The sequence below is a fragment of the Streptomyces sp. NPDC006610 genome (assembly GCF_040611575.1).
GTDB lineage: Bacteria > Actinomycetota > Actinomycetes > Streptomycetales > Streptomycetaceae > Streptomyces.
Genome location: NZ_JBEXOP010000017.1, coordinates 57,513 through 146,697, shown reverse-complemented (window position 1 = coordinate 146,697; position 89,185 = coordinate 57,513). Strand labels below are relative to the sequence as shown.

At 74.2% G+C, this 89,185-nt stretch carries 52 protein-coding genes and 5 pseudogenes (1 of these 57 running past the window's edge); 17 read left to right on the top strand and 40 right to left on the bottom strand.

Annotation, left to right across the window (positions count from 1 at the left end; genetic code table 11):
* A pseudogene (locus tag ABZY13_RS16635) lies at positions 1–147 on the top strand (shikimate kinase); the annotation flags it as partial.
* A gap of 49 nt (positions 148–196) precedes the next feature.
* Here ABZY13_RS16635 and ABZY13_RS16630 read toward each other — a convergent pair.
* The 7 genes from ABZY13_RS16630 to ABZY13_RS16600 all read right to left on the bottom strand — a co-directional run bounded on the left by ABZY13_RS16630 (position 197) and on the right by ABZY13_RS16600 (position 8,566).
* Entirely contained in the window at positions 197–439 is a 243-nt protein-coding gene (locus ABZY13_RS16630; protein WP_356631217.1) for a DUF5302 domain-containing protein, read from the bottom strand.
* A gap of 125 nt (positions 440–564) precedes the next feature.
* Positions 565–2,019, bottom strand: a complete 1,455-nt coding sequence (locus ABZY13_RS16625; protein ID WP_356631216.1) for a DEAD/DEAH box helicase — start codon at positions 2,017–2,019, stop codon at positions 565–567.
* A 464-nt stretch (positions 2,020–2,483) separates the two neighbouring features.
* A complete protein-coding gene (locus tag ABZY13_RS16620; RefSeq protein ID WP_356631214.1) occupies positions 2,484–3,215 on the bottom strand; it encodes an isocitrate lyase/phosphoenolpyruvate mutase family protein in 732 nt (243 codons plus the stop codon).
* A 3-nt stretch (positions 3,216–3,218) separates the two neighbouring features.
* Complete coding sequence (locus ABZY13_RS16615) at positions 3,219–4,394, bottom strand: 3-deoxy-7-phosphoheptulonate synthase class II (RefSeq protein ID WP_356631230.1); 1,176 nt, start codon at positions 4,392–4,394, stop codon at positions 3,219–3,221.
* Between the two features lie 149 nt (positions 4,395–4,543).
* On the bottom strand, positions 4,544–5,953 hold the full coding sequence (gene pcaB, locus ABZY13_RS16610; protein WP_356631212.1) for a 3-carboxy-cis,cis-muconate cycloisomerase: 1,410 nt from the start codon (positions 5,951–5,953) through the stop codon (positions 4,544–4,546).
* The gene (locus ABZY13_RS16605; protein ID WP_356631228.1) at positions 5,950–7,941 is read right to left on the bottom strand and encodes an FAD/NAD(P)-binding protein; all 1,992 of its coding nucleotides are present in this window, start codon (positions 7,939–7,941) and stop codon (positions 5,950–5,952) included. Before ABZY13_RS16605 ends, pcaB begins: the two co-directional genes overlap by 4 nt.
* A gap of 277 nt (positions 7,942–8,218) precedes the next feature.
* Positions 8,219–8,566: a hypothetical protein gene (locus tag ABZY13_RS16600; protein WP_356631210.1), complete on the bottom strand. Its 348-nt coding sequence runs from the start codon at positions 8,564–8,566 to the stop codon at positions 8,219–8,221.
* 554 nt (positions 8,567–9,120) lie between these two features.
* On the opposite strand from ABZY13_RS16600, the gene ABZY13_RS16595 reads away from it, so the two are divergent.
* On the top strand, positions 9,121–9,957 hold the full coding sequence (locus ABZY13_RS16595) for a LuxR family transcriptional regulator (RefSeq protein WP_356631208.1): 837 nt from the start codon (positions 9,121–9,123) through the stop codon (positions 9,955–9,957).
* A gap of 252 nt (positions 9,958–10,209) precedes the next feature.
* A complete protein-coding gene (locus ABZY13_RS16590; RefSeq protein ID WP_356631206.1) occupies positions 10,210–11,253 on the top strand; it encodes a histidinol-phosphate transaminase in 1,044 nt (347 codons plus the stop codon).
* A 75-nt stretch (positions 11,254–11,328) separates the two neighbouring features.
* Here the strand turns inward: ABZY13_RS16590 and epsC are convergent, their stop codons facing one another.
* The 9 genes from epsC to ABZY13_RS16545 form a co-directional block, all read right to left on the bottom strand.
* On the bottom strand, positions 11,329–11,946 hold the full coding sequence (gene epsC / locus ABZY13_RS16585; protein ID WP_356631204.1) for a serine O-acetyltransferase EpsC: 618 nt from the start codon (positions 11,944–11,946) through the stop codon (positions 11,329–11,331).
* 9 nt (positions 11,947–11,955) lie between these two features.
* A complete protein-coding gene (locus tag ABZY13_RS16580; protein ID WP_356631202.1) occupies positions 11,956–13,212 on the bottom strand; it encodes an ATP-grasp domain-containing protein in 1,257 nt (418 codons plus the stop codon).
* Positions 13,209–14,471 carry an MFS transporter gene (locus tag ABZY13_RS16575; RefSeq protein WP_356631200.1) on the bottom strand — a complete coding sequence of 421 codons (1,263 nt, stop codon included), beginning with the start codon at positions 14,469–14,471 and terminating at the stop codon, positions 13,209–13,211. Before ABZY13_RS16575 ends, ABZY13_RS16580 begins: the two co-directional genes overlap by 4 nt.
* A complete protein-coding gene (locus tag ABZY13_RS16570) occupies positions 14,468–17,071 on the bottom strand; it encodes an ATP-grasp domain-containing protein (RefSeq protein ID WP_356631198.1) in 2,604 nt (867 codons plus the stop codon). Before ABZY13_RS16570 ends, ABZY13_RS16575 begins: the two co-directional genes overlap by 4 nt.
* A gap of 167 nt (positions 17,072–17,238) precedes the next feature.
* On the bottom strand, positions 17,239–17,862 hold the full coding sequence (locus tag ABZY13_RS16565; protein ID WP_356631196.1) for a DsbA family protein: 624 nt from the start codon (positions 17,860–17,862) through the stop codon (positions 17,239–17,241).
* Entirely contained in the window at positions 17,859–19,529 is a 1,671-nt protein-coding gene (locus ABZY13_RS16560; RefSeq protein ID WP_356631194.1) for a class I adenylate-forming enzyme family protein, read from the bottom strand. The genes ABZY13_RS16565 and ABZY13_RS16560 overlap by 4 nt, the downstream gene beginning before the upstream one ends.
* A gap of 43 nt (positions 19,530–19,572) precedes the next feature.
* Complete coding sequence (locus ABZY13_RS16555; protein ID WP_356631192.1) at positions 19,573–20,448, bottom strand: prephenate dehydrogenase/arogenate dehydrogenase family protein; 876 nt, start codon at positions 20,446–20,448, stop codon at positions 19,573–19,575.
* Entirely contained in the window at positions 20,445–22,586 is a 2,142-nt protein-coding gene (gene pabB, locus ABZY13_RS16550) for an aminodeoxychorismate synthase component I (RefSeq protein ID WP_356631190.1), read from the bottom strand. The genes ABZY13_RS16555 and pabB overlap by 4 nt, the downstream gene beginning before the upstream one ends.
* A complete protein-coding gene (locus ABZY13_RS16545) occupies positions 22,583–22,885 on the bottom strand; it encodes a chorismate mutase family protein (protein WP_356631188.1) in 303 nt (100 codons plus the stop codon). Before ABZY13_RS16545 ends, pabB begins: the two co-directional genes overlap by 4 nt.
* 365 nt (positions 22,886–23,250) lie before the next feature.
* On the opposite strand from ABZY13_RS16545, the gene ABZY13_RS16540 reads away from it, so the two are divergent.
* From ABZY13_RS16540 to ABZY13_RS16530, 3 genes and pseudogenes are all read left to right on the top strand, one after another.
* Positions 23,251–27,117, top strand: a complete 3,867-nt coding sequence (locus tag ABZY13_RS16540) for an amino acid adenylation domain-containing protein (protein WP_356631186.1) — start codon at positions 23,251–23,253, stop codon at positions 27,115–27,117.
* Between the two features lie 90 nt (positions 27,118–27,207).
* Positions 27,208–28,135, top strand: a pseudogene (locus tag ABZY13_RS16535) (Scr1 family TA system antitoxin-like transcriptional regulator).
* Positions 28,132–28,332 carry a DUF397 domain-containing protein gene (locus ABZY13_RS16530; RefSeq protein WP_356631184.1) on the top strand — a complete coding sequence of 67 codons (201 nt, stop codon included), beginning with the start codon at positions 28,132–28,134 and terminating at the stop codon, positions 28,330–28,332. Before ABZY13_RS16535 ends, ABZY13_RS16530 begins: the two are co-directional and overlap by 4 nt.
* 13 nt (positions 28,333–28,345) lie before the next feature.
* On the opposite strand, the gene ABZY13_RS16525 is transcribed toward ABZY13_RS16530, so the two are convergent.
* The 15 genes from ABZY13_RS16525 to eccD all read right to left on the bottom strand — a co-directional run bounded on the left by ABZY13_RS16525 (position 28,346) and on the right by eccD (position 61,717).
* On the bottom strand, positions 28,346–29,419 hold the full coding sequence (locus ABZY13_RS16525) for a glycoside hydrolase family 43 protein (RefSeq protein WP_356631182.1): 1,074 nt from the start codon (positions 29,417–29,419) through the stop codon (positions 28,346–28,348).
* Positions 29,420–29,456: 37 nt separating this feature from the next.
* A complete protein-coding gene (locus ABZY13_RS16520; RefSeq protein WP_356631180.1) occupies positions 29,457–31,817 on the bottom strand; it encodes an AbfB domain-containing protein in 2,361 nt (786 codons plus the stop codon).
* A 237-nt stretch (positions 31,818–32,054) separates the two neighbouring features.
* Complete coding sequence (locus ABZY13_RS16515) at positions 32,055–33,173, bottom strand: mannose-binding protein (protein WP_356631178.1); 1,119 nt, start codon at positions 33,171–33,173, stop codon at positions 32,055–32,057.
* A gap of 37 nt (positions 33,174–33,210) precedes the next feature.
* Positions 33,211–34,473 (bottom strand): RICIN domain-containing protein, encoded by a 1,263-nt coding sequence (locus tag ABZY13_RS16510; protein ID WP_356631176.1) that lies wholly within the window; start codon positions 34,471–34,473, stop codon positions 33,211–33,213.
* A gap of 64 nt (positions 34,474–34,537) precedes the next feature.
* A complete protein-coding gene (locus tag ABZY13_RS16505) occupies positions 34,538–35,803 on the bottom strand; it encodes an RICIN domain-containing protein (protein WP_356631174.1) in 1,266 nt (421 codons plus the stop codon).
* Between the two features lie 33 nt (positions 35,804–35,836).
* Positions 35,837–39,169 (bottom strand): hypothetical protein, encoded by a 3,333-nt coding sequence (locus ABZY13_RS16500; protein ID WP_356631172.1) that lies wholly within the window; start codon positions 39,167–39,169, stop codon positions 35,837–35,839.
* Positions 39,170–39,320: 151 nt separating this feature from the next.
* Positions 39,321–52,865, bottom strand: a complete 13,545-nt coding sequence (locus ABZY13_RS16495) for a hypothetical protein (protein ID WP_356631170.1) — start codon at positions 52,863–52,865, stop codon at positions 39,321–39,323.
* Positions 52,866–52,949: 84 nt separating this feature from the next.
* A complete protein-coding gene (locus ABZY13_RS16490) occupies positions 52,950–53,312 on the bottom strand; it encodes a hypothetical protein (protein WP_356631168.1) in 363 nt (120 codons plus the stop codon).
* Positions 53,309–53,785 carry a YbaB/EbfC family nucleoid-associated protein gene (locus tag ABZY13_RS16485; protein WP_356631166.1) on the bottom strand — a complete coding sequence of 159 codons (477 nt, stop codon included), beginning with the start codon at positions 53,783–53,785 and terminating at the stop codon, positions 53,309–53,311. The genes ABZY13_RS16490 and ABZY13_RS16485 overlap by 4 nt, the downstream gene beginning before the upstream one ends.
* Before the next feature lie 28 nt (positions 53,786–53,813).
* Positions 53,814–57,290 (bottom strand): AAWKG family protein, encoded by a 3,477-nt coding sequence (locus ABZY13_RS16480; protein ID WP_356631164.1) that lies wholly within the window; start codon positions 57,288–57,290, stop codon positions 53,814–53,816.
* Positions 57,291–57,377: 87 nt separating this feature from the next.
* On the bottom strand, positions 57,378–57,848 hold the full coding sequence (locus ABZY13_RS16475; protein ID WP_356631162.1) for a type VII secretion system-associated protein: 471 nt from the start codon (positions 57,846–57,848) through the stop codon (positions 57,378–57,380).
* 113 nt (positions 57,849–57,961) lie between these two features.
* Positions 57,962–58,282 (bottom strand): WXG100 family type VII secretion target, encoded by a 321-nt coding sequence (locus ABZY13_RS16470; RefSeq protein ID WP_356631160.1) that lies wholly within the window; start codon positions 58,280–58,282, stop codon positions 57,962–57,964.
* A 43-nt stretch (positions 58,283–58,325) separates the two neighbouring features.
* Entirely contained in the window at positions 58,326–58,661 is a 336-nt protein-coding gene (locus ABZY13_RS16465; protein ID WP_356631158.1) for a hypothetical protein, read from the bottom strand.
* Positions 58,662–58,820: 159 nt separating this feature from the next.
* On the bottom strand, positions 58,821–60,305 hold the full coding sequence (gene eccB, locus ABZY13_RS16460; RefSeq protein WP_356631156.1) for a type VII secretion protein EccB: 1,485 nt from the start codon (positions 60,303–60,305) through the stop codon (positions 58,821–58,823).
* Between the two features lie 11 nt (positions 60,306–60,316).
* Positions 60,317–61,717 carry a type VII secretion integral membrane protein EccD gene (gene eccD / locus ABZY13_RS16455; RefSeq protein WP_356631154.1) on the bottom strand — a complete coding sequence of 467 codons (1,401 nt, stop codon included), beginning with the start codon at positions 61,715–61,717 and terminating at the stop codon, positions 60,317–60,319.
* A 198-nt stretch (positions 61,718–61,915) separates the two neighbouring features.
* On the opposite strand from eccD, the gene eccCa reads away from it, so the two are divergent.
* Positions 61,916–65,878 (top strand): type VII secretion protein EccCa, encoded by a 3,963-nt coding sequence (gene eccCa, locus ABZY13_RS16450; protein ID WP_356631152.1) that lies wholly within the window; start codon positions 61,916–61,918, stop codon positions 65,876–65,878.
* 105 nt (positions 65,879–65,983) lie between these two features.
* Here the strand turns inward: eccCa and ABZY13_RS16445 are convergent, their stop codons facing one another.
* Positions 65,984–67,174 carry a S8 family serine peptidase gene (locus ABZY13_RS16445; RefSeq protein WP_356631150.1) on the bottom strand — a complete coding sequence of 397 codons (1,191 nt, stop codon included), beginning with the start codon at positions 67,172–67,174 and terminating at the stop codon, positions 65,984–65,986.
* A gap of 175 nt (positions 67,175–67,349) precedes the next feature.
* Here ABZY13_RS16445 and ABZY13_RS16440 point away from each other — a divergent pair, with 175 nt between their 5' ends.
* From ABZY13_RS16440 to ABZY13_RS16430, 3 genes and pseudogenes are all read left to right on the top strand, one after another.
* Positions 67,350–70,673 carry a right-handed parallel beta-helix repeat-containing protein gene (locus tag ABZY13_RS16440; RefSeq protein ID WP_356631148.1) on the top strand — a complete coding sequence of 1,108 codons (3,324 nt, stop codon included), beginning with the start codon at positions 67,350–67,352 and terminating at the stop codon, positions 70,671–70,673.
* Between the two features lie 58 nt (positions 70,674–70,731).
* Positions 70,732–70,869, top strand: a pseudogene (locus ABZY13_RS16435) (cyclase family protein); the annotation flags it as partial.
* An 82-nt stretch (positions 70,870–70,951) separates the two neighbouring features.
* A pseudogene (locus ABZY13_RS16430) lies at positions 70,952–71,128 on the top strand (succinyl-CoA--3-ketoacid-CoA transferase); the annotation flags it as partial.
* A gap of 9 nt (positions 71,129–71,137) precedes the next feature.
* On the opposite strand, the gene ABZY13_RS16425 reads toward ABZY13_RS16430, so the two are convergent.
* Positions 71,138–73,018: an ABC transporter ATP-binding protein gene (locus ABZY13_RS16425; protein WP_356631226.1), complete on the bottom strand. Its 1,881-nt coding sequence runs from the start codon at positions 73,016–73,018 to the stop codon at positions 71,138–71,140.
* Between the two features lie 151 nt (positions 73,019–73,169).
* On the opposite strand from ABZY13_RS16425, the gene ABZY13_RS16420 reads away from it, so the two are divergent.
* The gene (locus tag ABZY13_RS16420; RefSeq protein WP_356631146.1) at positions 73,170–74,135 is read left to right on the top strand and encodes a flippase-like domain-containing protein; all 966 of its coding nucleotides are present in this window, start codon (positions 73,170–73,172) and stop codon (positions 74,133–74,135) included.
* A 109-nt stretch (positions 74,136–74,244) separates the two neighbouring features.
* Here ABZY13_RS16420 and ABZY13_RS16415 read toward each other — a convergent pair.
* From ABZY13_RS16415 to ABZY13_RS16405, 3 genes and pseudogenes are all read right to left on the bottom strand, one after another.
* Positions 74,245–75,060: pseudogene (locus tag ABZY13_RS16415) on the bottom strand (FAD-dependent oxidoreductase); the annotation flags it as partial.
* Positions 75,057–76,436: an FAD-dependent oxidoreductase gene (locus ABZY13_RS16410; protein WP_356631224.1), complete on the bottom strand. Its 1,380-nt coding sequence runs from the start codon at positions 76,434–76,436 to the stop codon at positions 75,057–75,059. The pseudogene ABZY13_RS16415 and the gene ABZY13_RS16410, both read right to left, overlap by 4 nt.
* An 86-nt stretch (positions 76,437–76,522) precedes the next feature.
* Complete coding sequence (locus ABZY13_RS16405; protein ID WP_356631144.1) at positions 76,523–77,962, bottom strand: FGGY family carbohydrate kinase; 1,440 nt, start codon at positions 77,960–77,962, stop codon at positions 76,523–76,525.
* A 279-nt stretch (positions 77,963–78,241) separates the two neighbouring features.
* Here ABZY13_RS16405 and ABZY13_RS16400 point away from each other — a divergent pair, with 279 nt between their 5' ends.
* The 4 genes from ABZY13_RS16400 (at position 78,242) to ABZY13_RS16385 (ending at position 84,394) form a co-directional block, all read left to right on the top strand.
* Positions 78,242–79,246: a hypothetical protein gene (locus ABZY13_RS16400; RefSeq protein WP_356631142.1), complete on the top strand. Its 1,005-nt coding sequence runs from the start codon at positions 78,242–78,244 to the stop codon at positions 79,244–79,246.
* 59 nt (positions 79,247–79,305) lie between these two features.
* Entirely contained in the window at positions 79,306–80,823 is a 1,518-nt protein-coding gene (locus ABZY13_RS16395) for an amino acid permease (protein WP_356631140.1), read from the top strand.
* Positions 80,824–81,021: 198 nt separating this feature from the next.
* On the top strand, positions 81,022–82,137 hold the full coding sequence (locus ABZY13_RS16390; protein ID WP_356631138.1) for a mechanosensitive ion channel family protein: 1,116 nt from the start codon (positions 81,022–81,024) through the stop codon (positions 82,135–82,137).
* Positions 82,138–82,174: 37 nt separating this feature from the next.
* Complete coding sequence (locus ABZY13_RS16385) at positions 82,175–84,394, top strand: NADP-dependent isocitrate dehydrogenase (protein WP_356631136.1); 2,220 nt, start codon at positions 82,175–82,177, stop codon at positions 84,392–84,394.
* A 93-nt stretch (positions 84,395–84,487) separates the two neighbouring features.
* Here the strand turns inward: ABZY13_RS16385 and ABZY13_RS16380 are convergent, their stop codons facing one another.
* The gene (locus ABZY13_RS16380) at positions 84,488–84,829 is read right to left on the bottom strand and encodes a DUF5713 family protein (RefSeq protein ID WP_356631222.1); all 342 of its coding nucleotides are present in this window, start codon (positions 84,827–84,829) and stop codon (positions 84,488–84,490) included.
* 77 nt (positions 84,830–84,906) lie between these two features.
* On the opposite strand from ABZY13_RS16380, the gene ABZY13_RS16375 reads away from it, so the two are divergent.
* The gene (locus ABZY13_RS16375) at positions 84,907–85,704 is read left to right on the top strand and encodes an N-formylglutamate amidohydrolase (RefSeq protein WP_356631134.1); all 798 of its coding nucleotides are present in this window, start codon (positions 84,907–84,909) and stop codon (positions 85,702–85,704) included.
* Between the two features lie 156 nt (positions 85,705–85,860).
* Positions 85,861–87,087: a cytochrome P450 gene (locus tag ABZY13_RS16370; RefSeq protein ID WP_356631132.1), complete on the top strand. Its 1,227-nt coding sequence runs from the start codon at positions 85,861–85,863 to the stop codon at positions 87,085–87,087.
* A gap of 102 nt (positions 87,088–87,189) precedes the next feature.
* Here the strand turns inward: ABZY13_RS16370 and ABZY13_RS16365 are convergent, their stop codons facing one another.
* The 3 genes in view from ABZY13_RS16365 to ABZY13_RS16355 are tightly spaced (at most 59 nt apart) and all read right to left on the bottom strand, a layout consistent with a single transcriptional unit that may run on beyond the window.
* A complete protein-coding gene (locus tag ABZY13_RS16365; protein ID WP_356631220.1) occupies positions 87,190–87,681 on the bottom strand; it encodes a hypothetical protein in 492 nt (163 codons plus the stop codon).
* Positions 87,682–87,704: 23 nt separating this feature from the next.
* Positions 87,705–88,280 (bottom strand): sigma-70 family RNA polymerase sigma factor, encoded by a 576-nt coding sequence (locus ABZY13_RS16360; RefSeq protein WP_356631130.1) that lies wholly within the window; start codon positions 88,278–88,280, stop codon positions 87,705–87,707.
* 59 nt (positions 88,281–88,339) lie between these two features.
* Positions 88,340–89,185, bottom strand: partial view of a S8/S53 family peptidase gene (locus ABZY13_RS16355; protein WP_356631128.1) — the 3' portion only. Its footprint extends 588 nt past the window's final position; 846 of the gene's 1,434 nt are visible here — the last part of the coding sequence; its start codon lies beyond the right edge, outside the window — the gene reads right to left on this strand; its stop codon occupies positions 88,340–88,342.

The following is an 89,185-nucleotide window of genomic DNA, read 5'->3' as shown; positions in this document are numbered from 1 at the left end:
AAGCAGTGGCGGGAGTTGATGGAGGCCCGGCGCCACCTGTACGAGGAAGTGGCCAGCGCGGTCGTATCCACCGACGGCCGCACCCCCGAAGAGGTCGTCCGACTCGTCCGGGCCGTCCTGCGCGTGCCGGCGACGGAGCGGGGATGAGGAGGCGCCGCGCCTCCGGGGCGGCGGCGGCGCCGGTCCCCCGGGGCTGTCAGCCGCCGCTCTTGCGCCGGAACGACCGCTGGCTCGCCGCCGGGCCGTGCGCCGCACGCACCTTCGACGCGTCGGGGTTGGCGGAGACGTCGGCGGCGTCCGCCTGCGCACCGCGCTTGCGCGCCAGGGCCTCGCGGAACTTGCGCTTGAGGTCGTAGTTGCCGTCGCCGTCCGGCTCCAGAGGGGACGCCTCGGGGGCAGCCGGCTCCGAACCGTCCGTGGACTGGGGCTCTGCGGTCATGGTGACTCCTGGGTTCGGGGGTGGGCAGGCACAGCTTGTCATGCCGGGCGGGGGCGGGGCGCCTGCGGCGTCGTCCGGCTCCGCCTCGGCGGGCGTCCCGGCCGCCGCGCGGGAGGCTCGCCCGGTCAGCCGCCGCGGCGCACGAGGGCGGCCCTGCGGGCCTCGGCGAGTCTGCGGGCCTCGCCGGCCTTCCGGGACTTGCCGCCGGCGCCGCGGGAGGCGTCCTTGCTGGTGCCGAGGCCGCGGAAGGGAAGGTTGGTGTTCTTGGGCCGGGAGGCGGCGGGCCCGCCGTCGAGCGGGGTCCCGGAGGGAGTCCTGGCGCCGGTGATCCGGCTCAGCTCCGCCTCGCCCGAGCGCACTTTGGTGACGGTCGCCTCGATGCCGGCCGCGGCCATCATGCGGCTCGTCTCCCGGCGCTCGCCCGCCTCCACGAGCGTGACCACGCTGCCGGACGCGCCGGCGCGGGCGGTGCGGCCCGCCCGGTGCACGTAGTCCTTGGCGTCGGTGGGCGGGTCGACGTTGACCACGAGGTCGAGGTCGTCGACGTGGATGCCTCGGGCGGCGACATCGGTGGCCACCAGGACGGTGATCCGGCCGTCCTTGAACTCGGCCAGGGTCCGTGTGCGCTGCGGCTGGGACCTGCCGCTGTGCAGGGCCCCGGCGTGCACCCCGACGGCCCGCAGGTGCCGGGTGAGCCGGTCGACGGCGTGCTTGGTGTCGAGGAACATCAGCACCCGGCCGTCGCGGGCGGCGATCTCCGTGGTGACGGCGTACCGGTCGGGACCGTGGACGACCAGGACGTGGTGCCGCATAGCCGCCACCGCGCCCGCGGACGCGTCGACCGAGTGGACCACGGGGTCGTGGAGGAAGCGGCCGACCAACTGCTCGACGTCGCGGTCCAAAGTGGCCGAGAACAGCATCCGCTGACCGTCGGGCCGCACCTGGTCGAGCACCTCGACGATCTGCGGCAGGAATCCCAGGTCGCACATCTGGTCCGCCTCGTCCAGCACGGTGATCCGCACCCGTCCCAGGCGGCAGGCGTTGCGCTCGACCAGGTCGTGCAGGCGTCCGGGGGTGGCGACGACCACCTCGGCTCCCTCGCGCAGCGCGGCGGCCTGCCGGCCGATCGACACACCGCCGACGACGGTGGCCGTCCGCAGCCGCAGCGCCTCGGCGTACGGCGCCAGCGCCTGGGCGATCTGCTGGGCCAGCTCACGGGTGGGCGCGAGGATCAGGGCGAGCGGCTGCTTGGGTTCGGCGCGCCGCCCGGCCGTACGCGTCAGCAGCGGCAGGCCGAAGGCGAGGGTCTTGCCCGATCCGGTGCGTCCGCGTCCCATGACGTCGCGTCCCCGGAGGGCGTCGGGCAGGGTGGCGGCCTGGATCGGGAAGGGTGCGCGCACCCCGAGGCCGCTCAGGGTCCGCAGCACCTCGACCGGCAGGTCCAGTCCCTCGAAGGAGTCCGCCGAGGACGGGACGTCATTCCCGGTCCGGCAAGCCGCGGTCCCGGGTGCGGTGGAGCGGGTGGGAGCGATGCCGGAGTCAGCCCGGTCACCGGAGTCATGGGGGTGTTCGTGCTTCATGAACAGCCTTCCGCAGGGGAACGTACCGAGGAAGGCCCGGCAGGTGGAGAGGAGCCGCGACGACCACGCAAACGCGTCACACTAGCACAGGGCAGGGGTGGACCGGGCAGGGCCGGCACGCGGTGATCCGGATCGGCGGGCCGGTCGGGGGAAGTCATGGCGAGAAGGGCCGATCGCCGGAGTTTCCGGAGGGCTGCGCCCGATCGCCCGGTGTGATGCGGCCTTTCCCCTGCGATGCATGCGCGATGCGGGTGTGATGCATGGTGGCTGAATCCATACAGTTCGGGAAATGCGTCGAGCGGGTGTTTCCGGCGCGTGCGGGACTTCCCCCCGAATTCCGTGTGGCCGGAAGACGACGGCCGTAGCCGGGTCGGCGCCGCCGGAATGCGGCCGGTGAAGCGGAACCTCCGGAGGCGGCGACGGGGGTCGGGCGGCTCCGGAGGCGGGGATCGCTTTCCGCGGTGTCAGGTGAGGTCGCTGACGATGTCCAGCAGGGCGCTGGTGGCGCGGCCGTGCAGGGAATGTCCGAAGGTCACGCGGGTCACGCCGAGCGCGCCGAGTTCGGCGGGGGTCGGCCCGTCCGGGAGGCACAGCGCGTTCACCGGGCGGTCCACGCACGCCACGATGTCCGGGAGCTGCTCGGTCGGAGCGAGGATCGGGAACACCACGTCGGCGCCCGCCTCGGCGTAGAGACGGGCGCGTTTGACGGCGGATTCCACCGACCCGTCGCCGAAGACGAACGTGTCGATGCGGGCGTTGACCACGAGCCGGTCGCCCGCCTCCACACTGACCTCGGCGAGCCAGTCGGCGTGCCGGTCGGCGTCCTTGACCTCGCCGGTGGCGGGGTCGGAGTCCTCCAGGTTGCAGCCGACGGCTCCGGCCTCCAGAAGCCGTTCGACGATCTCGCGCGGCGGCAGCCCGTAGCCGTGCTCGATGTCCGCGGTCACGGGCACGTCCACGGCGCGGGTGATGCGCCTGATCGCGGCGAACATCTCGTCGGGCGGGGTGTGCCCGCCGTCCTCGTAGCCGAGGACGGCCGCGATGGCCGCGCTGGACGTGGCGAGCGCGCCGTGGCCGGCCCCGGCGAAGACGCGGGCGCTGACCGCGTCCCACACGTTGGGCAGGACCAGCGGCGACTGCGCGGCCTCCCGCTCGTGCATACGTCGGAACGATTCTGCGGGGATGAGAGTCCGCATCGGTTACCTCCTGCTGAGCTGGTACTCGGCGTACAGGTCGGCCAGCTCCCAGGCCAGGTCCAGCGACTGGCTGCGGTTCAGCCTGGGGTCGCAGGCGGTTTCGTAGCGGGTCGGCAGGTCGGCGGGAGTGACCTCATAGGTGCCCCCCAGGCATTCGGTGACATGATCACCTGTCAGTTCCGTGTGGACGCCGCCGGGGTGGGTGCCCAGCGCGCGGTGCACCTCGAAGAAGCCGCGGAGTTCGTCCACGACGGCGTCGAGGCGGCGGGTCTTGAGGCCGCCGTCGGCGACGAAGGTGTTGCCGTGCATGGGGTCGCACACCCAGATCGCGGGCGAGCCGGCTGCGGTCACCTTGGCCACCAGCTCGGGCAGGACGTCGCGCACGGCGTCGGCGCCCATGCGGGCGGTGAAGGTGAGGCGGCCGGGCACCCGGTCGGGGTCGAGCCGCTCCACGAGGGCGAGGGCGTCGTCGGGGGTCGTGGTGGGGCCCACCTTCACGGCGACCGGGTTGCGCAGGCGGGCGGCGTAGTCGATGTGGGCGCCGTCGAGTTGGCGGGTGCGTTCGCCCACCCACACGGTGTGGGCGGAGAGGTTGTAGGGGCCGGCCGGGGTGGCGCGCGTGAGGGCGTGCTCGTACTCCAGGACGAGGGCCTCGTGACCGGTCCAGAACTCGGTGCGGCTGCGGGCCGCGAGGGCCCGCAGCAGGTTGAGGGTGGTCGCCGACACGCGGTGGGCCCGGCCGAGGCGGCCGGGCTGCGGGGTGCGGGACTCGGGGGTGAAGTCGCGGCCGTTGACGAGGTCGCCGCGGTAGACGGGCAGGGTGACGCCGTCCCGGGTCTCGTGCGGGCTGGAGCGGGGCTTGGCGTACTGGCCGGCCATGCGGCCGATGGTGACGACGGGGGCGACGGCGGCCTCGGAGATGACGGCGGCCATCTGGTTCAGGGTGCGGAACTTGGCGCGGATCTGGTCCTCGCCGACGCCGTCGAAGGTCTCGGCGCAGTCGCCGCCCTGGAGGATGACGGCCTCGCCGCGGGCCACGGCGGCGAGACGGTCGCGCAGCGCGTCGCACTCCTCGGGCAGCACCAGGGAGGGCGCCCGGCGCAGGGCGTCCGCGGCTTCGGCGAGGGCCTGCGGGTCGGGCCACTGCGGCTGCTGGGCCGCGGGCAGGTCCGACGGCAGGAACGGGTGCGCCGCGGGTGTGTGGTGCGGGCTCTCGGGCCCGCGGCCGTCCGGTGCGGCCGCCGCACCGGGGGCGCGGTGGGCGGCCTCCTCCGGGCGGCCGCCCGGATGGCTGGTGTCGATGGGGTGCTCGGTGAGGCGGCTGACGGTCACAGCGGTGGTGTCCCTCTCTTCAGGGCGCGGTCGACCAGGGGGCCTGCCGCTCCCGTGTACTGGGTGGGGTCGAGCAGTGCGGCGAGTTCGTCCGGCCCGAACACGCCCTGCAGTTCGGGCAGTTCGGCGAGGACGGAGCCGAGGGTGCGGCCCTCCTCACCGGCCTGCGCCGAGGCGCGCGTCAGCAGCCGGCGGGCGTCCGCCTTGCCGATGCGCGGGGCGAGGACGGCGGCGATCCGTTCGGAGACGAGCGCGCCGCCGGTGAGCGCGAGGTTGTCGCGCATGCGGCGAGGGTGGACGGTGAGTCCCTCGGCCAGTTCCACGGCGGTGTGCGCGGCGCCGCCGGCCAGGCGCAGGCACTCGCGCAGCAGCAGCCACTCCGCGTGCCAGGCGCCGGCGGACCGCTCGTCCTCGGTGGTCAGGCACTGGGTGAGGCCGGTGGCGAGCAGCGGCACCTGGTGGGCGGCGGAGCGGATGAGGGTGGCGAGGACCGGGTTGCGCTTGTGCGGCATCGCGGAGGACGCGCCGCGGCCGGCGGGGCCCGGTTCGTGGGCCTCGCCGATCTCGGTGCGGGACATCACCTGCACATCGGCGGCGATCTTGCCGAGGGACGCCGCCGTGTGCGCGAGGGCGGCCCCGAGGTCGGCGAGGGGGGTGCGCAGGGCGTGCCAGGGCAGCTCGGGTCGGGCCAGCCCGGTCTCGGCGGCGTACGCCTCGATCAGCCGCTCGGTGTAGCCCGCGGGGTCGAACGGACCGTCGGAACTGTCCAGTTCGGCGTACTGGAGGTAGCCCGCGAGGGTGCCGGCGGCGCCTCCGAGGGAGACGGGCAGGCCGTCGCGGCGCACGCGGGCCAGCCGGTCGGCGGAGTCGAGGACGAGGCGGCGCCAGCCGGCCGCCTTCAGGCCGAAGGTGGTGGGCACGGCGTGCAGGGCGAGCGTACGGCCGGCCTGCGGGGTGTCCCGGTGGGCGGCGGCGAGCGCGGCGAGGGCGTCGGCGGTGCGGCGCAGGTCGCCGAGGACGATGTCGAGGGCGCGGGCGGCGACCAGCATCGCGCCGGTGTCGAGGATGTCCTGGCTGGTGGAGCCGCGGTGGACGTACTCGGCGGCGGCCGGGTCGTCGGCGGCCACGACGGCGGTGAAGGCGGCGACGAGCCCGACGACGGGGTTGGCGGTCTCGCGTGCGGCCCGGGCGAGGGCGCGCACGTCGAGCCGGTCGGCGCGGGCCGCCGCGGTGATGGCCGCGGCGGCGTCGGCGGGCAGGGTGCCGAGCGAGGCCTGGGCGCGGGCGAGGGCGGCTTCGGCGTCCAGCATGGCCTGGAGCCAGGCCTCGTCGGTGGTGGCCGCCTCGACGGGGGTGCCGGCGCGGACCGGCGACAGCAGGCCCGCGTCGGCGCCGACGGCGCTCATGCGGCCGCTCCGGCGCAGATCGCGTCGGGGCACACGGGCGACACCTCGCGGACCGCGTGCGCGATGGCGTCGGAGTCCTCCAGGGTGACGGAGCCGACGCCGGGCCGGATGCCCGCGGCCGTGACCCAGTGCACGGACTCGGTGGGCACGCCGTAGGCGAAGCGGCGCGGGTGGGCGCGGCCGGCCGCGTCGACGAGGCGGTAGGGGCGCTCGGTGACGCCGAGGCCGCCCGTCTCGTAGACGTGGCCGCAGGCGCCGGGGATGCGGTACGTCGTGCACTGGCCGGTGACGAGCAGGTGCCGCAGCAGCGGGTCGGCGGTGCGGCGCAGGTCGGGCTCGGGCAGCCGGGCCTCGATCAGCACGCGGGCCCGGTACCGCACGGCGGGCAGGGCGGTGGAGGTGGCGGCGAAGGCGGCGCCCTCCTCGCCACCGGAGTCCGCGAGGTTCGGGACGTCCGGGATGCGCTCGACCCTCATCCCGGGGGCGAGGACCTCCACGACGCCCGCCTCGATCAGGGCGATGAGCTCCTCGATGCGGGAGGCGGGCGGGCCGATGGAGAGGAAGGCGTTGAGCGGGGTGTACCAGCCCTCCAGGTCGTCGCGGTGCGAGTTGCCCTCCAGTCCGCCGTGGTCGACGGCCAGGCGGATCTCGTTGCGCAGGTCCCGCAGGACGTCGAGGGCGGCCTTGAGGGGGCCGCTGACGTTTCCGGCGCGGGCGTGGACGACGTCGGCGCGCAGGTGGTCCAGCAGCCAGGCGCGGTGGTCGTCGGGGCCGGTGAAGACGCGGTCGCCGTAGGGGCGGGCGATGCGTTCCCAGTCCCAGCGGTCCTCCGCGGCGATGCCGGCGGCGTCGAGGAGGGCCTCGCGCTCGGCGGCGGAGCCGGCGGCGGCGTAGCGCTCGGCGAGGTCGTCGCCGTCGCCGCCGCGGGTGGCCAGCAGGGCGCCGTAATAGACGCTCTCCACCTCGGCGCGGATCAGCGGCCACAGGTCGGTGCCGAAGTGCACGCGGTCGCCGTCGGCGGCGCGCGCGCGGAACTCCGCGGCCCTTTCGGCGGTCAGGATCCGGGGGACGTGGCGGCCGTGGGCGCCCTTCTCGTTCTCGCCGCGCGCGTGGTACGGCACTCCGCGCCGGGAGCCGGCGACCAGGCGCGGTTCGCGGCCGGAGGGCCGGTAGACGAGCCGGCCGTCGCGGTCGCGGACGAAGGAACCGCCGCGGCCGGCGGTCAACAGGGCCATGTAGTCGAAGAAGTTGAGGCCCATGCCGCGCAGCAGGACGGTCTCGCCGGGGGCGATGGCGTCCAGGTCGGTGTCCGCCGGGTTGGCGGGCGGCAGATAGCGCAGCCCGTGGGTGTCGGCGAACGCGGCGAGTTCGCTCTCGGCCCGCGTCGGGCGGGCGGGGACGTGGCCGAGGGTGAGGACCACGGCGTCGAGGCCGTCGAGGACGGTGCCGTCGGCGAGCCGGAGCCGCTGTGCGGGGCCGTCGGCGCGGGGAGTCCGGGCCCGCTCGTCGGGTCGTTCGTCGTCCAGGGAGACGGCCTCGCTGCGGTGCACGCGGATGTCGAGGTGCGCGGGCGCGGTGTCGATCAGGCGCCGGAACACCCAGGTGAGGTAGGCGCCGTAGAAGGCCCGGGTCGGGTAGGAGTCGGGGCCGAGGTCGCGGGCCTCGGCGAGCACGGCGTCGGCCAGGACGTCGCCGTGCGGGTCGGGTTCGCCGTGGAGCCGGTCCTGCGCCCACTCGTACAGACTGGGCCCCTCCTCGACGGGTCCTTCGATCGCGACGCTGGCGTCGGTGAAGACGCTGACCTGGGAGGCCACCGTGTTCATCAGCAGGTGCCGGGACTGGGCGGTGCGCCAGACGCGGCCCGGTCCCGGCGGGGCGGGGTCGACGACGTGGACCGTGAGAACGTCGCACGAGGGGGACTTGCGCTCCTGGGCGCACAGACGTTCCAGGACGGACAGCCCCCTGGGGCCCGCTCCGACGATGGCCATCTCTGTGTGTCGGGTGTTCACGTCTCGCTCTCCGCTGTGGGGGTTGGACGGTGGACTGCGGTGGCGTTGCTGATGCGCGGCTCACACGCGGTTCGTGCGGCGGCTCGTACGTGGTTCTCGGTGCGACGGCTCGTACGTGGTTCGTGCGGCGGCTCGTGCCTGGTTCGTGCGGTGGCTCGTACGGGCGCGGTGGGCCGGGCCGGCGTCGCCGCCGGGGGCCGGCCCACCGCGCCGCAGCGGGCGGGGGGAAGCGGTCAGGGGCGAGGCCCCGGAGGGCTCAGTTCCACCCCACGTCCCGGGTGGCCGCGCCCTGGCCGGAACTGTTCCGTCCGACGGCCGCGACGGGCACGACGGCGACCGCGCGGTTCCATCCCACGTCCGCCTGAACGGCTTTGGCCGCACGGTTCCAGCCAACGTCCCCGGCCCGTGCGGAAGCCGGCGCTCCGCCATCGGACCGGCGGTCACGGTCACCGGTCCCACCCCGGTGACCTGCGACGTCGGCCGTGCCGTCACCGGTCGCGCCGCCCCGGGCGCCACCGGGAGCGGCGGACGCCGAGACCCCGGACGCGATGTGCCGGTTCCAGCCGACATCGCCCGTCCGCGCGGCGCCGTCGACGACGGCCACCCCCAGCGCTCCCATCAGGGCCAGCGCACCGGCGGCCCCCCGGCCGCCGGTCCGCCAGGACCTCGACGTCATGACCATCCCCCCGAACATGGTGTCCCCTTCTTCGATTTTGCTTCGGTGATCCCTGAGTTGACATGTGGCACATGCAGGTGATCGGGCCCGTGAACTCCGCTCCGCCGAAGACCGCGACAATGCGGCCCACACGATCATTCGGTTGAATGCCGAACCATGCGGAACGATGCAGTGCGGTGCGGACCGGAATCTGGCCGAATGTTTTCAGCCGATCGACAAGGCGTCGGCGATATCTCGGCCCATTAGCAAGAATGCGTCTTTGACGGCGGGCCCCCCTCCCGCTCGAAAAGGTGCCAGCCCTGGGGCCGGCGCAAAAGATCATGGATACTTCGGGTCAGCGCAGTGCCGCGAAACGAGGGATGCAAATGTATGCACAGTTGCCAGAAAGAGATCTGGCAGACATATCAGACACAGTCCGGGGGGAGCCGGCGAACAGGGACCCGGCCCTGACGCTGCGTCACGCGGCGGCGGCCCTGCGCGAGTTGTCCCGGTCGCTCGAGACGCAGGCCCAACTGCTCCCCCCGCCGGCGGTCGACCGCCGACCCGCAGACGGTACCGGAACGTCCACCGCCGGATTCCGGTACGTCCACGGCCTCCAGCAGATCGCCGAGGCCATCCAGCGCGAACTCGACACCGCCACCTCGGAGATCCTGACCGCGCAGCCGGACGGGCCGCGCCCGGGCGCGGTGCTGGCCCACGCGCTCGAAGCGGTCCGCGACCGCATCGCCTCCGGGGTGTCCATGCGGACCCTCTACCAGCACAGCACACGCTTCGACGAGCCGACGAAGGAATACGTCCGCACGGTCACCGGCTACGGCGCCCAGATCCGCACGCTCGCCGAGTTCTTCGACCGGCTCATCATCATCGACCGCAGCACGGCGTTCGTTCCCGCCAACGCAGAGCGCACCACCGCCGTCGTCGTCACCGAGCCGGCGATCGTGAAGTTCCTGACCGACATCTTCGAACGGGCCTGGGACCGGGCGGAACCGTATCCCTTCATTCCGGTACGCGCCGCCGACGCCGCGGCCGAGATCATTCCGCCGATTCGCGACGCCATCTGCAAACTCCTGGTCGAGGGAAGGTCCGACCGGGAGATCGCCCGCCGCCTGGGATTCAGCCTGCGGTCCCTCCAGTCGCACGTCGCCCGTCTCAAGGACGACTACGGCGCCCAGCACCGGCTCCAGCTCGGCTACCTCATGGGCGTGAAGGACGCCCTGGAGGGCAGCATCACCCAGATCCGCCCCGAGTACCTGGTCACCGCTCCGGACGACCCCAGGGGCGCGGAGCAGGGCCTTGCGGGGCCCGGGCACAGCTCGTAGGCTCGCGGCGCGACCGAACGGGGCGACTCGCCCCGGAACCCGGGGGCTCGACGCCCGCCGGGTCCCTCGCCATCGCGCCTCCACCGTCGTCGGACGCCCGCCCACCGGCCCGTCCGTGCGCCGGTGCCCGCCCCGCGCCCGCCCCGGTCCCGCCCGGTCCCGCCCGGAACCCTCCGGCGGCCCGGCGGCCGCCGGGCGCGCCCGCGTCACTCCGCCGACCGCCGCGGCCCCGCGTTTTCCGAAAGGTGACCCATGTCGTCCACCCCGTACGGCCTCTCCGCCAACGAGAACCCCTACCCGCCGCTGCCCTCGGTGCGGGAGCTGCTGGCCGCCGAGTCGGCCCGGATCAACCGCTACCCGGACCGCTTCGCCACCGCGCTCACCGAGGCCGTCGCGCGGCGCCACGCCGTGCCGGCCGGCCATGTCGCCGTCGGCGCGGGGTCGGTGGGCGTCACGCTGCACCTGCTGCACTCGCTGCTCGTCGGCGAGGGCGCGGCGGACGGCGGGGCGGACGGCGTGCCGGGCGCCCGCGAAGTGGCGTACGCCTGGCCGTCGTTCGAGGCCTACCCGCATCTGACGGCGCTGTGCGGCGGACGGTCCGTCCAGGTGCCGCTGACCGGGCACCGGCACGACCTGGAGGCGCTCGCCGACGCGGTCACGGCCGAGACCCGGGCCGTCATCGTCTGCAACCCGAACAACCCGACCGGCACGGTCGTGCGCCGCGGGGAGCTGGAGCGCTTCCTCGACCAGGTGCCCGAGCACGTGCTCGTGGTCCTCGACGAGGCGTACCGGGAGTTCGTGCGGGACGAGGACGTGCCGGACGGCGTCGAACTGTACCGGGAGCGGCCCCGGTTGGCGGTGCTGCGGACCTTCTCCAAGGCGTACGGGCTCGCCGGGCTGCGCGTGGGCTACGCCATCGCCCACGAGCCGGTAGCGGCGGCGATCCGCAAGGCGGTCGTGCCGTTCGGCGTGAACGCCCTGGCGCAGGCGGCGGCCGTCGCCTCGCTCGGGGCCGAACGCGAGCTGATGGAGCGGGTGGAGGCGCTGGTCAAGGAGCGGCACCGGGTCCGTGAGGGGCTGCTGGCCGCGGGCGTCACCGTGCCGCCGTCGGAGGCCAACTTCCTGTGGCTGCCGCTCGGCGGGCGCACCTCCGCCTTCGCCGAGGCCTGCGCGGCCGAGGGCGTCACCGTGCGGGCGTTCCCCGGCGAGGGGGCGCGGGTGACGGTCGGGGAGACGGAGGCCAACGACATCGTGCTGCGGGTGGCCGCGCGCTTCGCGGACGACGCGGCGCGGTAACCGCCCGGCGCACGCGACGGCCGCCGTCCCCCGGTCAGGATCGGGGGACGGCGGCCCTCGTGCGCGTCGGTGCGGTCAGCCGCGCGTCTTCTCCCCCGCGGTCTCGGCCGCGGGGGCGGGCAGCGGCGGCGGGCCGGGGACGCGCGCGGGCGCCGCCCGCACCCGCGCGCCGGCCGGAACGTCCGAGGTCACCAGGGCCATGGCGCCGATCAGCGCGTTGTCCCCGACGGTGATCGGACCGAGCAGGGTCGCGCCGGTGCCGACGGTGACGCCGTCGCCGAGGCACGGGTGACGGCGCGCGGACCGGCCGCCGTCACCCGGGCCGTCGTGCCACCAGCCGGTGGAGCCGAGCGTGACCTGGTGGAAGAGGGAGACGTCGTCGCCGATCACCGCGGTCTCCCCGATGACGACGCCGCTGCCGTGGTCGATGAAGAACCGCCGGCCGATCCGGGCGCCGGGGTGGATCTCGATGCCGCCCGTGAGGACCTTCACCAGTGTGGAGACCAGCCGGGCGGTGCGGTAGCGACGGCGCCGGTAGAGGCGGTGGCCGACGCGGTGGCCGAGCACCGCGATGACGGTCGGGTGCAGCAGGGCCTCGCCGCGCGTGCGCACGGACGGGTCCCGGTCCATGATCACGTCGATGGTGCGGGCCGCCCTGCGGCGCAGCGTCCGCGCTCCCGTGGTGCGAGGCACGGCGCCGGGTCAGTTCGGCTCGACGACGACGCGCAGGGTCTCCCGTACGAACGCCAGCGCGTCCTCCCGTTCCTCGGGCGTGGCGGCGTCGACCAGGACGTGGCCCATGCGCTGCGAGGACGAGGTGAGGGGCCGTACGGCGTCCCCGGGACCCTTGCGCAGCCGTACCCGGACGACGGCGGGGTGGGCCTCGACCTCGGCCACGCCGCGGATCTCGCGGATGACGCCGGGGGCGGCGGTGGGGAAGACGGTGGCGGCGTGGGAGACGGGCGCCTTGGGCAGGTCGGGCAGCGGCATGCCGAGCGCGAGCCGGACCACGGCCTCGTACAGGTCGAAGCCGTAGGTGCGGCCGATCGCGTCGGGCAGGTAGTCGCCCGGGGTGCGCACGGCGATCTCCATCAGGGCCGGGCCCCGGTCGCCGACCTTGAACTCCAGGTGGACCAGGCCGGTGCGCATGCCGATCGCGGAGAGCACGCCGCGGGTGAGGGCGTGCACCTGCGCGTCGAGGGCGGGCTCGAACTCGTGGCCGCAGCGGTGGGCGAGTTCGACGAAGTAGGGCGGCGGGGTGGTCTCCTTGGCGGTGACGTTCTCGAAGAGCACCTCTCCGTCGCGGACCAGCGCCTCCCAGCTGTACTCGGGGCCCTGCACCGCCTCCTCGACGAGCACCGGCCCCTCCCCCGCCCGGCGGGCGACGACCTCGTCGACGCCGGCGGCGTCCCGGACGAGTTCGACGCCCTCGCTGCCGGCGAGGGTGAGCGGCTTGACGACGACGGGCAGCCGCAGCCGCATCCAGTCGGCGCCCTCGGCGACGCCCTGCACGTGCAGGTGTTCCGGCTGGGAGACGCCGTACGCGGCGAAGGTGGCGCGCTGCAGCGCCTTGTTGCGGGAGATGACGGCGGCGTGCAGGGACGGGCCGGGCAGGCCGAGACGTTCCTGGGTGAGCGCTCCGGCGAGGACGTGGGGTTCGGCGAAGGCGATCAGGCCGTCCGGGGCGCGGTCGGCGGCGACCCGGGCCACGGCGCCGACCCACGGTTCGTCGCCGCGGCCTTCCACGCGGTGGAAGGACTCGGCGAGGTGGGTGGGCCGGTTGTCCCAGGCGGCGGCCGACTCGACCGCGCGTACGCGCACGCCGAGGCGGGCGGCGGCGTCGAGGTAGGGGCGGCCCATGGTGCCCACGCCGACGAGGAGCAGGTCCGGCGGGCCGCCGGCCGGGCGGTGCGGGCCGGGTGCCGCGGCCGGCGGGTGCGGGGCGTGCGCGTCGGTCATCGGGCGGTTCCTTCGGCGGTCTCGGCGGATACGACGGGGGCGGGGGCGGCTTTCTCCAGGGCGCGGGTGACGGGGGTGACGAGCAGGGCGGCGACCCCGAACACGGCGGCCAGCCCGAGCCATCCGGCTGGCCCGACGACCATCACCACGGAGGTGATCAGGGCGGGGCCCGCGATGCGCTGGGCGGTGCCGCCGAGGCTGAACACGGACAGGTAGACGCCCTTGCCGTCCTCGGGCGCGAAGTCGTAGCTCAGCTCCCAGCCGCCGGTGGCCTGCCACATCTCGCCGAACGTCAGCAGCACGCAGGCGACGACGAGTACGCCGGCGGCGGCCCAGGCGGACTCGGGCCCGGCCGCGGCGGCGAGGGCCACGCAGCACAGGACCATGGCGAGGCCGCCCAGGCGCAGGGCGCGCACGGCGCCGCCGTCGCGTTCGGCGGCCTTGGCGACGGGGACCTGGAGCGCGATGGACATCAGGGTGTTGATGAGCACCAGGCCGGGCAGCAGCCCGGCGGGCATCTCGGTGGCCTCCAGCGCCCACAGCGGGATGCCCACGGACAGGATGGTGACGTGCAGGTTGAGCACGCCGTTGAGGAGGGTCAGCAGTCCGTAGCGCCAGTCGCGGAACCGGCGCACGGCGGTGAACGGGCCGACCTTGCGCTGCGGCGCGGCCCCGGCGATGCGCAGTCGGGTGAGCATGAGCGCCGAGCTGACGAAGGCGGCGGCGGTGCCGAGGACGATGCCGCGGTACGCCCACACGCTGTCGGCGGCGACGAGCGGCGCGGCGAGCAGCGCGCCGAGCGAGAAGCCGACGTTGCGGACGGTGCGGATGATGGCCATGGTGCGGGTGCGGTCGCTGCCGGCGACGGTCGCGGAGGCCACGGCCTGGGTCATCGGCTGGGTGGCCGCCTCGGCGGCGGCCAGGCAGCAGGAGACCACGGTGAACACGAGCAGGCCCTCGGCGAAGCAGAGCGCGACGAAGCCGCCGGCCCGCCACAACTGGAGGGCGATCAGGGTGCGTTGGGCGCCGAACCGGTCGCCTGCCGCGCCGATCGGCACGGTGGTGAGGAAGCCGGCGACGCCCGACACGGCCAGCGCGAAACCCACCTCGGCCGCGGTGAGGCCCACCGAGCGGACGAAGAACACCGCGGACGCGGCCAGGTACAGGCCGGTGCCGATGGCGTTGACGAGGGAGATGACCGCGAAGGTGCGGCCTTCCCGGGTCGCCGGTACGTAGTCCCGCCAGCCGATGGATCTCACGCCCGCTCCTCGGTCGTGGTGCGGATGTCGATGAGGGACACGGCGTGCTCGGCGTGGCGGGCGGCGTCGGGGCCGTCCGTGCCGGTGGCGATGACGAAGCCGGCGCGCTCCCAGGAGCTGGTGGTGGCGCGGACGGTGGCGCCGGGCTCGACGGACAGATGCAGGGCGTGGACGCCCTGGGCGGCGCGCGCCTGGTCGGCGCCGGCGACGGACTCGACCCGGCCGGGGGCGGCGGTCAGGAACCGCACGGCGGCGCCGCGCAGCGCCGGCAAGGGCTCGACGGGGCCGCGGTCCTCCAGAACGTGCAGCAGGTTGCGGAGGATGTCGGTGTCGTGGGCGAGGTCGATCAGCACGGTGATGCCGCCGCCGGGGAGCCGGCCGGCGCACTCCACCAGGTGCGGGCGCCGTTCGGGGCCGACGAGGATCCACTCGGAGTGCAGGACGCCGGAGCCGAAGCCGACGGCGGCGGCGAGGCGGGTGAGCGCGTCGCGCAGGGCGGCGGCCGTGGTGGGCGGCAGCGGGGCGGGCACGACGTGGCCGGTCTCCACCGGGTGGCGGGAGTCGAGCACGCTCTTGGCGGTGATGTTGGTGAAGCCGACGACGCCGTCGTGGACGACGGCCTCGACGCTCACCTCGGGCCCGTGCAGGCGCTGTTCGACCAGGTAGCGGGCGGTGCCGGGGTACTGGGCGCGCAGGGTGGGCTCGTCGGCGGTGGTGGTGTGGAGCCATGCCTCGGTGACGTCGTCGCCGGGGCCGAGGAGCTGGACGCCGAGGCTGGCCTGCCGGTTGGCGGGCTTGAGGACGGCCTCGCCGCCGTGCGCGTCGCGGAACGCGGCGACCTCCTCGGAGCTCTGGGCGACGGCCCAGGCGGGCTGGTCGACGCCGCTGCCGGCGAGGGCCTCGCGCAGCAGGCCCTTGTCGCGCAGGACGCGGGCGGCCTTGGGGCCGGCGCCGGGCAGGCCCCACTCCTCGGCGAGGGCGGCGGCGACGACGACGCCGTACTCGACGACCGGCACCACGGCGCGGACACGGGGCGGCCGGGGCACCGCGGAAACGATCCGCTCCGGGTGGTGCTCGTCCTGCGACGGGGCCGGCAGCAGGGCCGCGACGCAGGGGTGGTCGTCGGCGAGCCCGGCGATGCCGCGGGCCTCGATGACGGCGGGCTCCTCCAGCACCAGCACCGACCCGGCGGGCAGCTGGGTGTCCAGCTTGCCGAGCATGACGGGGCTGTAGCCGACCAGGACGTGGGTGACGGTGTCGGGCACGGGCGCCGCGACGGGCGTGACCGTGACGGTGAGCGCCTCGCGCACCCGGGCCTCCAGGGCGTCGAGTTCGGCGACGGTGGGCGCGTCGATGAAGAAGGACACGGCCCGGTCCTCGGAGCTGCGCAGCTCGCCGAGGACGGCCCCGCGGTCCTTGTGGACGAGTACGGCGCGCAGCGTCGGGGCGTCGTCGGGCGCGCCCGGTGCGATACGGGGCCACAGGCCGCCCTCGCCGACCCAGGCGGGCGCGACGTCGAAGCCGTCGACGGTGACGTCCTGCAGCACGCCGGGCCGGTGCTCCAGGTAGACCTGGCGGGCGACGCGGGTGGGCGCCGGGTAGGAGGCGGGCTCGCCGAGGGCGATGCGCATGATCTCGGGTTCGAGGGGGGCGCCGGTGGCGAGTTCGTACAGCACGCACAGGCCGTCGCCGGGGGTGCGGGCGGCGACCTCCATCAGGACGGGGCGGCCGTCGGCGTCGACGCGCCACTCGGCGTGCGCGATGCCGTCGCGGAAGGCGAGGCCCTCCAGCATGCGGGCGTTGGCGTCGAGGAGGGTGGCGTCGTGCTCGGGCCGGTCGCTGGGGACGGTGTGGGACAGCTCCACGAAGGTGCGGGCGTGGCTGTCGGTGGTGTCCTTGCGGGTGGCGGAGGCGAACAGGACGCGGCCGCCCTGCACCAGGGACTCCACGGAGTACTCCTGGCCGGTGACCTTCTCCTCCACGAGGACGGTCTCGTGCGGCGGGTAGGCGCCGAGGCGGGCGCGGAGTTCCTCGGGGGTGTCGACGGTCTCGACGCCGGAGCTGGAGTGCCGGCCGGCGGGCTTGACGACGGCCGGGTAGCGCACGGCGGCGGTGTCGACGGCGTCGCGTTCGCCGCCGGGCACGGTGAGGCTGAGCGGGCTGAACTCGGGCAGGTACCAGCGCTGGAGGTACTTGCTGCGGCAGGCGCGGGTGGCGCGCAGGCCCGGGGTGGGCAGGCCGAGCGCGTCGGCGAGGATGCCGGTGGGCTCGACCTGGGTCTCGCCGACGGCGTAGGCGCCGACGACGTTGTACGTCTCGCGCCAGCGGCGGGCGGCGGAGACGACGCCGGGCAGGTAGGAGTTCTCGACGGCCACGTCGCCGTCGACGAAGGCGATGTCGTCGATGGCGCTGGCGGGGTGGTCCGGGTCCCGCATGGCTTCGAGGGCCTCCTCGCGCCAGGCGGACGGCGTGACGAGCAGGACCTTCAGGCCGCGGCGGGCGAGCTCCGAGAGGTAGAGGGGCGCCCGGCACACGACCAGGAAGGATCCGGTGAGCACAAAGGCGTCCGGGCGCGCTTCGGCGGGCTGCAACGTGTCCATGGTCCGGCTTTCCTCGGTCGGTCGTACGGGCATGCGGTCGGTTCCCGGGGCACGGCGATACGGCGCAACGGCGCGGCGTCACCGGGCCGTTGGCGTCTCCGGGGTGGCGCGGGGCGGGGCGCGCCGGGCCGCTCGCCCGTGGGGGGAGCGGCCCGGCGGCGGGTGGGTCAGTCGAACTTCAGCTTGCCGGTCCGGGTCCGCTTCAGCTCGAAGAAGTCCGGGTAGTTGGCGAGGGCGCGCGCCCCGTCGAAGATGCGCGCGGCCTCCTCGCCCCGGGGGATCGAGTTGAGGACGGGGCCGAAGAAGGCGACGCCGTCGATGTGGATGGTGGGCGTGCCCACGTCCTCGCCGACCGGGTCCAGGCCCTCGTGGTGGCTCTTGCGCAGCGCCTCGTCGTACTCGTCGGTGTGCGCGGCCTCCAGGAACGACGCGGGCAGGCCGACCTCCTCCAGCGCCTCGGCGGCGACGGCGAGGTAGTCCTTGTTGCCGTCGTTGTGGATGCGCCGGGCCATGGCCGCGTACAGGTCGGGCAGCGCCTCCTCGCCGTGCTTCTGGGCGACCGCGGTGCAGATCCGGGTCAGGGAGAGCGAGTTGTCCACGAGGGTGCGGTACCAGTCGGGCAGTTCCCGGCCCTCGTTGAGGAAGAACAGGCTCATCACCCGGAAGCGCAGGTCCATCCGGCGGCGCTCGGCGACCTCGAGGATCCAGCGGGAGGTGATCCAGGCGAAGGGGCAGGCCGGGTCGAAGTAGAAGTCGACCTTGGCGGGGGTGTTCTCGGTCGCGGTGGTCATGCGGCGGCCTCCGTGGTGGCGAACGTCTTGCCCTCGGCGTCCTTGACGTACGCGGCCAGGTCGGCGTACTTCTCACGCAGTCGGCGCTTGAGGACCTTTCCGGTGACGCCGACCGGGAAGTCGGCCTCGTCGTGCACGATCTCCAGGAAACCCAGCTTCGGGTGTCCGGCGGCCTCGAGGGCCTCGTTGGCAAGGGTGAGCAACTTGTCGGCCTCCGGTGCGGCGTTGGCGGTGACAACGGCGACGGGCACGGTCCTGCCGTTGTTCCGGCCGGCGATCACGGCGACGTCGCCCACGTCGGGCACGTCGTTGAGGATGACCTCCTCCATGAACACAGAGTATCCGGTGCCGTTTTCGGTGTGGATGGCGTCGACGGCGCGGTCCACGAGGAAGAAGTCGCCGTCGGCGTCGCGGTAGGCCATGTCGCCGGGCAGCCAGTAGCCGGACAGCTTGTAGCGGTAGGTGGTGTCGGAGTCCGCCCAGTAACCGGGGGTGATGGCGGGGCCCTTGGCGGCCAGGAAGCCGACCTCGCCGTCGTCGGCGTGGCTGCCGTCCTTGCGCAGGATGGTGACCTCGGCGACGCCGACCGGCTTGCCGGCGCAGCGGTCGTGGCGCTCGGAGTCGAGCGTGCGGGCCTTGAGCAGGACGCCCCAGCCGAGTTCGGTGGTGCCGAGCCGGTCGAGGAACGCGGCCGGCTTGCGGTCCTTGCTGCGCAGGGAGAGCACCTTGGTGATGTGCGACTGGTGGACGGCGTCGCCGATGGACACCCAGGAGTCGACCGAGTCGAGGGCGCCGGGCTCCACGTCGGCGTTGGCCAGCTCGGCGTAGCCGTGGGCGAAGGACATCACCGAGGTGGGCTGGTACTTCTGGACGGCCGCGGCCAGTTCGGAGCCGCGGCGGTCGCTGAGCGCGACGATCGGGGTGCCGCCGAGGACCGCGTACACGGTGTAGGCGACGCAGCCGAGGTGGGACTGCGGCAGCGCGGTCATCATCAGGGCGCCGGGCTGCTCGGTGTGGTCCACGAGGCGGAACTTGGGGCCCGACACGATGGACTTGTGGGTGTGGATGGTCGGCTTGGGCCGGCCCGTGGTGCCGGAGGAGTGCAGGATCGCGACCGGGTCGTCGTCGTGGTGCTTCCAGTACTGGCCCTCGGCGAGGGTCGCGGCGGGCGGGGCCGGCAGTTCCTCGGCCTCCTGCACCCAGGCGAGGCCCAGGCCGGAGGTGTCGCCGAGCAGTTCCAGGCGGGCGTGGTCGGCGTACAGGCCGACGGGCGTGGTCTGCTCGATCAGCGAGGTGGCGATCGCCTGCGAGGCGTTGGAGTTGATGAGCAGGGCGACCGCGCCGATCTGGGCGAGGGCGTAGAAGTGCAGCGAGTAGCTGATGGAGTCCTCGAACCAGACGGCGACGCGGTCGCGGGTCTCCACGCCGCGCTCCAGGTACCAGGCCGACCAGCTCTGCGCGAGGGCGTCGAACTCGGCGAGGCTGAAGTCCTGCTTGGCCTGGCCGTCGGGGGTGCCGATCGGGCGGGTGGAGTGGATGAAGGGCACCTCGGGCGCCGGGTTCACGGCGAGCGCCGAGCGCAGCAGGTTGCCGCCTCCGACGGAGGCGTCGGCGGCGACGGCCGCGCGCTGCTCGGGAGACAGGACGGTGGCAGCGAATGTGCTCATGGAACACCTTCCGGAATGTGGTTCAGAAGTGGGCGGGACGGGCTCAGATCCGTGCGAAGAGCGCGGCGCAGGTGTCCCGGTGGTGGGCGAGGTCGTCGCCGAGGTGCGTGCGGAGTTCGCCGAGGAGGTCCGCGAAGTCGGCCTCGGTGCCGTGCTCGACGGTGTCGGCGAGCCGGCGGACGGCGTCCGCGAGGGCCTTGCGGGCCGGGGCCGCCTCCGGGTTGCCGTGCTGGACGTCCCAGTACACCTCGGGCGTGCCGGAGGCGATGCGGGCGAGCAGCGCGAGCAGGGTGTTGGCGGGCGGCGGCGCGGCGGCCCGCAGGTCCTCGCCGGGTACGTCCATCCCGGCGAGGGCGATGCCGAAGGAGAGCACCGCCGCGTGCACCAGTGCCTGGGAGGCGGCGGCGAGCCGGTCGTGCCGCTGCTCGTCGACGCGGACGATCCTGGCGCCCCAGCTCTCCACGAGGGCGAGCAGTTCCTCGGTGCGGGAGCCGGCGTTGATCACGACGGCGGCCACGGGGCGGCCCTCGAAGCCGAGGGACGGGGCGAACATCGGGTTGAGGCCGACGGCCTGGACCCCGGGGGCCTCGGCGCGCACGGCACGGGCGACCGAGCCCTTCACGGACAGGGTGTCCACGAGGAGGGCGTCGGGCCGCATCTCCGCGGCGACGCCGTGGATCGCCTTCAGCGCGACCGGTTCGGGCACGGCGAGCACGACCAGGTCGGCGTGGCCCAGTTCGGCGGCGAGCCGGAAGTCGACGGCGGTGACGTCGCCGCGCAGCCGTGCGGCGCGCCCGTCGCCCGGTTCCGGTTCGGCGGTGTCGACGACCGTGACGCGGGCGCCGGAGTCCAGGAGCCGTTCGGTGAAGAGCCGGCCGACCGCCCCGGCCCCGCCGACGACCACGGCGCGCTTGATCACGCGGTGCCTCCGTGCCCGGCGCCTGCCGTCGCGTGCTCCCCGGCGCCGGGGCCGGCGTCCGCGTCCGCCTCGGTGTGCTGGGCGGTGGCGAGGACCGCGGTGACCATGGCCCTGGACTTGACCACCGTCTCCTCGAACTCCTCGTCCGGGTCGGAGAGGGCCACGATGGCGCCGCCGACGCCGAAGCTGACCCGGTCCGCGGTGGCGACCAGCGTGCGGATGACGATGTTGAGGTCGGCCGCGCCGCTGAGCGAGAACCAGCCGAGCGAGCCGGAGTACACGCCGCGCGGGCCCTGTTCGAGCCGGTCGATGATCTCCATGGTGCGCAGCTTCGGGGCGCCGGTCATGGAGCCGCCGGGGAACGCGGCGCGCACGCAGGTCACGGCCGTCTCCTCCGGGCGCAGCGTGCCGCGGATGGTGGACACCAGCTGGTGCACGGGCGCGTACGTCTCGACGTGGAACAGCTTCGGCACGTGCACCGATCCGACCTCGGAGACCATGTTGAGGTCGTTGCGGATCAGGTCCACGATCATCAGGTTCTCGGAGCGGTCCTTCTCCCGGCCGAGGAGGTCGAGCCGCAGCGCCTCGTCCTCCTGCGGGGTGCGTCCGCGCGGCCGGGTGCCCTTGATCGGCTTCGACTCGGCGACCCGGTCCGTGCCGACGGTGAGGAACCGTTCCGGCGACGCGCTGAGCACGGCCACGCCGGGGTAGTCGAGCAGCGCGCCGTAGGGCACGGGGCTGATGCGGCGCAGGTGCGCGTACGTGGTGAGCGGGTCGATGGCCGCCTGCATGGTGACCGTGTTGGTCAGGCACACCTCGTACGTCTCGCCCTGGCGTATCTCCTCCATGCTCCGGGCGATCCGGTCGAGGTAGGCCTCGCGGCCGTGACGGAGCCGGGTGACGCCGGCGGCCTCCGGATCGGTCATGCCGGTGCCGGAGAAACGGACGGGCCCGGGGTCCGCCGCGGGGGCGGGCAGGGCGCGCAGGCGCTGCTCGGTGGCGTCCAGCCAGCCCACGGCGTCCGTGTCGTCGCCCTCGCGGGAGAGCGCCAGCAGGTAGCAGACGCCCTTGACGTGGTCGACGGCGAGCATCCGGTCGGCGAACAGCAGGGCGGCGTCCGGGGTTTCGGCCTTGTGCACGGCCTCCGCCCCGGCCTCGGCCTTGAGTTCGTAGCCGAGGTAGCCGACGTAGCCCAGGTTGAAGTCGAAGGGCAGGCCCTCCGGCGTGGGCACGGAGCGCTGCCGCAGCTGGGCGTCGAGGTAGTCGAAGAAGCCCTGCGCGACGATCTCGCCGTCCCGGCCGGGCCGGCCCGGCGTCTGGACGGTGACGAAGCCGTCGGTGACGCGGTAGGTGACGTACTCGGCCAGCGGGCCTTCGCCGTTGCCGAGGAAGGAGAAGCGGGACAGGCCGTCGATGACGTTGCTGCTGTCGAGCCAGAAGCCGTGGCTGCCGCCGGCGAACAGGGTGCGGTAGGCGGCCTCCGTGTCGGGCAGCGTCTCGACCCGGCGCACGTGCACCGCGTACGGGACGGCGGTCCCGGTGGCCCCGGGGACGGCGCGCCGGCCGCGGGCGAGTGCGAGGTCGCGGAAGTTGGCGAGCAGTTCGCGGCCGTACTCGCTGCTGATGGACTCGGGGTGGAACTGCACGCCCCACACCGGCAGGGTGCGGTGGCGCACGCCCATGACCACCCCGTCGTCCGTCCACGCGACGGCTTCCAGCTCGTCGGGGAGGCGGTGGGCGGCGAGGGAGTGGTAGCGGACCACGTCGAAGGGGCTGGGCAGTCCCTTGAAGACGTCGACGCCCGTGTGCCGTACGGCGGAGACCCTGCCGTGCATGGGCTCCGGCGCGAGCCCCACCTCACCGCCGAAGAGGTGGGTGATGCCCTGGTGGCCGAGACACACCCCGAGGACCGGCAGCCCGCTGTCGAGGATGGCGCGGGCGCTGATGCCGAAGTCGCGCTCCCGGTCGGGCCGGCCGGGCCCCGGGGAGACGACGACGGCGTCGAACTCGTCGAGCCGCAGCGTGTCCCAGTCGGCGCCGTTGCGGACGACGACCGGCGGGCGGCCGTTCACCTCGCCGAGGAGCTGATAGAGGTTGTAGGTAAAGGAGTCGTAGTTGTCGATGAGCAGTGTTCTCATGCGGAGTCCCCGATCACCTGGTTCTCCACCCGGCACGTCTCTTCGATGACCAGGTCGTAGAGCCTGCGGAGAAACTCCGGGCTGATGCCGTGCAGGTCGCCGTAGCGTGCGGCGCGTTCCTGCACCACGCCGATTCTGTGCGGCTGCATCATCGGAATGCTGTGCTCTCGCTTGAAGTGCCCGATGTCGACGCACTTCTGGATTCGCTCGCGTATCACGTCGAGGAACCGCGCGTCTATCTCATCGAGTTCGGTCCGCAGGTCTTCGAGGGTGACCGCGGATTCCTGGCTTGTCTGCATGGATAGCCCCTCCCACCTATTCCACGCCCCGAACTCTGCCCAAGGCCCGGGACGCCCCGCCACACACTCGATGGGTCGGGTCCCCGCACTGCACAGAATCGCAGGGGTGCACAGGGGGGTGAAACGGGACACAACACCCGGCCGACCCCGTCCCGGAGGCCGGCCAGGGGCCCTTCCGGGCCGCTCGGGGCCGGACCCCAATGGCCGGATAGGTCACGACAACACCCGAGCACATGCCCGCAAATCGCCAGGAACCCTCCCTCTTGCCGGGCATTACCTGGCCGAAGCTTGCCAACCGGGCCGCTCCCCTCTCATAGTTTCCAGCGATCCAGGGGGACGAAAACGCATCGGAATCAGGGGGACCAATGCGCACACCGGACCGCGGGGAAATCGCGGAGACCGGCATTACCGAGCTGCTCGCGACGCAGGCGGCCACCCGTCCGGACCATGTCGCCGTGGTCCACGAGGACGACACGCTGACCTACCTCGAACTGCACGACGCCGCCACCGATCTGGGCCGCTGCCTGCGCGGACTCGGTGTGCGGGGCGACCGGGCGGTCGGGGTGTTCGTGGAGCCGTCGCTCGCCGCGATGACCGGCGTCTGGGGCGTCCTGTACGCGGGAGGCGCTTATCTGCCGCTGTCCCCCGATTATCCGGACGAACGCCTGCGCTTCATGCTCGAACAGTCCCGGGTGCGCGTCGTCTACACCCAGGAGGAGCTTCGCGGACGCCTCGCGGAAATCGCCCCGGCCAACGTGCGGATCGTCACGTCGGACGATGTCGCGGAATTCCGCAAGAACCACGGAGACGACGACGGCGAGGCCCTCCTGCCACGGCCGCGTCCGGGCGATCTCGCCTATGTCGTCTACACTTCCGGAAGCACCGGAAAACCCAAGGGCGTCATGATCGAGCACCGGTCGGTCGCCCATCAGATGCGCTGGCTGGCGGGCGTCTACGGACTCGACGCGGACGCCGTCGTCCTCCAGAAGACGCCGATGAGTTTCGACGCCGCGCAATGGGAGATCCTGGCCGTCGCGCACGGAGCGCGGGTCGTCGTCGGAACACCCGGAATCCACCGCGATCCGGCCCGTGTCGTGGAACTCGTGGAACAGCGCGGGGTGACCGTTCTGCAGTGCGTTCCCACACTGCTCCAGGCACTCGTCGACACCGACGAACTGCACCGCTGCGTTTCCCTGCGCCGCCTTTTCAGCGGCGGAGAGGCGCTTTCCCGGGCATTGGCGCGGACGTTCCTCGGCATCCTCCCCGGCTGCACCCTGGTGAACCTGTACGGCCCCACCGAGTGCACCATCAACACGTCCTCCTTCACCGTCGACCCGGCCGCCCTCGGCGACGGCGCGCACTCGGTGCCCATCGGCACTCCGGTGGCCGGAACCCGCTACCACGTCCTCGGCCCGGACCTGCGCCCCGTGGCGCCCGGCGAGACCGGCGAGCTGTACATCAGCGGCGTCCAGCTCGCCCGCGGGTATCTGCACCGTCCCGACCTCACGGCGGAACGGTTCGTCGACAGCCCGTTCGGCGACCCGGCGCCGCACGACCGCCTCTACCGCACCGGCGACCTGGCCCACGAGAACCCCGACGGCACCGTGCAGTTCACCGGACGCGCCGACAACCAGGTCAAGCTGCGCGGCTTCCGCATCGAACTGGACGAGATACGCCTGGCCGTCGAGGCGCACGACTGGGTCCGGGGCGCCGCCGTCCTCGTCCGCGACGACCCCCGCACCGGCTTCCAGAACCTCGTCGCCTGCATCGAACTGAGCCCGCGCGAGGCCGCGTTGATGGACCAGGGCGACGCCGGCGACCACCACCGCTCCAAGGCGGACAAGCTCCAGGTCAAGGCCCAGCTCTCCGACCCCGGCACCCGCGAGGACGGCGAACTCGCCGGACGGCCGGTCGTCGCGCTGCCCGGCGCCGAGGCCACCGCCGAGCAGCGCCGCCGCGCCTTCGCCCGCAAGACGTACCGCTTCTACGAGGGCGGCGCCGCCACCGCGGAGGACGTCCTGACCGCCCTCGCCCGGCGCCCGCCGGCCGCCGAACCGCGCCGCCCCGAGAACCTCACCCTCGCCGAACTCGGGTGCCTGCTGCGGGACTTCGGCCCGCACCTCAGCGACGAGCGGCTGCTGCCCAAGTACGCCTACGCGTCGCCCGGTTCGCTCTACGCCACCCAGCTCCTGGTCGAGACCGCGGGCGTCGACGGCCTCGACCCGGGCACCTACTACTTCCACCCGAGGCGCCACCAGCTCGTCCGCGTCGGCCCGGTGGCCCTGCCGGAGCCCGGCGCGCGGCTGCACTTCCTGGGCCGCCGCACCGCCATCGAGCCCGTCTACAAACGCAACGTCCAGGAGGTCCTGGAGTTGGAGACCGGTCACATGCTGGGCCTGCTGGACGAGGTCCTGCCCGCGTACGGCCTCGCCGTGCGCGACCTGCCGTACGACCCCGGCACGGCCGCGCTCCTCGACGGCGCCGACGGCGACCACTACCTGGGCTCCTTCGCGCTGGCCCCGTACACCGAACCCCCCGGCCCCGACCCGGTCGACGTCTACCTCCAGGTCCACCCCGGCACCGCCATGGGCCTGCCCACCGGCCAGTACCTCCACGAGGACGGCGGCTGGCGGCGCGTCGGCGACGGGCTGGTCCTCAAACGGCACGTCATCGCCATCAACCAGCAGGTGTACGAGCGGGCCTGTTTCGGCGTCACCCTGGTCAGCCGGGCCGGCCCGCAGTGGCGCCGGTACATCGACCTGGGGCGCGCGCTCCAGCGGCTCCAGCACAACGACCGCGACCTCGGCTTCATGTCCTCCGGGTACAGCTCCCGCACGGGCCACGATCTGCCCGCCGCCCGCCGGATCGCCGCCCTGCTGGAGGAGAGCGGGCGCCCGGCCGGTCCCAGCTACTTCGCGGTCGGCGGCCGGGTCAGCGAGCGGCAGCGCGCCCACGAGGGCATGCACGAGGACAGCGTGCACATGAAGGGGCCCGCGGAGATGGTCAAGGACGACCTGGTCGGCCTGCTGCCGGAGTTCATGGTGCCGAACCACATCCTGGTGCTGGACCGGCTGCCGCTGACCGCCAACGGCAAGGTCGACACCGCGGCCGTCGCCGCCCGCGTCGACGCCGTCCTCGCCCACGACGACCGCCCGCTCGTGCCGCCCCGCACGCGCACCGAGGCCCGGCTCGCCGAGCTGTGGAAGGCGGCCCTGAAGCGGGACACGGTGTCCGTGCGGGACGACTTCTTCGCCTGCGGCGGCAACTCGATCATCGCCGTGGCCCTGGTGCACCGCGTCAACCGCGAGTTCGGCACCCGACTGCCCTTCCAGGTCGTCTTCGAGGCGCCCACCGTGGAGCGGCTGGCCCAGCGCGTCGACACCGCCGGCGGACAGGGCAGCTCCCGCCTGGTGCCGCTGCACACCCCGGAGGGCGGCCGGCCCGTCTTCTGCTGGCCCGGCCTCGGCGGCTACACCATGAACCTGCGGCTGCTCGCCGCCCGCGCGGCCGGCGACCGCCCCTTCCGCGGCGTCCAGGCCCACGGTCTCAATCCCGGCGAGACCCCGCACGCCTGCCTGGAGGAGATGGCCGCGGCCGACGTGGCGGCCATCCGCGCCGCCCAGCCGTCCGGCCCCTACACCCTGTGGGGCTACTCCTTCGGCGCCCGCGTCGCCTTCGAGGCCGCGTGGCAGCTGGAACAGGCGGGCGAGCAGGTGGACCACCTGCTGCTGATCGCCCCCGGCTCCCCCCGCCTGCGCGAACCGGAACCGGACGAGGCGGGCCCGGCCGAACCGGCCCGGACCGAACCGGCGCCCGAGCCGCCCGTCGCCGACTTCGCCCACCGGGCCTTCCGCACGGTCCTCTTCTCCGTCTTCGCCGGCGCCGTCACCGGCCCCCTGCTGGAGGAGTGCCTGCGCCAGGCCGCCGACGAGGAGTCCTTCGCCGACTTCGTCGCCCGCCGGCTGCGCCGCCTCGACCCCGCCACCGCCCTCCGCGTCATCCGGCTCGTCCGTCACACCTACGGCTGGCTGCCCGCCGAACGCCGCATCAAGGCGCCGGTCACCGTCCTCCCGGCCCGCGGCGACGAGGAGTCCCACCTGGAACGCCTCCTCGCGCGCACCGGTACCCCCACGACGGTCGCCCGCCTGGACGCGGGCCACTACGACGCGTTGCGCGACCCGGGGGTGGACGAGCTGGAGAAGACGATCCGGCGGGTCGTGGGCCGGGGGTGACTCGGCCGGAGGCCGCCTTCCGGCGCCCCGCACGCAGTTGTACGGGCGCTGTACGGGTCCCCGAGCCGTACCCGTGCCCTGCCTCCCGCGTTGGACATGGCGTCCCGGCGGCATGCGGGTGCCGCGGGGAGTCCACGACGTCGGACGGAAGGGCGTGAGCGGGTGACCGCGGTACGGGAGAAGAAGCGGATCGGCCGTGTCGAGAGCGACCGGGAGGAGGCCGAGCGGCCCGGCGTGTGGTCGGCCTACGGCAGCCTCCTGCGGCATCTGCGCAAGCGGGCCGGAATGACGCAGGAGCAGCTCGCCGAGGCCGTCGGGTACTCCCTTGACCTGGTCGCCTCGGTCGAACAAGGGCGGCGGCCCGCCAAGGCGACGTCACCCTCGCCGCGGAGCGGGCGCTGGAGGCGCGGGGGGCCTGGACGTACTCCAGGACGAGGTGGACCGGGCCAAACTCCCCCGGTTCTTCCGCAACTTCGCGCTGATCGAGGCGGAGGCGCTGAGCCGGTTCTCCTACGATCCGCTGCTGGTGCCGGGGCTGTTGCAGACGGAGGAGTACGCGCGGTCCCTGTTCGCCGGGCACTGTCCCCCGCTGAGCGAGGAGACGATCGACCAGCACACGGAGGCCCGGCTGGGCCGCCAGAAGCTGCTGACGCGGGAGCCGATGGCGGAGTTGTCGTTCATCATCGGGGAGGATGCGCTGCGCGATCCGGTGGGCGACTCCGAGGTGATGCGCGAGCAATGGCAGCGGCTGCTGGAAGTGGGCGCGTTGCGCAACGTCGAGTTGCAGATCATGCCCGCACGACGCGGGTTCCATCCGGGCAAGAACGGTGCGTTCGTGGTGGTGGAGTCCAAGGAGAATGACCACCTCGGATACTTCGAGTCTCAGGGTGTGGGGTGCATGGTCCAAGATCCTGCCGATGTCAGCGCGTTCGCTCTGCGCTATGGCAAGCTGCGATCGCAGGCCCTCAACGTCGAGGACTCTGCGCTACTCATCGGACAGCTGGTGGGAGAGACATGAGTATGGAGCGGACGACCGGAGACGGCCTGCACTGGTTCAAGAGCAGCTACAGCGGCTCGGACGGCGGCGACTGCGTCGAAGTCGCCGCCGCCCGCGACGCCGTCTACGTACGGGACTCCAAGGCGGTGGGCACGGGGCCCGTGCTGCGGGTCGGCCGGGAGCAGTGGACGGCGTTCGTGGCGCTCACCACGCGGTAGCGCCCCGCGCCGGTCACTCGAAGAACTTCAGCCCCCACCCCGTGTTCGTGTTCGCCCCCGGCACGTTGGCCCGGCTGTAGGTGGTGTTGCCCCACCAGGCGAACGTGCCGGTGTACCAGTGGCGGTTGGCCCACGAGTACGGGGTGCCCTTGGGGACGGCGTGGAACATCAGCGGGAAGCGGGGGCCGGCCGGGGGGCTGGTGTTGATGTCGCCGTTCAGGAGGACGAAGGTGTGGTGGCCGGGACCGTTGACGTACAGCGTCGGGTCCCAGCCCTGCATCATCGTCGCGCGGTTCGAGCCGAACAGGCAGCCGTTGGACTTGTACCAGTCCCACACGTACGTCGGGTCGCCGCCGGCCCGCAGCCGCAGATCGGCCAGGCAGTACTGGTCGCTCCAACTGCCGTTGGCGGAGTAGACGATGTGGAGTTGCCCGTTGGGGTCCTTGATGGGCTGCGGGGCCTCGTTGATGTAGGGGTTGCCGACGACGCGCTCCCAGCTCTCGCGCGGCTGGGAGATCACGTACCGGGCGCCCGTCGGGGTGGTCGGGCTGCTCATCCGGGCTATGTAGAGGTTCTGTTCGACGTTGGTGTCGCCGGCCCAGCCGGACCACACGAACCAGCGCTGCCCGTTGAAGGTGAACAGGGTGCCGTCGATGGCCCACTTGTCGTCGGGCAGTGCCAGCTTCTGCGCCCGGGTGGGGTAGCCCTCGGCCGGCTGGGTGGAGCTGATGACGTACATGCGGTGGGCGGCGCCGCGGCCGGCGGTGAAGTAGATGTAGTAGCGGCCCGAGTCCAGCACGATCTCGGGGGCCCAGACCTCGCCGAGGTTGTCGGTGTCGGTCCAGACCTGGCGGGCGGGGGCCGAGGCGAGGGCGTCCGGGGACGATGCCTGGCGTACGGCGATGCCGTTGTTGGCCGACTCGACCGACACGTACGTGCCGCCGACGCGCAGCACGCTGGGGTCGGCGTTGCGCAGGGAGGTCTGGCCGGCCTCTGCGGGCTCCGCGGTGGTCAGGGACAGGGCGGCGGCGAGGACGCCGGCGAGCCCGAGGGCCGCGGCGCCGGTGAGCAGGCGGGTGAGCTTCATCGTCCGGCTCCTTGGTCGGGGGTGGTGGGGCGGCGGGTCAGGGGGCCCACGGTGACTCCACTGCCCAGGTGGTGTCCTCGGCGAACAGGGCCGGGGCGTCCCAGGTGTGGGCGCCGCCGGGGGTGGCGAGCCAGAGTTCGGCGTCGTAGTGGCGCAGGTACTGCTCGGGGAAGTTGTACGCCGACAGCCGTATCCCGCCGTTCGCGCCGCGGACCGGGCAGAAGGTGGCGTCGGCGCGGAACAGGTCGCCGCTGCCCGTCTCCTTGTACACGCGGTACTGGCGGTGGCGCAGGTACTCGCCGGGGTAGTTGCGCGACTCGAAGGAGTAGCAGGTGCTGTCGGCGAGGCCGGGGACGATCCGCCAGGTGGCGTCGTTCTTCAGCAGCGCGTCGCTCGCGCCGGTGACGGCCTCGGTGAAGGCCGCGCCGTCCTTGTGCCGCAGATAGCGGTCGGTGTGGCCGGGCGTGGTCACGCGCAGGGAGCGGTACTGGCCGGCGGGCAGGGCGACCGGGGCCGAGGGGGCGCGGGAGGCGTCGATGAGGGCGCGGTTGGCGGCGCGGACCCTGGCCTCGTCGACCTTCACCACCTGACGGTCGTAGGTGAGCAGGCCGTTGGCCTCGTTCTCGACGTCGGTGATCTCGGTGTAGACGGCGGCGGACAGGCCGCGCGGCATGCGGACCTCGCGGATGCCGTCCAGGAGGCCGACGAACCGCTCGTCGAGGTGGGCGAGGCTGGGCTGGTCCTCGTAGCTGAAGCCGCCGCCGGGGTACCACTCGTGGCCGGCGACCTTGAAGCCGAGGCCGCCGAACTCGCCGAGGACGGCGGCGCGGGTCGCGCTCGGCACGGTGGTGCCGGGGCCGACGTAGACGTGGTGGTCGACGACGTCGCCGTTGCCGCCGTCGACCGCGCCGCAGCAGTTGACGCCGCTCATGTTGTTGACGAGGCGGGAGGGGTCGTACGCCTTCACCTCGTCGGCGATGCGGGCCTGGTCGTACTGGCCCCAGCCCTCGTTCTGGTTGACCCACATGACCAGGGACGGGGAGCTGCGGTGCTGGTCGATGATCCGGTCGTACTCGGCCTCCCACTGGGCGCGGGCGGCGGAGTCGGGGGTGCGCAGGTCCATGGACGGCATGTCCTGCCAGACCAGCAGGCCGAGCCGGTCGGCCCAGTGGAACCAGCGCTGCGGCTCGACCTTGATGTGCTTGCGGACCATGTTGAAGCCGAGGTCCTTGTGCTTCTGCAGGTCGTACCGGAGGGCGGCGTCGGTGGGGGCGGTGTAGATGCCGTCGGGCCAGTAGCCCTGGTCGAGGGTGCCGGTCTGGAAGACGAACCGCCCGTTGAGGACGGGCCGCAGGAGGCCGTCGACGCGGGCGAGGCCGATGGAGCGCATGCCGGTGTAGCTGCCGACGGAGTCGACGGTGGCGGAACCGGCGAGCAGGTCGGCCCCGACGTCGTAGAGGAAGGGGTCGTCCGGGCTCCACAGGCGCGGGTTGGGGACGGGAACGGTGAACTCGCTGCCGACCGGACCGGTCGCGGTGCCGACCGTGGCGCCGCCCGTCGACACGGTGACGCGCGCCCGGTGGCCGGCGGCCCCCGTGGCGCGGACGGTCACCTTGAGGCGGTTGTTCGCCAGGTCGGGGACCATGTCGAGGCGGGTGATGTGCGCGGCCGGGGTGGGTTCGAGCCACACGGTCTGCCAGATGCCGGAGGCGGCGGTGTAGAAGATGCCGCCGCCGGGGTGCGGGGCGACGTCGTTGATGCGCTGCTTGCCCACGGCCTGCCCGCCGGTCTGGGTGGGGTCCCAGACGGAGACGACGAGGGTGTTGGTGCCGCCGTTGAGGAGGGCGGTGATGTCGTGGGAGAAGGAGTCGTAGCCGCCGTCGTGGACGGCGCCGGCCTGCCGGCCGTTGACCCACACGGTCGTACGCCAGTCGCTGGCGCCGAAGTGGAGCTGGACCCGGCGGCCGTTCCAGCCCGCCGGGACGGTGAAGGTGCGCTTGTACCAGAGCTTGTCGTTCTGGGTGATCCTGCGCTGGATGCCGGAGAGCGCGGACTCGGCGACGAAGGGCACGCGGATCTGCTCGGTGAACGAGGCGGGCTGCCCGGCGTCCGCCGGGGTGACGGCGAAGTCCCAGATGCCGTTGAGGTTGGCCCAGTCGGGGCGGGTGAGTTGGGGGCGCGGGTATTCGGGCAGGGGCTTGTCGGTGGGGACCTGGTTCGTCCATGGGGTGGTCATGGGCGACGGTTTCGGGGTCCAGGCCCGGGGGGCGGCGGTGGCGGTGGCCGCGGTGAGGGCGGCGCCGGCGAAGAGGGCCAGGACGGCGAGGACGACGGTGGTGCGGCGGGCTCCGCGTAACAACCGGGCGAGGGCGGACGGCGGTTCGGGGGTACGACGCATCGTGGCTCCTTCTGCGGTGGGGGGCGGGAGACGAGCGTGTCCGGGTGCCGCAAGGGTTTTACCTCGTTGAATGTACGCGGTCAATGCTTAGTGCACGGCGTGAGCAAAGCATTGACCGCCTGCCGGGACCGCCGCGGCCGAGGGCTCATGACCCCGCGCTCGCGGCGTGTGCGACCGAGGTGGACTCCGGCCGGACCGGCGGGGTCGGGGGTCTCGCCGCCGAACCGGGCCGGCCGGTCAGGTGGACCACAGGACGGTGCCGCCGGCCGTGATGACGACCTTGCCGTCCGTGCGCAGGACGAGCACCGCGCCGGGGTGGCCGTGCGTCCGGGAGGCCCAGATCGGCCGGTCGTCGCCGTTGTGGATCACGAGATTGCCGTCGTCCTGGAAGATCGCCCTGTGGTTCTGGCCGAACGTCATGGCGGCCCAGAGGGCGTTGCCGTTCTCGTTGTAGACGACCAGGTTGCCGTCGTGCTGCATGACCATCTGGATCCGGTTGGTGACCCATGCCTGGCCGGCCTCCAGGACGCTGATCGCCCTGACCGTCTCGCTGCGCCACACCGGCCGCGGGGTCTCCTTCGGCGTCGGCTTCGGCTCGGCGCTCTCCCGTGCGGCCTTGGGCGAGGCGGCGGGCTTGCGGGGAGTGCTGCTCGGCTCGTGCCGCGGCGTCTCGGCGACCTCGACCGGCGCCTTGGCTTCCTTCTTCGGCTTCGTCGGCTGCTTCGACTTCTCCGGGCTCGGCGAGGGGCTGGGCTTCTCGGTGGCGTAGTCCTGGGCGGCGGCGTCCGCGGCGTCCTCGTCCAGGACGGTCGCGGAGTCCCGGTCAGGCCGTGCCTGTGCGGCGTTCTGCCGCGAGTCGTCGTCCGCGCCTCCGGCCAGCAGCAGGGGGACGGCCACGAGAACGGCGCCCACGATCGCGGCGGCGGCGAGCACCGGCTTCTTGGGGCGTCCGCCGCCGGCCGCGGAGTCGGCCGATTCGTCGGGCGGCGGCGGGGAGGCGGCGGTCGCCGTGGCGGTGGCGGCGGGGAGGGAGGCGGCGGTGGCCGTGGCGGTCGTCCGCCTCGCGTCGCAGGCGGGGGCGGCTTCGGGCGCGGGCGCCGGGGCGGGGCCGGACTGCGGGGCGTCAGGCGCCACGGCTTCGGCTTCCGGGTCCGTGTCGAGGGCCGTCCTGGAGGCCGCCTCGGGGGCCGTCTCGGGGACGGTGGCAGGGGGCGCCGCGGGTTCGGCCGCCGCCGGGTTCAGGGCGCCGGCGGGCGGTTCGGCGGAGGCGGGCAGCGGTACGGCCACCCGTACGCGGGGCGCGGCGGCAGCGCTCGCGGGGGCGGCCCCGTCGGACGCGGGGGGTCGGGCAGCCATGCGGTCACTTCTCCTCGTACGGTGCGTGCGGCCGGCGTCAGCGCCGGTACCACGTCTGGTTGGCGGTGCCGGTGCAGGGCCAGAGGATGGCCGGGGTGCCGTTGGCCGTCTGGCCGTCACGGATGTCGACGCACTTGTTCGCGATCTTGGCCACCAGGTCGTCGGTGTCGTTCAGGTAGAACTGCTGGGCCGGGTTGCCGCTGCACCAGACGACCTGGATCGCCGTGCCGTTGTCGCCGGACCCCCAGGCCACGTCCATGCACATGCCCTTGGAGCGGATGGTGCCGTCCGACCGGAACTCCCAGCGCTGCTCCGCGGAACCGTTGCAGGTCCACAGCATCAGCTGGGTGCCGTCCGTGGCCGGTCCGGCGCTCAGGCACTTGCCCGAGTCCTTGCTCACCAAGGTGTCGCCGACGACGGTGACGCCGGTCGTGGCCGGCTTCTTGCTCGCGGTGGAGGGAACCTTCTTCGCCGGGGCCTTGGCGGGCGCCTTCGACGTCGCCGCGGCGGGAGACGGGCTGTCCTTCACCGCCGCTCCCCCGGCGCCGCCCGCGCCCGTCTTCCCGCCCTCGTCCCCCTTGTCTCCCCTGTCCCCCTTCTCCCTGTCCCCGGCCGAGGACTTGGGCGACGGGGAGGACGAACGGGAGGGCGAGGCGCTCTCGACGACGTACTGTCCGGGCCGCCCCGGATCACGGTCGTCCAGGACCGTGCCGTCCGTCGGGTCGACCGCCGCCGCGGTGGAGGCGCGGTCGCGGTCGGGGCCGGAGATCAGGAACGGCACGGAGATGAGGACCGCGCCGGCGATGGCGGCGGCGGCCAGCATCGGCTTCTTCGGACGGCCGGGGGCCGCCTCGGCGTCGCCCACCGTGTCGTCGGGGGGTGGGGCCGCCGCGGACGCCGTGGCCGTCCCGGGCTCCGCCGACGCGGCGGGCTCGGTGGCGGAGGCCGGGGCGGAGGCCGGCTCCGCGACGGCGGCGGAGGCCGCGGCCGGGGCGGCTGCTTCGGGGTCCGGGCGCAGGGCGGTGTCGGAGTCGCCCCGGCCCGAGTCCGTGTCGCGGTTCGCGTCGGCGTCGGCGTCGAGGTCCGGGGCGGTGACCGGGGCAGGAGGGGTGGCGCGAGCGGCCGTGGCGGAGGGCTCCGGGGCCGTGCGCGGGGGCGTCTTCGGGGCCAGCTCCGTGGTCGGGTCGGCGGCCGGCGCGGGCAGGGCGAAGCCCTGGCGCACCTTGGGCGCGCCGGGTCGCCCGGCGGCGGCCGACGACGCCGCGGCGGCCGGGTCCTCGCCGGTGTTCTGGGGAGACATCTGTCCTGCCTCGCAATCGTCCTGGGTGGATCGGATGTTCAACGAGTGGGGATCGTACGGGAGTTCAGGAGAACGACCAGAGGTGGTCGTCCGACGGCGAGCAGTCGAAGATCGTCAGGCGGGCGTCCCTGCCCCCGACGCCGTTGAAGCCGTCGACGTCCAGACAGCGGTTGCCGCTGGCGTGGTTGCGGATCCAGAACTTCCCCGTGGACCTCTTGTCGAGGTACCACAGCTGGTTGTCGGCGGTCGTGCCGTTGCAGTGGAACTCGGAGACCTTGGTGCCGGCGGGCCGGCCCCCGTACTCCCCCAGGTCGAGGCAGTAGCCGTCCTTGCTGTTGCGGATGACGAAGAGGTCCGCGCCGGACGGGCCCGCGCCGTCCTGGGTCACCACCAGGTCCCACAGCTGGTTGTCGCCGGTCCGGTCGCACACGTACTGGTTGACCGGGCCGTCGGGAGCGCCGTTGCCGTAGTCGGGGACGTCCACGCACAGGCCGGTCATGACGTTCCTGATCAGCAGGTTCGTGGTCGTGCGGAGGTCGGGGCCCTGCGGGAGGGACCGGCCGGTGGCCGCCTTGGGCGTGGCGGCCTTCCTGGCGGGGCTCGGGCGCGCGGCGGGCGTGGCCGCCTTCCCGGCGGACGACGCCCGGGGCCGTACGGCCGCCCCGGCGTCCTTCCCCGTGGTCCCCGCCGGAGTGTTCTGCGCCGTCCTCTCCGGTGCGGGCCGGGACTTCCCGGGCGAGGGCGAGGGCGAGGCGGAGGGCGAGGCGGCGGCGTATCCGCCGGCTTCCCCTCCGGCCGCCCCGCCGCCGTCCTGGAGGAGAGTGTCGCCCGCGGGCCGGGCCCGGTCGGCGCGAGCGTGCGGGTCGTCGTCCCTGCCCGGCCCCAGGAAGAGCAGCGGCACGCCGACGAGGACGGTTCCGGCGATGGCGGCTGCCGCGAGCAGCGGCTTGTTGGGGCGGCCGGGCGGGCGCCCGTCGCCGTCCTCGGCGGTGCGGCCGGGGTCCGGGTGCGCGGGAACGGCCGTGGCCGCCGCGGCGGGGGCCTCCTCCGGCTCGGCGGCGGCCGGGGGCATCTGCGGGACGGCGGCCGGCGTCGCCTGCGCCAGGGCCCCGGTCACCGGCGCGGTGCCGGCCGACGGCTCGGCCGCGGGCTCGGCCGCGGGCGCGGGCGCGGTCGCGCCGCCGGTGGCCGGCGCGGCCGACGGGCCGGCGGCGGGCGTGCCGGACGCCGGGGCGGGCAGGGCGGCGCCCGGTTCGGCGGCCACCGCCGGCAGGACGGACGCCCGGCGCACGGTGGGGCCGGCCGGCGTTCCGCCTTCTTGCTGCGGCATCGGTACTCCGTTCGTTCTCGGTCGTCTCACGTGTCAGTGCTCGGCGGAGCCCAGCGGCCCGGCGCAGCGGTCGGGCCAGTCGAACACCGCCCCTCCGCCCGGGTGTCGGGCCGGCGCCTCGTCGAGCCGGGCGAGCACGGCGCGGTCCCGGTCGTCCGGTTCGGCGTGGCCGAGCGGGGCGGCGGCCGGGTCGGCCGGCAGCTCACGCAGGAGGACGAGCGGCGAGGGTCCCTCGTTCCGCACGTCGAGCACCCGGAAGGCGGTGCCGGGCGCGAAGACCACCTCGTCGTGCGGCGCGGAGGGGCCGGTCGCGTCGAACAACTGCCGTACCCGGCGGCCGGTCACCGACCAGATCGCGTACCGGGCGCTCGCGAAGGACGGTCCGCGGCCGTCCCCCGGCAGCGCGCTCACCGGGGCCGGGTCCCGCAGGACGGTTCCGGGGGCCGGCGTCGCGGGCGTGCCCGGGCCGGGGCCGCGCAGCACCGCACCCCGGAAGGACGGCAGGCGGCGCAGGGCGGAGGCGACGCAGGCCGCGTAGGGCAGCAGCCGCGGGTCGCCGGCGCGCAGGCACCGGTCGAGTTCCTCGTGGCCGAGCGTGCCGTCCGGGGAGCGCAGATAGAGCAGCAGCGCGATCAGGTCGGCGCGCGCCGCCTCCTGCTCCTGGCCCCGCAGGGCGGGCATGCGGGTGAAGGTGCGGGTGACGGCCGCCGCCTGACGGTCCCAGACGGAATCGGCGAGCGCGCGGAACGCCGCCCGCTCGGCCTGCGTGCTCTGGTGCCCGGGCAGGAAGGGGACGGGCGGCAGCGGGCGGGCGAGGGGAGCCGGGGGCTGCGGGGTCTGCGGTGCCTGCCCGTCGGCCGCGGTGCGGGGTGGCGGTTCCGGCGTGTGCGGTGGCTGCGCAGGGGCCTCGGTCCGGGGCTTCGGTGCCGAGGTCGACGGGGCCTGCGTGGGAGCCGCGGTCCGGGGCGGCGGCGCCGGGGTCGATGCGGCCTGCATGGGGGTCGCGGTCCGGGGCGGCGGTGCCGGGGCGGTGCCCGTGCTGGTGAGGGCCGGGCGGGTCGGAGGGCCGGGCAGGGGCGGGTCGGCGGGCTGGTCGGGCTCGGCGCTCGGACTCGGCCCCTCGGTCGTGGGGGTGGGTGAAGGTGACGGCGTGCTACGGGCGTTGGCCGCGTCCGGTGCCGGGGGCGTCTGCTGGGGGACGGCCGGGGACAGGGGCGTGGGGGCGGGGGAGGACGCGTGCCCGGTACGGGGGTTGGGCCCGCCCGACGCCGAGGGCGTCTGCTCGGGGTCAGCCGGCGCGGAAGTGGCTGAAGACGCGGGCCCGGTACGCGGATTGGGCCCGCCCGACGCCGAGGGCGTGCGCTCGGGGGCGGCCGGGGTCGCGGGGGCGGGGCGGGACGGGGTGCGCGCCGGTTCCGTGCGGCCCGCCGGCGTCGGCCGTGCGGCGGAAGCGCCGGGACCGGCCGCCGTAGGGGGCGCACCGGCCGCGGCCTCCTCGGCCCTCAGCTCCGAGAGGACGGCGGCAGCGGCCGTCCGGGACGCCCCGTCCGGAGCGCCTTTGCCGCCCACGTCCGCGCCCGCTTCCTGTGGCTCCGGTCCGGACAGCGCGGAGGCCGCGGGGAGTCGCGGCGCCCTCTCCCCGTGCTCGCGGTGCTCGGAGGGACCGGGCGACTCGGTGCGGGCGGGGGCCTCCGGTGGTACGGCGGGAGAGGCCGCGCCCGACGGAACGGACGTGGCCGCCGCGGCAGACGCGCCCGCCGAGGAAGCCGTACGCACCGAAGGGGTCGTGCCCACCGGAGCGGGCCCGCTCGTCGCGGCGGACCCGCTCGAAGAAGCCGGCGAGGCCGTCGCCGTGGACACGGGACGTGGGGCAGGGGCAGGGGCGGATGCCGGGGCAGGACCAGAGCCGGCCGCAGGCGCCCCCTCGCCGTTCGCCGGTCGGCCGAACGTCGCGAACCGCAGGCTGCGCAGCTCGAAGCGGGCCGCGATGCGCCGCAGTTCGCGTCCGCCGTCGACCGCCGTGCCGTGGACGTGCAGCCGGGCCCTGGCCGTCACGCCCGGCGGCAGGGACGCGAGGAGCCGCTCCAGTTCCGGCCAGAGCGAACGGTCCAGGCTCTCCCCGGGCCGGCCCACCTCGATGTCGGGGCCCCGGGTGTCCACGGGCCGGGCGGCGAGGGCGGGCGGCTCGGCGTCCGTGCCGCCGACCCACAGGCCGGCCCGGGTCGCCGCGACCTGCCAGCGGTCGGACAGGCGGATCACTCCGCGCAGGGCGTCGCCGGGGCCGGGCAGCGGAGGGCTCCAGCGCAGCAGCCGGGGCCGGTCCGCGCCGGGCGCGCAGATGACGGAGTCGACGAACGGCTGCCAGGACGGCGTCCCGTCGGCGGCGACGGTCATCGAGCGGACGGTGTCGCGCTCCCGCGTGCCCGACTCGGCGAGCAGCGGCAGCCCGCTGTAGACGACGACCTCGGCGTCGACCAGGTCGGCGGCGCCCTGGCCGACGCGCAGGACGTCCCGGCGTCCGCCCGGCGCGAACCGCAGGGCGGTGCGGGCGGCGGCCGGCAGGGCCGCCACCACGTCCGCGACGTCGTCGGTGACGATGTCCTCGCCGTCCGGCACGCCGAGGACGACGAGGGGGCCTCGGCGGTCGACGGGCACGGCGTAGCAGAGGTCGCCGGGGCGGGGGGCGCGGGCGTCGGCGGGCCGGATGAGCACGCCTGCCGGGATCTGTTCCACGACGCAGCCGTTGCGGGTGCGGGCCGGCAGGCCGCCCGGCGGGGGCTGCCACGCCGGGGCGGGCTGACGGGGGCCGAGGGGGGTGGGCGGGCCGCCGGGCGCGAAGCGCCACCAGCCGCGCTCCCGGCCGGACGCCGGCGCGCCGAGGGCCGTGGCGGCGGTGGCCGGGGCCGTGGCGGTGGCCGCGTCGTGGACGAAGAGTCCGCCGCCGGGCACGCCGAGGACCGTGCCGTCGGGGGCGATGACGTCGATGTCCCAGGCGTCGGCGATGCGGCCGGCGACGGGGATCCGGCCGGAACGTCCGTCGCCCGCGCCGGACATGGCGAGCCGGACGGTGCCGACGCCGTCACCGCGCAGGGTGTCCAGGAGGGCGCCGAGCCGTGGCCACAGGGCGGCGGCCGAGTCCTCGTCGGCGCCCGCGACGACGGTCACCGTGTCGTCGGTGTCGGCCTCCAGGACGCGGGTGAGGTCGGCGATGTCGGCGGGACCCAGCAGTTCGTCGGAGGACCGCCTGAGCAGCAGGAGGCGGTCGTACTCCTCGACGACGAAGCCGGGCCCGGCGGGCCCGGTGTCCCGCGGCGTCCGGCCGGTGCCGGAAGGGCGGGTCGCGGCCCGGCGGCGGCCCCAGCGCATCAGCGGTCGCCTCCTTCGACGACCGGGGACCGGAGACCAGCGTCCGGATTCATGGTGTAGGGCGCGAACATGGCAGGTGTATCCCGGGTGACATGTGCGGATGGAGAACGGAAATCTGGGCGCGCGGGCCGTGCCGTGGGCTGTCGTGGGGTCACCGCGCGATCTCCGGGGCGAAGTACCTCGAGCCGTCGGAGTACAGCCGGACGACGCCGTACGTGCCGCCGCCGAAGGTGTGGGACCGTCCGTCCGGGGTGACGACGGTGATCTCGACGCCGAGAACGTCGGCCGCCCTTGCGACCGTTCGCCTCCAGGCGTCGGCCCGCCCCGTGTCCGCCGACCCCGTGTCGTCCGGCCCCACGCCGGTCGGCCCGGCGTCGGCCCCGTCGCGGCTCAGCAGCCAGCGCAGGTGCTGGGCGGGGGTGAGGCCGAGGTCCCGTACCGTCAGGGCGCCGCCGAGCAGCACCGCCTGGGCGATCTGGCCGGCGGTGAGGGTGATGCCGAGGCCGGGCAGGTCGTCCACGGGGACCAGGTGGCCGGGGTCGGCCGAGGGCAGCGGGCCGTGCGTGCCGAGCGCCTCCGCCAGGGCGTCCGCGAGCGGCAGTCCGGGCGCCGGCCGCGCGCCTTGCGAGGCCGCGGACGCCGTGCCCGAGGCGGCGGGCGCGGTCCCCCGCGGGGCGGCGTGCACGGTGGCGGCCGCCTCGCGGCGGCGCAGCGGGGCCATGCGTTCGGCGATCGCCGCGTCGATGCGGGCGCGGCGGGCCTCCCGTGCGGCGGCGACGGCGTCCCTGGCCGCCTGTTCGACGGTCGCGGCGTCCACCTCGGCGATGGCGGTGACGAGCCGGGCGAGTTCCTTCTGGTTGCCGTGGCCGATGCCGATGTTGTGGTGGGTGTGCGCCGTGCGCACGTCGGTCACGTCCTGCGGGGAGCGGAAGTTGGCGGCGGCTCCGGTGCGCAGCCGCTCCTGGTGGATCAGCGCGGAGTTGCGCACCCGGTACGCGCCCTCCTGCTGGTTGGGCGTGCCGTACGCCTCGACGAAGCCCCAGTAGGCGTCCCACGGCAGCGTGAACTCCAGCACCTTCTCCTGGTCGGAGGCGGCGTTGGCGTTGCTGAAGACGCTGGTGTGGGAGAGGGAGGTGGTGAAGAACTTGCGGTACTCGTCGCTGCGGTTGTAGGCCATCGCCGCGGTGAACGCCGCTCGCGGGTCGCGGGCGCTCAGGAACTGGGCGGCTTCCTGGTCGGACATCTTGCGGTAGAGGCGCAAGGGCTGTCCGGGTTCGTGGGCGATGGGGGTGGGGGCCGCCCTCTGCTCGTCCCTGATGCGCACCAGGTCGTCGTGGAACTGGCGCATCCGGTCGCGCATCGTGTCGTGCGTGGCGAGGCCGGCGACCACGACGTCCTGGGCGTAGGCGAAGACGTAGTAGCCGCTGGTGAAGTCGGCGGCGGCCTCGTCGGTCTCGAAGAACTCGGCGTAGGCCCGGTAGTACGTCTCCATCACGTCTGCGGTGAGCCGCTTGGCGGGGCCTGGCGCGGCGTGCAGGCCCTCCGCCGGGGCCGGTCCGTCCCCGCCCCGCTCCCGGGGCGGGGTGGGGAGGGAGGGCTCCGGCTCCGGTGCGGTCGCCTCGCCGATGCCGGTCATGAAGTCGAGGAACGCCTCGTACACCGCGTTGTCTGCGGCGGTGGCGGCCACCGGGTTGGCGGCGGCGTCGTGCACGGACTGCGGGTCGGCGCCGTACAACCGCTCCAGCAGGGGCAGCAGTTCGGGCTCGTGGGCGCGCACCCAGTCGGCGCCGTTGTTGCGGGGGCGGCCGGTGTCGGCGTCGGCGCCGTGGTTGGCGCCCAGGTAGGCGTTGCTGAGCTGGGCGAAGAACTCGTAGGCGTCCGTGGACGCGTAGTTGTCCGCCTCCCGGCCCGTCAGGTCGCGGCGTATTCCGTCGGGCCACGGGGCGTCGGGGCCGGCGGCGCGTCGGGCCTGGAAGACCCGGTCGATCAGGGCGCGGTCGGCGTCGGTGAGCGCGGCCGTGTGCAGCAGGTGCGCCAGCTCGTGCGTGGCGGAGGAGTAACCCTCGGGCTGGTGCGGGACGGGGCCCACCGGGGTCCGCTCCCCCAGCAGGTTCTCCTCGGGGATCGCCGCGACCAGTCCGCTCTGCGCGCCCCGGAGTTCGTCGAGGCCGCGGCCGGGGACGCCGTGCAGTCCGGCGAAGGAGCCGACCGAGCCGAGCGGCACGTCCTGCGGGAGCACCAGCACGGTGGCGCCGGACGCCAGCAGACGTGTCACCGTGTCCGGGTCGCGCAGCATCCGCGCCGCCTGCGCGTACGCCTCCTGGCGCGCCGACGCCGGGCGCGCGGTCTCGCCGGGCACGACCACCAGCAGACGGGCGGCGAACTGGGCGAACTCCCCCGCGGTCAGGCGGGATCGCGCGCCCGCCACGAAGTCCGGGCGACCGGCCAGCCAGCGCCGGTGGGCGGGGCTCAGCAGCGTCACGGCCTCCAGCAGGCCGGCGGCGGGCAGCGCCGACAGGCCCGCCACGAGCGCGGCGGACGCCGGCGGTTCGACCGCGTCCGGGACCGCCACCGTGGTGTTCGGCGCCCGGCCGCCCGGCGCGGCGGCGCCCGGGTCGGACAGGGCGAACGGCTCGCCGTGGCCACCGCGCTGCTGCGCCGCCGCCAGCTTGCGGTCCACCAGGTCGGAGGCGCGCTGACGCAGTTCGGCGCGCAGGTCGTCGGACGCCGCCTGCGCGGCGGCGTCGACCTCGGCCTCCGGTACCAGGCGCCGGGCGGTCACCAGCCGGGCGAACGGGGTCAGGTTGCCGTGCCCGACGCCGATGTTGTGATGGGTGCGGGCCGTGACCACGCCCGTGACCTCTTCGGGGGTGGTGAAGTTGACCGCCGGGCCCTTGCGCAGCCGCTCCTGGTGCACCAGCGCCGAGTTCCGTATCCGGTACGCGCCTTCCTGCTGGTTGGGGGTGCCGTAGCGGGTGACGAAGTCCCAGTAGCCGTTCCACGGCAGGGTGAACTCGACGACGACCTGGTCGTCGGAGGTGGCGTTGGCGTTGTCGAAGACCTTGGTGTGGGACAGCGACGTGGTGAAGTACTTGCGGTATTCGTCGCTGCGGTTGTAGCTCATGGCGGCGTTGAGGCCGGCCGTGGCCGTTCCGGCGAGGATCTGGTCGGCCTCGGCGCGGGACATCTTCCGGTACAGGCGCATCGGCTCGCCGCCGGGGTGCGCCATGGGAGTGGCCTCCTCCTCGCGTGCCTCGCGCAGGGCGGTCAGCTCGTCGTGGAAGCGCTCCATCTGGAGGGGCAGGCGGGGGTCGTCGACCACCTTCTGGGTGACGATGTCCTGGTCGTGGATGAAGGAGTAGTAGACGGTGTCGAAGTCGGTCGCCTCCTGTCCCGGCGCGAACAGGTGGTTGGCGTACGCCCGGTAGAGCGCCGCGGTGACTTGCGGCGTCAGCCGGCCCGACGGGGCGGCGTGCACGGTGCCGGAGCCGGAACCGGAGCCGGAGCGGGAGCCGGAACCGGATGCTGCCGGCGGCCGGACGGGGTCGGCGAGCTGGTAGTGGCGGTCGTCGAGGCTGAGGACGATGCGCCGCCGCTCCTCGCGGCCCTCGCCGCCGCCGTCGCCGACGAGGCCGCCCAGCGCGCCGGACCCCGGGCGGTCGCCGGGGGTGAAGTCCAGGAAGGCGCCGTCTCCGAGGACGACGGTCACGTCGATGCCGAAGGTGCGGGCGGCGAGCAGGGGGAGCAGGTCGGCGGCCCCGTGGTTCCAGCCGGCCTCGTCGGCGGCGTCGCCGGCCCGCGTGAGCTGCGCGACGGCCAGTCGGGCGCGCGCCCGGTCGCTCAGGTCGGCGGCGTGCGGCACCACGCCGAGGGCGTCGAACTCGCGGCGGCCCGGGGTGTCCGGGGCGAGGTCCGGGACGGGCCCGGTGCCGTCGATCTCCTCGGCGGTGAACCGGTCGGTGTCGTCGGGGGCGACCAGGGCGAGCAGATCGGCGTCGGCCGGGTCGGACAGGCGGGCGGCGAGGAGTTCGCGCAGGGCGGCCGGGAGCGCGGCGTCGGCGGGGTCGAGGCCGCGCTCGGCGAGGAGGTGGGGTGCGGTCCGGGCGAGCCCTTCGCCGAGTGCGCGGAAGAATGCCTCGCCGTCGCGGGCCACGTTGTGCAGGGTGTACGCCGTCCCGTCGGGTCCGACGAGGCGGGCGCCGCCCGCGTCGCGGGTGTAGCGCGGGGCGGGCGCGGGGAGCCGGGGGGCGGGCGGCTTGGGCGGGGGCGTGTGGGTGACGAGCGGCGGCTCGGCGAGGTCGCCGAGGACGGCGCGTCCCTCGGGGGTGGCGGCGAGCTGGTGCCAGCGGGTGAGCCGGTCGGCGTCGGCGCGGACGCGGTGGAACTCGGAGGCGGCGTTCTCGGCGGTGGCGCGCAGGGCGTCCAGCTGAGCGCGGCGGGCGTCGAAGGCCGCCTGGGCGGCGTCGAAGCGGCGGGTGGCGGCGTCGAGGGCGGCGCGGGCGACGGCGTCGGCGCGGGCCGGGCCGGTGAGCCGGCGGGCGGCGGTCTCCTGCCGGGTCCGGGCCTCCGCGAGACGCCGGTCGGCCTCGGCCGCCAGGTCGGCGGCCGTCCGCCGGGCGCGCACCGGGTCGGGGGCCGGGGCGGGTGCTGAGGTCGGGGCGGTGGCCGGGGCGGGGGCGGCGGCCGGCGTCGGGGCGGCGTCGGTCTCGGCCGTGGTCAGTGCGTCCGCCGCCGTGTCCTGGGCGGTCCGTGCCGAGGCCACGCGCCGGTCGGCGGCGTCGCGCAGGGCGGCGGCCCGGTCGCGGGCGGCCGTCAGGTCGTTCCCGGCGCGGGTGAGCGCGTCGGGGTCGAGGCCGGAGTCGGGCAGTTCGGCCCAGCCCTGAAGGTCCGTCAGACGGTCGGTGGCGGTGTCGACGAGGGCCTGGGCGCGGGCCCGGTCCCGCTCGGCGTCGCGCAGGGCCTGGTCGAGGTCGGCGCGGGCCAGGTCGTAGGCGTCGGCGGCGCCGGTGAGGGCGTCCGCCGCGGCGTGGTCGCGGACGGCGTCGTCCTGGGCCTCCTGGAGGGCGGCGTCGGCGTCGTCGGCGGCGTCCAGCAGGGGGGCCAGCCGGACGGCGGCGGCGTCGGCGGCGCCACGGGCGTCGGCCAGTGCGGTGCGGGCGGCGTCGAGGTCCTCGCGCAGGGCGAGGGCCGTGCGGCGCGCCTTCCAGTAGGCCTTGTCGGCGTCCGTCCAGGCCTTGCTCGCCTTCCCGGTCTCGTCCCAGGCCCGGGCGACCCGCGCGGGGAAGTTGGCGTCGCTGATCAGGCCGAGGCCGCGGGCGACGTCCTCGCGGATCCACGCGAGCGCGTACGTGCGCGAGCCGACCGCCTTGGGTCCCGGCCGCCGGATGCCGAACGTGCCGGCGAGGAACCGGCCGATGCGGGCGTCCTTGATGCCGCGGTGCACCTCGGCGACGCTCAGCCAGTCGGTGGGGACGGCGAACAGGAAGCTGCGGCCCGTGGCGGGTTTGACGTTGACGGACGACAGGTGGTCCTCGCCGACCGGTGTGCCGTCGGAGTCGTTCGCGAAGGGGCCGGTGCCCGTCGCGCCGATCTGGTTCACGCCCGTCGGCTCCGTGCGGATCATCACGCCGCCGCCGAGCGCGGAGTCCTGCGTGTTCTCCTGCCCGGCCGAGGTGCTCACGCCCTCCGCTGTCTCGCGCAGCACCTCCAGCTTCTTGCCGTCGGCGACGCTCAGCAGGACGGCGCCGCTGAAGTCGGGCCTGGAGTGCAGCGCCAGGGAGGCGGTGTCGGTGCCGACCGGGTTGCGGTGGGTCAGGCCCGGCACCTGGTAGCCGGCGGGGGTGAGGGCCCGGTCGTAGAAGGTGGACAGGGCGGTGTTGCCGGTGCCGTCCTCCAGGGCCTGGGCGGGGGCACTGCCGGGGCGGGTGAGGGCGGTGGTGCGGGCGCGGTGCAGGAGCCTGTCCCGGGTGTCGTCGGAGGCGTCGTCGGCGTCGAGGCGGGTGAGGTCGATGCCGTAGGCCTCGGCGAGGGCGCGTTCGTTGGCCTCGCGGAGGTGGTCGAGGCCGACGATGCGACGGACGTGGAAGCCGTTCTCGGGGAAGGTGAACGGCCGCAGCGTGCCGTCGCCGAAGCGGACGTCGGGGCCGAGCAGTTCGGGGCGGTGTCCGGAGCGGGGCCGGGCGGTGACGGTGAGGTCGGGCGGGGCGAGCCGCGGGTCCGGGGCGGGCAGGCCCGGCGCGGGGTCGGGGCGCATGAGGCTGAGCGGGACGTGTTCGAGGAGGGTGCCGATGTCGCCGGTCTCGCTGACGCGCTGCTTGCCGGTGAACCGCCGCAGGGCGTCGCGCACCGGCCGGTCCGTGCCCTCGGCGTCGTCGGCGGGGGCGTCGTCGAACTCCAGGGTGAGGCGCAGCCGGTACGGCGTGGCGACCTCGGCGTGCGGTTCGGTGGACGCGGCCCGGTAGGTGGTGCTGGTGGAGACGGCGTGGCCGGCGGAGACGGAGCGGCGCGAGGAGCCCGTCTCGGCGTAGGTGGGCCCGGAGGCGACGGCGGTGGGGTCCCCGGTGCCGACCTGTTCGCCGACCAGGATGCCGATGTCGCTGCCGGAGGAGAACTCGGCGCTCTGCTGGACGGTTTCGACGGCGCGCCGGTTCTCCTCCATCTCCGTGCCGTGGTCGAGCATCTCGAACGACGGCGCGCCCGGAAGGAGTTCGACGCGGACGCGGGCGCGGCGGCTGCCGATGCGGACGCTGCCCCAGCCCCAGCCGCCGGAGCGGGCGAGGGCGGTGGCGCCGTTGCCGGTCAGCTCCCGGTTGAGGGCGCGCAGGACGCGGGAGGTGACCAGCAGCCGGATCCGTTCGCGCTCCTGGTCGTCGAGGCCGAGCCGGGCGACCTTCCGCTGGAAGGCGGCGAGGACGTCGGTGGGGTCGAGGGAGTTGACCGGGTAGGCGCCGAAGGAATTGCCGTTCAGCCAGGGTTGGGGCGACCAGCTGTCGCGGGTGTAGCGGGGGACGTCGCCCATGCCGTCGTCGATCAGGCCGAGCCGGTGGGCGCTCTTCTCGGGGACGTGGGCCTGCCAGCCGCCGGGCACCTGGACGACGGTTCCCGCGGCGCCGGCGAAGTAGCCGGGGACCAGGCTGCTGCCCCCGGCGGACGTGCCGAGCACGCTGGAGGTCATCGCCGCCCAGTGCTCGACGGTGCCGGTGATCAGGACCTGGTGGCCGAAGCCCTTGAGGTTGAGGTCGGCGACGACGCTGCGGTTGACGGACAGGTTCTGCTGGGCGCTCTCCGACCACGGGTTGACGACGATGCCGTAGAGGCCGACCGGGCCGGGGCCCGCGCCGTGCGGGCGGGTGTGGGTGAGCTGGCCGCCGAAGGAGTGGACGACGCTCTTGCCGACCTTCCCGGAGGCCTGGCTGCCGCTGCCGAGGATCATCTCCGTGTCCATGAGGACGGCGCCGGTCAGGGCGTGCACGTCGGTGACGCGGGTGTAGTGCCGGAAGGTCGCCCACAGGGTGCCGTACGGCGGCTTGGCCATGATGCCGGCGATGCCGAGGCCGAGCGCGCCGGAGCTCTGGTCGAAGTTGGCGGTGGCGAACTGCGGCTGGAACGCCCGCATGACGGCCTCGCGGGCGGGCGCGCCCTCCTCGGTGAGCTGCCAGGCGCCGCCGGAGGCGCCCCGCACGACGGCGGCGACGGCGTCGACCAGGCCCGGCGGCACGACGACGCCGATGGTGAGGAAGGGGTGGTTCTGCAGCTCGTGGAAGAGCCGGCCGCCCCGGCCGGTCACCCGACCCTCGTCCCGGGACAGGTCGCCGGAGGCGAGGGCGAAGGCGCGCGCCCTGCTCATGGGCGCGGTGTCGAGGGGTCCGCGCAGCAGCGCGTAGGGGTTGGCGGCGCCCTGCCGGTGCGGGTCGACGGCGGGGGTGTGCTGGTCGGGGACGCTGATGAGGACCTGGCCGGTGCGCGGGCCGCCGCGGACGAGCGCGCCCCGGGCCGTGGCGCCGATGAGGATGTCCTGCGGGCGGCTGAAGACGAACGGCTGGGTGCCGAGCAGGCCGAGGGTGGCCACGCCCCGCAGCAGTCCGCGCAAGCGCCAGTAGCCGCCGTGGGTGACGGTGAGCGCCAGGTCGTAGCGGTAGAGGTGGGACGGCCCGGTGCTCACCGACATCGGCTCGTTGGTGGCGCTGAAGCCGAAGCCGGACTCGTCCTCGTACTGTGCGCCGGAACGCCAGCCGAGGCTGAGCACACCGGAGTTGTCGGGGACGCCGACGGCCTGGTTGGTGAGGCTGTCCGGGTCGCGGAAGCCGAGCTGGAGGTCGGCGCCGCCGGCGAGGGCGCGCTTGCGGCTCTCCTGGCCGTCGAGGCGCTGTCCGCCGGGTGCGCTGTGCCGCAGTCTGAGGTCGTCCTGGCGGCCTTCGTAGCGGCGGTTGGTGAGGTCGCCGTGCACCCAGATGTAGCGGTGGCCCTGGCCGAAGGTGCCGGGTTCGGTGAGCCGGATCCGGATGCCGGTGCTGATCAGGGCCTCCAGGCTGCCGGAGAGGCTCTGGTGGGAGAGGGCGGTGAGGATCTCCAGGCTGTTGCTGACGGCCGTCTGGTAGGCGTCGGCGTCCTTCCAGCGGTGTCCGGCGGGGCGGGCGAAGGGGCCGGCCGACGTCAGCCGGGAGCGGGTCCGGGCGACGATGCCGCGCGTGTCGGGCGGGGTCAGCTGGTCCAGCGGGGCGACCAGGCCGGGGTAGGCGTCGGCGACGGCGGCGAGGACGTCGTCGGCGAACGCGTCGGGCAGGGTGCGGCCCGGGGTGCCGGTGGCGCCGTCGCCGTCGGTGCGGCGGCCGTCGGTGTGCGCGAACTCCTCGACCCGGTGCATGCCGAGGGTCGTCGGGTGGTCGGCGGTGAGCTGGGCGGGTGCGAACGGCGCGGGCAGTCCGTGGCGTCGGGGGGTGGTGGTGCCGTCGTCCCAGCCGGCGAGGCGGCGGGCCTCGGTGCGGGTCATCCGGTCCACGCTCCAGGTGTGGAAGCGGCGCGGCGGGTCGCCGCTGCCGCCCCGGCGGACGTAGACCGTCTTCTTCACCAGGTAGAGACCGGTCGGGTCGCCCTTGACCTGACCGGACGTCTTCAGGCCGCCGAAGCCGCCGAGGGCCGCCGACCGGGACACCGCGAACAGGTAGCGGAACGCCGGGCCGAACTGGAGCCGCAGGTTGAGGTTGCCGCCGCCGAGGTCGAAGAAGTTGAACGAAGGGCCGGCGACGACGTCCCCGCCGAAGTGGACGCCCTTGCTCAGCCCGCGGTCGTTGCGGACCACCGAGGTGTTGATGTCGCGCAGTTCCGCCTGCGACGTCTCGTCGATGAGCCGGGCCTGGACCGGCACGACCCGCTCCACGACGAAGAAGCCGAGCGGGGTGCGCCCCCGGTCGTCCGCGAACAGCGGCGCGGTCGCGAGCCGTCCCTGTGCCAGGAGTCGGGCGTGCCGCTGGAAGGACTCGCCGGAGAAGAAGGCGTCGAGCTCCTGGTAGGCGGTGCTGCCGGGCTTGACGCCGATCTCTGCGGCCGCCCAGTCGCGGATCGCGGCGACCGGTCCGAAGCCCTCGGTGCGCACCAGGCGGTACTGGGAGTCGTGGTCGAGGGAGATGGTGCGCGGGATGCGGCCGGGCCCGTACGGCTCGACCGCGCTGTCGGGCAGCCGCAGCATCAGGCCGTCGCGCACGGCGAACGACCTCGTCACCGGTCGCGGGCCGGGCGCGGGGACGGTCCGTCCGGTGGCGGGGGCTGCCTGACCGGTGGCGGGGACGGTCCGTCCGGTGGCGGGGGCGGGCGTGCCGACGTCGTTGCCGTCGGCGTCGGTCACCCTGAACTCCAGGTACACGTCGTCCAGATAGACCTTCGACCCGTCGAGGGTGCGGGTCTCCGTCTGGCTGACGGTCTGGTCCGTCTGCCCGTAGCCGACCTTCGTGCTGGCGCCGCCGCGCAGCGCCAGACGCCCGAGCCCGCCGAACGCCGCGATCGACGCGGGGCCCAGCAGGGGCCCGCCCAGGCCGAGTTGGGTGACGGACTGCACGCCCTTGCTCTGGCCGGCCTGGAGGGTGGCCCGGTCCATGGTGTCGATCTTGCTGGGGTTGCCGTAGTCGTCGGCGAAGCGGGACCAGTTGCCGTAGTGCCGGGCCGTGATGTGCAGCACGCGCGTCTGCCCGGCGGCGTTCGTGTACGGGAACTGCCGGCCCCCCGTCAGGGTGCGGGGGCGCCGGGCCAGCGTCATCCGGACGTCGGCCATCAGCCCCGCGCCGGGCGGGGCGTTGCGGCCCGGGTCGCCGGGGCGCACGGACGCGTCGCTCGCGAGCAGGGCGCCGATCTGGGCCAGCACCTCGGGGATGCCGCGCAGCGCCACGTCGCTCTGCCCGAACGTCACCGGGTCCGCGAGCATCTCCGCCAGCAGGTCGGCGGGCACGCCGGGCAGGAGGGAGGGGAGGTCGTCGACGTAGGCCGGCATCGAGGTGCCGTCCTCGAACCGGGCCGGCTGCCGGAACCCGGCGGGGGCGGGGGCGGCGTGGTCGAGCCACGGGGGCCGGGTGCGGTCGAGGTGGTGGTTGATCCAGAGGCGTTCGCGGGGGGCGGGCGGGGTGGGAGCGGGGGTGGGGACGGAGGAGGTCGTGGGGAGGGGGGCGGGGGTGGCGATCTCGACGACCGGGTCGCCGTGGGGGATGACCTCGATCTCGTCGTCGGCGTCGGTCTCGTCGTGGGGGGTGGGGGTCCGGGCGGGGCCGGAGGTCTCGGCGGCCTCGACGATGTCCTCCGCCCCGGTGACGGGGGCGGTTTCGGTGACGTCGGCGGCGGTCTCGGCGACAGGTCCGGTTCCGAGGTCGGGGGCGGCGGTTCCGGCCGCCGGATCGGAGACGGTGGGCACGGACGGCACGGGAGGGCGAGGGGCGTGGGGTTCCGCGCCCAGGCGGACGTCGGCCGTCGTCGTCGCGGGGCGGCGGGCGGGCGGCACGGTGGCGCCGCTCTCCGGGGGCACCGTGGTCAGGTCGCCGACGAGGGCGCCGAGCAGCGCCAGATGCCGGCCGCGCAGGCCGCCCTGCACGAGCCCGCCCGGGGCCGGGCGGGTGTAGTCGCCGAGCAGGCTGCCCGGGATGTCGGGCCGCTGCGGGGCCGCCGGGTCGCCGGCGCGCGCCTCGTCACGCAGGCCGAGCTGGTGGGCGATCTCGTGCGCGTAGTCGACGGGGTCGGCGTCCGCCCACCAGGCGGTGCGGGTCATCTGCTGGTCGCGGCCGACGAGGCGGACGTCGAGTGCGTTGGGGTGGTCGTCGGCCTGCGCCTGTTCGACGGTGACGTGCAGCAGGTCGCCGTCGGGGAGGCGGTGGCCGTGGGTGTTGAAGTAGGCCTCGACGCCGGAGCGCACCTTGTCCCAGACGTCGGCGGGCAGGCCGTCCGGCGCGGCGACGATCCGCACCGTGAGGTCGGTGATCCACTGCCCGTCCCACTCGACGCGCCGCGCCTCGAACTTCGACCGCACGGTGTACTGCGTCGTCTCGCCCGGACGCGCCGGGTCGGGCGGCGTGGACACGGGGTCGACCCAGGTGTGCGCCCGCGTCACCGGGGCGGCGGCGGCACGGGCGGCCTCGAACGCGGGGTTCCCCGTCAGGGAGGCGGGCGCGGGGACGTGGGCGGGTACCGGCTCGGCGGACGGCAGGTCCGCCGTCCCCGTGCTCCCGTCCTGGTCGGGGTCGGAGGTGCGACCGTCCGCTCCGGGAGTCCTGGCCGTGCCGTCGGCGTTCTGGCCGACGGGGACGTTCCCGCCCGTCGCCGTCGTCGGGACGGGAACGGCGGGCACCGCGTCCGGCCGCTCCCCCTCCGCCGCCGCGTCCTGCTCGGCCACCGGAACCGTACGGCCGTCCTCCCCGCCCTGCGTCCGCGGCGGCGCGCCCGTGCCGCGAGGGGTGCCGGCCGTTCCGTCGGCGTCCTGCCCGACGGGGGCGTTCCCGCCGGTCGCCGTGGGAACGGGGGCGGCAGGCGTCACGTCGGGCCGGTCCTCCGCCGCCCCGTCCTGTTCGGGGACGAACGTCCGGCCCTCCTCCCCGCCCTGCGCCCGCGGCGGCGCGCCGGCCCCGCGCGGGACCGTCGTGCCGTTCCCGTCCGTGCCCGTCGGGGTCGCGGTGCTCGCGCGATCCCGGGCGCCCTCGGCGCCCTCGACGTCCTCGGCGTCCCGGCCGAAGGGGACGTCCGTGCCGTGCCCGGACTCCCCGGTCTGCGTGAGTCCCTGCCCCGGCCTGACCCGCCCCTGCACGTCGGGCGCGCTGCCGGTCGGCCCGGTCGGCAGGGCGTCCGGCGACGACAGGGCGGCGTCGTCGGCGCTCCAGAGGCTCTCGGTGTCGAAAGCGTCGCGCGGCGGCGCGTTGGTGAACCCCTTCCCGGCGAGCGGCGGCGTGGAGACGGGCGAGGACGTCGTCGGCGTCGGGGTGGGCGTCGAGTCGTACGTCGTGTCCGAGGCCAGGGACGTGGTGTCCGGGTCGAACAGCGGGTCGTCGTACCGGGACGACGACCCGGCCGACGAGACGGTGTCGTCGTAGCCGCCGTACGTCACCGGCGTGTTGGTGGTCGCCGGCGCCGGGATCGGCGTCGGCGGGGTGTCCGTGGACCGCGTCGGCAGCGGTCCCGGCGCCGGGGTGGGCGTGGGAGGCGCCGGCGTGGGGGCCGGGCCGCTCGTGCCGGCCGTGCCGCCGTCCTTGTCGAGGAACGTCGTCGAGTCGTTGACGTCGCCGAAGTCGGTCGTGGTGGTGAACTTGTCGTGCAGCCACAGGGCGCCCGCCAGCGCCCCGCCGCCCGCCACCACGTCGAACATCGAGCTGGTGCCGGAGCCGACGAACGTCTCCCACTTGAAGTCCCACGTCCCCTCGAAGGCGCCCTGGACGAGGTACTCGCCGACCGACTCGCTCACCGCGCCGACGACGAACGCACCGCCCAGCTCCCCGGCGCCGTTCAGGGTGATGTTCCACTTGGGGTGGTTCTTGGCGAAGGTGTCGAAGTTGTCGAAGGAGTTCTTGAACCAGTTCTTCAGGAAGTTGCCGCCGGCCTCCAGGATCGACCCGAACAGGCCGACCACCGCGCCGAACGCCGCCGCCTTGCCGACCTCCTTCCAGTCGATCCCGTCCGGCTTGCGCCCCCCGGGGTTCAGCGCGATCTGCGCCAGCCGCACCGCGAGCGTCTGCAGCGCCTCCTCGAACGCCTCGGTGAGCGTCGGGGCGAGATGCGTCATGCGCAGCAGCCGGTCCACGATCAGCAGCACCGCCAGTCTGCTGCGGGCCCGGGCCAGCGCCATCTGGGACAGCGAGGTGCCGCCGGTGATCGCGGCCAGCGCCGCGAGCAGCGCCAGCTCGATGAGGAGCATGACGATCTCGGCGATGATCTCCCACTTCGCCGCCTGGATCTTGATCGAGTGGTCGACCTGCCCGCGGGCGATGTCCTCCAGGTCGTCGATCATCGAGTTCAGGTGGTTGACGCCGCCGTCGTTGGTCAGCAGCGACAGCCCCCGGACGTACTGGTCCCCGACGTCCTTGGGCAGCGAGGTGGACGCGTCGACGATGGAGCGCTGGATCTCGTCGCTCAGCTCGCGGATGCCGCGGCCGAAGTCGAGGTAGAGGTCCTTGCTGGCGTAGGCGAGGTTCTCCCTGGCCTGCAACGGCATTTCGCCGATGAGGATCCAGAGCATCTTCCTGACGTCCTCAGGAAAGTTGATCTCCTGCACCCGAAACTCCCACTCGCCAACTCGTCCACCGTGCTCCGCGGTCCGGCGTCAGTGCCGCCCGCCGTGATCGCCGCCGACGGCGTCCTCGGTCCGGCGCTGGTGCTCGCGGATGCGGTCCGTGGAGTCGGTGCGGGTCTTCTCGATGTTCTCCAGGTTCGCGATCGTCGCGGAGACCAGGCCGTACAGGGCGTCGTACAGCGTGGTGCTGGTGCCCAGGCAGTACTGGTTGTTGCGCTCGTAGACGGGGCGGACCTGGTGGGCGTAGTCGTCGGTCCAGCCGGGCCACTCCGTGTACGCCCGCTCCTGGTTGGTGAACTGCTCGCCCAGCTTGCGCGCCAGCTCCGGCAGCCGCTTCATCCGCTCGATGCTCGACCGGAGCGCCTCCGGGTTCGCTTCGTAGACGCCGCTCATGACCGGCCCCTTCCTCGTGTCCGTGCGTCGTCGGTGTCCTCGTGGATCTCGTCGCGCAGCCGGCTTCCGCCGCGCCGCCCGTGGCCGCCGCCGGCCTCCGCGTCCAGCGCCGGTCCGAAGATGCGCTCCCAGTCGACGTCGACGCCGCGCAGCTCCGGGACACCGGCGCTGGGCTCGGTCAGCGGGCGGAAGACGTCCATCACCTCGCGCGCCATCTGCGCCCGGCCCCGGCCGACCGCCTCCATCACCGAGGCGGCGAGCTGGGCGGCGTTCATCGAACGGTACTTGTTGTCCAGGAACTTCAGTCCGGTCAGCTCGCCGCCCGCGCCGACGGTGACCTCCACGGCCCGGTCGCGGGAGCGCACGGTCGCGGAGGCGGCGGCGAGTTGCTGCTCGGCGCGCGCCACCGCGGCCTGCACGGACTCCAGTTCGGCCATCGCCTTGGCGATGCGCTGCTCGATCGGTTCTGTCACGGGGTGGTCCTCCGCCGGTCCGTGGGGTTCATCGGCCGATGACGGCGGGCGCGCCGCCCTCGTCGGTGCCCCACACGTCGTCGTCGTCCTGCGCCCAGGCCTCCCGGGTGCGGTCGCCGCTCTGCGTCTGCGGCTGCCCGCCGGGGGCTCCCGCGCCGCCCGTCGGCAGGAAGGGGCCGGAGCCGGTGGTGGCGGTGGCACGGGGGGTGGAGACCCGTACGTCGTTCTCGTCCGGTACGGCTCCCCGCGGGAGGGAACCGGCGCCGTACCTGCCGCCGCTGCCGCGAGTGTGCAGGGACTGGCCGTCGTCGATGACGTTGCGGACGCGCTCGTTCTGGTTCTGGCCGCCCGCTCCCATGCCCCCCATGCCGCCCATCGGCATCCCTCCCATGGGCATGCCGCCCATGCCGACGCCGCCGGGCAGCGAACCGGTGTTCAGCGGCGTGCCGATGTCCGCGGCCGACGGGGCCGCGGCGGCGGCCGGGGTGGCGTACGGCGACTCGTACGGGGAGTCGGCGTCGTACAGCTCCTCCTCGTACGAACCGAAGTCGTACGCCGGGGACGAGTAGGAGGGCGACGTGTAGGAAGGGGTGAAGGAGGACGTGCCGGGGGAGCCGGGGCCGGCGCCGAGGCCGGGGAGGGAGGGCAGGTCGCCGGCCGAGCCGCCCAGATGGCCGGTGCTGACGGTGCCGTCCGGGCGGGTGGTCGTGCCGATGCCGGTGTCCGGGTCGACCGTGGTGGTCGTGCCGTCGGGGTACTCGGTGACAATGTTCCCCTCGGAGTCGAGGCGGGTCACGCTGCCGTCCGGGTTCGGGAGCAGGTCGCCGACGTTGAGCGGGCCGGTCTGGACGGTGCCGTCGGGATGGGTGACGGTCGCCGTGCGCAGCTCGGGGTCGATGCGGACGGAGCTGCCGTCGGGGTACTCGGTGACGAGGCGCCCGTTGTCGTCGAGGGTGGTGACGCTGCCGCCGGGGTTGGTCAGCGTGCCGTCGGCGTAGGGGTTGGCGGCGATCTGCTCGGGGGTCGGGGAGCCGAGGTCGCCGGTGTTGAGGTCGCCCGAGCCGAGGGAGAGGTCACCCGTGTCCAGGCCGCCCGAGCCGAGGGACAGATCACCGGTGTTCAGCTCGCCCGAGCCGAGCGAGAGGTCGCCCGAGCCGGGCAGGTCGCCGCCGCCCGGGTTGAGCAGCCCGCTCTGCTGGTAGGCGGCCTGGGCCTGCTGCCAGGCCTCCTCCTGCTTGCGCTCGGCCTCCTCCTGCCGCGCCTGCTGCTCGGCCTCCCGCTTCTCCTGCTCGGTCAGCAGCTGTTCCTGGCGCAGTTCCTGCTCGGTCCGGAGCCGGCGCTGCTCCTCCTCCTGGCGCTTCTGCTCCTGCTCGGCCTTCGCCTCCGCCTCGGCCTGCTTGGCCTCCTGCTCCTGGAGCCGCTGTTCGGCCCTGGCCTCGGCCTCCGCCTGCTTCTCCTCGGCCTCCTTCTCCTTGGCCTCCTGCTCGGCCCGGAGTTCGGCCTCCTTCTGCTCGGCCTTGGCCTCGGCCTCCGCCTGCTTGCGCTCCTGCTCCTTGCGGGCGGCCTCCTGGTCGGCGCGGGCCTGGTTGAACTGGCTTATCTGCAACTGCTCCGCGCGGGCCTGGGCCTCCTCCTGCTTGCGCTGCGCCTCCTCCTGCTTCTTCTCCTGTTCGGCCTGCTGCTGTTCGGCCCTGGCCTCGGCCTCGGCCTGTTTCTGCTCGGCCTCCTTCTCCTTGCGGTCCTGCTCCGCCCTCGCCTCGGCCTCCTTCTGCTCGGCCTTGGCCTCGGCCTCCGCCTGCTTCTGCTCGGCCTCCTTCTCCCGGCGCTCCTGCTCCGCCCTCGCCTCGGCCTCCTTCTGCTCGGCCTTGGCCTCGGCCTCCGCCTGCTTCTGCTCGGCCTCCTTCTCCCGGCGCTCCTGCTCCGCCCTCGCCTCGGCCTCCTTCTGCTCGGCCTTGGCCTCGGCCTCCGCCTGCTTCTGCTCGGCCTCCTTCTCCCGGCGCTCCTGCTCGGCCCTGGCCTCCTTCTCCTTGCGTTCCTGCTCGGCCTTGGCCTCGGCCTCCTTCCTCTCCTGCTCGGCCTTGGCGGCCTTCTCCTTCTCCTCCTGCTCCTTGCGATGGCGTTCGGCCTCGGCCCTGGCCCGCTCGGCCTCGGCCTTCTGCCAGGCCATGAACTCCTCGTTCTTCCTGTTGGCCTCCGCCGCGGCCTTCTCCGCCGCCTCCTTCTCCTTCTCGGTCTTGTCCTCCTGGTAGGAACTGGTGAGGTCCTCGTCACCGCGGGTGCGGACCGAGCCGAGGTCGATGTTCTTCGAGCCCCACTTGTTGTGGATCTCGTCCAGGGCGGCGTTGGCCGGTTCCACCAGGTTCTCGATGACGGACGCCTGCCAGTTCTGCACGGCCCGCTCCCCCACCGCCTTCCAGGTGCTCAGCTGGTCCAGCGGGCCGAAGTTGTCGTTCTTGCCGAGCCGGGTCGCCGTCTGGTCGAAGCCGCCCTGGGCGTGGTAGGTCGTGTAGTAGGTGGGGTACATGCCGCCGGAGCTGTTCACCTTGTACGTGATCAGCTTGATGTTGCGTTCCCACACATGGTCGGTGATCTCCACCAGCAGGTCGTGCAGCCAGCGCAGCGGGTTGCCCATGTAGAGCTCCCAGTGCGCCCACTTGGAGTGCAGCTTGAGGACGGCGTTGCGGAACGCCGTGCCGGCCTCGCGCAGTTCGTTGCCCTGCTTGGACCGGCCGCCGGCATAGCCCATGTCCTTGGCGTAGCCCTCGTACTGCCGGTTGATGGTGTGGATCAGGTTCCAGAACACGCCCGCGGCCTGGCCGCGCCAGGCGTCGTCCTGCTCGGCGCCCACCCGGCGCTGCCACTCCGCGACGGTCTTCTGCCGGTCGCTGAAGAACTGGCCGACCCGGTCGAAGGCGGCGGCGGCCGTGTCGAACGACGACAGGGCGACGGCCTTCTCGTTGGCGACGTTGATGCCGTTCCAGGAGAAGCCGTGCGTGCCGGTGGTGTTGTTGAGCAGCGCCTCCAGGGCGCGCCCGGTCCCGTAGGCGTACTGGGTGAGCGGGGCGGTCGTCCACACGGCCTTGTCGCCGCTGAGGCCGAGGTGGTTCTCGTACTGGCTCCTGAACTCCTTGCCCTCCACGACACCGCCCGCGGGGGGCGAGTCGGTGCTGTGGTTGCCGAGCATGGTGATGCGGGCCTTGTACATCGAGACCTGGTCGCCCGCGGAGGCGTTGTCGCCGCTCGTCATGTAGAACGGGATGACGAAGTCGGTGTTCTCGATGCGGTAACCGGCGTTCTCGACCCGCCAGTTGAAGTCGTTGGGATCGACGTAGTCGACGCTGCGCTGCTTGCTGATCTCCACCTTCATCTGCTTGATGCCCTCGTTGCCGAGGAGCTTGTCGAAGAGGGTGTGCCGCTGCGGCGCCTCGTACCCGGTGAACAGCGCCACCGCCTTCTGCCAGGCGTCATTGTCTGAGGTGAGCGGGATGACGTTTTCTTCGGGCACGGTGGGACTCCGTTGACGGGCGGTTGAGCGGAGGCGGAGATCGACGGCGGGGACCGGGGGTGGCGGACGTCGGACGTCGGGCGTCCCCTAGTCGTCGTCCTCTTCGGAGCTGCCGCCGAGGGAGTCGTCGACGTCCTCGAAGATGTCGAGCAGCTTGTCGCCGTCGATCTTGGCGAGGTTGTCGCCCTGGGTCTTGAACAGCTTGTCGATGCTGGTGCGCAGGTTGTCGTCGATGTCCTCGAAGAGCGTCTTCTGGTGCTCGATGATCAGGTCGATGGCCTTGATCAGCTCGGTGACGGCCGCGACGAGCGCCTTGCCGTTGGTCCGGTCGTCGTTCGCCATCGAGCCGATCGTCAGCGGGCGCACCGCGCCCGCCAGCGAGCCCTCGGGGATCTGGCCCTCGGGCAGGAGGTTCGCCAGCGCCGGGACGATCTCGCCGCTCGGGCCGATCCCGTCGTTGAGGATCTTCGTCAGCTCGTTGCGGAAGTTGAGGATGTCGTGGTTGAGGAAGTTTTCCAGCCAGGCCTTGTCGAGATTGACCGTGGGGGTGTCCGCCATGTCCTGCTCCTGCGGGGGCTGGTGCTGTCGCTGCCGGGACGCCGGACGGCCGGCCCGCCGTCGTACGCCGCGGCGGGCCGCCGCCCGGTCTCAAGGGTCGTGAAGGGGCCGGTTCAGCGACCGACGCGCACCTCGCTCCACAGCTGGGTGAGGGACTTCTCGCTGTACTGGTAGTTGCCGGAGACGTCCGTCAGCAGCCGGGAGTGGTTCTCCAGCAGGTTCTGCATCGCCTCGACGGCCTGGTTCCAGGCGGCCTGCTTCTTGTCGTAGACGGCGCGGTCCTCGCCCTCCCAGGTCTGCTTCAGCGCCTGGAGTTCGGCGTCCAGGTTGACCAGGATGCTGGCGATCGCCCTGGTCTGCTGCACCATGTCGTCCGCCGCGTTCGACATGTGCCGGTAGTCGACGTAGATCTGTCCGTCGGTGAAGTCGCTCATGTGGGGGCCTCGTCTCGCAACAGGTGGGAAAAGGGGCGGGGGATCAGCCCTGCAGCGCGTCGAAGATGCTCTGCGACTGGGTGTAGGCGTTGTTGATGGACTCGTTGTTGGAACCCTGGGTCAGGCCCTGGACCCGGAGGGTCTCGTTGAGGGTGTCCACCATGTCCCGGACGTTCCTGGAGATGATCTCGGCCTGGTCGTCCCACAGCTTCAGCAGGTCCTGGAAGGCCTTGCCGTCCGAACCCTTGAGGCCCGAGGCCAGGTTGAACTTCATGTTCTCGACGTCCTGCCGGCAGTTCTGGACTCCGGTGAACGCCGACTCGAGGGCCTGGATGCCGTTCCGTGTCGCCTGTTCCTCTGACTGCTGGAAGCCTGCCATGTACCGCACCTCCTGAGATGGTCACGCCGCTCGGCCTGATCTTCAAAGTTCAATCAGTTGATCAGACAGTAGCGAAAACAACGCGGTCATACTGGCATGACGCCTCGTCAAACGACCTTTGGTCGGCCGAATTTGAGCGAGTTTCATGTATCGGTAACGTCAGCGTTTCTTCGTCGGCGGGGCCGCGCCCGGCTCGCCCTTCCCGGGCGTCGCGCAGGGGACGGCCGTGCTCCGGCCGCGTCCGGCCACCGCCGCCTGCCGGCCGAGGTCGGGGCCGGTCGGCAGCATCGCCAGCAGCGGCGAGGGCAGCCCGCGCGCCTGGCCGGTTCCGTACCCCAGGGCGGCCAGCGACGCCGTGTCGGAGACCCGGTACTTCATGCCGGTGTCGGTCACCAGGTACACCGTGGCGCCGACGGCCCCGCCCCCCGCGCCCAGGGCGCGCACCAGCGCCCCGCCGCCCGGACGGACGGTGATCCGGTCGACGGGCACGCAGGCCGGGGTCAGCCCCTCGGGCGCGGGCTGCGCGGCCGGGCCGAGCGACCCGGCCGGGGCCAGGGCGACGCTGACCCTGGCACCCGTGCCGCCGCCCTCGATCCGGGCGCAGACCGTCCGGCCGCGCTCCAGTCCGGCGGCCTCGGGCGGCGTCTCGGGCAGGTCGGCGAGGTCGAGCGGCGGAACCGCGGCCGTATGGCCCTCCAGCGCGTCCACGCCCAGTTCGACGGCGGCGGGCGGCTGGTCGCGGTACGCCTTCTCCCGGGTGCGCGGGTCGCCGAGGAGCAGGGCGGCGCCGGTGGCGGTGAGGGGGGTCAGCCCTTCCCGGCGCAGCAGGTAGTAGCGGGCGTCCGAGCCGGGGGCGCTGACCTGGAAGACCTGGCCGAGCCGGGTCTCGCGACCGCCCAGTTCGGGACCCTCGGCGCCGACGCCGGGGACGTCCGGCGGGGACAGGTCCGGGCCGGCGGGGAGGGAGTTGAGGAAGGCCGCGGAGACCTTGACCCGGGAGGCGGTGTCGTAGCCGAGGGAGCGGGAGGCGCCGCGGTCGTCGTTCAGGCGCAGCCGGCTGCCCCGCCACACCAGGTAGTCGGCCCGGTCGGGCCCGGTCACCACCAGGGCCCGGCCGGCGCTCAGCCCGGCCCCGTCGGCGGGCGCTCCCACGGCGAGGACGGTGGTGACCTCGCCGGTGACGGTCCCCGAGCACACCTGCCAGGGCCCGGTGTCCAGGTCGCCGGCGGCGGGCAGCGCGTCGGGCGCCCCGGTGATGCCGACCGGTGCGCCGTGCGGGACGCCGGCCAGGGAGCGGGCGCCGACGGAGGCGACCGTCATCTCGGCGCCGGCCAGCAGGCGGGCGGAGGCGTAGTTGCGCACCGGGCGGAGCCGGCCGTCGAGATAGAGGTAGCGGGACCCGGTGTCCTTGTTGACGACGAGGGTGCCCGCCTCCTTCCAGGAGTCCTTGGTCCCGGGCTTGAACAGACCCAGCACGAAGGCGCCCGCCGCCAGCAGCACGGCGATCACGACGCCGATGGCGACGCCCCGGTTGGTCCTGCCCTGCGGGCTCTCCGGGGCGTCCGGGTCGCCGCGCAGCATGGCCGAGGTGAGGCGCCCCATGACGAACATGTGCGCCTGTACCTGGTCGCGCTTGGACTGCACCGCGTCCTCCCTCAGCCGTTGAGGGACCGCAGGGCCCCGTAGACACCGAGCACCCACAGCACCAGCGGCAGCAGCGCCATCGCCACCGCCGAGTGCAGCAGTTCCGCCCCGCGGCCCCAGTACGGCACCATGCGCCGGCCGGGCACGGTCCAGGAGGCGATGGCGATCCCGGCGGTGACGGCGAGCAGCCCGGCCGCGGTCAGCAGCCGCCCGGAGGGGGCGGCGTCCTGGGCCGCGGAGAACACCATCAGGGCCAGTCCCCAGGCGCCGGGCACGACCAGGAACAGCCGCTGCCAGACGTTGCCCAGGCCCCTGGCGTGCAGGAGCAGCAGCACGGCCAGCGTCAGGGCGGTGAACACCTCGGCGAGGCCGGAGCGGCGGGCCAGGACGGTCAGGCAGCCGGCGCAGACCAGGCCGACGGCGCCGTACAGGGCGCTCATCCAGCCGTCGGCGAGCACCGAGCGGGTGGCGACGACCGCGGTGGGGTGCGGCTCGATGCCTTCCTGGAGCTGCTGGGCGTTCGTCGGCAGCGGGGGCATGCGCAGCCCCGCCATCCGGAAGGAGAGGCTGGGCACGAAGGCGCCGAGGAGCACGGCGGCGAGCGCGGTGACGCCGGCGACCTCGTGCGGGGCGAGGCCCGCCAGCAGCATCACGGCGGCGGCCAGCGCGCCGAAGGCGGCGAGGACGGCCGGGGCGAGGAAGAGGGCGGCGTACGCGGCGACCGCGGCGAGCGCGAGGACCGCGCCGCCCGCTCCGGCGGCGGACGCGGCCAGCATCCGGGAGCCGAGCATCTCCTGGCCGTGCTCCCCGGTGATGTCGCCGCCGGGCAGCAGCCAGCCGGCGAGGGCGAGGTAGGGCACGACCATCAGGCCGAGGACCGCGCCCGCTCCGCCGTCGCCGACCGCGCGGCTCGCCGCGGCGGCGCCGGCGAGCAGCAGCAGCGCGGCGGCGGCGGCGCACAGGGCACGGGTGGCGCCGGAGCCGCCGGGCAGCGCGAGCACCACGAGGCCGACGACGAGGGCGGCCACGGCGAGGCCGCGCAGTACGGCGCGGCCGGCGGCCGGGGTCCAGCCGTGCGGCCGGTCGCGCAGGGTGGTGGAGATGCCGTCGACCAGGTCGTCCAGGTGCACCTCGGGCAGCGCCTCGACGCGGGGCCGGAGGTAGACGGTCTCTCCGTCGCGCAGGTCGAAGGAGTCGAGGGTGCGCTCCTCGTCCATCGGCTCGCCGCCCAGGCGCTGGAGCACCCAGCCGCCGTGCTCGACGCCGGCCTCCTCCAGGTCGTCGCCCGCGTAGCCGAGCACGGCGGGCAGCAGGTCGGCGACCGGCACGTCGGCGGGGACGGCGAGGTCGATCGTGCGGGCGGGGGCGCGTACGGTCAGGCGGCACAGACCTGCCACCTGGTTGTCACTCATCGGTCTTGCTCACGCCTTCCGGAGTTCGTCGGCGCATGTCAACGGCCTAGTGCGCTGCGGGAGTTGGTTGGTGCTCAGCTTGATTGATCGTAGTATCAACCGTCTCTTCGGGGTGACCCCGACCCCGCTGCACCCTTCGCCCCACCCGTGAGCGCGCGCCCCGGAAGCCCGTGGCCGCTCGATTGAGGAGACCGTACGGTGAGTGTCGTTCTGTTCCGCCGGCCGGCCCGCCGACGCGGCCCCGACATGCCGGAGGGAGAACTGACCCTCCAGGAGCCGCCGACGCTTCCCGAGGTGGTCCCGGACTCCTCCGCCGTGTGGACCTATCTGCCGATGGCCCTGATGTCGGTGTCGATGATGCTGATGTTCATCCGCCCCGGCGCGAGCGGCGGCAGCGGCTTCATCTACCTGGCGCTCGGCCTGATGGTCGTCTCGTCCGCGGCGATGATGCTCGGCCAGGTGATGCGCCGCAACAGCGAACGCAAGCAGCGCCTCAAGGGCGAGCGCCGGGACTATCTGCGCTACCTCGCCCAGACCCGGCGCAAGGTGCGGGCCGCCGTGATGGACCAGCAGCGTGCGCTGGCCTGGCGGCACCCGGAGCCGGCGGCGCTGTGGTCGATGACCGGGTCGACCCGGCTGTGGGAGCGCCGCCCGCAGGACGAGGACTTCGCCGAGGTGCGCGTCGCGGTGGGCGACCAGAAGCTGGGCCTGCGCCTGAACCCCACGGCGAGCACGCCCGTCGAGGACCTGGAACCGCTCGCCGCGCACGCCCTGCGCAGCTTCATCCGCGCCTACGCCACCGTCCCCGACCAGCCCATCGCCATCTATCTGCGGGCCTGGGCGCGGGTGCTGTTCCGCGGCGACGAGGAGCGCATCCGCGCGCTGGCCCGGGCGATCGTGGCGCAGCTGGCGACCTTCCACTCCCCCGACGACCTGTGGATCGCGCTGTGCGTGTCCGACGAGCGGCGGGCGGAGTGGGAGTGGGCCAAGTGGCTGCCGCACCACCTGCATCCGCAGGAGACCGACGGCGCCGGACCGGCCCGGATGACCGGGTCGGCGTTCAACGAGCTGGAGGACCTGCTGGGCGCGGAGTTCCTGGAGCGCCCGCCCTTCGACCCCGACGCGGTGCCCGGCCGCGAGGAGCCCTTCACCGTGATCGTCGTCGACGGCGGCACGGTCCCCGGCGGCCACCGGCTGGACGGCCCCGGGCTGCGCAACACGGTCGTGCTGGACCTCGGCGGCGCGCTGACCTGGCGGCCCGGCCGGGTCACCCTCCGCTTCGACGTGACGGGCGACGACTTCTGCCTCGTGCGCACCGACCGCGACCGCAAGGAGCAGACCACCCGCCTGGGCCGCCCCGACTCCTTCGGCCCGCGCGGCGCGACCGCTCTGGCCAAGCGGATCGCGCCCTACCGGATGGGCATGGGCACCGACGCCACCGAACCGCTGGCCACCGACGTCGAACTGACCACGCTGCTCGGCATCCAGGACCTGTACCGGCACGACCCGCAGACCCTGTGGCGGCGCAGCAACGGCCCGAGCAGGCTGCGCGTGCCCATCGCCGTGGGCGCCGACGGCCAGCCGGTGGAGCTGGACATCAAGGAGTCCGCACAGGGCGGCACCGGCCCGCACGGCATGCTGATCGGCGCGACCGGCTCCGGCAAGAGCGAGCTGCTGCGCACGCTGGTGCTGGGCCTGGCGCTGACCAACTCCTCCGAGACGCTCAACTTCGTCCTGGTGGACTTCAAGGGCGGCGCGACCTTCCTGGGCCTGGACGAACTGCCGCACGTCTCGGCCGTCATCACCAACCTCGCCGACGAGGCGGCGCTGGTCTCCCGGATGCAGGACGCCCTGCACGGCGAGCTGATCCGCCGTCAGGAACTGCTGCGGTCCGCGGGGAACTACACCTCCGCGCTGGAGTACGAGAAGGCGCGCGCCGCCGGGGCCCCGCTCGCGCCGCTGCCCAGCCTGTTCGTGGTCGTCGACGAGTTCAGCGAACTGCTCGCCGCACACCGGGAGTTCATGGAGCTGTTCGTGATGATCGGCCGGCTCGGCCGGTCGCTGGGGGTGCATCTGCTGCTGGCCTCGCAGCGGCTGGACGAGGGCCGCATGCACCAGCTGGAGAGCCATCTGTCGTACCGCATCGGCCTGCGCACCTTCTCCGCGATGGAGAGCCGGGGCGTGCTCGGCGTGCCGGACGCCTACGAGCTGCCGTCGGCGCCGGGCAGCGGCTTCCTCAAGTCCGGCGTGGACGCGCTGACCCGGTTCCGGGCCGCCTACGTCTCCGGCCCCTACCGGCACCGGCGCGGCAGCGCGAGCCAGGCCCGCGCGGCCGGGCAGACGGTGCCGTGGACGGACGGCTACGTCGTCCCGCGCGCGGTGCCCGACCTGCCCGAGCCCGAGCCGGAGACCGAGGAGAGCGAGGACACCCTGCTCTCGGTCGCCGTCGGCAGACTCCTGGGGGCGGGGCCGCCCGCGCACCAGGTGTGGCTGCCCCCGCTGGACCTGCCGGCCACCCTCGACCAGGTGCTGCCGCCGCTCACCCCCGACCCGGAGCTGGGCCTGACCACGGTGGGCTGGCCCGACCGGGGCCGGCTGAAGGTGCCGATCGGCATCGTGGACCGGCCCTTCGACCAGCTGCGGGACCTGCTGACCGTCGACCTGTCCGGCGTCGGCGGGCACATCGCGATCGCGGGCGGACCCCAGAGCGGCAAGTCGACCATGGTGCGGACCCTCCTGACCGCGCTCGCGCTCACCCACACGCCGCGCGAAGTGCAGTTCTACTGCCTGGACTTCGGCGGCGGCACGCTGGCCGGCCTGGACGGGCTGCCGCACATGAGCGGCGTCGCGGCCCGGCTGGACGGCGAGCGGGTGGGCCGTACGATCGCCGAGGTCAACACGCTGCTGGCGGCGCGGGAGAAGTTCTTCCTGGAGCAGGGCATCGACTCCATGGCGACGTTCCGGCGGCGCCGGGCGGCCGGTGAGTTCGCCGACCACGAGCACGGGGACGTGTTCCTGGTCATCGACGGCTGGTCCACGGTCCGCCAGGACTACGACCGGCACATCCCCACCTTCAGCGCGATCGCCTCGCGCGGCCTGAACTACGGCGTCCATCTGATCGTCACCACCGCCCGCTGGGTGGAGCTGCCCTCGGCGGTGCGCGACCAGGCGGGCACCCATCTGGAGCTGCGGATGGGCGACCCGATGGACTCCGAGATCGACATCCGGCGGGCCGCGACGGTGCCCCGCGTCCCCGGGCGCGGTCTGACCCGCGACGGCAAGCTGCACTACCTCACGGCGCTGCCCCGCATCGACGGGGTGGAGCGGGCCGACGACCTCGCCGAGGGCGTCGCCGCTCTGGTCGCCGCGGTGGAGGAGAGCCGCCCCGGTCCGCGCGCGCCGCGGGTGCGGATGCTGCCGACCGAGCTGCCGGTGTCGGCGCTGCCCGAGCCGGAGGGGGACTTCCGGATGCCGCTGGGCCTGGAGGAGGACGAACTGGCCACGGTGTGGCACGACTTCGCCGAGAGCCCGCACATGATCGTGATCGGCGACACCGAGAGCGGCAAGACCAATCTGCTGCGGCTCACGGCCCGCGCCATTATGAAGCGGTACACGCCGGCCGAGGCCCGCATCATGGTCGTCGACTACCGGCGCGAGCTGGTCGAGGCGATCCCCGACGACTACCGGCTGGGCCACGCCGTCTCCATCGACGCCCTGCGGGACCTGGTCGACGGGGCGTCCCGGGCGGTGAGGACGCGGGTGCCGGGCCCGGACATCGCGCCGGCCCGGATGCGGCTCGCCGACTGGTGGAACGGGCCGCGCCTGTTCGTCCTCGTCGACGACTACGACATGCTGGGCTCGGGCCCGATGAACGCCCCGTTCGACCCGCTCCTCGACCAGCTGGCCCTCGGCTGGGAGGTCGGGCTGCACATGGTGGTCGCCCGTGCCGCGACGGGCGCGGGCCGGGCGATGGGCGACCATCTGATGCGCCGCCTCCAGGAGGTCAACACCCCGACCCTGCTGCTGTCCTGCCCGCCGTCCGAGGGCTACGTCGTCGGCAACGCGAAGGGCCGCCTGCTGCCGCCGGGGCGCGCGAGCCGGATCGCCAGACGGCGCACGGTGCAGGTGCAGACGGCGTATCTGGGCGAGGAGCGGGACTGAGCGCGCGCCCCGGGTTCCGCGCGCGGTCGGCCGCGCTCGGGGCCCGGGGCGCGGCCGACCGCGTGGCCGGGCAGGGAGCCGCCCCGCTCCCCCGCCCCCGGCCGGTCACTCCGCCGGTTTCCACCCCCGGGCCCGCCCCCGGGGGATCACCGCCGCCGCTGCCGCCACCAGCACGACCAGCGCGCCGCCCGCGGAGGCGATCAGCACGGCGCGGTGGCGCGGGGCGTCCGGGGCGGGTTCGGGCAGGTCGGCCGGGGCCGGCCGGGGGGCCGTGCCGGCGGGGTCGGTGAGGACGGCGGTGAGGGCCGCGTAGGCGTCCAGGCGCGGGGGCGAGGAGGGGTAGCCGGTGGCCGTCAGACGGCGGGCGGTCTCGGACGCGGTGAGGCCGGGATGGCGGGACCGGATCAGGGCCGCCGCCCCGGCGACGTGCGCCGCCGCCAGGGAGGAGCCCGAACCCAGGTAGTGGCCGGCGCCCTCGGGGCCGTTGCCGACCACCGCGTCGCCGGGGGCCGCGAGGTCCGCCGACAGGGCCGTGGGCGCGTCCTCGGGCCGCCCGCCGCCGGCGCCGTAGTCCATCACCGAGAGCACCTCCGGCACGGCCGCGGGCCAGTACCACAACGGCTGCGCCTTCTCCTCGTCGTTTCCGGCGAACCTGTCCCCGGGCAGCGCGTCGGGCGCGAACGGGGCCACCACCAGGGCGTCGCGGTCGGCGGCGTGGGCGACGGCGGCGGTCAGCTCCTTCTGACCGGCAGGCAGCGCGCGGGCGACGTAGATCACCCGGGCGCCGGCGTCCGCGGCCGTGCGGATTCCGTCGGCGAGCAGGTCCGGCGTGGTCGCGCCGCGCTCCGCGGTCCCCCGTACGGCGAGGATGCGCGCCGCCGGCGCCACGCCCGCCGCGCCCACGCCCTCGGCCGGCGCGGCGGCGATGAGCCCGGCGGCGAAGCTGCCGTGGCCGACGCAGTCGCCGCCCCCGCCTCCGGCCGTCTCCACCCGCCCGGCCAGCGCCGGGATCGAGGTGCCGACGCCCGTGTCCACCACGGCCACGGTCACACCCGCGCCGCGGGAGTACCGCCAGGCGCGGGACAGACCGAGGGCGCGCGCGGTCCACGGCTCGCTGCGGGCCGTCCGCGCGGACGCGCCCGTACAGGCCTCGTCGCCGGCGAGTTCGGTGCGGACGACGGGCAGCCGCACCGGGTCGTCGGCGGCGAGGGCGGGTCCGGATCCGGCCAGGAGCACGGGGACGGCGGCCAGCACGGCGGCGGTGGCCGCTCGCGCGGAAGCAGGGTCGCGTCGCATGGCGCGCATCCTATGGTGCCCGCCCCATGGGTCCCTCCGGGCGCACGGAACGGAACATCCAGGTGAACTCCCCTGCTCCGCCTGGAAGATGACCGCGTCCCTCACGTAGCCTGCATCCGGCGCGTCCCGCCGTCCCACAGGGCCGACCGTGGCGCCGCAGCGAGGAGGATCTAGCTTGTCACGGCAGTTGCTCACCGTCTGCCCCGAGCAGCCGGAGAGTTTCCGGACCATCGGTGAGGCCCTGGCCCAGGCGCGCAGCGGCGCGGTCGTCCGGGTCCGTCCCGGCCGCTACGCGGAGAACCTGACCGTGCGGACCCGGGTGACGATCGTCGCCGAGGGCGAGCGCGGCAGCGTGGAGATCTGCCCCCGCCGGGGCAGCGCTGTCGTGCTGGTCGCCGACGCGGTGATGCTCACCGACCTGACCCTGCGCGGCGGCAGCGAGGACGTACCGGTGGTGGACGCGGCACGCGGACAGGTCGCGATGGACGGCTGCACGGTCGTCGGCTCCGGCTGGACCGCCCTGCTGGCCCGCGAGTCGGGGTCGCTGGCGATGCGGGACTGCCGGATCGGCAACCCGGCCGGCGCGGGCGTCGTCGACACCGCCGACACCGGCACGGTCGTCGCCGACTGCGTGCTGGAGAACCTCGGCACCACCGCCGTCGTGATCGGCGAGCGGGCCCGCACCACCGTGCGGGACTGCCGCATCCGCGACGCCCGCGGCAACGGCGTGCTCGTCAACGGCGAGGCGCAGGGCGTCGTGGAGGACTGCGAGATCTCCGGCACGGAGAAGCCCGCCCTCGCCCTGGAGGGCAGCAGCAGCACCCGGGTGCGGCGCGTGCGGGTGCACGACGCGGCGGTCGGCGTGTACGTCACCAGCGACTCGCGCCCGGTGCTGGAGCACGTCACGGTCACCGACACGTCCGGCCCCGGCTTCGTGCTGGCGTCCGGCGCGGACCCGGAGGTGCTGCGCTGCCGCACCTCGCGGACCAAGGGCAACGGCCTCGCGGTGACCGAGCGTTCGCGCGGCACGTTCCGCGAGTGCGAGTTCGACACGGCGGGCGGCCCGGCGATCCGGGTGATCGGCTCCAGCGCGCCCGCCTTCACCGACACCGCGGTGCGCGACTGCGCCGACGCCAAGGGCGCGGTGGTGCTGGAGGAGGAGTCGGCCGCCGAGTTCGACCGGCTGGAGATCGCCGACGCGGCCGGGACCGGCCTGCTGATCCGCGGCGGCGGCAACCCGCTGGTGCGCCGCGCCCGCATCACCGGCGCGGGCGGCACCGGCGTGGAGGTCGTGGACGACGGGCGCGGCCGGCTGGAGAACTGCGAGATCGAGCGGGCGGGCGCGGACGGCGTCCGGGTGTCCGGCGGCGGCAACCCGCACCTGCGCGACACCACCGTCCGCGACGCGGCCGACGCCGGGATACGGGTCGGCGCCGGGGGCCTCGGCTCGGTCCGCGACTGCCGGCTGGACGGCTCGGGCGCTTCCGGCGTCGCCGTCGACAAGGCCGGCGAACTGTCCGTGCTGCGCACCGAGATCACCGGGTCCGGCGCGCACGGCGTGCTGGCCGTGGACGGCTCCCGCCTCACCCTGGACGCCTGCGTGATCACCGGCAGCCTGGGCGACGGCGTCCGTGTCGACAGCGCGGAGCCCGTCACCGTGACGGGCTGCACCGTACGGGAGAACCGCGGCGCGGGCCTCAAGCAGACCCGGGCGAGCGAGCGGTGCACGGTGGACGACCTGACCAGCGGCGGCAACGGCGCCCCCGACGCCTTCGGTCCCGATGCGGCGGGCGCCGCGTCCACGGGCGAGCCGGGCGGGCGGGGCCGCGCCGCGAAGGCCGCCCCGGCGGGGCCGCTGGAGGAGCTGGAGTCGCTGATCGGCCTCGCCGACGTCAAGCACCAGGTGCGCACCCTGGTCAACCTCAACCAGCTGGCCCAGCGCCGCGCCCGGCTCGGCATGCCGGTCCCGCCGATGAGCCGCCACCTGGTCTTCTCCGGCCCGCCCGGCACCGGCAAGACCACCGTCGCCCGCCTCTACGGCGGCATCCTCACCGAGCTGGGCGTGCTGCGCTCCGGGCACCTGGTCGAGGTGTCCCGCGCCGATCTGGTGGCCCAGGTCATCGGCGGTACGGCGATCAAGACGACGGAGGCGTTCAACGAGGCGCTCGGCGGGGTGCTGTTCCTGGACGAGGCGTACACGCTGCTGTCGGACGGCAAGGGCAGCGGCGCCGACTTCGGCCGCGAGGCCATCGACACGCTGCTGAAGCTGATGGAGGACCACCGCGACGACGTGGTGGTGATCGCCGCCGGGTACACCGACGAGATGGCCGCCTTCCTCAACTCCAACCCCGGTCTGGCGTCCCGCTTCACCCGCACCATCGAGTTCGCCAACTATTCGGTGGAGGAACTCGTCACCATCACGGAGCGGATGTGCGAGGCGCACCACTACGTGCTGGACCCGCGCACCCTGGACGCCCTCGCCCGGCACTACGGCCGCATGGAACGGGACGCCACCTTCGGCAACGGCCGTGCCGCGCGGCGGGTGTTCGAGGAGATGGTGGACCGCCAGGCGTTCCGGCTCGGCTCGATGGTCGACCCGGCCGAGGCGGATCTGTCGCTGCTGCTGCCCGAGGACGTCGGCGAGGACACGGACGCCGCCGACGCGAACCGCTCCAGCTCCGAGGACCTGCTGGCCAAGCTGGACGCGATGGTCGGCCTCGGCGCGGTCAAGCGGGAGGTGACGGACCTGGTCAACCTGCTGGCGACCACCCGGCAGCGGCGCGCGGCCGGCCTGCCCACGCCGCGCATCAGCCAGCACCTGATCTTCTCCGGCCCGCCCGGCACCGGCAAGACCACCGTGGCCCGCCTCTACGCCGAACTGCTGCACTCCCTCGGTGTGCTGCCCAAGGGCCAGTTGGTGGAAGTGGCCCGCGCCGACCTCGTCGGCCGGTACGTCGGCCACACCGCGCAGATCACCAAGGAGGTCTTCGAACGGGCCCTGGGCGGCGTGCTGTTCATCGACGAGGCCTACACGCTCACCCCCGAGGGGGCGACGTCGGACTTCGGCCGTGAGGCGGTGGAGACGCTGCTGAAGCTGATGGAGGACCACCGCGACGAGATCGTGGTGATCGCCGCCGGCTACACCGCCGAGATGCGCCGCTTCCTGGACTCCAACCCGGGCCTGTCCTCCCGGTTCACCCGCACCGTGGAGTTCGAGAACTACACCACCGAGGAACTGGTCGGCATCATCACCACGCAGGCCGCGGACTCCGGCTACGACTGCCCGCCCGAGACGGTCGAGGCCCTGACCCGCTACGTGGCGGCCATCCCGCGCGACCGCTCCTTCGGCAACGCCCGCACCGGACGCCGCCTGGTGGAGGCGATGATGACCCGCCAGGCCCGCCGCATCGGCACCCTGCCCGCACCCGGCCTGGACGACCTGCGCCTGCTGCTGCCCGAGGACCTTCCGGCGGACAGCCCGGCGGCGCTGCCGGGGTGACGCCGTGGGCGCGGGCCGGCCGGGTCAGATCGGCACCGACTGGCTGCGCACCAAGAACGCGCCCGGACTGTCGTTCACCGCGGCGGGCTGGCTGCACGGCACCGAGATCGCCGCGATCGCCACCGACACCTGGGGCTTCGAGGTGCGGCCCAACGAGTTCGAGCACGCCTTCCAGCCGCTGCACCAGCTGGCCATCGCGGCCTCGACGAGTACATGCGCGGCTCCGGCCGGGTCGTCCGCGCCGGACACCGCAAGATCTGGGGTCCCGGCCGGCACAGTCCCTGCCGCTGACCGGCGAGCGCTGCGTCCACCGGATCGTCACCGACCTCGGCGTCCTCGACGTCACCGACGACGGCCTCGCCCTGGTCGAGACCGCGCCGGACGTCACCGTCGAGGAGATCACCGCCCGCACCGGCGCCCCGCTGCGCCTGGACGGCTTCACCGCCGCCCGCTGACCGCGCCCCCTACGCGGCTTCCTGCACGACGCTCGGGTCCTGCTCGAACTGCGTCCGGTACAGCTGCGCGTACCGTCCCCGGGCCGCCAGCAGTCCCTCGTGCGTGCCGCGTTCCACGATGTGCCCGTCCTCCAGGACGAGGATCAGGTCCGCGGCCCGCACGGTGGACAGCCGGTGTGCGATGACCACGGCGGTGCGGCCCTCCAGCGCCTCGGTGAGGGCCTCCTGGACGGCCGCCTCGGAGGTGTTGTCGAGGTGGGCGGTGGCCTCGTCCAGGATGACGACGCGCTGGCGGGCCAGCAGCAGCCGGGCGATCGTCATGCGCTGGCGCTCGCCGCCGGAGAGCCGGTAACCGCGCTCGCCGACCACCGTGTCCAGGCCGTCGGGCAGGGACCGCACGAGGGCGTCCAGGCGGGCCCGGCGCAGGGCGTCCCACAGGTCGTCCTCGGTGGCGTCGGGCCGGGCGAGCAGCAGGTTGGCGCGGACGGTGTCGTGGAAGAGGTGGCCGTCCTGGGTGACCATGCCGACGGTGCCGCGCAGCGAGGCGGCGGTCAGGTCGCGCACGTCGACGCCGCCGATGCGCACGGCGCCCTCGTCGACGTCGTACAGCCGCGGCAGCAGCTGGGCGACGGTGGACTTGCCGGCGCCGGAGGAGCCGACGAGGGCGACGGTCTGTCCGGGTTCGGCGCGGAAGGAGACGCCGTGCAGGACCTCGGCGCCGCCGCGGGTGTCGAGTGCGGCCACCTCCTCCAGGGACGCGAGGGAGACCTTGTCGGCGGAGGGGTAGCCGAAGCGGACGCGGTCGAACTCCACCGACAGCGGGCCGTCGGGCGCCTCGACGGCGTCCGGCCCGTCCTCGATCAGCGGCTTCAGGTCCAGCACCTCGAAGACCCGCTCGAAGCTGACCAGCGCGGTCATGATCTCCACCCGGGCGCCGGCGAGCGCGGTGAGCGGCGCGTAGAGGCGGGTGAGCAGCAGGGCGAGGGCGACGACGGCGCCGGGCTCCAGGGTGCCCTTCAGCGCGAACCAACCGCCGAGGCCGTAGACCAGGGCGAGCGCCAGGGCCGACACCAGGGTGAGCGCGGTGATGAACACGGACTGGGCGGTCGCGGTGCGGACGCCGATGTCGGCGACGCGGCGGGCGCGGGCGGCGAACTCCGCCGACTCCTCCTCCGGCCGCCCGAACAGCTTGACCAGGGTGGCGCCGGGCGCGGAGAACCGCTCCGTCATCCGGGTGCCCATCGCCGCGTTGAGGGTCGCGGCCTCCCGCTGCATCCGGGCCATCCGCCGGCCCATGCGCCGGGCCGGCAGCACGAACACCGGCAGCAGCACCAGCGCCAGCAGGGTGACCTGCCAGGACAGGGTGAGCATCACGGCGAGCGTGAACACCAGCGTGACCAGGTTGCTGACCACTCCGGACAGGGTGTTGCTGAAGGCGCGCTGGGCGCCGATGACGTCGTTGTTGAGCCTGCTGACGAGGGCGCCGGTGCGGGTGCGGGTGAAGAAGGCGACCGGCATCCGCTGCACATGGTCGAAGACGGCCGTGCGCAGATCGAGGATGAGCCCTTCGCCGAGCGTGGCCGACAGCCGCCGTCCGAGGATGCCGAGCACGGCCTCCACCACGGCGATCAGCGCGATCAGCAGCGCGAGCCGTACGACGGTGTCGGCGTCGCCGTGCGACACCAGCGTGTCGACGACCTTTCCGGCGAGCACCGGCGTGGCGACGGCGAGCAGCGCGGTGGCCACCCCGAGCAGTAGGAACAGGGCGATGCGGCGGCGGTGCGGGCGGGCGAAGGCGCCGATGCGGCGCAGGGTGGTCCGGGCGAAGGGCCGGCGTTCCTCTTGGGCGTGCATGACGCTGTACAGCTGCGTCCACGCCGTGGTCTCCATGCTCATGGCACCGAACCTAGAACCTCGACCTTTCTTGAGGTCAAGCCGTTTCCGGACCGGGGTGATCGACGTCGGCCCGCTTCCCCTGCGTCATCCGGCGTCCGCGCTTCCGCAACCCGCAGTTGAGGCGGTGCGGAGAACCTCTGCGAATGTGACAGCGGTGCGACTTCCCCTGCGACGGCTCCTCGGCCGCTTCCCCCTCCGCCCGGTGCTCGGCCTGCTGCCGATCCTGTTCGTCGCGTTCCTCGCGGTGCGCCACCGTGACGTGCTGATCGACGGCGTCCACCACCTGGCGACGGCCGAGCTGCCCTGGCTGCTGGCCGCGGGGGCCTTCACCTGCCTGACCTGGGTGGCCGCCGCGGTGACCCGGCAGGGCGCGGTCGTCGAGCGGCTGCCGGGCCTGCGGCTGCTGGTCACGCAGTTCGCCGCGGGCGCCGCCAACCACATCCTGCCGACCGGGCTGGGCGCGAGCGCGGTCAACCTGCGCTTCATGACGGTGTGCGGGGTACCGCTGGCCCGCTCCTCCGCCGCGCTGGCCCTCTATCTGCTCGCCGAGAGCGTCGCCCGCGTCGGCCTGCTCGCCGCGCTGCTCCTCCTCTTCCCCGGCGCCCTGCGCCTCGGCGGCCTCCTCCCGGACGGCTCGGCCGTCCCGCTGCTGCTGACGGCCGTCGCGGCGGCCGTCCTGGCCGCGGCCCTGCTCCTGCTGGTACGGCGGCTGCGCACGGCCGTGGTCTCCTTCCTGCGCACCGCCCTGGGCGAGGCCCGCACGGTCCACACCCGCCCCTCCCGCGCCCTCCTCCTGTGGGGCGGTTCCCTGGCCTTCCCCGCTCTCCAGGCGGCCGGCCTGGTCGCGGTGGCCCGCGCCGTGGGCCTCCAGGTGCCGCTGTGGCACGTCGTGGTCGCCTACCTGGCGGCGACGGTCGCCGTGGCCGTGGTGCCCACCCCGGGCGGCCTCGGCTCGGTCGACGCGGCCCTGATCGTCGCCCTGGTGGCCGCGGGCGGCCCGGCGGCCGTGGCCACGGCGGTGGTCCTGGCCTACCGCGTCATCACGGTGTGGCTGCCCCTGCTGCCGGGGGCGCTGACGCTGGGGGCGCTGGTGCGGCTGAAGGTGATCTGAGCGGGGTCGGAACCGGCCGGTTCAGCCCGGTGCGAGGTCAGGACCCGGCCAGGACCAGCTCGGCCACCCGCGTCCCCTCCCCCGCCGCCGGCCGCGCGCCCCACGTCGCGTGGACGGTGTCGCCCGCCGTGAGGACTCCCGGGCGGGACGTGAGCGGGCCTGCCCCGTCCAGGGTGATGCCGCCGCGGCGGGCCAGGTCGCGGTCGGGGACGAAGTCGCCGGTGAAGACGACCGTGTCGCAGCGCAGGAGGGTCGTACGGCCGTCGCCGTGACGGACGCGGACGCCGGTGAGGCGGCCGTGGCCGAGGAGTTCGGCGACGGTCGCGCCGGTGAGGACGGGGAAGTCCGCGCGGGAGCGGGCGCGGGTGCGGTCGGTGACCATCGCGGCGATCCGGGCGCCGGCCGCCCGGGCGGTGTCGGCGGCGGCGTACCCGACCGGCTCCGAGCCGACGATCACGGCGCGGGCGCCGATCCGCTGCCCGAAGAGGTGGACGGCCTGCTGCAGTTCGCCGGTGGTGTAGACGCCGTCCGGACGGGTGCCCGGGATCAGGCGGGCGGCGCGGGGGCGTTCGCGGGCGCCGGTGGCCAGCACGATCGCCCGCGCCGTGATCGTCTCGGCGCCGTCCGGGCCGACGGTGGCGAGGGCCAGGGGCCCGGCCCAGTCGAGTGCCGTGACGCCGGTGCGGACGACGGCTCCGGCGCGGCGGGCGGCGAGCAGGAGACGGCGGGCGTACTGGGGGCCGGTCAAGGGTCGCCGGGGCGTGCCGAAGCCGCCGTGCACGCAGTGCCGGGGCACCCCGCCGGCACTGCGTTCGCGATCGAGGACCTCCACCCGGCCCGCGCCGCCCGCGGCCAGCCGGGCGGCGGCGGCCAGGCCGGCGGGGCCGGCGCCGACGACGAGGACGTCCACCTGCCGTCCCGTCATGGGCGGGCCTCCTCGAACAGCGCGCGCACGGCGGCGCCGCAGTGGAAGCCCTGGCAGCGGCCGGCGCGGGCGCGGGTGCGGCGGCGCAGTCCGTCCAGTCCTGCGGGCGGGATCGTCCCGGCGAGGGCGTCGCGGATCTCGCCGAGGGAGACGCGTTCGCAGTGGCAGACGAGCGTGCCGTAGGAGGGGTCCTCGGCGACGAGTTCGGGCCGCTCGCAGGGGCGCGGGGCCCTCTCGCCGAGGTTCGGCATGCGCACCGGGGCGAGGTCCCGTTCCGGGCCGGGGTCGAGGCCGGCCTCGCGGGCGAGGTCCAGGACGTGGGCGGCGATGGCGAGGGACGCGGTCAGGCCGGTGGAACGGATGCCGCCGACGGTCACGTAGTCCTGTCCGGGGTGGGCGGCGATGCGGTAGTCGTCGTGCTCGGTGGCGGCGCGCAGGCCGGCGTAGACGGCGGTGACCTCTTCCTCCAGGAGCGCGGGGAGGATGCGGCGGCCCTTGTCGCGCAGGGCGGCCAGCGCGTCGGCGGTCGACTCGGTGGCCCGTTTGTCGTCCAGGTCCTCGGCGGTGGGGCCGAGCAGGACGTTGCCGTGGACGGTCGGGGCGACGAGGACGCCCTTGCCGAGGGCGGTGGGGACGGGCAGCAGGATGTGGCGGACCAGGGCGCGGGCGAACCTGTCGAAGACGATGAGCTGTCCGCGGCGCGGGGTGACGGTGAAGTCGTCGTGGCCGAGGAGGCGGTCGAGGGTGTCGGCGTGCAGCCCGGCGGCGTTGATCAGCCAGCGGGTGCGCAGGGGACCCCGCGTGGTGGCCAGGACGTGGACGCCGTCCTGCCGGGTCGCCTGCTCCACCTGGCAGTCGAGGTGCAGGTGGACTCCGTTGCGCACGGCCTGGGTGGCGTAGGCGAGGTTCGTCGTCCAGGGGCAGACGACACTCTCGCCGGGGATGTGCAGCGCGCCGAGCGCGCCCGGGCCAAGATGCGGTTCGCGTTCGTATACTTCGGCGGCGTCCAGGAGGCGCGCGTCCCGGTGGTCGTTGGCCTCGGCCTTGGCGGCGAGACGGGGCAGGGCGGCGAGCTGTTCGTCGTCCCAGGCGACCAGGAGCGCGCCGACGCCTTCCACGGGGATGCCGGACTCGGCGGCGTAGGCGGCCAGTGCGCGGGAGCCCTCGCGGACCAGGCGGGCCTCCAGCGATCCGGGTACCGCGTCGAAGCCGGTGTGCAGGATGGCGGTGTTGGCCTTCGAGGTGCCCTGGCCGACGTCGTCCTGTGCCTCGACCAGCGCGACGCGCAGCTTGGGGTGGCGGGCGAGGGCGCGGGCGACGGCGGACCCGACGACGCCGGCGCCGACGACCGTGACGTCGTACGGCGTGCCGGGCAGCGGGCCGCGGGCGGTGACGGTCGCGGGCTCGGGGGTCCCGTCGTCCGTGCGGCGCTTGGCCGTTCGGGCGGCCGCGCGGCGCCCGGTCACGCCGGCGCCCCGTCGAGCAGCGCGGTGACGGCGGCGCGGAAGCGGGCCAGGCGTTCGGCCGCCTCGTCGGCCGGGACGCGCGGCTCGTACACCGCCGCCGGCTTCCACTCCGGCAGGGCCTCCTCGACGCCGAGCCCCGGCGTCGCGCCGATCCGGGCGAGCGCGCCCACGCCGAGGGCGGTCGCGTCGGGCAGCGCGGACACCTCCACGGGACGTTGCAGCAGGTCGGCCTGGGTCTGCATGAGCAGCGCCGAGCGGGTCAGGCCGCCGTCGGCGCGCAGCACCTCCAACGGCGCCCCGAGGTCCGCGGCGGCGGCGTCGGCGAGGGCGACGACCTGTGCGGCCAGGCCCTCGCACAGGGCCCGCACCAGGTGCCCGGGGGTGGTGTCGAGGCCGAGGCCGGTGAGCGAGCCGCGCACATCGCCGCGCCACCAGGGGGCGGCGAGCCCGGCCAGCGCGGGGACGAAGGTGACGCCGCCGCTGTCGGGCACGGCGGAGCCGACCCGGTCGAGGTCGGCGGCGTCCTCGATGACGCCGAGTTCGCCGAGCCAGCGCACGGCGGAGGCGGCCGTGTAGACCTGCCCGTCGAGGCAGTAGGAGGTGCGGCCGGCGAGCCGCCAGGCGACGCAGCCGACCAGTCCGGAGCCGCTGCGGCGCGGCGCGTCCCCGGTGTGCGCGAGGAGGAACGCCCCCGTGCCGTAGGTGCACTTGGCGGTGCCGGGCGCGGTGACGCGCTGGGCGAGCAGCGCGGCCTGCTGGTCGACGACCAGGCCGGTGAGGGGGATCTCCGGGCCGAACGCGGTGGTGACCCCGACGGGCCCGGCGGCGTCGACGACCTCGGGGAGCCGCTCGTCGGACAGGCCGTACAGGCCGAGGGCGCGCGGCGACCACACGGCACTGTCCAGGTCGAGGAGTTGGGTGCGGCCGGCGGTGGCGGCGTCGGTCACGAAAGCGCCGGTGAGCCGGTGGACGAGCCAGGCGTCGCTGGTGGTGACGACGCCGTCGCGGGTGAGGTGGCGGCGGATCCAGGCCATCTTCGGCGCGGCGAAGTACGGGTCGAGCGGCAGCCCGGTCAGCTGGCGCAATTCATCGGCGTGCAAGGCGAGTTCGGCGCAGACGGTTTCGGCCCGGCGGTCCTGCCAGACGAGGGCGTCGGCGAGGGGGCGGCCGGTGGCCGGGTCCCAGGCGAGGACGGTCTCGCCCTGGTTGGCCAGGCCCAGCGCGACCACGGGTTCGCCGGCCTCGGCGAGGGCCTGGCGGCCGGCGTCGAGCACGGAGCCGTACAGCTCGGCCGGGTCCGCCTCGACCAGGCCGCCGGACGGATGGCGGGGTCGCACGGCGGCGAACCCGCTGCCGATGACCCCGCGTTCGGGGCAGACGACCAGGGCCTTGGTGCCGGAGGTGCCCTGGTCGACGGCGAGTACCGGACCGGTCATCGCGCCCCTCCCCGTCGCCGCGCCTCGGTGATCACGGCTCGACAGCCTGCCTTCGACCACCACACGCCGTCAAGCTGGGCTGACTGTGTGTCAATCCTGTTGCGAAGGCCCAGCTTTCGCGAACGGTTGACGAATCGGGGCGTGAAGGCGGAACGTCCGCCTCTATAGTGACCGCCGACCACCGCGTTCCACTGACCGTCTTCTCCCGGGGGACCAGTTGTTACTCCAGCCTGCCGCCTTGCTGCCCGACCGCCCGTGTACCGGGGCAGGCGGCGGGTGATGGCGAAGGACGAGACCCGGCCGGCGTACGACCCCGCCGGACCCGACACCGCACTGCGCACCGCCCTGGTGGAGCTGCGCACCGGGCGGTGGATGTCGATGCGCGCCGTGCTCGCCGAGACGGAGACCTGGTGGCAGTGGACCCAGCGCACCCAGGTCCTGGCCGCCGCCGCGGCCGGCACCGACGTGGTGCGGGCCTGGCTCGCCGAGGAACCCGACAGCGTGCACGCCGTGGTGATGCACGCCCGGGTGTCCGTCGAGCGGGCGCTGCGCGCCGCGCGCGAGCGGCACCGGCGCACCCAGGAGCTGTGGCACGAGGCCTGGCTGGCCTGCGACACCGCGGGCCGCGTCGCCCCGCACGACCCGGTGCCGTGGGTGTGCCTGCTGGCGCTGGCCCGGCTCGACTGGGACCAGCGCTGGGACGAGCACCGGGTGCCGCCGCCGGAGCCGATGCTGCCGCCGGGGCCCTGGGGGCTGCTGGCCGAGGCCGACAAGCGGGACCCGGGCAACCGGGAGGCGTACCACCGGATGCTGCAGTTCCTGTACGGGCGTTCGCAGTCGGGCCGGCTGGCCGAGGCGGTCGGCTTCGCCCACTGGGCCGCCGACGCGGCGCCGCCGGGCTCGGCCCTGCACGTACTGCCGCTGTACGTGCGTGTCGAGCGGTACCGCCGGGAGGGCGGGCGGATGGCCGCGCTGGATCTGCACTGGGTCGGGGAGGACGCGGCCCGTGAGGCGCTGCGCACGTTCCACGGCTGGTTCGAACCGAGCGCGCCCGCCGAGCGTTCCCCGCTGGACCTCAATCATCTGGCCCACGCGCTGTGGGGGGCGCTCCAGTTCCCGGAGGCGGATCGGGTGTTCGAGGCGATCGGCCCGTACTACGCGCCCATGCCGTGGTCCTGCCGCACCGCCGACCCGGGCGACCCCGTCCTGGCCGCCGAGGCGTTCGTCCAGGCCCGCACCCGCGTCCGGTCCGCGGTGACCCGGGGCCCGCACCGGCGCTCCTGAACCCACCGCCGCCCCACCCCCCTGATCCCCCGAAAATCCCCCATCCCTGGAGATCACGCATGTCCCCCATCCAATCCGGCGTCCCGCAGCAGGACGAGGAGCAGCGTCTGCGCGAACTGGGCTACAAACCGGTGCTGGCCCGCCGCATGGGCGGCTTCGGCAACTTCGCGATCAGCTTCTCGGTGATCTCGATCCTGTCCGGGTGCATGACCCTGTACGGCTTCGGCATGGGCGCGGGCGGTCCCGCCGTGATGCTGTGGGGCTGGGCGGGCGTCGGCCTGTTCGTGCTGTGCGTGGGCATGGCGCTGGCCGAGGTCACCAGCGCCTACCCCACCTCGGGCGCGCTGTACTACATGGCCGACCGGCTCGGCGGGCGCCGTTGGGGCTGGTACACGGGCTGGCTCAACCTGCTGGGCCTGCTCGGCGCGATCGCCGGCATCGACTACGGCGCGGCCCTGTTCACCGGCGCGTTCATGAACCTCCAGTGGGGCTTCGAGCCCACGCCGGAGAAGACGATGCTGATCTTCATGGTGATCCTGCTGCTGCACGCCGTGCTGAACCTGTTCGGGGTGCGGCTGGTCAGCGTGCTCAACTCGATCAGCGTGTGGTGGCACCTGGGCGGCGTGGCGCTGATCGTGGGCGTGCTGGCGATCGTCCCCGACCACCACCAGTCCCCGTCGTTCGTGTTCACCGAGTTCGTCAACGAGACCGGCTGGGAGAACCCCGTCTACGTCGCCGCGATCGGCCTGCTGCTCGCCCAGTACACGTTCTCCGGTTACGACGCCTCCGCGCATCTGTCGGAGGAGACCTCCAACGCCTCGGTGACCGCTGCGCGCGGCATAGTCCGGGCCATCTGGGTGTCGTGGGTCGCGGGCTTCGTGCTGCTGGCGGGCCTGACCTTCGCCATCCAGGACTACGACGCCACGCGGGCCAGCGAGACCGGGGTGCCGCCGGCGCAGATCCTGCTGGACGGCCTGGGCACGGACGGCGCGAGCGCGCTGCTGCTGGTGGTCATCGTCGCCCAGCTCTTCTGCGGCAACGCCGAGGTCGCCGCGGCCAGCCGGATGGTGTTCGCGTTCAGCCGCGACGGCGCCCTGCCCGGCTCGCGGCTGTGGCGCAAGGTCAGCAGCTCCACCCGTACCCCGGTCGCCGCCGTGTGGCTGTCGGTGGCGGTGGCCTGTGTGCTGGCCCTGCCGTCGCTGTACTCGGCGACCGCGTACGGCGCGGTCACCGCGATCAACGTCATCGGGATCACGCCCGCGTACATCATCCCGGTCTTCCTGCGGCTGCGCGCGGGCGACCGGTTCCAGCCGGGGCCGTGGAGCCTGGGCCGCTGGAGCAGGCCGATCGGCTGGACCGCGGTGGTGTGGGTGGTGTGCGTGACGGTGCTGTTCTGCCTGCCGCAGTCGTCGCCCGTGACCGTGGACACCATGAACTACGCGTCCGTCGCGCTCGTCGTCGTCCTGCTGCTCGCCACGGTGTGGTGGTTCGTCGCCCGTCGTTCGTACGGGGTGCCGACGACCGCCGCCTACGGCAACGACCGCGAGCAGGCGGAACTCGCCGAGGGCATCGTCTGACCGGCGCGGACCGGTCACCGGGCCAGGTGCGAACTGGCTTGCGGGATACGGCAGGATGAGCGGTCGCGCCGGTCGTGGGCAGTCGCCCGGCCGGTGCGACGGCACATCCCAGGATCCGAGCAGGTGAAACGTGACGACACTTCACATCCGGCCGTCGGCGGCCCCGCACGCCGCGCAGCGTCCCACCGGAGGTGACCGGTGAACCGCGACCTGACCCTGGACGACCTGATGCTCGCGGGCATCGCCGTGGCGGCCGGCCTGGTCGCCGGGCTGCTGCTGCGGGTGCTGCTGCGCTGGCTGGGCAAGCACGCCAAGCGCACCAAGTGGAGCGGCGACGACGTCCTGGTGGCCGCGCTGCGCACGGTGGTGCCGTGGGCGGCGTACCTGGGCGGCGCGGCGGCGGCCGGCGCCGCGCTGCCGCTCACCCGGACGGTGCAGCACCACGTCAACCAGACGCTGACCGTGGTGTTCATCCTGGTCGTGACGGTGGCGGCGGCGCGGGTGGTGGCCGGTCTGGTGCGCTCGGTCGCCCAGTCCCGCTCCGGCGTCGCCGCCTCCGCGACGATCTTCGTGAACATCACCCGGATCGCGGTGCTCGCGCTCGGCTTCCTGGTGGTCCTTCAGACGCTGGGCATCTCCATCGCGCCGATGCTCACCGCCCTCGGCGTGGGCGGCCTGGCCGTCGCCCTGGCCCTGCAGGACACGCTCGCCAACCTCTTCGCGGGCATCCACATCCTCGCCTCGAAGACCGTGCAGCCCGGCGACTACATCCGGCTCAGCAGCGGCGAGGAGGGCTACGTCACCGACATCAACTGGCGGCAGACCACGATCCGCAACCTGTCCAACAACCTGGTGATCATCCCCAACGGCCAGCTCGCCGGCACCAACATGACCAACTTCAACCGGCCCGAGCAGCAGCTGACCATCCTGGTCCAGGCCGGGGTCGGCTACGACAGCGACCTGGAGGAGGTGGAGCGGATCACCGTCGAGGTGGTCGCCGAGGTGATGCGGGAGATCACCGGGGCGGTGCCCGAGCACGAGCCGGCGGTGCGCTTCCACACCTTCGGCGACTCGCGGATCGGGTTCACCGTGATCCTCGGGGTCGGCGAGTTCAGCGACCAGTACCGGATCAAGCACGAGTTCATCAAGCGGCTGCACCGGCGCTTCCGCGACGAGGGCATCAGCATCCCGGCCCCGACCCGCACGGTGTCCCTGCACCCGGGCGGCGCGGGTCTGCCGGAGATCGCCATCCCGCACCCGCGCGAGGAGCGGCGGGCCCCGACGCCCGCCGGCCGCGATCACGAGATATCTTGATGTCGAGCAATGTTGCAGACGTGGAGCGGAGCACCCGGTGACTGACTCGACCATCATCTACACGCACACTGACGAGGCCCCGGCCCTGGCGACGTATTCCTTCCTGCCGGTGGTCAAGGCGTACGCCTCGCAGGCGGGTGTCGCCGTGGAGACGCGGGACATCTCGCTGGCGGGACGCATCATCGCCGTGTTCCCGGAGTACCTCCAGGAGGGCCAGCGCATCCCCGACGCGCTGACGGAGCTGGGCGAGCTGGCGAAGACGCCCGAGGCCAACATCATCAAGCTGCCGAACATCTCGGCGTCCATCCCGCAGCTGAAGGCCGCGATCGTGGAGCTGCAGGGCCAGGGCTACGCGCTGCCGGACTACCCGGACGACCCGAAGACGGACGAGGAGCGGGAGATCCGCGCCCGGTACGACAAGGTCAAGGGCTCGGCCGTGAACCCGGTCCTGCGCGAGGGCAACTCCGACCGCCGCGCCCCCGCGTCGGTGAAGAACTACGCCAAGACCCACCCGCACCGCATGGGCGCCTGGACCTCCGAGTCCCGCACGAACGTGGCGACCATGGGCGAGAACGACTTCCGCTCCACCGAGAAGTCCGTGGTCGTCGCCGAGGACGGCGCGCTGCGGATCGAGCTGGTCACCGAGGACGGCGCCACCACCGTGCTGCGCGAGTCGGTGCCCGTGCTCGCCGGCGAGGTCGTCGACGCCTCCGTGATGCGCGTGGCCGCGCTGCGCGAGTTCCTCACGCAGCAGGTGGAGCGCGCGAAGGCGGAGGGCGTGCTGTTCTCCGTGCATCTGAAGGCCACGATGATGAAGGTCTCGGACCCGATCATCTTCGGCCACGTGGTCCGCGCCTTCTTCCCGAAGACGTTCGCCAAGTACGGCGAGACCCTCGCCGCCGCCGGCCTCACCCCGAACGACGGCCTCGGCGGCATCTACAAGGGTCTGGAGTCCCACCCGCAGGGCGCCGAGATCAAGGCCTCCTTCGACGCCGAGCTGGCCGAGGGCCCGGACCTGGCCATGGTCGACTCCGACAAGGGCATCACCAACCTGCACGTGCCGTCCGACGTCATCGTCGACGCCTCGATGCCGGCCATGATCCGCACCTCCGGCCACATGTGGGGCCCCGACGGGCAGGAGCACGACACCCTCGCTGTCCTCCCGGACTCCTCCTACTCCGGCGTCTACCAGGCCGTGATCGACGACTGCCGTGCCAACGGCGCCTACGACCCGTCGACCATGGGCTCGGTGCCGAACGTCGGCCTCATGGCGCAGAAGGCCGAGGAGTACGGCAGCCACGACAAGACCTTCGAGATCCCGGCCGCGGGCACCGTCCGACTGGTCGACCAGGCCGGCAACACGGTGCTGGAGCAGCCGGTCGCCGCGGGCGACATCTTCCGCGCCTGCCAGACCAAGGACGCCCCGATCCGCGACTGGGTCAAGCTGGCCGTCACCCGCGCCCGCGCCACCGGCGCCCCGGCGGTGTTCTGGCTGGACGAGACCCGCGCCCACGACGCCAACCTGATCGCCAAGGTGAAGCAGTACCTGCCGGAGCACGACACCGAGGGCCTCGAGATCAAGATCCTCAACCCGGTCGAGGCGACGAAGTACTCCGTCGAGCGCATCCGCCGCGGCGAGGACACCATCTCCGTCACCGGCAACGTCCTGCGCGACTACCTCACCGACCTGTTCCCGATCCTGGAGCTGGGCACCAGCGCCAAGATGCTGTCGGTCGTCCCGCTGATGGCCGGCGGCGGCCTGTTCGAGACGGGCGCCGGCGGCTCTGCGCCGAAGCACGTCCAGCAGCTGGTCAAGGAGAACTACCTGCGCTGGGACTCCCTGGGCGAGTTCTTCGCCCTGGTGCCGTCCTTCGAGCAGCTCGCCAAGGTCACCGGCAACGCCCGCGCCCAGGTCCTCGCCGACACCCTCGACCGCGCCACGGCGACGTTCCTGAACGAGGACAAGTCCCCGACCCGTCGTGTCGGTGGCATCGACAACCGCGGCAGCCACTTCTACCTGTCCCTGTACTGGGCGCAGGAGCTGGCCCGGCAGACCGACGACGCCGAGCTGGCGAAGGTCTTCGCGCCGCTCGCCGAGGCGCTCGCCGCCAACGAGCAGAAGATCGTCGACGAGCTGGTCGCCGTCCAGGGCGAGCCGGCCGACATCGGCGGCTACTACCAGCCCGACCCGGCGAAGGCTGCGGCGGTCATGCGCCCGTCGGCCACCTGGAACGAGCTGCTCGCGTCCCTGAGCTGACCCGGGACCCCGACGGGTCCCGACGACCGGGACCCGACGAGTCCCGCCCCTCCGCCCCGACCGCACGCACCACGCGGCCGGGGCGGAGCCCGCTCACCACTCCCGCGGCGCGATCAGCTCCTCCACGTCGGCGTCCGCGAAACCGTACGCCCGGGCCACGAACCAGAAGTCCCCCGCTATCTCCTCCCGCGCCACGGTCTCGATCTCACTGCCCGCCGCCTCGAACGCGGCCTCCAGCTCGTTGAACTCCTCGGTCGCCGCGTGCGTCAGCGCGTAGAGCGCGGCCAGGTCCCCGGGCCGCTCGGCCTCGATCCGCCCGCACAGCCGCAGAAGGATCTCCCGGCCCCGGTCCAGCACCGCGTCCGGGTAGTAGTCGTCCCGGTACAGCGCCCGCAGGAACACGTGCTCCCGCACCCGCTCGTCGCCGATCCCCATGATCCCCCCGTACTCGCTCGTCCCACTCACGCCCACGATCCTGCCGCACACCACTGACAACGCCCCGGAGCCGCACGATGCCCCGACCCGAACCGCCCTTCGCCCTCCTCCCCGGCGCCGCCGACTCCCCCGTGATCCTGCACGTGCCGCACTCCTCGCGGCGGATACCGGGCGACGTGCGGGCCGGCATCGTGCTGGGCGACGCGGCGCTGGAGCGCGAGCTCGACCACATCACCGACGCGCACACCGCGGAGATCGCCGCGGCGGCCGCCGAGGCGGCGGGGAACGCGCCCTGGCGGTTCGTCAACCGGCTGTCGCGGCTGGTCGTCGACCCGGAGCGGTTCCCGGACGAGCGCGAGGAGATGCTCGCCGCCGGCATGGGCGCGGTCTACACGCGCACCACGCACCGGGAGCCGCTGCGGGACGCGGACGCCGACCCGGAGCCGATGATCGCGCGGTACTTCCGGCCGTACGCGCAGGCCATGACCGACGCGGTGGCCGGGCGGCTGGCCGCCACCGGGCGCGCCGTGATCATCGACGTGCACTCCTACCCCACCGAGCCGCTCCCCTACGAACTGCACGGCGAGGGCCCTCGTCCGCCGGTCTGCCTGGGCACCGACGCCTTCCACACCCCGCCGGAGCTGCTCGCCGCCGCGCGGGAGGCGTTCGCCGGGATCGGGGAGACGGGGCTGGACAGCCCGTTCGCGGGGACGTACGTACCGCTGGAGTACTACGGGAAGGACCCCCGGGTGTCCGCCCTGATGGTGGAGATCCGGCGGGACACCTACATGAGCGAGCCGGGCGGCCCCGCCGGGCCCGGGCTGCCCCGGCTCGCCTCGGCGCTGGCCGCGCTGGTCGGGGCGGTCACCGGCTGACCGGGGAGGGCTCGGGCCGACGGGCTCCGGCCGGTCCGGGCCGATCCGGACCGATCCGGACCGATCCGGGCCGCGAGCCGATCCGGGCGGTCCGGTGCTGATCCGGCTGGAGCACTCCCGCGCGACAGGGGTCCGGCCGGCCGTGAGGGTGGAGGCATGACCGAGGAGACCACCACACTGGCCGCGCAGGCGCCGCCCCCACCGGTACGGGACTGGCCGGCCGTCGACCTGGAGGGGACCGGCTTCGACCCGGTCCTCGCGGACCTCATGCGCGAGGGTCCCCTGACCCGTATCCGGCTGCCGTACGGCGAGGGCTGGGCGTGGCTGGCCACCCGGTACGAGGACGTGCGGGCGATCACCAACGATCCCCGATTCAGTCGCGCAGAGGTGACGAAGCGTCAGGTGACGCGGATGGCACCGCACTTCGCGCCCCGGCCCGGCTCCCTCGCCTTCGCCGACCAGCCCGACCACCAGCGGCTGCGCCGTGCGGTCGCGGGCGCGTTCACGGTCGCCGCGGTCAGGCGGCTGCGGCCCCGGGCGCAGGAACTGCTCGACGCGCTGGTGGACGGCGTCGTACGGGACGGGCCGCCGGCGGATCTGATGGAGCGGGTGCTGGAGCCCTTCCCGCTCGCCGTGGTCAGCGAGGTGATGGGGGTGCCGGCCGCCGACCGGGAGCGGGTGCACTCCTGGACGCGGGAGATCATCTCCACCTCGGGCGGCGCCGAGGCGGCCGACCGGGCCAAGCGGGGGCTGTACGCGTGGATCGCCCGGACGATCCGCGCCCGCGCGGGCGGCGCCGGCGAGGACGTGTACACGCTGCTCGGCGCGGCCGTGGCGCGCGGCGAGGTCGCCGAGGAGGAGGCGGTGGGCCTGGCCGGTCCCCTGCAGATCGGCGGCGAGGCCGTGACGCACAACTGCGGCCAGATCCTGTACCTGCTGCTGACCCGCCCCGAGCTGATGGCGCGGATGCGGGAGCGGCCCGAGGCACGCGGGCCGCTGCTGGAGGAGCTGCTGCGCTACGTCCCGCACCGCAGCTCCGTGGGCATCGCCCGGATCGCCCTGGAGGACGTCGAACTGCACGGCCTGCGCATCCGGGCGGGCGACCCGGTGTACGTCTCCTACCTGGCCTCCAACCGCGACCCGGAGGTCTTCCCCGACCCCGACTTCCCCGACCCCGACCGCGTCTCCAACCCGCATCTGGCCTTCGGCAACGGACCCCACTACTGCACCGGCGCGGCCCTGGCCCGCATGCAGACCGAACTCCTCGTCGCCACCCTCCTGGAGCGGCTGCCCGCCCTGCGCCTCGCCGTGCCGCCGGCCGAGGTGACCTGGCGCCGCGGGACGATGATCCGCGGCCCGCTGACCCTGCCCTGCGACTGGTGAGCCGCCGGCCACGGAGACGTGCCGGTCCGCCGTCCCGGTGGCCCGGCGGCGCGGTACGCCTCCCCGGTCCGGCGCCTGCCGGTCCGCGCCGCGGGGCGGGTCTCAGGCCCGCATCCACTCCGTGACGACGACCTCCCCGCCGGCCCGCAGCCGCAGCGCGAAGGGGCCGGACGGCGGGGCGTCGCCGGTGAAGCGGCCCATCGCGTCGGCGGTGAGGGTCTGCGGCGCGGCCGGCTGCGGTCCGCCGAGGACCTCGATGCGGGCCGGCTGCGGCGGCATCAGCTGCCCCATCAGGCCCTCCGGCGTCACCTCGACGTCGACGGTCAGCTCCTCGGTGCGGAAGGTCAGCATCCGCGGCGCGTCGGTCACGCCGCGGACCGGGATGCCGTCGACCAGCGAGTCGAAGGTCAGCTCGGCGAGGCGGGCGTCGAGGTCGTGCAGCGCGTAGGCCTCGACGGCGATACGGCGCAGGCCGGCCGGCAGCGGGTCGAGGATCGCGGCGGCACGGCGCAGCTCCTCCTCCAGCCCGCCGACGTCGACGTCCTCACCGCCTCCGACGTCGCCGGCGTCGTGCACGCCGCCGATGCCGTCCATGCCGCCGATGTCGTCCATGTCGTTCACGATGCTCCCCGTGCGTCGAGTCGGGCCTTCAGCCGGCGCAGGCAGCGCTGGCGCAGCGGCCCGATGCTGCCGACGGCGATGCCGAGGGCGGCGGACACCTCCTGGTAACTGGGCGGCGGGGAGGCCATCAGGACGCGCAGCAGCTGTCTGCACCGCTCGCCCAGTTCCTCGAACTCCTGCCACAGCCACCTGATGCGCTCGCTCTCGGCCGCCGCCTCCTCGTCGTCCAGCACCGACTGCTCCGGGGTGCGCTCCTCGCTCACCCGGTCCAGCAGCTGGGGGTCGTCCGTGGGCACCGTGCGGCGCAGGCTCCTGAGCACCTTGAGCGACTCGTTGCGTGCCGTGCTCGCCAGCCAGGACCCGGCCTTGTCCGGCTCGCGGATCCGCCCGAGGTGCTGGGCGAAACGGAACCACACGGTCTGGTAGACCTCGTGCGCGTCGGCGTCGGAGAGCCGGTGGGACCGCACGACGGACCACACCAGCGGACTCAGCCCTTCCACCAGCGCCTTCCAGGCCGCCGCGTCACCGTCGACGGCGGACCGGACGAGCGCGCCGACATCTGTACGGTCCACGGCCCCACTCCTCGTGTACGGCCTGTCATCGTACGCCGTGGGAGGGGCCGTCACGGAACTCACGCCCCCGCCGTGAGGGCGACCGGCACCGGCCGCCAGCTCGGCGGGTACAGCGCCGGCACCGGCACTCCGCGCACTTCCGCGAACTCGGCGTGCGCGGCGAGCAGCCGCCGTCCGGCGGCGCGCGGATCGGTCTCCTTGTGGGCCGTCATGCGGGCGGCGACCAGCCCGGCCACCACGGGGGTGGCGAAGGAGGTGCCGCTCCACTGGGCCAGTCCGTCGAACATGACCTGGTCGGGCTTGCCGCCGGCGGGCGCGCCCTGCTCGGTGAGGACACCGGTGTGGCTCGGGTGCCGGCAGGTGCACGCGTAGCCGAAGCCGTAGCGGCAGGCGTCGTAGGTGGAGTGCTGGTAGACGTACGGGACGGGGGTCCGGAAGCCGGTGAGGGCACTGGTGAGGCGCTCGCCGGGGGCGTAGACGCGCACCCAGGGGCCGTGGTTGGAGAAGCAGGCGCCGAACTCGCCGTCGCCGCGCAGCGCCCCGACCGACAGCACGCAGTGGGCGTACGCGGGCAGTGAGGCGTAGGCGGCGGGCCAGAAGGGCGTCGCGCTGGCGTTGTTGCCGGCGGCGGCGACCAGCAGGGTGCGCTGCGTGCGCAGTTCGCGCATGAAGGCGTCGAGGCCGAGCAGTCCGTCGGTGCGGCCGTTGGAGGTGCCGGCGGAGAGGCTGAGGACGTCGGGCCAGCCGTGCCGGTCGACGGCCTCGAACAGCTTGCCGCCGAACTCGGACTCCAGGACGGCGCCGGCGTCGCCGAGGGTGCCGAGCACGGTGACGTCGGTGTTGGGCGCGACGCAGGCGATGATGCCGGCGATGAACGTGCCGTGGCCGACGTACTGCTGGAGCAG

What these genes read in the sequence shown, in the direction of transcription:
- ABZY13_RS16560 (WP_356631194.1), bottom strand. Translation starts at nt 19,529, where the DNA reads ATGAGCACATTCGCTGCCACCGTCCTGTCTCCCGAGCAGCGCGCGGCC.
- ABZY13_RS16625 (WP_356631216.1), bottom strand. Translation starts at nt 2,019, where the DNA reads ATGAAGCACGAACACCCCCATGACTCCGGTGACCGGGCTGACTCCGGC.
- ABZY13_RS16425 (WP_356631226.1), bottom strand. Translation starts at nt 73,018, where the DNA reads ATGGAGACCACGGCGTGGACGCAGCTGTACAGCGTCATGCACGCCCAA.
- ABZY13_RS16565 (WP_356631196.1), bottom strand. Translation starts at nt 17,862, where the DNA reads ATGACCACCGCGACCGAGAACACCCCCGCCAAGGTCGACTTCTACTTC.
- ABZY13_RS16395 (WP_356631140.1), top strand. Translation starts at nt 79,306, where the DNA reads ATGTCCCCCATCCAATCCGGCGTCCCGCAGCAGGACGAGGAGCAGCGT.
- ABZY13_RS16620 (WP_356631214.1), bottom strand. Translation starts at nt 3,215, where the DNA reads ATGCGGACTCTCATCCCCGCAGAATCGTTCCGACGTATGCACGAGCGG.
- ABZY13_RS16515 (WP_356631178.1), bottom strand. Translation starts at nt 33,173, where the DNA reads ATGGCTGCCCGACCCCCCGCGTCCGACGGGGCCGCCCCCGCGAGCGCT.
- ABZY13_RS16545 (WP_356631188.1), bottom strand. Translation starts at nt 22,885, where the DNA reads ATGCAGACAAGCCAGGAATCCGCGGTCACCCTCGAAGACCTGCGGACC.
- ABZY13_RS16375 (WP_356631134.1), top strand. Translation starts at nt 84,907, where the DNA reads ATGCCCCGACCCGAACCGCCCTTCGCCCTCCTCCCCGGCGCCGCCGAC.
- ABZY13_RS16490 (WP_356631168.1), bottom strand. Translation starts at nt 53,312, where the DNA reads ATGAGCGGCGTCTACGAAGCGAACCCGGAGGCGCTCCGGTCGAGCATC.
- pabB (WP_356631190.1), bottom strand. Translation starts at nt 22,586, where the DNA reads ATGAGAACACTGCTCATCGACAACTACGACTCCTTTACCTACAACCTC.
- ABZY13_RS16465 (WP_356631158.1), bottom strand. Translation starts at nt 58,661, where the DNA reads ATGGCAGGCTTCCAGCAGTCAGAGGAACAGGCGACACGGAACGGCATC.
- ABZY13_RS16500 (WP_356631172.1), bottom strand. Translation starts at nt 39,169, where the DNA reads ATGCGCTGGGGCCGCCGCCGGGCCGCGACCCGCCCTTCCGGCACCGGC.
- ABZY13_RS16400 (WP_356631142.1), top strand. Translation starts at nt 78,242, where the DNA reads ATGGCGAAGGACGAGACCCGGCCGGCGTACGACCCCGCCGGACCCGAC.
- ABZY13_RS16475 (WP_356631162.1), bottom strand. Translation starts at nt 57,848, where the DNA reads ATGGCGGACACCCCCACGGTCAATCTCGACAAGGCCTGGCTGGAAAAC.
- ABZY13_RS16495 (WP_356631170.1), bottom strand. Translation starts at nt 52,865, where the DNA reads ATGCTCTGGATCCTCATCGGCGAAATGCCGTTGCAGGCCAGGGAGAAC.
- eccD (WP_356631154.1), bottom strand. Translation starts at nt 61,717, where the DNA reads ATGAGTGACAACCAGGTGGCAGGTCTGTGCCGCCTGACCGTACGCGCC.
- ABZY13_RS16630 (WP_356631217.1), bottom strand. Translation starts at nt 439, where the DNA reads ATGACCGCAGAGCCCCAGTCCACGGACGGTTCGGAGCCGGCTGCCCCC.
- ABZY13_RS16590 (WP_356631206.1), top strand. Translation starts at nt 10,210, where the DNA reads ATGTCGTCCACCCCGTACGGCCTCTCCGCCAACGAGAACCCCTACCCG.
- ABZY13_RS16510 (WP_356631176.1), bottom strand. Translation starts at nt 34,473, where the DNA reads ATGTCTCCCCAGAACACCGGCGAGGACCCGGCCGCCGCGGCGTCGTCG.
- ABZY13_RS16520 (WP_356631180.1), bottom strand. Translation starts at nt 31,817, where the DNA reads ATGCGTCGTACCCCCGAACCGCCGTCCGCCCTCGCCCGGTTGTTACGC.
- ABZY13_RS16365 (WP_356631220.1), bottom strand. Translation starts at nt 87,681, where the DNA reads ATGGACGGCATCGGCGGCGTGCACGACGCCGGCGACGTCGGAGGCGGT.
- ABZY13_RS16470 (WP_356631160.1), bottom strand. Translation starts at nt 58,282, where the DNA reads ATGAGCGACTTCACCGACGGACAGATCTACGTCGACTACCGGCACATG.
- ABZY13_RS16530 (WP_356631184.1), top strand. Translation starts at nt 28,132, where the DNA reads ATGAGTATGGAGCGGACGACCGGAGACGGCCTGCACTGGTTCAAGAGC.
- ABZY13_RS16605 (WP_356631228.1), bottom strand. Translation starts at nt 7,941, where the DNA reads ATGGCCATCGTCGGAGCGGGCCCCAGGGGGCTGTCCGTCCTGGAACGT.
- ABZY13_RS16445 (WP_356631150.1), bottom strand. Translation starts at nt 67,174, where the DNA reads ATGCGACGCGACCCTGCTTCCGCGCGAGCGGCCACCGCCGCCGTGCTG.
- ABZY13_RS16580 (WP_356631202.1), bottom strand. Translation starts at nt 13,212, where the DNA reads ATGACCGACGCGCACGCCCCGCACCCGCCGGCCGCGGCACCCGGCCCG.
- ABZY13_RS16525 (WP_356631182.1), bottom strand. Translation starts at nt 29,419, where the DNA reads ATGAAGCTCACCCGCCTGCTCACCGGCGCCGCGGCCCTCGGGCTCGCC.
- ABZY13_RS16370 (WP_356631132.1), top strand. Translation starts at nt 85,861, where the DNA reads ATGACCGAGGAGACCACCACACTGGCCGCGCAGGCGCCGCCCCCACCG.
- ABZY13_RS16505 (WP_356631174.1), bottom strand. Translation starts at nt 35,803, where the DNA reads ATGCCGCAGCAAGAAGGCGGAACGCCGGCCGGCCCCACCGTGCGCCGG.
- ABZY13_RS16540 (WP_356631186.1), top strand. Translation starts at nt 23,251, where the DNA reads ATGCGCACACCGGACCGCGGGGAAATCGCGGAGACCGGCATTACCGAG.
- ABZY13_RS16380 (WP_356631222.1), bottom strand. Translation starts at nt 84,829, where the DNA reads ATGGGGATCGGCGACGAGCGGGTGCGGGAGCACGTGTTCCTGCGGGCG.
- ABZY13_RS16405 (WP_356631144.1), bottom strand. Translation starts at nt 77,962, where the DNA reads ATGACCGGTCCGGTACTCGCCGTCGACCAGGGCACCTCCGGCACCAAG.
- pcaB (WP_356631212.1), bottom strand. Translation starts at nt 5,953, where the DNA reads ATGAGCGCCGTCGGCGCCGACGCGGGCCTGCTGTCGCCGGTCCGCGCC.
- ABZY13_RS16570 (WP_356631198.1), bottom strand. Translation starts at nt 17,071, where the DNA reads ATGGACACGTTGCAGCCCGCCGAAGCGCGCCCGGACGCCTTTGTGCTC.